Genomic DNA, 108,600 nt, shown 5'->3' with positions numbered 1-108,600 from the left:
GCGCCACGCCGCCCACCACCGGAGGAAGTACCAGCGGCAACGTCACCAGCGCCCGCACGAAGCCGCGGCCGGGAAACTCCGTGCGGGCCAGCAGCCAGGCCAGGGGCACGCCGACGACCAGACTCAGCAGGGTCGCCGACGTGGCGCACAGCAGCGACAGCCGCAGCGCCTGCCACACCTGCGGACTGGCCAGCTGCTCGGGCAGACCGTTCCACGGGGCCCGCACCAGCAGGGCGATCAGCGGCAGCAGCAGGAACGCCAGGCCGACCAGCGCGGGCACCAGCAGGGGGACCGGCACCGCACGGGCGCCGGCCTTCCGGGCGTCGGGCTTCCTCATGGCGTCAGGAACCCGGCGTCCGTCAGCACCCGCTGCCCCTCGCCGGACTTCACCAGCTCGACGAAGGCCTTCGCGGCGCCCGCGTTGGGGGCGTCCTCGAGGACGGCGATCGGGTAGTCGTTGACGGCCTCGGCCGCCTCGGGGAAGTCCACGCCCGTCACCTTGTCACCGGCCGCCCTCACATCGGTGCGGTAGACGACGGCCGCGTCGGCCTCCTTCAGCTCGACCTTCGTCAGGGCCGCCTTGACGTCCTGTTCGTAGGAGGCCGGGGTGAGTTCGAGGCCGCCGGCCTCCAGCGCCTTCCGCGCCGCGGCGCCGCACGGCACGGCCTTGTCGCACAGCACGACCTTGAGGCCGGAGGCGGTGAGGTCCTCCAGGGTGGAGATCCCCTCGGGGTTGCCCGGCAGGGTGGCGATCTCCAACTGGTTGCGGACGAACGTGGACGGCTCGCCGGCCGTCGCCCCGGCGTCGGTGACGGTGGCCATCGTCTTCGGACTGGCGGAGGCGAAGACGTCCGCCGGGGCGCCGCTGGTGATGCCCGCGGCGAGGGAGTCGCTGCCGCCGAAGTTGAAGGTGACCTCGGTGCCGGGGTGCCGCTGCTCGAACGTCTCGCCGAGCGTCGTGAAGCTCTCCTTGAGCGAGGCGGCGGCGAACACGGTGACCTGGCCGGAGACGTCGGCGGAGGAACCGGCCGAGCCCGCGTTTTGTTCCGAGCCGGTGGACGGCGAGCAGGCGCTCAGGGCCAGCAGTACGGCTGCTCCCGCACCGCTCGCCCGCAGGCTCCGGCGGATGCGGCGGGTCCTGCGCACCGAACGGGTCATCACGGCCACTCCCTCTGCGTCCTCCTGCGGGAGCCCGGCGGGCCCGGTGACCTGACCGGACGCACGACGGGTTCCCCGTTGCGCCGATCATACTTCCGCATCTGCCAGGGAAAAGTATCCTGTCGCATCGCATGAGCGAGCCGGGCGCCGGTAATAGCTGGCATGTGCGTTCGTACGGAGCGTCGGGTCGGGATGGGTCAGGCCCTGTCGATGTGTACGTTCGTCGACTTCACGCGGGCGGTGGCCTCCATGCCGACCTCGAGTCCGAGCTCCTCCACCGCCTCACGGGTCAGGAGGGAGACCAGCCGGTGCGGACCGGCCTGGATCTCGACCTGTGCGGCGACGTCGCCGAGCTTGATCGCCGTCACGATGCCGGGGAAGGCGTTGCGGACCGAGGTGAACGGGGTCTCCTCGTCGGCACCGCCGGAGCGGGCGAGTTCGACCGAGAACGCGGCCAGGTCACGCCCGTCGACGAGCCGCCGCCCGGCGTCGTCCCGATGGGTGGTGATCCGGCCCGCGTCGGCCCAGCGGCGGGCGGTGTCGGGGCTGACGCCGAGCAGCCGCGCCGCCTGGCCGATGGTGTAGGACTGCATGCCGGTCACGATAGGGCGCGGCGCGGGAACGGGTTGCCGGAGGTCGGCCGTTGGGTATGACGCGATACAGCGTTACTCTCGGTGGAACGGTTGGGACGGTGAAGCGGTGGAGCGTCCGCTCGGGCGCCCGGCAGAACGGGGTGGAAGTATGACGGCACAGCCCTCACGACTCGGTGAGGCGTCCGTGATCCGGGCCTCGCACGAGGACCGGGACCGGGTCGTGGACGTGCTGAGCGCCGCCACGGCCGACGGCCGGCTGACAGTCGACGAACTCGACGAGCGCGTCGGAGCGGCTCTCGGTGCCCGCACACTCGGCGAGTTGGCCGTCCTGACCGCTGATCTCCCCGTGGAGTCGGCCGCGATGCCGGTGCCCGTGGCCAAGGACGTCGTCCGCATCGAGCAGGAAGGCGCGTCCACCTGGCGCGGCGACGACTGGGTGGTGCCTCGGCGGATGGAGATCAGGTCGGCCTGGGGCGAGGTCACGCTGGACCTCACCCGCGCCGTCATCACCCATGACACCCTCCACATCGACCTCGACATGCGCACCGGCGCGCTCAAGCTGCTCACCCGCCCCGGGATCGTGGTGGACACCGACGGGCTGCGGGCCGACTACGCCGAGGTGAAGGTGGCGAGGGCCGTCGGCGCCGGGGCGCCCGTGGTGCTGCGGGTGGAGGTCACGGGGGAGATCAGTTGGGGGCAGGTCGTGGTGCGTGCGCCGCGCCGCCGGTTCGGGAGGCGGGCGTAGGCCGAAGACGAAGGCGCTCGCTCCGGGGGCCGCTCGCGGGGCTACGCGAAGTGATCAGCTCCGGACACGCGTCGGGGCCGGTGCGCGGGCGACGTGTCCGCGGGCCGGCCCCGGGTGCACCGGGCGGAGTGGTGCCGTACCGCCCGGCGGGTGTTCAGGCGGCGGTCATCAGGCCCGCACCGACGGGGCGGTGCGGCGCGATGATCCGGCCGTCCGGCAGGAGCTCACCGGTGTCCTCGAAGAGGACGACGCCGTTGCACAGCAGGCTCCAGCCCTGCTCCGGGTGGTGCGCCACGAGGCGGGCGGATTCCCGGTCGGCGGAGTCGGCTGACGGGCACGGTGGCTGGTGCTGACACATGGGTGGGGTCTCTCGGTCTGTTGTGATGGGTGAGTGCGCTGTGTTGTCTGTCCCGCGGCGTGAAACGTCGTTCAAGGCCGCCCCCCGTTGTTCCGGTCGGTCCGAACCCAGTGTTGCCCCACGGGCGTCGATCCGCAGGGATTTCGCGGTACCGCTTCTCACAGGTTGATGACGCGTCACCCGCGCGGACGGTTCATTTCAACTGCACTGTCCCTTCGGGTGGTTCGGCATGGCCGAAAGGGGCTAGTCCGCGCGGGTGCGAGGGAGGCGTCCGGGTCAGGCAGGGGAGCGCAGCAGCCGGGTCGGCGTCACCCGGTGCGTGAGGACCGGGAGCAGGTCGGCGACCCGGTGCGGCCGGTGGGCCGCGATGCCGGGAGGCGCCGGTGCCAGCGGCACCAGCAGGTCGGTGGCCGCGGGGTGTCCTGCGGTGGCGTCCGCCGTGGTGTCGCCGTGCAGCCAGAGCGTGAGCATGTACAGGCCGGGTACCGACAGCAGGCGCGGCTGGCAGGTCTGGGGCACCGTCTCGGCCTGGCGCAGCGCGCGCTCGGTCGAGGTGACGTAGGGGCCTTCGAAGAAGTGCGAGAACGCCCAGCCGTCGGGCGTCAGCATGGTCTCCGCCGCCGCCACGGCCCGGTCGCCGCACCGGATGAGGAAGCGCCACCCGGTCAGCCGGGTCGCCGTCACGCCCTCCGCGGTGATCCGGTCCAGGACGTGCACGGGCAGCGGCAGTTCGGGTGTGACGGGTCCCTGCGCGCCGAGCAGGGAGGGCGTCCGGGCCTCACGGACGGCGGTGGGAGAGGAGAGGGCGGTGAGAACGGAACGCAGGGCGGGCGCGGGGGCCGGGGGGACACGCAGGGGCATGATGGGTCGCCTCTCATTCGAAGGCACGGTGGCGCGAGGGCGGGGCGGACGACGGTGTCGGCTCACGGGGCTGGGAAGGCAGGGACCGGGGTCCGGGAACCGGGAAGTGGGTGGGACCTGCCGCACCTCGGTTCGGCGGCAGGATCCAGCGACCGTGGGCGCCGGTCAACTGCCTTGTCCGCGGAGTTTATACGACATGCGTTCAGACTGTGTTTCCGCTAGCCGATTCCGGGAACCCGTTCAAGGCTGCATTCGGCCGTCGATACGAGGGAATTCTCCGGATTTCGGACCGGGTGTACGGCAGTGACCTCGGAAAATGTTCACCGAGCGGTCGGCCAATTGTCGTCGGCGTTTTTCACGAGTTGCCGCGCCGGGAAACTGCTGGAGACGTCATGCCCGGTGAATGTGCCACCGGTCACAGCGGCCCAGCGTAGCGCTTGCGGGCCGGTACGGGGACGTTATCGATCGCTTCGGCTGGGCATCATCCATCCTGACCGGTCGCCGGCGGCCGGATCTTCGACACACCGCTCCGAGAAGGGACGCCTCCATGGGGGAGAAGGTCGTGGCAGGTCAGTTCGACCTGTCCGATCGCCAGCGCTACCGCGAGAAGCTCCAGCGGTGCCTGACGGGCCTGGAGCGACTCCTGGCGGAGAAGCGGTTCGACCGCCCGAAGAACCTGATGGGGCTGGAGATCGAATTGAATCTCGTCGGTACCGACGGGATGCCGAAAATGTTGAATGCGCAAGTCCTGGAACGCATCGCCAGTCGTGACTTCCAAACAGAACTCGCCATGTTCAACCTGGAAGTCAACATCGCTCCCCACCGGCTGGGCGGCAGGGTATTCGACCGTCTCGCCGAGGAGATCCGTACGTCGCTGGCATATGCGGACCGCAAGTCCGGCGAGGTCGACGCGGGAATCGCGATGATCGGCATTCTGCCGACGCTGGACCGCGACGACCTGGTCTCGTCCAATCTCTCCGCCGTCGACCGCTACGCCCTGCTCAACGAGCAGATCGTGGCCGCCCGCGGCGAGGACTTCACCCTCGACATCGAGGGGGTGGAGCGCCTGACGTGCACCTCGAAGTCCATCGCTCCCGAGGCCGCCTGCACCTCGGTGCAACTGCACCTCCAGGTCACCCCGGACCGCTTCGCGGCCGTGTGGAACGCCGCCCAGGCGGTCACCGCCGCGCAGATCGCCGTCGGTGCCAACGCGCCCTTCCTGTTCGGCCGCGAGCTGTGGCGCGAGTCGCGGCCCCCGCTGTTCCAGCAGTCCACGGACACCCGTCCGCCCGAGCTCCAGGCCCAGGGCGTCCGCCCGCGCACCTGGTTCGGCGAGCGATGGGTCACCTCGGCGTACGACCTGTTCGAGGAGAACCGGCGCTACTTCCCGGCCCTGCTCCCGATCTGCGACGACGAGGACCCGCTGGAGGTCCTGGACGCGGGCGGCGTCCCCTCCCTGTCCGAACTCGTCCTGCACAACGGCACCGTCTACCGCTGGAACCGGCCCGTCTACGACATCGCCGACGGCGTCCCGCACCTGCGGGTGGAGAACCGCGTCCTGCCCGCCGGGCCCACCGTCACCGACGTCATCGCCAACGCGGCCTTCTACTACGGCGTCGTGCGCGCGCTCGCCGAGGAGCCCCGGCCGCTGTGGCACCGGCTGCCCTTCGAGGCCGCCGCCGCCAACTTCGAGGCCGCGTGCCGGCACGGCATCGAGGCCCGCTTCGAGTGGCCCCGGCGCGGACGGCTGGGCGGCACCACCGAGGTCGACGCCGCCGTCCTCGTCCGCGACGAACTGCTGCCGCTCGCCGAGGCCGGTCTGGACGCGTGGGGCATCGAGCCCGCCGACCGCGACCTGTATCTCGGCGTGATCGAGGAGCGGTGCCGGCGCCGGGTCAACGGCGCGTCCTGGCAGGCGGCCACCTTCCACCGGGCGCTGGAGGCCGGCCTGTCCCGGGAGGAGGCGCTGGCCGCCACGACCCGCCGCTACGTCGAGCTGATGCGCGAGGGCGACCCCGTGCACCGGTGGCCGATCGGGCTGCCGGAACCCGTGCCGACCGGCTGAGCCCACCGGCCGTACCCCGCCGCGCCCCGCCTCATACTGATCGGGCAAGCTGTGACGTCCCAGCTGGAGGCAGGTGTGCATGGCGGAGGCGGGCCCGGTGGACGATACGTTCCCTCACAAGCCAGTTCCGGGGGAGCCCGCTCCCCAGGAGGGGCTCTCACGACGCACGTTGCGTGACGAGACGCTGCTCGTCCTGGCGCTCTCGCTCGGCGCGAGCGGAGTGTCCGCCCTCATCAGCTTCATCGGCTCGGTCACCCGGCCCGGCGGACTCAAGGACCAGGCGGCCACCCTCAACGCCTCCGCCGCGCCCGGCCGTCCCTGGCTGGATCTCGCCTGGCAGCTCTTCGGGATCACCACGGCCCTCGTCCCGGTCGCCCTCGTCGCCCACTTCCTGCTGCGCGAAGGGCGCGGCCTGCGCACGCTGGGCTTCGACCGCACCCGTCCGTGGCCGGACCTGGGCCGGGGGGCCGTGATCGCGGCCGTCATCGGCAGCACCGGCATCGCCTTCTACCTGGCCGCCCGGGGCCTCGGCTTCAACCTCACCGTGGTACCCGAGGCGCTGCCGGACGTCTGGTGGAAGTACCCCGTACTGGTCCTCTCGGCGGTGCAGAACTCCGTCCTGGAGGAGGTCATCGTCGTCGGCTACCTGCTGCGCCGGCTCGACCAGCTCGGCTGGAGTCCGGGCGCGTCGCTGGCGGCCAGTTCGGTGCTGCGCGGGTCGTACCACCTCTACCAGGGCATCGGCGGCTTCGTCGGCAACATGGTGATGGGCGTGGTGTTCGTGTACCTCTACCGCCGGTGGGGGCGCGTGGGTCCGCTGGTGGTGGCGCACTCGCTGCTCGACATCGGTGCCTTCGTGGGCTACGCGCTGCTGGCCGGGAAGGTGGACTGGCTGCCGACGGCCTGAAGGCGAGGAGGGGGCCGGGGCGACCGTGCCCGTCCCCTCCACCGCGTCACGCCAGCAGCTCGCCCTCGATCACCGTCACCGCCCGGCCGCCCAGCAGCGTGCGCTCGCCGCGCAGCTCCGTGCGGACTCGGCCGGAGCGGGGCGAGGCCTGGAGCCCGGTGAGGTCCGGGCGACCGAGGCGCCGGGACCAGTAGGGGGCGAGGGCCGTGTGGGCGCTGCCGGTGACCGGGTCCTCGTCGATGCCGACGTTCGGGAAGAAGCACCGGGAGACGTAGTCGTAGCCGCGGGAGGGATCCTCCGCACGGGCGGTGGCGATGATGCCACGCTCGGAGTGCGCGGCCAGGGCCTTGTGGTCCGGGGTCAGACCGCGGACGGTCTTCTCGTCGGCCACCTCGACCAGCAGGTCCCCGAGGTTCGGCCCGGTGTCGAGGACCGCGCGGGGCTCGGCGCCCAGGGCTTCGGCGACCCCCGCCGGGGCGTCGACCGGAGTGAGCGGTGCGGTCGGGAAGTCCAGGGTGATCGAGCCGTCCTCGCCCGGTGACGCGACGAGGACCCCGCTGTGCGTGGCGAACCGCACCGGGCCCTCGTGGGCGCCGGTGGCGCGCAGGACGTGTGCCGTGGCGAGCGTCGCGTGGCCGCACATCGCCACCTCGGTGGCCGGCGTGAACCAGCGCAGCGCCCAGTCGGCGTCGCCGCCCTCGGGCAGCCGGTGGGCGAAGGCGGTCTCGGCGTGGTTGACCTCCAGGGCGATGTTCTGGAGCCGGTCGTCGTCCGGGAAGGCGTCGAGGAGCAGGACGCCCGCGGGGTTGCCGGCGAAGGCGCGGTCGGTGAAGGCGTCGACGATTCGGATGCGCATGCCCCGACGCTAGACGCCCGCCGAAGCCGTGGACCAAGGCCAATCCGCAAGTTCTGGACCGATGCTTGCCAGTCGATAGCTTCCGATATATCGTTGAAGCATCGCGAACAGTTCGCGACAGATCAACGACTGACAATGACCGAGTGGGAGTGATCGCGATGCACAAGCACGGATACGAGCACGGACACGGTGGACACGGCCGCGCGCACGGCGGTTTCGGCGGCCGGGGTGGCCGGGGTGGTTTCGAGGGCTTCGAGGGATACGACGGCCGCCGTGCCGCCTTCGGCCCCTTCGGCCCGGGCGGTCCCGGCGGAGGCCCCGGCGGCCCCTTCGGGCCCGGGTTCGGTCACGGAGGTCCCTGGGGCGGCCGGGGTCGCGGCGGACCCAGGGGCAGGGCCCGGCGCGGAGACGTACGGGCGTCGATCCTGGCCCTGCTGAAGGACCGCCCGATGCACGGCTACGAGATGATCCAGGAGATCGCCGAGCGCAGCGGCGGGGCGTGGAAGCCCAGCCCCGGCTCGGTGTACCCGACCCTCCAGCTGCTGGAGGACGAGGGCCTGATCGCCAGCGAGAGCGAGGGCGGCAAGAAGCTCTTCGCGCTCACCGAGGCCGGCCGCTCCGCTGCGGAAGAGGGCCCCGAGGCACCCTGGGAGGAAGCCTCGCGGGGTGTCGACTGGGAGGCGCTGAGTGAGATCCGGCAGGCCGGCTTCGGACTGCTGGAGGCCTTCGGCCAGGTCTGGAAGACCGGCAGCAAGGAGCAGCGGGAGAAGGCGCTCGCCGTCATCGGCGACGCCCGCAAGAAGCTGTACCTGATCCTCGCCGACGAGGACTGATCGGCACACCTCGTCCGCCCCGTGCCCCGCGGAGTGATCCGCGGGGCACGGGCGGTGCGGGCGCCCTCAGCCGACCCGCCGTATCACCGCCGCGTCGAAGAGATCCCACGCGCGCGGGAAGGCGCTCTCGTCGTGGCAGTGCCACGCCTCCCAGAACAGGTCGGCGAGCAGCGCCTCCTCGGGGGCGTACACCCGGTAGACGTACTGCCTGCCGTCGACGGCGGGCAGGGCCACGAGCCAGCAGCTGCTCCTCATAGTCCTGTTGACCCGCGGAGGTACGCTTCGGTTGCCCGGGAAAGCGGCTCGGCAAGGCGGCGCGCGCCCGGCAGGGCGAAACGGCTTGATCTCATCCGTAAGGAGGAGATTCCGGCCGGGCGGGTCCACTCTGCGTGGGACGCCGAAATGCTTCCCGTCGGGGATGCCCCCCGCCCGCGGGACTGATGAGCTGGGGGAGTGCAACCCCGTATCCCCCGGCAGTCGGCCGGTGAGCAAGACGTCCGGCCCCCGGACGGTACCGACGCCGATGCCCGGTTCAGCCCGGAACTGGCGTCGGTGGTCTCGGGCGCCCGCCGCCGCGCGGTGCGGGACGGCGACCGGCAGATCGACACGGCCCACCTGCTGCACTCCCTCCTGGAGTACGACCCCGAGGCGCGTGCCGTCATCGGCGAGGGTCCGCAGCTCGCCCGGCTGCTCGGCTACCTCGTGCAGCGCAGCATCGGCTACGGCCTGCGCTGGCAGAGCACCGTGGAGGACTCCGGCGCCCTACCCGTGGTGAGCGGGGTCGCCGGCTTCTCGCCGCTGGCCGCCGCCGCCATGGAGGACGCCCGTGCGCGTGCCGCCCGGCGCGGGGCGGACCGGGCCCGCGGCGTCGACCTGCTCGCCGCCCTCGTGGCCGACCCGCAGGCGCGCGCCGTCGAGGTGCTCGGCCGCGCCGCCGTCGAACCGCGCACGGTGCTCGCCCGGGTGGCGGGCCACCTGGGCACGTCCAGCCGGTGAGACAGGTGCCATCGGGGGTGACGCTCATGTCGTCCCCTGCCATCATGTGCCGGTGCATACGTCTGACAGCGCCCGCGGCAGCAGCGGGAAGGGAGCCGGACTCGGTCTGGCGCTCGCGTCCGCCGTCGCCTTCGGCGGGTCCGGGGTCGCGGCCAAGCCGCTGATCGAGGCGGGTCTCGACCCGCTCCACGTGGTCTGGCTGCGGGTGGCCGGTGCGGCGGTGGTGATGCTGCCGCTCGCCGTGCGCCACCGCGCCCTGCTGCGCAGCCGTCCGGCGCTGCTCGCCGGTTTCGGACTGTTCGCCGTGGCCGGGGTCCAGGCCTGCTACTTCGCGGCGATCTCCCGCATCCCCGTGGGCGTCGCGCTGCTCGTCGAGTACCTGGCGCCGGCCCTGGTGCTCGGCTGGGTGCGGTTCGTGCAGCGACGGCCGGTGACGCGGGCCGCGGCGCTCGGCGTGGTCCTCGCGGTCGGCGGCCTCGCCTGCGTCGTCGAGGTCTGGTCCGGACTGCGCTTCGACGCCCTCGGGCTGCTGCTCGCGCTCGGCGCCGCCTGCTGCCAGGTCGGCTACTTCGTCCTGTCGGACCAGGGCAGCGACGCCGGCGACGAGGCGCCCGACCCGCTCGGCGTCATCGCCTACGGGCTGCTCGTCGGCGCGGCCGTGCTCACCGTGGTGGCCCGGCCCTGGTCGATGGACTGGTCGGTCCTCGGGGACACCGCCCCCATGGACGGCACCCCCGTCGCCGCCGCCCTGCTGCTCGCCTGGATCGTGTTCATCGCCACGGTCCTCGCGTACGTCACCGGTGTGGTCGCCGTGCGCCGGCTGTCACCCCAGGTCGCCGGCGTCGTGGCCTGCCTCGAAGCGGTCGTCGCCACCGTGCTGGCCTGGGTGCTGCTGGGCGAGCACCTCTCCGCCCCGCAGATCGCCGGCGGCGTCGTCGTCCTGGTGGGCGCCTTCATCGCCCAGTCGTCCACACCCGCCAAGGGCTCCGCCGACCCGGTGGCGAGCGGCGGGCCGGAAAGGGAGTTGTCCGGTCGGAGGACGGCGACCTAGAGTGCGGATCATGCACTTCGACACACTCGTCCTTCCGCCTCCGGCCGCCTGAGGCGGGCCCTTTGACCAGCCCGGCGCGCTGTCGCCGGGCCGGACGGTGCTGCCCGCAGACGCAGTCCCCGCGCCCCCGGTCGTTCCGGGGCCGCTCACCACTCCCGCGCCTCGTGCGCGTCTGCGGAGAGAAACGTGTCGAATGCCGTTGCCGGCCTGCCCGTCGGGCGTGGCCTCCTCTATCTGATCGTCGCCGGTGTCGCCTGGGGCACCGCTGGTGCCGCCGCCTCGCTTGTCTACCGGGCCAGCGACATGGGGCCGGTCACCCTGTCGTTCTGGCGCTGCGCGATCGGGCTGCTCCTGCTGCTCGCCGCCCGCCCGTTGAGTCCCCGCCGCGAGCGCACCGCCGTGCGCGAGCCGTTCGCCCGCAAGGCACTGCGCGCCGTCGTCACCGGCGTCGGCCTCGCGGTGTTCCAGACCGCCTACTTCGCCGCGGTGCAGTCCACCGGCCTCGCGGTGGCCACCGTGGTCACGCTCGGCGCCGGCCCGGTGCTGATCGCGCTCGGCGCGCGTCTCGCTCTCGGGGAACACCTGGGCCTCGGCGGAGTCGCGGCCGTGGCCGGGGCGCTCGCCGGGCTGGTGGTCCTCGTCCTCGGCGGCGGAGGAACCACCGTGCGGCTGTCCGGAGTGCTCCTCGCCCTGCTGTCCGCGGCCGGGTACTCGGTGATGACCCTGCTCACGCGCTGGTGGGGACGCGACGGCGGCGCGGACGCGGCCAGTACGTCCGTCGGCGCGTTCGCCGTGACCAGCCTGTGCCTGCTGCCGCTCGCCCTGGCGGAGGGCCTGGTGCCGCACACCGCGGACCCGGTCCGTCTCGTGTGGCTCCTGGTGTACGTCGCGGCCGTGCCGACCGCCCTGGCCTACGGGCTCTACTTCGCCGGCGCGGCCGTCGTCCGGTCCGCCACCGTCTCCGTGATCATGCTTCTGGAGCCGGTCAGCGCGGCGGCGCTCGCCGTCCTGCTGCTCGGCGAGCACCTCACCGCGGCGACCCTGGCCGGCACGCTGCTGATGCTCGGCTCGGTGGCGGGGCTCGCGGTGGCGGAGACCCGGGCGGCGAGGACGCGACCGGCGCCGGCGTGACGCCGGGGCCTCGGCAGGGAGTTCCGCCGAGGGGACTCCCTACCGCCCGGCCGAAGGCGCGAGATAGTCCGGCAGCCCGGTGCCCGGGTCCAGGCCGGGGTCGGCGACCGGGGCGTCGTAGCCCTTGCGCAGCGGGACGAGGCCGGCCCAGTGCGGGAGGGCGAGGTCCTCGGGCTCGTCGTTCACGCCGCCGGTGCGGAGCTTGGCGGAGACCTCGTTCAGGTCGAGGCGGATCACGGCGGTGGCGGCCAGCTCCTTCTTGTTGGCCGGCCGGGAGTCCCGGGAGCGGCCGGGCACGACGTGGTCGACCAGGGCGTCCAGGGCCATGCGCTTCTCCTCCGGGTCCGCCACGTCGTACGCGGTGCCGTGCACCACCACCGACCGGTAGTTCATCGAGTGGTGGAAGGCCGAGCGGGCCAGCACCAGCGCGTCCACGTGCGTCACCGTCAGGCAGACCGGCAGCCCCGGGTCGGCCGCGCCCGTCATCCGCAGCGGGCGCGAGCCCGTCGAACCGTGCACGTAGAGCCGCTCGCCGACCCGGCCGTAGAGCGTCGGCAGCACCACCGGGGCGCCGTCGCGGACGAAGCCGAGATGGCAGACGCAGCCCTCGTCGAGTATCGAGTGCACCAGCTCCTTGTCGTAGGAGGCCCGCTCGGAGGAGCGGGTCGGGACGGTGCGGTCGGTGGGCGGGTAGGCGGTACCGGGCTGCGACGGTGTGTGCGTCCGCGTGGACCCCTGCATGGCGCTCTCCATTGCACTAGTGCATAATTGGCTTTGTGCTAGGAGAGTATCGGATCACTGGACGGGGCGCAGCGGAGATTTCCGCCAGTGTCGAGCGCGCGGTGGCCTCCGGGGAGCTGGAGCCGGGGCAATCACTGCCGCCGATGCGGGAGTTGGCCGAGCGCCTGGGTGTGAACCCGAACACCGTCGCCGCCGCCTACCGCACCCTGCGCGAGCGCGGGGTCATCGAGACGGCCGGGCGGCGGGGCAGCAGGGTGCGCGCGAAGCCGGCCACCACCGGACGCGAGTTCATCCGGGTCGATGTGCCGCAGGGTGTGCGGGACGTCTCCGAAGGCAACCCGGACCCGGCGCTGCTGCCCGCGCTGGGCCCGGCGTTCGCCGCGGCGGCCGAGCAGGGCGACCGGGAACCGGTGCTGTACGGGAGTTCGCCCGTGGAGGCGGACCTGATGCGCCTCGCACGTGCCGAACTCGACGCCGACGGGGTGCCGGACGGGCCCGTGGCCGTCACGTCCGGATCGCTGGACGCCATGGAGCGGGTCCTGGCGGCCCACCTCAGGCCGGGCGACGCCGTCGCCGTCGAGGACCCGGGCTGGGGCAGTCTCCTCGATCTGGTCCCGGCGCTCGGCCTGCGCACGGTCGCCGTCGGCGTCGACGACGAGGGACCGCTGGCCGGCGACGTGCACCGCGTCCTGGCGGCCGGCGCGCGCGCCCTGATCGTCACGGACCGCGCGCAGAACCCCACGGGCGCCGCGCTGAGCGCCGCACGCGCGCGGGACCTGAGTGCCGTACTGCGCCGGCACCCGGGGACGCTGCTGATCGAGGACGACCACGGCCACCGCATCGTCGACCTGCCCCTGCACCCACTCGCCGGTACGACGCACCACTGGGCCTTCGTCCGCTCCGCCGCCAAGGCCTACGGACCCGATCTGCGCCTCGCCGTGCTCACCGGGGACACCCTCACGCTGGACCGGGTGCGCGGCCGGCAGCGGCTGGGCCCCGGCTGGGTCAGTCGCATCACCCAGCGTGCCGTGGCCCGGCTGTGGGCGGACGGCTCGGTGGACACGCCGGCCGTGGCGGCGGCGTACGGACGGCGCAGGCAGGCGCTGCTCGGCGCGCTCGCCGACCGGGGGATCACCGCGTACGGGCGCAGCGGCATGAACGTATGGGTCCCGGTGCCGGACGAGACCGGCGCCGTCGCCCGGCTGTTGCAGGCCGGCTGGGCCGTCGCCCCCGGCGCCCGCTTCCGCGTGAGCGCGCCGCCCGCAGTCCGCATCACCGTCTCCACCCTGAGGGAGGGGGACGTCGGACCGCTGGCGGACGCGGTCGCGTCGGCCGTGGGGCCGGGGCCGGGGTGGCTGCGCAGCCAGGTCTGAGGCGCGCGGCCGCCCGTGCCGTCCGGGACCGGCGGCCGCTGAGGCCGTCCGCGGCCCGCCGGTGCCCCGCCTTCCGCCGCTCAGGTCGCCGACGCCCGCTGGCGTTCCCGCGTCCGCCCGCCCCGCTCACCGGTCGCGGCGGTCATCGTCGGCCGTTCACCGGCGTCCGCGGCCTTCCTCGGCCGTGCCTGGGTCAGGGCGGCGCCCGCCAGGACGATCACCGCGCCGACCGGCGTCGACCAGGACAGGGACTCGCCGAGGAGCACGACGCCCGCGGCCGTGGCGATGACGGGCGTGAAGTACGTGACCATCTGGGCCGTCGTCGGGCCGACCTCGGCGACCAGGTCGTACTGGATCAGGAAGGCGAGCCCGGTGCCGAGGGTGCCCAGGGCCGCGACCGCCAGCAGCGGCACGACCGGGAAGCTGGTGGGCATCGAGGTGAACAGGGGTGTCACGATGGCCAGTTGCAATGTGGCCAGGCCCAGCTGGGCGCCGGTCAGCGAGAGGTGGGAGTGGCTGGAGCCGGCCAGCGTGCGGCGGACGTAGATCCAGCCGACCGGATAGCTGAGTGAGGCCAGCAGTGCCAGCGCGGTGCCCGTGACGTCGAGGCCGTGGAAGCCCTGCCAGACCCCCAGCACCGTCAGGACGCCGAGGAAGCCGATGCCGAGGCCCGCCACCCGGCGCCGGGTCGGCCGGTCCTCCGACAGGGCGACCAGCGACAGGGCCATGCCCCACAGCGGCGAGGTCGCGTTGCAGATGCCCGCCAGGGACGACGGAATGGTGAGTTCCGAGAAGGCGAACAGGGAGAACGGCAGCGCGTTCAGCAGGAAGCCGGCGACCGCCAGATGCACCCAGGTCCGCACCCCGCGCGGCAGCCGCTCCCGCTTCACCGCCATCGCCACGGCCACCACCGCGGCACCGGACGCCAGCCGCCCCAGCGTGACCTGGAACGGGGCGAAAGCCTCGGTCCCCACCTTCATGAAGAGGAAGCTGAAACCCCACACGAGGGAAAGGAGCCCGAAGCGCAGTCGCCAGTCGAAGACGCGCCGGACCGCGGGGGAGGAAGTAGCGCCGCTGCTCATGCGGTCAACGATGGGACAGACATCCTCGTAGCACAACCGAGATTTCGCACCCGATATCTCGTAGCATTACTTACATGTTGAACCTGGAGCGCCTGCGCACCCTAGACGCCCTGGCCCGGCACGGATCGGTCAGCGGTGCCGCCGCCGGTCTGCACATCACCACCTCCGCCGTATCCCAGCAGATGGCCAAGCTGGAGCGCGAGGCCGGACAGCGGCTGCTCGCCAAGAACGGGCGCGGCGTACGGCTCACGGACGCGGGCCGGCTGCTCGCCGAGCACGCGGCCCGCATCCTCTCCCAGGTGGAGCTGGCCCAGGCCGACCTGGAGGCGCAGCGCGGGCAGGTGGCGGGCGAGCTGCGGATCGCGGCGTTCCCGACGGCCGCCCGCGGGCTCTTCCCCGCCGCCCTGGCCGCCCTGCGCGCCGAGCACGCCGCGCTGCGCATCCGCTCCTGTGAGCTGGAGCCGGAGCGCGGCGTCAGCGGCGTGGTGCGCGGCGACCTGGACCTGGCCGTCGTGCTCGACTGGTACAACAAGCCGATGCCGCTGCCCGACGGCCTGGTCAAGGCGCCGCTCCTGGACGACCCGGCCGACGTGGCCCTGCCCTCCGGCCACCGGCTCGCGGACCGGGCGGAGGTGGACCTCGCCGAGTTCGCCGAAGACGAGTGGATCACGTGGGGGGAGGGCGAGTTCTGCCACGAGTGGCTGATGTTCACGCTGCGCTCGAAGGGCATCGAGCCGATCATCGGCCACCGCGCCGCCGAGACCCACACCCAGCTCGGCCTGGTCGCCGCGGGGCTCGGCGTGTGCATCGCTCCGCTGCTCGGCCGTCATCCCATGCCGGACGGCGTCCTCACCGTGCCGCTCAGGCAGCGAGTGCGCCGGCACGTGTACGTGGTCTGGCGCGCGGACGCCGACCGCCGCCCGTCGATCCGGGCGGCGGTCCAGGCGCTGCGGGCGGCGGCGGGACGGCTCGGCTGACGGGCCCCGCCGGGCGCCTACCGGGACGCCAGCTTGCGGAAGTCCCAGGAGACGACCTTCTCGGGCGTCAGCCGCAGCCAGGCGTGACGGCCGTCGTGCGGCATCTCCTCCAGACGGAAGTTCTTGCGGGCGAACAGCGTCTCCGGGAAGTCGAGTTCGGCGCACAGCTCGCCCGTGCGCGGCGCCTCGCCCACGAACTCCACCCGGCCGGACAGCTCCGCGCCCCGCAACTCGTCGTACTCCTCGCCGGTGTCGACCACGATCGCCGCCCTGGGGTCGCGCCGCAGATCGACCCAGCGCCGGCTGCGCACCACCGAGTACAGCCACATGGAGGAGCCGTCCCAGACGAACCAGAGCGTGCTCACGTGCGGGGCGCCGTCGGCCGACACCGTGGCCACGCGGCAGGTGCGCTGGGTGGTGAGGAAGGCGTCCAGTTCGCCGGGCGTCATCATGATCTTCCGGCCCCGGCGCTGGGGGACGGTCATCCGGCCAGCCGGATCGAGTCCCCACTCACCGTGATCTGCACGGCCGGCAGCGGTTTGGGCGCCGGGCCGCCCTGCACACTGCCGTCGGTGATCGAGAAGTTGCTGTTGTGGCAGGGGCAGTTGATGACGCCGTCGGACACGCTCTTCACGGCGCACCCCTGGTGCGTGCAGGTGGCGGAGAACGCCTTGAACTCGCCCGCCGTCGGCTGTGTCACCACCACCTTCTGGTCGGCGAAGACCTTGCCGCCGCCCTCGGGGATGTCCGCGGTGGCCGCGAGCGCGGCTCCGGCGTCCTCGCCGCCCGCGCCCTCGGAGGCGGGCGGCGCGGCGGCGCCGCTGTCGTCCGACGCGTCGTCGCCGGAGCCCGAGCACGCGGTCAGCGCGACGGCGAGCCCCGCCGCTCCGGCCGCCGCCACGACGGTACGACGGGCCGGTCCTGCGGGGTGGAACGGTGCGCTGGTCATGCTGGGTTTCCTTCCGGGTGGACGCGTGATGATCTGCCGAGAGGTACGGCCCCGGGGCACATGCTGTTCAGACCGTGCCGAGATGCTGTCGCGCCGGCGGTCGGACGGGCGTAAAACACGGCTGTCGTTTCGCTGTCGGCCCGTCCGTCACCGCGTCGTGCCGGTGTCCGGCGGCCGGGCGTCCGTCCCGCCGAAACGGTCCCACGCACGCCCCCCGAGCTGCTCGATGCCGTGGTTGAGCTCGACCGTCTGCGTGCGGAACCGCTGGGTCCGTTCGGCGCTCCAGCCCGCCGACTCCATCAGCCGGGCGGCTCCCGCCCGGCTGATGGCCCGGTCCGCCGCCGGCCGTTCCAGGCCGAGCGGGATGGGCCGGAACGTGCGCGCGCCTCATGTGCCGGTCGCCTCCTTCTGCTCCGTCGTCCGTGCCGTTGTCCCTTCCTCCGGATCCGCTCCACCAGTGTTCACCGCGGGGGCGCCCCTTCGACTCCGGCGCCGGTCTGAACGGCCGGCCGAACCAGGCCTCGTACTCCGCGGCGAAGGAGGTGATCCGTGGTCTGCGCCGGGTCGCCGCCAGCGACTGGGCCCAGCACGACATCCGGGTCAACGTGGTCTGTGCGACGGCCCTGACCGCAGGCGTCGCCGCATGGGCCGGGGCCGGTTCCGAGCGGCAAGCCCGGTCCGCCGCTTCGGTGCCGCTGGGCCGCTCCGGCGGCCTCGACCGGGACGTCGTTCCCATTGTGGGCTTCTTCGTGGGCGACGACGCGCGGTACATGGCGGGGCGGACGGTCATGGTCGGCAGCTCGCGGGACACCGGCCGTGCTCCGCGGCGGAGATCGCACCCGGTTACTATGCACACTTCATGCCAGAAGCCGGAAGCGCAGGCGGACGGCCATGGAAAGCGCGTCCAAAGGGACAGGTTGGCTCCGGAAATGCTGAGACACGTCACCGCCACCCGCTACATCACGCCCCTGCGTGAGGGCGGCTCGCTCCCGGGACTGGTCGAGGCCGACGACCTCGGGACGTACGTCCTGAAGTTCACCGGCGCCGGGCAGGGGCGCAAGACGCTCGTCGCCGAGGTGGTCTGCGGGGAACTCGCCCGCAAACTGGGCTTCCGGGTGCCGCGGCTGGTGACGGTCGGCCTCGACCCCGTGCTCGGGCTCGGCGAACCCGACCAGCAGGTACAGGAACTGCTCAAGTCGAGCGGCGGCACCAACCTCGGCATGGACTTCCTCTCCGGTGCCCTCGGCTTCGACCCGCTCGCCTTCGAGGTCGGCGCCGAGGAGGCCGGGCGGATCGTGTGGTTCGACGCGCTGGTGAACAACGTCGACCGGTCCTGGCGCAACCCCAACCTGCTGCGGTGGCAGGGCGAGGTCTGGCTGGTCGACCACGGCGCGACCATGATCTGGCACCACAACTGGCCCGGCGCCGAGGCCTCCGCCGCCCGGCCCTACGACGCCTCGGACCACGCCCTCGCCCGCTTCGCCCCGGACGTCCGCTCGGCCGCCGACGCGCTCGCCCCTCTGGTCACCGAGGAACTCCTCGCCGAGGTCACAGCTGGGATCCCGGACGTCTGGCTGCTGGACGAACCCGGTTTCGCGACCGCCGACGACCTGCGCCGCGCCTACGCACGACCCCTGATCGAGCGGGCCGCGACCATCCACGAGCGCATCAGGACCGAGGGGGACCGGTGAGCGACCGCCACGTCTACGAGTACGCGCTGCTGCGGGTCGTCCCCCGCGTCGAGCGCGGGGAGTGCGTCAACGCCGGAGTGCTCGTGTACTGCCGGGCCAGGTCCTACGTCGGTGTCCGCACCCACCTCGACGAGAACCGGCTGCTGGCCCTGGACCCGCACGTGGACCTGCCCGGCGTCCGCGCCGCGCTCCGGGCCGTCGAGGGCGTCTGCGCCGGCGGGGACGCGGCGGGGCAGGCGGCCGGCGACGACCCGGGGCGCCGTTTCCGCTGGCTGATCGCGCCCCGTTCCACGATCGTCCAGCCCGGCCCCGTCCACACCGGCCTCACCGGCGATCCGGCGGCCGAGACGGAACGGCTCCTCGGACTGCTGGTGCGGTAGGCGGCCCGCCTGCCGGGGGACGGTCAGACGTGACGGCGGCGCCGGAGGACGAGGGCGGCGGCGATCGCCACGCTCGCCACGCCGGTCAGGCCGATGCCGATGTCCCTGCCGCTGGGGCCCGTGCCCGAGGCTCCGCCCAGTCCGCCCTGGGTACCGAGCGTCGGGGTGACGGCAGGCGAGCTCGCGGGACCCGGCACGGCCGTGGTCGGTGCGGACGTGGGGGCCGGGGTGGTGGGGGTGGGACGAGGCTTGGAGGTCGCGGAGATGGTCGGGGGCGCGTCCCTGCGCGGCAGCGCCCCACCGGCCGCGCCGCCGCCCGCCTCCCGGGCGGCACCGGCCCCGGCCTGGTCGGTCCGGCCCTGGCCGGTCCCGGCCTGGTCGTTGCCCACCTGGCCGAACCCGGCCTGTTCGATGCCCGTGTGACCGGTGCCGGTCTGGCCGGTCCAGCCCTCTTCGGCGCTGTCCTGGCCGAATCCGCCCTCACCGTTCCCGCCCTGGTCCGGGCGGTACTCCTCCAGCCCCGTCTCGTCGGGGCGGTATTCCTCGAGACCGCCGTCGCCGGGTCGGCCCGTGCCGGCTCCGGCTTCGCCGGTCCCTCCGTCGCTCGGCGGTCCGTCGGCGAGCGCGTCGGGCGAGAGCGCGTCGGGCGAGAGTGCGTCGGGCGAGAGCGCGTCCGGCGAGAGTGCGTCGGGCGACCACAGGTCGGTGCCGCCCGGGTCGTTGTCGGAGGCGGTCCGGACCGCCTTCTGGTGGGTGAGGGTCCAGGGATCCGGGTCCTGGGCGTGTGCGGGTTCGGCCAGCGGCACGATCGCGGCGATCGCGACGGCTATGCCTGCGGCACCGGTACGACGGCGCATGGACGCCTCCTTTCCGGCCACGAATGGCTCCGCTCCGACGCTAGGCGCGCGGCGACGCGGCGGCCCGCAGCGCTGGTCCGATCGGGCGAGCGCGGCCACTGGTCCCGCGTTCGGCCGCCGGGGAATGGATCACACCGCGCCGGTGTCCCGTTGACACCGGGTGCCAGGGCTTCTAGCGTCACGTCTGCGGAAGGTACTAAGCGGTCGCTCACCCAAGGTGGGGCCGCGGAATCCCGCACGGGCCGCATCCCCAGGACGAGGAGAAGCAGCAATGTCCACCACTGAGCAGCGGGTCGCCGTCGTTACCGGAGCCGCGCGCGGCATCGGTGCCGCCACGGCCGTACGACTGGCCGCCGAAGGCCGCGCCGTCGCCGTCATCGACCTCGACGAGGCCGCCTGCAAGGACACCGTCGAGAAGATCACCGCGGCCGGCGGCAAGGCCGTCGCGATCGGCTGCGACGTCTCCGACGAGGCGCAGGTCGAGGCGGCCGTCGCCCGGATCGCCGAGGAACTGGGCGCGCCGACCATCCTCGTCAACAACGCGGGCGTGCTGCGCGACAACCTGCTGTTCAAGATGAGCGTCTCCGACTGGGACACCGTCATGAACGTGCACCTGCGCGGCGCCTTCCTGATGTCGAAGGCCTGCCAGAAGCACATGGTGGACGCCGGCTTCGGCCGCATCGTCAACCTGTCCTCGTCCTCCGCCCTCGGCAACCGCGGCCAGGTCAACTACTCCGCCGCCAAGGCCGGTCTGCAGGGCTTCACCAAGACCCTCGCCAAGGAGCTCGGCAAGTTCGGCGTCACCGCCAACGCCGTCGCCCCCGGCTTCATCGCCACCGAGATGACCAAGGCCACCGCCGACCGCGTCGGCATGGGCTTCGACGACTTCAAGGCCGCCGCCGCCACCCAGATCCCGGTCGCCCGCGTCGGCGAGCCCGACGACATCGCCAACGCCATCGCCTTCTTCACCGGTGAGGCGGCCGGATTCGTCTCCGGCCAGGTGCTGTACGTCGCCGGCGGACCGCTCGACTAGGGCACGCGGAGACCAGGGAACACCGGGATTAGGGACCACTGACATGACTGAACTCCCCGCCCTCTCCGGGAAGGTCGCGCTCGTCACCGGCGCCAGCCGCGGCATCGGCTACGGCGTCGCCGAGGCGCTCGTCGCACGCGGCGACCGCGTCTGCATCACCGGCCGCAACGAGGACACGCTGAAGGAGGCCGTCGACAAGCTCGGCGCCGACCGGGTCATCGGCGTCGCCGGCAAGGCGCACGACGAGGCTCACCAGGCCGTCGCCGTCGAGCGCACGATGGAGGCCTTCGGCCGCGTCGACTTCCTGGTCAACAACGCCGGCACCAACCCGGTCTTCGGGCCGATCGCCGACCTCGACCTGAACGTCGCGCGCAAGGTCTTCGAGACCAACGTGATCTCGGCGCTCGGCTTCGCCCAGCGCACCTGGCACGCCTGGCAGAAGGAGAACGGCGGCGCGATCGTCAACATCGCCTCCGTCGCGGGCCTGTCGCCCTCGCCCTTCATCGCCGCCTACGGCGTCAGCAAGGCCGCGCTGATCAACCTCACGGCACAGCTGGCGCACGAGTTCGCGCCGGGGGTGCGGGTCAACGCGATCGCCCCGGCGGTCGTCAAGACCAAGTTCGCCGCCGCCCTGTACGAGGGCCGCGAGGAGGAGGCCGCGGCGGGCTACCCGCTGGGCCGGCTCGGCGTGCCCTCCGACATCGGCGGTGCCACCGCCTTCCTCACCTCGGAGCAGTCCGCCTGGGTCACCGGCCAGACGCTCGTGGTCGACGGCGGCATCTTCCTCAACGCCGGCGTGGCCTGATCTCGCCCACCTCCCGCCCGCCGGGACACGTCCGGACACGGGCGCCGTCGTCGACGACGGCGCCCGTGTCCGCGTTTCGAGACCGGGGGGTCATGACAACGTAGTCATCGTCAAATGATCAAAACCCCTGTTCAGAAGGGGGTTCAGGTGGCGTGGGGCTGCGGTATGGTCTGCCGACCTTGGTACGGCGGATCGAGGAGCGTGCGCGTGTTCAACCGGAAGCGAGGCCTGCGGCGGATCGCGGCCATCGTGTCCATATCGACGCTGGTCACCGGGTGCGGCATCCTGTCGTCCGACAGTTCGCAGGACGAGGGGCCGATCGTGGTGGGCACGACCAGCGCCCCCAGCACCCTCGACCCGGCCGCCTCGTGGGACGGCTCCTGGGAGCTGTTCCGCAACGTCTACCAGACGCTCCTCAGCTACCCCAACGGTGCGACCGCGCCCGAGCCCGACGCCGCCGAGAACTGCGCGTTCACCGACTCCACGAACCAGGTGTACCGCTGCGAGCTGCGCGAGGGCCTCACCTTCTCCAACGGGGAGCCGGTGGACGCCCAGGCGGTCAAGCACTCGATCGACCGGATCAAGGACATCGACGTCAACGGCGGCCCCGCCGGACTGCTGGGCACCCTGGAGCGGGTCCAGGCGCCGAGCGAGCGGGAGGTGGTCTTCCACCTCGGCAAGCCCGACGCCACCTTCCCCTTCGTGCTCGCCACACCCGCCATGTCGATCGTCGAACCGGGCGGCTACCCGGCGGACGCCCTGCGCGAGGACGGCGGGATCATCGGCTCGGGCCCGTACACGCTCCAGTCGTACGAGGAGGGGGAGCGGGCCGAACTGGTCCGCAACGACCGCTACAAGGGCTTCGCCGACCGCCACAACGACGCGGTCACCATCCGCTACTTCGACGACTCCGCCGGCATGGTGAAGGCCCTGCGCGACGGGGACATCCACGTCACCTACCGGGGTCTCGCGGCCGACGACGTCATCACGCTGCAGGGCAGGACCAGCAAGGACGAGGGCCTCCAGCTGGTCGAGGGCAGCGGCACGGAGATCCGCTACCTCGTCTTCAACCCCGAGGACCCGTGGGCGGGCCGGAAGGAAGTGCGCCAGGCCGTCGCCCAGGTGATCGACCGGAACGCGATCGCCCACAAGATCTACCAGGACACCGTCGATCCGCTGTACTCGATGGTCCCCAAGGGCCTGACCGGCCACACCACGGGCTTCTTCGACGACTACGGCGACCCCAGCGTCGACAAGGCCGGCGAGATCCTCACCGACGCCGGCATCACCGAGCCCGTCCCGCTCACCCTCTGGTACACGAGCGACCGCTACGGCTCCGAGACGGAGCTGGAGTTCAAGGAGATCAAGCGGCAGCTCGACGCCTCGGGCCTGTTCGACATCACGCTGGAAAGCCGCCCCTGGAAGACGTACGTCACCGGATACCAGAAGGGCGAGTACCCGGTGTTCGGACGCGGCTGGTCGCCCGACTTCCCGGACGCGGAGAACTTCATCGCGCCCTTCGTCGGTGAGCAGAACGCGCTCGGGACGCCCTACCCGGCCCCGGAGATCACCGGTGAGCTGCTGCCGCGCTCACGCCGGCAGAGCGACCGGGCCAACGTGGAGAAGGACTTCGAGCGCGCGCAGCAGATCCTCGTGGACGACGTGCGGCTGCTGCCGCTGTGGCAGGGCAAGCAGTACGTGGCCACCAGCACCGACATCTCGGGTGCGGAGCGGGCCATGGACCCGTCGACGATCATGATGATGTGGCAGCTGTACCGCAAGACCAGCTGGTAGGCGCTGCCGTTCTCCCGGTGGGTGCGTCGGTTGTCAGTGGTCGCCGGTAGGTTCTTCAGGACTGGAAGCGACCGCACAGCGTAAGGAAGTTGACGTGACCGACATCGCCATGCTGCCCGAGTCCTGGCGCGAGGTGCTGGGCGGCGAACTGCAGGAGCCCTACTTCAAGGAGCTGATGGAGTTCGTCGAGGAAGAGCGGGCGAACGGCCCCGTCTACCCACCGCGCGAGGAGGTCTTCGCCGCGCTGGAGGCCACACCGTACGACCGGGTGAAGGTGCTGGTCCTCGGGCAGGACCCGTACCACGGCGAGGGCCAGGGGCACGGGCTGTGCTTCTCGGTCCGGCCGGGCGTCAAGGTCCCGCCGTCCCTGCGCAACATCTACAAGGAGATGCACGCGGAGCTGGGCACCCCGATCCCGGACAACGGCTATCTGATGCCGTGGGCGGAGCAGGGCGTCCTGCTGCTCAACGCGGTGCTCACGGTCCGGGCCGGCGAGGCGAACTCGCACAAGGCCCGGGGCTGGGAGCTGTTCACCGACGCGGTGATCCGCGCGGTGGCGAACCGGCCCGACCCGGCGGTGTTCGTCCTGTGGGGCAACTACGCGCAGAAGAAGCTGCCGCTGATCGACGAGGCGCGGCACACGGTGGTCAAGGGCGCGCACCCCTCGCCGCTGTCGGCGAAGAAGTTCTTCGGCTCCCGCCCGTTCACGCAGATCAACGAGGCGGTCGCGGCGCAGGGCCACGAGGCGATCGACTGGACCGTCCCGAATCTGGGCTGACTCGCGCGTTGCGGGCCGCCTGACCGGGATCGCCGGTATGTGCCGTTAGCGTCGTCGGGGACAGCCGACGACGGGCACGGAGGACGCGGTGGCCAAGGGACAGGAGCAGGCGGCGCCGGACGCCGTCCTGACGCGGATCGGACAGGTCGCCATGCTGCACCACGCGGGAGACCGCGAGGAGGCCCGGCTCCGGTTCCTGAGTCTGTGGGCGGAGATCGGCGAGCACGGCGACCCGCTGCACCGCTGCACCCTCGCCCATTACCTGGCCGACACCCAGGACGACCCGGGTGACGAACTGGCCTGGGACCTGCGGGCCCTGTCGGCCGCCGAGGAACTGGCGGACGCCGGGCCGGCCGACCGGGACGGGGGCGAGGACGGCGAGCTCGCCGCGCGGGCCCTCTACCCCTCGCTGCATCTGAACCTGGCCGCCGACTACGACCGCCTCGGCCACCGCGAGGCCGCCAGGCTGCACCTGCGGCGCGCCCGCACGGCCGCCGGCGCACTCTCCTTCGACCGTTACGGCGACCGTGTGCGCGCGGCGATCGACCGGCTGGCCCGGCGCCTGGCCGACGCCGGACCGCCGGCCGACGCCGGACCGCCGGGCGGCGCCGGGCCGCCCGCGGACGGGCCCGACCGTCCCGACGGGTGGTGGGGGCCGCCGCGTCAGTGGCCGTAGTCCGGCCGCAGACGCAGGTTCGCCCGCCCCGGCCTCAACGGCCGTACGTCCGGTCGCAGATGACCGCCTCGGGGCTGCCCGGACGCCAGCCGCCGTACTTCTTGCCCAGCGAGCAGATGTCCGCGTTCTCGCCGGTGCCGGTGTCGCCCCCGGGCGACCGCGGGAGGCCGGGGACCACGGCACGGGGGCGCTCGGGGGCTCGGGTCCGCTCCGGTGCCTCGGGGCGGGCCGGGGGCGGCTGTCGCTCCGGGCGGGCCCGGGCGGCCGGCGGCTCGTCTTCCGGCGGGTCCGCCGGGGGTGCCGTGCGGCGCGGCTCGTCGGCCGGTTGGTCCGGGGTCCGGGAAGGGCCGATCATCTCCAGTGCCTCGCGGGCCGGCGCCTGCACGACCCGTGGTTCGGCGGGGCCGTCCGGACGCGGCGCGGACGAGCGGGCGCCGGGTGCCGACGGGTCGGCCGCGGTCGGGCCCTGGACCGTCGTACAGCCGGTCAGCGCCGCGGCCACGGTCACCAGGAGAGCTGCGGTGGTCGTCGTTCGATGCACCCGCGCCACTCTGGCGGGCCGGGCCCCTGCCGCGACGGCGGACAGGCGGAGGTTGCCCCGCACGGGTGATCTCCGGCCCCGTACGGAGGCCCGTGCGCCGCCCGGGGTGACGTCAGTCGCCCGTGGCACCGTCGATGCGTTCGCGGAGCAGGTCGGCGTGCCCGTTGTGGCGGGCGTACTCCTCGATCATGTGGGTGTGGATCCAGCGCAGGGTGTAGCGCTCACCGGTGCGCCGGTGCTTGCCCCGGGTCGGCGCGTCGAGGGGGACGCCGGCCGCGTTGCGCCGGGCCGCCTCGATCTCGGCCTGCCAGGTGGCGTGGGCGTCCGCGAAGGTGTCCGACCCGGTCACCCGGAATTCGCCGTCTGGGTCCGCGTCCGTGTAGTAGATGGGCTCGGCGTCCTCGTCGGCCAGCACCCTGCGGTACCAGCTGCGCTCCACCTCGGCCATGTGCCGCACCAGCCCCAGCAGGGACAGCGTGGAGGGCTCGGCGGCGGCGGTCCTGAGCTGGGCGTCGGTGAGGCCCTCGCACTTCCACGCGAGGGTCTGCCGGTGGTACTCCAGCCAGCCCTCCAGCATGGTGCGTTCGTCGGATTCGGGGGCGGGCTCGCGGCGCTCGGTCGTCATGGCGCCATCCTCGCTCACCCGGTGCCCCGCCCACCATCGGGTTTCATTCGCCCAGCAGCCCGTCCAGCAGCTCGCGCAGCCCGGCCCGCACCTCCGCCGGGTCCGGAACCTCGGCGTGGAAGGACCCGGCCACGCAACTGAACATCAGCCCGTCCGCCCAGGCGACCAGTGACAGCACGTGCCGGGCGGGGTGGGCCGAGCCCATGGCGGTGACGAGCGCGCCCAGTTGGTCCCGGAACCGGGCGCCCGCCGCGTCGAAGTGGGCCCGCAGTTCCGGGCGGCGCGTGGCCTCCAGGGCCAGTTCGTAGCGGGCCAGGGTCAGCGCGCGGTTCCGGGTCAGCGCGCGGTGCGTGGCCAGTGCCAGCGCGTCCACCAGGGCGTCGAGCCCGGACCGCGGGTCCGGCATCTCGTGCAGCGCCAGCACCCGCGCCTCCCGGTCGGCCAGGCGGCGCACCGCCAGTTCCAGGAGTGCCTGCCGGGTCCTGGCGACGTTGGAGGTGGAGCCCTGGGGGAGCGCGGCCGCCTCGTCGACCGCGCGGTGGGTGAGTCCGCGCATGCCGCGCTCGGCGAGCAGGGCGAGAGCGGCGTCGGCGACGAGGTCGGCGCGGGAGGCGCCCGTGGGGGGCGCGGGGGATGCGGTGCGTGCGGGCATGAAAGCCAACCTACCTTCTTCACTACGGCTGTAGTACAGTCGAACCAAGCGTTCACTACATCTGTAGTGAACGGGATGTGCCGACGAGGGGACAGAGTCATGCCAGGCGTGAAACGGGCCGTCGTGATCGGCGGCGGGATCGGCGGGCTGACCGCGGCGGCGGCCCTGCACCAGCGCGGCCTGCGCGTCACCGTCCTGGAGCGGGCCGCCTCGCTCCAGCCGATCGGCGCGGCGATCTCCCTGTCGCCCAACGCGCTGCGCGCCCTGGACGTCATCGGGCTCGGGGACGAGATCCGCGACCTCGCCGCCTGGCAGGGCGACGGGGGACTGCGCACACCGGGCGGACGCTGGCTCTCCCGCTCGAACGCCGAGGCCGCCGCGGCACGCTTCGGCGGTCCGCTGGTGCTGCTGCACCGGGCCACGCTCATCGACCGCCTGGCCGCGCTGCTGCCGGCGGACGCCGTCCGCACCGCCGCCGACACGCGGCTCGCCGACCCCGGCGACCGCGACCGGCCGGCCCGCGTGCGCACCCCGCACGGCGAGCTGGAGGCCGATCTGGTCGTCGCGGCCGACGGCATCCGCTCCGGCGTACGCGGCACGCTGTTCCCGCGCCACCCGGGGCCCGTCTACTCCGGCTTCACCACCTGGCGGGTGGTGATCCCCGTCCCCGGCGCCGACTTCGCCTCGCACGAGACCTGGGGCCGGGGCCGCATCTGGGGCACGCACCCGCTCAAGGACGGCCGGGTCTACGCCTACGCCGCCGCCGTCGCTCCGCCGGGCGGGCACGCGTCCGACGAGAGGGCCGAGCTGCTCCACCGGTACGGCGACTGGCACGACCCGATCCCCGCCGTCCTCGCCGCCGCCCGCCCCGAGGACGTCCTGCGCCACGACGTGCACCACGTAGTGGAGCCGCTGCCCGCCTACCACGGCGGCAGGGTCGCCCTCGTCGGCGACGCCGCGCACGCCATGCCGCCCACCCTCGGACAGGGCGGCAACCAGGCGATCGAGGACGCGATCGTGCTCGCCCACCACTGTGACGACCTGGCCGCCTACACGGCCGCGCGTCTGCCCCGTACCACCGCCATCGCCCGGCAGGCCGTGAAGGTCGCCCGCCTCAACCTGATGACCAACCGGGCCGGCACCGCCGTGCGCGACGCCGCGATCGCCGCGCTGTCCAAGGCCGGCCCCGCCCTCTTCCTGCGGAGCTTCGACGGCATCGCCGACTGGCGGCCCCCGCGGTCCCCGTATGCTTCCCGGCAGACCCAGGCAGGCGAGCGTTAGAGGAGCACACCCCGTGAAGGTCGGCGTCATCGGACTCGGCGACATCGCGCAGAAGGCCTATCTGCCGGTGCTCGCCGTCCTGCCCGGGGTGGAACTGCACCTGCAGACCCGCACCCCCGCCACGCTCACCCGGATCGGGGAGAAGCTGCGCCTTGCGCCGGAGCGGCTCCACGCCGACCTCGACGCGCTCCTGGCCGCGGGCCTCGACGCCGCCTTCGTGCACGCGCCGACCGCCGTCCACCCCGAGATCGTGACCCGGCTGCTCGAAGCCGGCGTCCCGACCTACGTCGACAAGCCGCTCGCCTACGAACTCGCCGACTCCGAGCGCCTGGTGACCCTCGCCGAGGAGCGCGGCACCAGCCTCGCCGTCGGCTTCAACCGGCGCCACGCCCCCGGCTACGCGCAGTGCGCCGAGCACCCGCGCGAGCTGATCATCATGCAGAAGAACCGCACGGGCCTGCCCGAGGACCCCCGCACGATGGTCCTCGACGACTTCATCCACGTCGTCGACACGCTCCGCTTCCTGGTGCCGGGCCCGGTCGACGACGTCACCGTGCGCGCCCGCGTCCAGGACGGCCTGCTCCACCACGTCGTGCTCCAGCTCGCCGGCGACGGTTTCACCGCCCTCGGCGTCATGAACCGGCTCAGCGGCTCGGCGGAGGAGATCCTCGAGGTCTCCGGTCAGGACACCAAACGCCAGGTGGTCAACCTCGCCGAGGTGATCGACCACAAGGGCCAGCCGACCGTGCGGCGGCGCGGCGACTGGGTCCCGGTGGCCCGGCAGCGCGGCATCGAACAGGCGGTGCTCGCCTTCCTGGACGCGGTGCGCGCCGGCAAGGTGCTCAGTGCCCGGGACGCGCTGGAGACCCATGAGCTGTGTGAGCGGGTGGTACGCGCGGTGCACGAGCGTTCCGCCTGAGCCGCACCGCCCGTACGCCCTCGCCGACGCCCCACGCCGCGAGGATCAGCAGGGACGCGTGCAGCGTCCAGTCGCCGAAGCGGACGTACGGCGTCGTCCCGTGCGTCACCGGGACCTCGTACACCCGCGACTCGCTCGCGTCCGTACCGAGCCACGAACCGATCCGCGCGCCGTTCGCGTCGTAGACGGCCGAGACGCCGGTCAGCGTCGAGTGCACCATCGGCCGGCCGGTCTCGGCGGCGCGCAGCGCGGCGAGCGAGGCGTGCTGCTCCGGCGCCCAGGTGTGCTGGAAGGTCGACGTGGACGACTGGGCGAGCAGGACCTCGGCACCGTCGGCGGCGAGCCGGCGGCTCATGTCGGGGAACGCGCTCTCGAAGCACACCATCGGCCCGACGCGCAGCCCGTCCCCGACGTCCATCACCACCTGCTCACTGCCCCGCCGCCGGTCCTCGCCCGCCGCCTCGCCCACCGACGTCGCCCAGCCCAGCAGCGAACGCGCCGGGACGTACTCCCCGAAGGGAACGAGCCGCATCTTGTCGTACCGGTCGCCGGTCGGGCCGTCGGGACCGACGAGCACCGAACTCTTGTAGATGCCCGGCTTGTCCGAGCGCCGCGCGTCCACGTTGACCAGGATGTCAGCGCCGGTCTCCCCCGACAGCGCCGCGAGCCGCCGGGCCAGATCGGGCCGGTCGTCCAGGTCGAAGCCGACACTGCTCTCGCCCCAGACGATCAGATCGAGGTCCCGGCCGGCGAGCCCTCGGGTCAGCTCCTCCTCGCGGTCGAAACGCCGGTCGGCGCTGTCCGCCCCGGCGACGACGCCCGGCTGCACCACCCCGATCGCCACCCGCTCACCGCCATCGGGGCGCGGGGACCAGACCCAGGCGGCGGAGGTCGCCGCGGCGGTGGCCAGGAGCCCCGCGAGAGCGGGCACCCGGGCCCGGCGGACGGCGACGAGCACCGCCACGGCGACGTTGACGGCCACCACCAGGAAGCTCAGCAGCCACACCCCGCCCACCGAGGCGAGGCGCAGCGCCGGCGCCACCTGCCACTGACTCGCGCCGAGCACGCCCCAGGGGCCGCCGAGCCCCTCCCAGGAGCGGACCAGCTCCACCGCCAGCCAGCCCGACGGCAGTACCACGAGCGCCGCCGCCACCCGACCGGCCGAGGGCGCCCCGCCCAGCATCCGGCGCACCAGCCAGCCCCAGGGCGCCCACAGCGCTCCGAGCAGCGCCGCGACGACGAACGTGAACACGTGCAGGTTGGGCAGCAGCCAGTGGTGCATGGCCAGCATGAAGCCGAAGCCGCCGCACCAGCCGTCGTACACGGCGCGCTTCCCGCGCGGCGCGCCGCGGGCCAGCAGCAGCCAGGGCACCAGGGCGATCCAGGCCCACCACCACAGGGCCGGGCCCGGAAAGGCGAGCACGGGCAGCGCGCCGGCGAGTACGGCGGTGGCCGAACGGCGCCACGGGGAGGCGAGCCAGTGACCGAGGATCCTCATGGGCGCCTCCCTACCCCTTGGTCCCTTCAGTGTGCGCTCTCGACGAGGGCGGATTCAGTTGATCACATCGGATGTCCGCGCCCCGTGAAGCGCGACCTCCGCCTAGGATGATCGATGATCGATCAGACGGCCGGATGGCTCCGTGCTCCCGGCCCTCGCTCACTGGAGGTACTCATGTCACGTCCCCTCACGGTGGTCACCGGTGGCAGCCGGGGCATCGGTGCCGCCACCTGTCTGCGGCTCGCCGCCGACGGGCACGACGTCGTCGTGGGCTATGTGCGGGACGACTCGGCCGCCGAGGCGGTCGTGGCCGGGGTGCGCGAGGCGGGTGGCCGCGGCCTCGCGGTGCGGGCGGACACCTCGGCGGAGTCCGACGTCGAGCGGCTCTTCGAGGTGGCGGAGGAGCGGCTCGGCCCGGTGACGGGCCTGGTGAGCAACGCGGCCGTGACCGGGCCGCTCGGCCGGCTCGCCGACAGCGACACCGCGACCCTGCGCCGGGTCCTCGACGTCAACCTGCTGGGGGTGCTGCTGTGCTCCCGCCGCGCCGCGCAGCTGATGACCGCGCGGGGCGGCGGCGCGATCGTGAACGTGTCGTCGGGCGCCGCGACCATCGGCAGCCCGGGGGAGTACGTCCACTACGCGGCGACCAAGGCGGGCGTCGACGCCCTCACCCTGGGCCTGGCCAAGGAACTCGGCCCGGACGGAATCCGCGTCAACGCCGTCGCGCCCGGGGTCGTCGACACCGAGATGCACGCGGCCATGGGCGATCCGGAACGCGCTCGGCGAATGGGCGCGGCCGTCCCGATGGGCCGCCCCGGCCGGGCGGAGGAGATCGCCGCGGCGATCTCCTGGCTGATGTCGCCGGACGCCTCGTACACGACGGGTGCGGTGCTGCGGGTGGCCGGCGGACGCTGACGTCCGGCCCGGGGCCGCTCAGGCCGCTTCGATGACCTCGCCGCGGATCGCGGTGGCCCATTCGACCACCAGCAGCTCGTACTCCACGCGCTCCTGCGCCGACAGGGTCCCGCCCGCTCGCCGCCACAGGGCACGGATCTGGTCGTTCAGCTCCGCCGCGGACCGCACGGAACCAGGAGTCACGGAATCGGGGGACATGCGGACAAGCCTAGGGGCACGCACTGACAGTGCGCTACCGGACGGCTACACAAGCGATCCGGTCAGTGGGCCGACTCCGCGGCGTGCGGGCTCAGGACACCCGCGAAGACCAGGACGATGATGACGATGCCGAGCGCGATCCGGTACCAGACGAACGGCATGAAGCTCTTGGTGGAAATAAATCGCATGAACCATGCGATCACCGCGTACCCGACGGCGAAGGCGATGACCGTCGCGAAGAGCGTCGGGCCCCAGGAGACGTGGTCGCTCTCCATCGCGTCGGTGAGCTCGAACAAGCCGGACGCCAGCACCGCCGGGACGGCGAGCAGGAACGAGTACCGGGCCGCGGCCTCGCGCCGGTAGCCCATGAAGAGGCCGCCGCTGATGGTCGCCCCGGACCGGGAGACGCCGGGGACCAGGGCCATGGCCTGGCAGAGGCCGTAGATCAGGCCGTCCCGGACGGTCAGGTCCGTCAGTTCCTTGCGCTGCTGCGGGGCGCGGTGCCGGCCGCCCTTCTCGTCCCGCGCGGCCATGCGGTCCGCGACGCCGATGATCACACCGACGACGATCAGCATCGTCGCGGTGATCCGCAGGTCGCGGAACGGCCCCTCGATCTGGTCCTTCAGCGTCAGCCCCAGCACCCCGATCGGGATCGAGCCGACGATCACCAGCCAGCCCATGCGGGCGTCGGGGTCGTGGCGCATCTCCTTGTTCGTCAGCGACCGCGTCCAGGCGGAGAGGATCCGCCCGATGTCCTTGCGGAAGTAGATGAGGACGGCGGCCTCGGTGCCGATCTGCGTGATGGCGGTGAAGGCCGCTCCCGGGTCGTGCCAGCCGGAGAACGCCGCGGTCAGCCGCAGGTGCGCGCTGGAGGAGACGGGAAGGAACTCGGTCAGCCCCTGGACGAGTCCGAGGATGAGTGATTCAAACCAAGACATGAAGTTACGGAGTCCAAGTGCCGAACGAAAACGGGCATGGACACACCGAACCGCCGTGCGGTGATCAGGATCAGGCGTGCCGAGGGGCAGCGTAGCGCCCCAAAGTGAAGATCAGCCCACAGGGAGTTGACCTCCGGGGGCCTCCCGTCAGTTCCCGCGCAGCCGGTGCCGCTTGCGCCAGGCCACCACCGCGCCCGCCAGCCCCGGCAGCGCGATACAGGCCAGCGCGATCAGGAAGGCCGGCGAGGTCGGCGTCGAGGCACGGGCACCGGCCACGGCGTAGGCGGCGGTGTTGGGGATCGAGCCCAGCCCCGTCGCCAGCAGGAAGGGCAGCAGCCCCATGCGGGAGACGGCCGCGCAGTAGTTGACGGCGGCGAAGGGCACCCCCGGGAACAGCCGTGCCGCCAGCACCGAGCGGAAACCGTGCCGGCTCAGCTGCCCGTCCGCCGCCTTCAGCCACTTGCCCCGCAGCAGCGGCCGCAGCGCCTCCTGGCCCAGCATCCGGCCCAGACAGAAGGCGATGCCCGCGCCGAGCACCGTCCCCGCCAGCGCCGAGGCGAGGCCGAGCTGGGAGCCGAACAGGGCACCGGCGGCCAGGTTCAGCAGCGGACGCGGTACGAACGCGACGGTGCACAGCCCGTACGCCACCGCGTAGGCGACCGCCGCCGCGATCCCGCCGAGCTGCGGGGGCCAGCCGTCGGTCAGCAACTCCTGCGGCCGGAACAGCAGGACCGCCGTGGCCGCTGAGGCCAGCAGCAGGACGAGCAGGGAGAGCCGGGACCACGGGGAGAGCAGGACTCTCGCCACGCGGGCGGCGGCACCGGCCGGTGGGACCGGCCCGGCGGCCGTGGCGACGGCGAGCTCTGTCGCGGCGGTCCGGGGAGAGACCGTGGCGGTGCCCCCAGAGCGGGTGGTGGCATCGAACATCCGGTGACACTAACCGACAAATGTGTGTGATCGCCGTATGGTGCGTCTCATGAGCGTCACAGCCAGGGAAATTCCGGACGTGCCGCGCAGCCCCTACGCGGACACCGTGATGGAGCGGCTCACCGCCGTGTACGGTGCCGCGGCCGAACCCGAACGGGCCGCCGGCATGCGGGCGTACATGAGGGACGTCGCTCCCTTCCTGGGTCTGACCTCGCCCGTTCGCCGCGCCCTGACCCGCACCGTCCTGGAGGGAACACCCCGGCCGGCGGAGCCGGACCTCACCGCCGTGGCGCTCCTCTGCTGGCGGCTGCCCGAGCGCGAGTACCAGTACTTCGCCGTCGATCTCCTGCGCCGTCATGTGACGCATTGCTCTTCCGGATTCCTGCCCGTGGTCCGGCATCTGCTCACCACGGTGCCGTGGTGGGACACCGTCGACCTGCTCGCGGCGCACGTCGTCGGGGGACTGGTCGCGGCCGACCGCGGCCTCACCGCCGACATGGACGCCTGGAGCGCGGACGAGGACAGGTGGCTGGTCCGCACGGCGCTGCTGCACCAACTGCGGTACAAGGAACGCACCGACCCCGACCGGCTCTTCGGCTACTGCCTGCGCCAGGGCGGCCACGACGACTTCTTCGTCCGTAAGGCCATCGGCTGGAGCCTGCGCGAGTACGCCAAGACCGACCCGGACGCCGTACGCGCCTTCGTGGCCGGACACGGGCCGCGCCTCGCGCCGCTGTCCGTGCGGGAGGCGCTGCGGAACATCGGTCCGTAGCCGACCGGGGCGGCACGCTCCGGACTTCCGTGCCGTCAAAAACCATTCGACCCCGGGCAGCGCGTCGGCGAGGATCGGCGTCATGTTCCGGCACGCCTTCCACCTCGCAGCATCCGCGGTCGCGGATGCCCCGAAGGCTGCCGTCATCCTCTTCCCGGCAGCCGTCGACGGCGCCCGAAGCTGACCCTCCCCGGAACGTCCGGCGGACCCCGCAGGGGAGGGTCGGCCAGTCCCCCTGGGGTCCCACCACCGCCACGAGGCTTCGAGGAACCGCCATGTCCAAGACGGCGTACGTCCGCACCAAACCGCACCTCAACATCGGCACCATGGGCCACGTCGACCACGGCAAGACCACCCTGACCGCCGCCATCACCAAGGTGCTCGCCGAGCGCGGCGCCGGCACGTTCGTGCCGTTCGACCGCATCGACCGTGCCCCCGAGGAGGCAGCGCGCGGCATCACCATCAACATCGCGCACGTCGAGTACGAGACCGACACCCGGCACTACGCGCACGTCGACATGCCCGGCCACGCCGACTACGTCAAGAACATGGTCACCGGCGCCGCCCAGCTCGACGGGGCGATCCTGGTCGTCTCCGCGCTGGACGGGATCATGCCGCAGACCGCCGAACACGTCCTGCTGGCCCGGCAGGTGGGCGTCGACCACGTCGTCGTCGCCCTCAACAAGGCCGACGCCGGGGACGAGGAGCTCACCGACCTCGTGGAGCTGGAGGTCCGGGAACTGCTCACCGCGCACGGTTACGGCGGGGACGCCGTGCCCGTCGTACGGGTCTCGGGGCTGAGGGCGCTGGAGGGCGACCCGCGGTGGACGGCCTCCGTGGAGGCGCTGCTCGACGCCGTGGACACGTACGTGCCCATGCCCGAGCGGTACCTGGACGCGCCGTTCCTGCTGCCGGTGGAGAACGTGCTCACCATCACCGGCCGGGGCACGGTCGTCACCGGAGCCGTCGAGCGCGGCACGGTCCGCGTCGGCGACCGCGTCGAGGTGCTCGGCGCGTCCGTCGAGACGGTCGTCACCGGCCTGGAGACCTTCGGCAAGCCGATGGAGGAGGCCCAGGCCGGGGACAACGTGGCGCTGCTGCTGCGCGGCGTCGCCCGTGACACGGTGCGCCGGGGACACGTGGTCGCCGCACCCGGCAGCGTCGTACCGGCACGGCGGTTCACGGCGCGGGTGTACGTGCTGTCGGCGCGCGAGGGCGGACGCTCGACGCCCGTCGCCACGGGATACCGGCCGCAGTTCTACATCCGCACCGCCGACGTGGTCGGGGACGTGGACCTCGGCGAGGCGGCCGTCGCCCGGCCCGGGGACACGGTCACGATGACCGTGGAGCTGGGGCGGGACGTGCCGCTGGAGACCGGGCTCGGGTTCGCCGTCCGCGAGGGCGGGCGGACCGTCGGAGCGGGGACCGTGACGGCCGTCGGCTGACGCGGCCGGCGGTTGGCACAATGGGCAGGTGAACGAAGCCGTACCCGTCACCCGTGTCACCGACCACGGCACCGCCAAGCTCATGCCCGACGTCGACCGGGAACGGGCCTGGCTGCTCACCGTCGATGGGGCTCCGCAGTCGTACGTCGACCTGGACGAGCCGGCGCACCTGGAGTTCGAGTACACGCGCCGGCTCGGCCACGTCCTGGACACGGTCGCCGAGCCGACGCGTCCGCTGGACGCGGTGCACCTGGGCGGAGGCGCGTTCACCCTGCCCCGGTACCTGGCCGCGACCCGGCCCGGTTCCCGCCAGGACGTCGTCGAGGCAGACCGGGGACTGCTGGACCTGGTCGCCGAGTACCTGCCCCTTCCGGAGGGCGCGGGCGTCACCGCCCACGGCACCGACGCCCGCGCCTGGTTGGAAACCGCCCCCGAGAACTCGGCCGACGTCCTGGTCGCCGACGTCTTCGGGGGCTCACGGGTGCCCGCGCACCTGACCTCCGTCGGCTACGCCCGTGCGGCGGCCCGCGTCCTGCGACCCGACGGCGTGTACGTGGCCAACCTGGCCGACACGGCGCCGTTCGGCTTCCTGCGCTCCCAACTGGCGACGTTCGCCTCCCTCTTCGCGGAGCTCGCGATCATCGCCGAACCGGGTGTGCTGCGGGGCCGCCGCTTCGGCAACGTCGTCCTCGTCGCCGCGCACCGGCCCCTCGACACGGCGGCGCTGGCCAGGCGCACCGCCGCCGACGCCTTCCCGGCCCGGGTCGAGCACGGACCCGCCCTGCGGGACCTCACCGGCGACGCGCGACCCGTGCGGGACGAGGACGCGGTGCCCTCGCCCGTGCCTCCCGCGGGGGCGTTCGGCATCGGCTGAGTACCGGGTTCCTAGGACTCGGTCGGAGGCTCCTCGGTGAGGCGGACGGTGCTCAGGATCTTCTGGATCGTCGCCTCCGGCACCTCTTCCTTGACGCCCTTGGCGCCGTAGAGGTTCCAGGTGACGAAGTCCCCGGCGCCGTTCTTGAAGGCGAAGGTGATCGCCTTGCCCTCGCTGTCGCACTTACCCTTCTGGGGCGTGCCCTCGGAGTGCGCCGTGATGACGCTGCCCTCGAGGCCGGAGGCGGTCGTGTACGCCTTCGGCTTGCCGTACTTGACGCTCTTCTTGTCCGGTTGGGTGTAACCGCCGAAGATCCACCACGGCACCCGGGTCTCGGCCGCCATGTTCGTGTCCTTGGCGCCGCTCTCCCCGCGCGTACCGGCGGTGGCGAGGGCGGTGCTCTCCTTGCGGCCGTCCTTGTTCTCGTCCGTGGTGCACCACTCGGACTTGAGGTAGGCCGGGGCGGTGACCGTGGTCCGGTCGAGCTTGCCGTCCTCCTTCTCCCACTCGAAACCGACGCTGGTGTCGGTGCTGTCGAGCTCCCAGTCGGCGGGCACGTCGAACATGGTGCCGAAGCGCGGGTTGGCGACGACCTGCCAGCCCTCGACGGTGGGCGTCAGCTCGCCACCGCCGCGCGGGTTGTCGCCGGAGCCGGACGCGCTGGGATCGGCGGTCGGGGACTGCGACTTCTCCGCGGTCGCGGTCGCGGTCGGCTTCTTGTCCTTGCCGTCGTCGGCCTGGTCGTCCTTGTCACCGCCCAGCACCAGGAACCCGGTGACCCCGGCGGCCACCACGACCGCGAGCGCCGCGACGATCGCGACCACCTTGGTCCGGTTCCCGCCACCGTCACCGCCGCCGCCGGTGGCCGCCATCGGAGTGGTGACGGGCTGCGGCGTGCTCCACTGCTGTTGCCCGTACGCGCCGGGCTGCTGCTGGTAGCCGGGCTGCTGGTACGGATTCGGCTGCTGGTACCCCGGCTGCTGGTACGGGTTGTTCGGCGGATTGTTCTGCGGGTTCTGCTCGCCCCCGGGCGGCTGCTGTCCTGGCCACATGAGCAGTCACCCTAATGCCGCCGAGGACACGATTCGGTCACTGCCCTTTGTCAGGGACGTACCGAACGGTGGCGAGGATCTTCCGGACGGTGCCGTCCGGCACCTCGTCGGCGACGTTCGCCGCCCCGTAGAACGACCAGGAGACGAGGTCGCCGTCGGCGGTCTCGAAGGCGAACGTCGTCGCCTTGCCGTCCACGTCGCACTTGTCCCGCCTCTCGACCCCGGACGACCGGGAGGTGGCGACGCTGCCCACGATGCCGGAGGACGTGGTGAAGGAGGTGACCGGTCCCGTCGTCACCTTGTCGTGCGCCGGCTGGGCGAAGGCCCCGTAGACCCAGGCCGCCGAGTCCTTCCCGGCGATCTCCTCGGTGCCGCGCGCCCCCTCGTTGCCCCGGGTGCCCGCACTGGCCAGGGGCACGTGGTCGACCCAGCCGTCCCGGTCGCTGTCCGCCGCGCACCACTTCTCCTCGAGGACGGCCGGGGCCCTCATGGCGACCAGGGGCTCGTCCTCGGGGTCGTCGTTCTCCGCCACGTAGGTGACCCAGGTGGGCGCCTTCGGCACCCAGGAGGCCGGAACGTCGAAGGCGATGCCCAGGTCGGGGTTGGTGACGACCTGCCAGCCCTCCACGGTCGCCCGCGGTCCGTCCGCACCGGCGGCCGACGCGGGCTCCGAGGAGGCGGCGGGGCCGGGCTCGGCCCGGTCGTCACCGCCGCCCAGCAGGATGGTCCCAGTGACGGCGGCGGCGACCACGACCGCCGCGGCGGCGACGATCGCCACCACCTTCGTACGGCCGCGGCCCGGTGGCCGTACGGGCGGCGGGGCGCCCGTGGGCGCGGGGGTGTGCCAGGCCGCGGGCGGCTGCCGGCCCGCGTAGGGCGACTGCCCGGCGTACGGCTGGTGCTGTCCGGCGTACGGGGGGCGCCCGGCATGAGGCTGGTGCTGCTGGTGGCCGGGCTGCTGGTACGGGTCGGGATGCCGCGAGTTCGGTCCGCCGGCGGACGGCTGTTCTCCTGGCCACATGGCCGGCAAGCATACGGCGATCATTCGGCGTGCCTGGTCCTCGGATACTACTCGCGGGTAACCTGTCGTCCATGAGCGCAGACCAGATGTCGATAGGCGAGTTGCTCGCCGCCACGGTGCCGATGGTCAGGACCCTGAACCTCGAGTACCTGGAGACCACTCCGGAGAGGGCCGTACTGGCCCTCCCGGACCAGAGCGAGTACCGCAACCACGTCGGCGGACCGCACGCCGGGGCCATGTTCACGCTGGGCGAGTCGGCCAGCGGCGCCATCGTGCTGGCGGCCTTCGGCGATCAGCTCTCCCGGGCGGTGCCGCTGCCGGTCACCGCGGAGATCGCCTTCAAGAAGATCGCGCTCGGCCCGGTCAGGGCCACGGCGACGCTCGGCCGTCCGATCGCCGAGGTGGTGGCGGAGCTGGACGCGGGCAGCCGCCCCGAGTTCCCGGTCAGCGTCGCCATCCAGCGCGAGGACGGCGCCGTGACCGGTGAGATGACCGTCACCTGGACCCTGCGCCCCAACGGCTGACACCCGCTGAACAGGTAGGCTTCCCGGGTCGCCTCGGTCGAGGCGACCCGGGAAGCGGCAGTCAGGCCCGCCCGGACCCGGAAGCAGGGGCGCGAATCGGAGGGTGTGGCGTTGCACGTCCAGGAGTGGCTCGACACGGTGCCCGCGGTGGCCGTCTACGCCGTGGTGGGACTCGTCATCGGACTGGAGAGCCTGGGCATCCCGTTGCCGGGCGAGATCATCCTGGTCTCGGCGGCCCTGCTGTCCTCCCAGCACGGCGGCATCGACCCGCTCGTCCTGGGCGCCTGCGCCAGCGCCGGCGCGGTGATCGGCGACTCCATCGGGTACGCCATCGGCCGCAAGGGCGGCCGGCCACTGCTGGCCTGGCTGGGCAAGAAGTTCCCCAGGCACTTCAGCGAGGGGCACATCGCCACCGCCGAACGGTCCTTCCAGAAGTGGGGCATGTGGGCCGTCTTCTTCGGCCGCTTCGTCGCCCTCCTGCGCATCTTCGCGGGTCCGCTCGCCGGTGTGCTGCGGATGCCGTACTGGAAGTTCCTGATCGCCAACGTCCTCGGCGGCATCGTCTGGGCGGGCGGCACCACCGCCGTCATCTACTACGTCGGCGTCGTCGCCGAGTCCTGGCTGAAGCGCTTCTCGTGGCTGGGCCTGGTGCTGGCCGTGGGCATCGGCATCGCCTCGATGCTGGTCCTCAAGCGCAAGGCGGCCAAGGCCCAGCCTCTGACCACCGGGGACTGAGGCGCCCCCAAAGGGGCGCGGGGCCGTGTCGATCTGCGGCTCCGCCGCGCGGGCGCGACCAGCCACGAACAACCCGCGGACGGCGTTCCTACAGACCGCCCCCCACTGCTCCCCGATGCTCCACAGCCAGCGCCGCGTACATCGTGCCGTTCAGCGTGACCCCCTGACGCTCCTCCTCCGTCAGCTCCCGCCTCACCTTCGCCGGCACCCCCGCCACCAGCGACCCCGGCGGCACCTCCATCCCCTGCGGCACCAGCGCCTGCGCGGCGACCAGCGACCCGGCGCCGATCACCGCGCCGTTGAGGACCGTCGCCCCCATGCCGATGAGACAGTCGTCACCGACGACGGCTCCGTGCACCACGGCGTTGTGCCCGATGGAGACCCGCTCGCCGACCGTGACGGGAAAACCGGGGTCGGCGTGGAGCGTGCAGTTGTCCTGGACGTTGCTGTCCGCGCCGACGGTGATCCGCTCGACGTCGCCGCGCAGCACCGCCCCGTACCAGACGCTCGCCCCGGCGTGCAGGGTCACGTCGCCGACGACCGAGGACGTCGGTGCCACGAAGGCCTCCGGATCCACCTTCGGTTCCCTGCCGCCGATGCCCGTGATCAGCGCCTGCTGCGTCATCTCCGCCTCCTGTTCGGGTGATGCCCCGGGTGATGTACGGCACCGTACGCCACCCGGTGGGGTGAAGATCACAGGCCTCCCGCGCCATGGCCGCAGGGCACGCGGACTACCGTGAGCGGGTGCCGAAGCGCAAGAACACGTATCCGTCCTGGCGGACCCGCCTCGCGCAGCGGGCCGTCCACGCGGGCTGGGCCTGGGTGCAGCGCACCGGCTCCGTCACCGCCGCACACCCCGGTCGCTTCCGCTTCGGCGCCCTCGGCACGGGCACCCGCCTCGCCTTCCCCCTCGGCACGGTCTTCGGCGAGCCCTGGATCCACGTCGGCGCCCACTGCATCATCGGCGAGCAGGTCACCCTCACCGCCGGGCTCATGCCCGACCTGGACCTGGGCCCCGAGCCGATCCTGCGCATCGGCGACGGAGTCGTCCTGGGCCGCGGCAGCCACGTCATCGCGGACACCACGGTCACCATCGGCAGCGACTGCTACTTCGGCCCGTACGTCTACGTCACCTCCACCAACCACTCCTACGACGACCCGCACCAGCCCATCGGCAAGCAGTGGCCCCGCATGGACCCGGTGGAGATCGGCCCCGGCTGCTGGATCGGCACCGGCGCGGTGATCCTGCCCGGCGCCCGCGTCGGCCGGAACGTGGTGGTGGCCGCCGGCGCGGTGGTCCGGGGCACCGTCCCCGACCACGCCGTGGTGGCGGGCGCCCCCGCACGGGTCGTACGGCGCTGGACGCCTGACGACGGCTGGCAGCCGCCCCTGCGGACGCCGGCCCCCGTGCCGATACCGGACGGGATCACGCCCGGACAGCTCCGGGCGCTGTCGCAGTTGGACGACGAGGCGGTGGCCCGGCTCGCCGAGTCGGACGACCGGCCGGCGACGGCGGGAAAACTGACGGAACCGGCGGGCGAGAGCTGAGCGTTCGGGCGCCCGGCGGTACGGTTCAGGGCGCCCCGCAGTACAGTTCGGTGAACGTCCGGGTGCGGCCGACGGCGGTCCGGGCACCGCACCGCGTCGCCCGGACCAGTGAACCAACACATGGACGGAATGTGGCGGACCTCGACCTGCTGACCCAGTCCCTGGCACGCAACGTCAGGCGCTGGCGCGCCGAGCGCGGCTTCACCCTGGAGACGCTCGCCGCGCGGGCGGGTGTCAGCCGCGGCATGCTCATCCAGATCGAGCAGGCCCGCACCAACCCCAGTCTCGGCACGGTCGTCAAGATCGGCGACGCCCTCGGCGTCAGCATCACCACCCTCCTCGACTGGGAGCAGGGCTCCACGGTCCGCGTCGTCCCCGCCGAGCAGGCGGTACGGCTGTGGCACACCGACGCGGGCAGCTTCAGCCGGCTGCTCGCCGGGAGGGAGGCGCCCGGCCCGCTGGAGATGTGGGAGTGGCGGCTGATGCCGGGCGAGAGGAGCCCGTCCGACCCGCACCCCACCGGCACGGTCGAGCTGGTGCACGTCACGGCCGGGGAACTCACCCTCACCGTCGACGGCGTGGCGCACCGGGTCCCGGCGGGGGCGAGCGCCTCCTTCGAGTCCGACACCCCCCACACCTACGGCAACGAGGGGGACGTGCCGATGGAGATGGTCATGGCGGTCTCGGTGCCGCCCGTTCGCTGAGACGGCCGTCCGCGCCGGCGCCCGCCGTTGCTAGCGTGCGGCCATGCACGCACCCATCGGCGACTTCGACCGCGCCAAACCCGCCCCGGACGCCCTCGACGAACTGACCCGCCCGGTCGCCGACGCCGTACGCCACTGGCGCGGCAGCGTCCCCGCCGACCAGTTCGTCTACGTCGACACCGATCCGGAGTGGGCCGACACCGCCACGTTCGTCGAGCACTACGGCCGTGAGCTGCTCGAACAGTCCGCCAACTGTGTCGTGGTGACCGGCAAGCGGGGCGGCGGCACCACCCTGGCCGCCTGCGTGGTGCCCTCGAACACCCGGGTCGACGTCAACGGTGCCGTACGCCGTCACCTGGGCGCCCGCAAGGCCTCCTTCGCGTCCATGGACACGGCGACCGGCGAGACCGGCATGGAGTACGGCGGCATCACCCCGGTCGGCCTGCCCGCCGACTGGCCCGTGCTGGTGGACCCGGCCGTCGTCGACCTGCCGTACGTCCTCGTCGGCAGCGGCCGCCGGCGCGGCAAACTCCTGGTGCCGGGCAAGGCCTTCGCCGAGTTGCCGGGGGCCGTGGTACTCGAAGGGCTGGGCGTGGCCTGAAGCCCGCGCGGTGGCGTGACGGGTGGTGCGGACCGCCCGCGGCAGGGCCGGCCCGCCTCCAGTCGGTGCGGACTCAGCCGAGCCGGGGGATCTCGATCGCGGGGCAGCGGTCCATCACCATGTCCAGGCCCGCGGCCCGCGTCCGCCCGTAAGCGGCCTCGTCGATCACACCGAGCTGGAACCAGACGGCGGCGGCGCCCTTCGCGACCGCCTCGTCGGCGACCGCGCCGGCCAGCTCGCTGTTGACGAAGACGTCCACGACGTCCACCTCGAAGGGGACGTCCGCCAGGGAGGCGTAACCCTGCTCCCCGTGCACCGTCTCCGCCTTGGGATGCACGGGCACGACGCGCTTGCCGAAGCGCTGGAGCACCTCGGCGACCCCGTACGCCGCGCGCTGCCGGTTGGACGACAGGCCGACCACGGCCCAGGTGTCGCCGAGCTCGGTGAGGATCCTGCGGACGGTTGCCTCGTCGCCGTACACCGGCGGCCTCCTTGGACTCTGGGACGACTCGCGTGTCGGGCCTTCCGGTGGGACAACGGACGGCGCGGTCGCGGGATTCCCGAGTGGAAGGGTGAACGGCCGGCGGGCGCGCCCCCGGTGCGGCACGGCCCCACCACGCCTACGCTCACCGCGTGCTGCGCATCATCGACGCCCGAACCGGCCAGCCCGTCCCCGCCGCGCCCGCCCGGCGGGGCCCGACCCGCGTCCACGTCCACGCGCCGGGCCCCGGGACGCCCGGGGTGCGGGTGTTGCTCGTCGCCGACCTGCTGATCCGCGCCCTCGAACTCGACGGCACGCCCGCGTGGGCGCTGCTGAGCGACGGGGAGGACGGGACCCGGCTGCGCGAGGCGGCGGCCGCCCTCGGCATCCGCCCCTTCGAGGACGCCGGCGCCTTCGGCCCGGGCGCCGGCCAGACCGTGCACGTGGTCGGCGAGGGCGGCGCCGCTCCCGAGGGGGCGACGGTCGCGGTGGCCGCCGCGGACCCGCCCGCGCCCGACCTCTCCGACCCCGACGCCCTGCGCCTCGCCCTGCTGGCACGGAACCACCACGCGCGCGTGGTGCTCGACGCGAGTGCGCTGGACGACGCCCGCGAGACCCTCGCCCGCTGGCGCCGCGCGGTCGCCACCTGGGCGCGGCAGCCGTCGCGCCCGGTGCCCGGCGAGGTGCGCGACCGGCTGCGGGCCGCCTGGGAGGACGACGCGGACGCGCCCGGGGTGCTGCGGGTCCTGCGCCAGGTGGAGACGGACCCGGACCTGCCCGACGGAGCCCGGTTCGAGACCTACGCCTACGCCGACCGGTTCCTCGGCCTCCACCTCGCCCGGGACGTCGGGGCCCCGCGGTGACCGCGGCCCTCGCCGCCCCCTCCGGCCGGGGCGACCGCGCCGGGGGGCGGGATCCGGCGAGCGCATAGGCTGGGCGGATGCAGGACGAGTACCGCACGGTCGCCCGCGCGGGTGTGCACGAGACCGAGATCAACCGCTCCCGCTTCCTGTGCGCCCTCGCCCCGGCCGCCACCGAGCAGGAGGCCCAGGAGTTCATCGCGGGCGTGCGCAAGGAGCACGCGGACGCCACCCACAACTGCTGGGCGTACGTCATCGGCGCCGACGCCGGCGTGCAGAAGGCCAGTGACGACGGCGAACCCGGCGGCACCGCCGGCGTCCCCATGCTCCAGATGCTGCTCCGCCGCGACATGCGCTACGTCGTCGCCGTCGTCACCCGCTACTACGGCGGGGTCAAGCTCGGCGCGGGCGGACTCATCCGCGCCTACGGCGGCGCGGTCGGCGAGGCCCTGGACGACCTGGGCACCCTCACCCGCCGCCGGTTCCGCCTGGCCACCGTGACCGTCGACCACCAGCGCGCCGGCAAGCTCCAGAACGACCTGCGCACGGCGGGACGCGCGGTGCGCGACGTCCGGTACGCCGAGGCGGTCACCATCGAGATCGGACTGCCGGAGGCCGACGTGGACACCTTCCGGGCGTGGCTCGCGGACGCCACCGCGGGATCGGCCGGGTTCGAGCTGGGCGGAGAGGCGTACGGGGACGCCTGACGGTAGGGGAGTAATAGGGACTTAACGGACATCGCGAGCCGGGAGTTCGAGGGCGAAACAGGAGTAACCACCCGGACTGTCGGACCCTGCCGTTAGTCTCGGGGATCATGCGACTGCTGCACACTTCCGACTGGCACCTCGGCCGGGCGTTCCACCGGGTGAACATGCTCGGCGCCCAGGCCGGGTTCGTCGACCACCTCGTCGAGACCGTGCGCGAGCACGGCGTCGAGGCCGTGGTCGTGTCGGGAGACGTGTACGACCGGGCGGTCCCGCCGCTCGCCGCGGTCGAGCTGTTCGACGACGCCCTGCACCGCCTCGCCGGCCTCGGCGTGCCCACGGTGATGATCTCCGGGAACCACGACTCGGCCCGCCGCCTCGGCGTCGGTGCCGGGCTGATCGACCGTGCCGGCATCCACCTGCGCACCGATCCGGCGGGGTGCGGGTCGCCGGTGGTGCTGCACGACGCGCACGGCGAGGTGGCCTTCTACGGGCTGCCGTACCTGGAACCGGCCCTCGTGAAGGCCGAGTTCGGGGTGGAGAAGGCCGGCCACGAGGCCGTGCTCGCCGCCGCCATGGATCGGGTCCGGGCCGACCTCGCCACGCGCGCGCGGGGCACCCGTTCCGTCGTCCTCGCGCACGCCTTCGTCACCGGCGGCGAGCAGAGCGACAGCGAGCGGGACATCACCGTCGGCGGAGTCGCCGCCGTGCCCTGTGGCGTCTTCGACGGCGTCGACTACGTGGCACTGGGCCACCTCCACGGCTGCCAGACCCTCACCGGGCGCGTCCGCTACTCCGGCTCCCCCCTGCCGTACTCATTCTCCGAGGCCGCGCACCGCAAGAGCATGTGGCTCGTCGACCTGGACGCCGACGGCACGGTCACCGCCGAGCGCGTCGACTGCCCGGTGCCGCGCGCGCTGGCCCGCCTGCGCGGCACCCTGGAGGAACTGCTCGCCGACCCGGAGCTCACCCCGCACGAGGAGGCGTGGGTCGAGGCGACCCTCACCGACGCGGTCCGCCCGGCCGACCCCATGGCCCGGCTCACCGAACGCTTCCCGCACACCCTGAGCCTCGTCTTCGATCCCGAGCGCGCGCCGGAGGACCCGGCGGTTTCCTACGCGCGGCGGCTCGCCGGCCGCAGCGACCAGCAGATCGCCGAGGACTTCGTGAGCCATGTGCGCGGCGCCGGACCCGACGACCACGAACAGACCGTGCTGCGGGACGCCTTCGACGCGGTGCGCGCCGACGACACCTTGCGGGAGGTGGCCCGGTGAGACTGCACCGGCTCGACATCACCGCCTTCGGGCCCTTCGGCGGATCGCAGAGCGTCGACTTCGACGACCTGTCGGCCGCCGGTCTCTTCCTGCTCCACGGGCCGACCGGCGCGGGCAAGACCTCCGTCCTCGACGCCGTCTGCTACGCGCTGTACGGCTCGGTGCCCGGCGCCCGCCAGAGTGGCCAGGGCATGACCCTGCGCAGCGACCACGCACCCGTGGGCACCCGCACCGAGGTGCGCCTCGAACTCACCGTCGCCGGACGGCGGCTTCAGATCACCCGGCAGCCGCCCTGGGAGCGACCCAAGCTGCGCGGCAAGGGCACCACCGTCGACAAGGCCCAGACCTGGCTGCGCGAGTACGACGCGGGTACCGGGACCTGGAAGGACCTCAGCCGCTCCCACCAGGAGATCGGCGAGGAGATCACCCAGCTGCTCGGCATGAGCCGCGAGCAGTTCTGCCAGGTCGTGCTGTTGCCGCAGGGCGACTTCGCGCGTTTCCTGCGCGCCGACGCGGAAGCCCGCGGCAAGCTGCTCGGCCGGCTCTTCGACACCCGGCGCTTCGCCGAGGTCGAGAAGCGCCTCGCCGAGCGGCGCCGCGCGACGGAGGCACGGGTGCGCGAGGGTGACGCCGCACTGCTGGCCGACGCCCACCGGATGCAGCAGGCCGCCGACGGGGCCATGGAACTGCCGGAGCTGGCCCCGGGCGAGCCCGGCCTGGCCGAGGCCGTGCTGGGCGCCGCCGCCGTCGCCCGCTCCACGGCCAGGGAGCTGCTGGCCGTCGCCGACAGCCGGCTCGCCGCCGCCGAGTCCGCCCAGGCCGCCGCCGAGCGCAACGTGGGCGACGTACGGGAACTGGACCGGCTGCAGCGGCGGTTCGCCGAGGCGAGGGAGCGGGCGGGGCGGCTGGCCGAGCGGGCCGACGCCCACCGCGCGGCGCAGGAGCGCATGCGGCGCGGCCGGAAGGCCGAGGCGGTGGCCCCGGCCCTGGAGCTGCGGGACGCCGCCGACGCCGCACACCGGCGGGCGGCGGACGCGGAGGCCCGCGCGCGTGCCCTGCTCCCGGACGACCTCGCGGACGCCGGTGCCGCCGGACTCGCCGCCGCCGCGCGCCGGGCGGCCCAGGAGCTGGGCGGCCTCGACTCCGCCCGGCGGGCCGAACAGCGCCTCGCCGGGCTGACCGAGGAGCGGGCCGGACTGGACCGCCAGGAACGCGCCGACGACGAGGCCCTGCGGGAGGCTGAGGCCTGGCTGGCCGGCTGGGAGCCGGCCCGCGACCGGCTCCAGGCACGCGTCACGGACGCCCAGGAGGCCGCGACCCGTGCCGGACAGCTCGCCGAGCGGCGTGACCCGGCCCGGCGCAGGCTGGAGGCCGCCCGTCGGCGGGACCGGTTCGCCCTGGACACAAAGGAGGCGGGGCGGCAGGCGCTCGAATCGGCCGAGCGTGCCGTCGAGGCCCGTGCCCACTGGCTCGACCTCAAGGAACAGCGGCTGGCCGGCATCGCCGCCGAACTCGCCGCCGAGCTCACCGACGGCGCGCCGTGCGCGGTGTGCGGAGCCACCGAACACCCCGCGCCCGCCCGGAAGGTCGCCGGGCACGTCGACCGAGAGGCCGAGGAGCGCGCGCTCGCCGCCCACCAGCAGGCCGAGGAACGCCGCGCGGAGGCCGAGCAGCGCCTGGGCACCGTACGGGAGGCACTGGCCGCCGCCACCGCGGAGGCCGGGGACACGACCACCGAACGGCTGGCCGAGGAGGCCGAGGAACTGGAGCGGCTCTACGCGCGAGCGAGGGCGGCCGCCTCCGGACTGCACGCCGCACAGGAGGAGCTGCGCCGGGCGGAGCAGGAGCGCGAGCGGCGGATCGCGGCCCAGCAGCAGGCGGCCGTACGGACCGCCTCCCGGATCGCCAACCGGGAACGGCTGGAGACGGAACGGGCGGCGTTGGAGGAGGAGTTGGTGCGGGCCCGCGGCACCGCCGGCAGCGTGGCGGACCGGGCCGCGCAACTCGAACGCCGGGCCGCGCTGCTCACCGAGGCAGCCGACACCTCCCGCGCCGCCGAGGACACGGCGCGGCGGCTCAAGGACGCCGACGCCCGCCTGTCCGACGCTGCCTTCCGCGCGGGCTTCGACACCCCGCGCGAAGCCGCTGCCGCGCTGCTCGACGACGACGCCCACCGCGAACTGCAGCGCCGGCTCGACGCCTGGGACGCGGAGGAGACCGCAGTCCGCGCCGTCCTCACCGAGGCCGACACCGCCGCCGCGGCCCAGCGCCCGCCCGCCGACCCGGCCGCGGCCGAACGCGCCGCCGCCGACGCCGGCCGCCGGCTGCGCGACGCCGCCTCGGCCCGCGACGCCGCCGCCCGGCGCTGCGCCGAGCTGGACCGGCTCTCCGACCGTGCCACCACCTCCGTGCACGGCCTCGCCCCGCTGCGGCGGGAACACGACCGCGTCGCCCGCCTCGCCACCCTGACCGCGGGCACCTCGGCGGAGAACGAACGCCGGATGCGCCTGGAGTCCTACGTACTGGCGGCCCGCCTCGAGCAGGTCGCCGCCGCCGCCACCGCCCGCCTGCGGCGCATGTCCTCCGGCCGCTACACCCTCGTCCACTCCGACGACCGGACCGGACGCGGCCGCAGCGGTCTCGGGCTGCACGTCGTCGACGCCTGGACCGGCCGCGAGCGCGACACGGCCACACTCTCCGGCGGCGAGACGTTCTTCGCCTCCCTCGCCCTCGCGCTGGGCCTCGCCGACGTCGTCACGGACGAGGCCGGCGGAGTGCGTCTGGACACCCTCTTCATCGACGAGGGCTTCGGCAGCCTCGACGACCAGACCCTCGACGAGGTCCTCGACGTACTCGACGCACTGCGCGAGCGGGACCGCAGCGTCGGCATCGTCAGCCACGTCGCCGACCTCCGCCGGCGCGTCCACGCCCAACTGGAGGTCGTGAAGGGACGGTCGGGGTCGGTGCTGCGGCAGCGGGGCACCGGCTGAGGAGCCCGGCCGGCCGGGCCGTACTCAGCGGCCCAGCGGCCGGCGGGGGAGCGGCGAGGAGTAGACGACGCTCGTGGTGACCGACCCCAGCGCGCTGATCCGGCCGGACACCTCCTCCAGATGCCGCATCGAACGGGCCGCGACCTTGATGACGAAGCAGTCGTCCCCCGTCACGTGGTGCGCCTCCAGGATCTCGGGCGTGACCGCCACCAGGTCGTGGAACGGCTTGTAGTTGGCGACCGGGTAGCGCAGCCGCACGAAGGCCAGGATCGGCAGCCCCAGCCGCTCCGGGTCGACGACCGCCGCGTACCCCTGGATGATCCCCGCCTCCTCCATCCGGCGGACCCGCTCGGTCACCGCGCTGGCGGACATCGAGACGGCACGCGCCAACTCCGCGTAACCCGCCCGCCCGTTGCGCTGAAGGGCGTCGAGGATGAGCCAGTCGGTGGCGTCCGGGGTATACGTCGTCATCCGCGAGAAGTACCAGTGAATCCCCGGCAGATGCAAGGGCAGGCCGGGGAATCCCACTTCAGGTGATCTGCTCGCCGAGCATAGGTTTGCGGCCAGGAGATCCACCGAGGAAAGGCCGGCAGACCATGACCACCGCCACCACCACGAACCCCGTCCTGCGCGTCGCCCCCGCGCCCGCCGCCGAAGCCGCCGCCTACTTCCGCGCGAGCCTCGCCTTCCACACCGACGTCTCGGACGTCGCCGCCGCGTTCGCGGCCGGCGGCGACCCGGGCTTCGTCCTCGTGGACATCCGCTCCACCGAGTCCTGGGACCAGGGCCACATCCCCGGCGCCGTCCACCTGCCCACGGCGCTCATCGCCGAACAGGCCGGCCGGCTCCTCGACCGCGACGTGCCGGTCGTGACGTACTGCTGGGGTCCCGGCTGCAACGGCGCGACCCGCGCCGCCCTCGCCCTCGCGGAACTCCGCTACCGGGTCAAGGAGATGCTCGGCGGCTTCGAGTACTGGGTGCGCGAGGGGTTCACCCACGAGACGTGGGAGGGTGCCGCGCGCCGCGCCGCCGACCCGCTGACCGTCCCGGTGGACGCGGCCGACTGCGGCTGCTGACGGACGGGCGAACCGCGCCGCGGTGATATTGGCATGCGCACCGGCGGCGCGCCGCCCATCATGGGTGCCCATGCCCCGACTTCCGCACCCCACCCCCGAAGAACTGCGCCGCGACCCCCTGCCCCTGCGCGGCCGGACCGCCCTCGTCACCGGCGCCAGCCGGCGCGGCGGCATCGGCCACGCCGTGGCCCGGCGGCTCGCCGCCTACGGGGCCGGCGTCTACCTGCACCACCACGTCCCGCACGACGCCGCCATGCCCTGGGGTGCCGACCGGCCCGAGGACGTCGCCGCCTCCGTGCGCGCCGCGCTCGGCGACCCGGACGCCACCGTGGTGACCGGCCCCGGCGACCTCGCCGACCCCGCCGCACCGGGCGAACTCCTCGCCACGGCCGCCGAAGCGCTCGGCGGGCGGCTGGACATCCTGGTCGCCAACCACGCCCTCAGCGGCTCCGACGGCACCCTCGACACTGTCGACGCCGCGATGCTCGACGCCCACTGGCAGGTCGACACCCGCTCGGTGCTGCTGCTCGTCCAGGCCTACGCCCGGCACCGTGCCGCGCTGCCGCCCCGCACGCCCGGCGGACGCGTCGTGCTGATGACCTCCGGACAGGACATCGCGGGCGGCATGCCCGGCGAGATCGCCTACGCGCTCCAGAAGGGCGCCCTCGCCTCGATCACCCGCTCCCTGTCCACGGCCCTCGCCGCACACGCGGTCACCGTGAACGCGGTCAACCCCGGGCCCGTGGACACCGACTACATGACCGGCGAGGACTACGACGCCATCGCCGCGCTCTTCCCCGCCGGGCGGTGGGGCATGCCCGACGACCCGGCCCGCCTCGTCGGGTGGCTCGCCACGGACGAGGCGGAGTGGATCACCGGTCAGGTTGTCGACTCGGAGGGCGGCTTTCGGCGCTGAGCGGCTCCGTTCAGAGCCGCGACAGCTCGTCCACCAGGTCGTCCAGGCCCAGCGAACCCTGGGAGAGGGCCGCCATGTGCCAGGCCTTCGCGTCGAAGGCGTCACCGTGCCGCTCGCGGGCCTTCTCCCGGCCCAGCAGCCACGCCCGCTCACCGAGCTTGTAGCCGATGGCCTGGCCCGGGATCGTCAGGTACCGGGTCAGCTCGCTCTCCACGAAGTCCGCCGGGCGGCTGCTGTGCGCGCCGAAGAACTCCTGTGCCAGCTGTGGCGTCCAGCGCTCGCCCGGGTGGAACGGCGAGTCCGCCGGGATCTCCAGCTCCAGGTGCATGCCGATGTCCACGATGACCCGGGCCGCCCGCATCATCTGTGCGTCCAGGTAGCCGAGCCGCTGCTCGGCGTCCGTCAGGAAACCCAGTTCGTCCATGAGCCGCTCCGCGTACAGCGCCCAGCCCTCGGCGTTGGCGCTGACCATGCCGACCGAGGCCTGGTAGCGGGACAGGTCCTCGGCGACGTGCGTCCACTGGGCGAGCTGGAGGTGGTGGCCCGGCACGCCCTCGTGGTACCAGGTGGAGACCAGGTCGTAGACCGGGAAGCGGGTCTGTCCCATCGTCGGCAGCCAGGTGCGGCCGGGGCGCGAGAAGTCCTCCGACGGCTGCGTGTAGTACGGGGCCGCCGCGCTGCCGGGCGGGGCGATCCGCGACTCCACCCTGCGCACTCGCTCGGCGAGTTCGAAGTGGGTGCCGTCCAGCGCCTCGACCGCCTGGTCCATCAGGCCCTGGAGCCAGTCGCGGACTTCGTCGACGCCCTCGATGTGCCTGCCGTGCTCGTCCAGGTGCGCCAGCGCCACCCACGGGGTCTCGGCGCCCGGCAGGATCTTCTCGGCCTCCTGTTTCATCTCGGCGAGCAGGCGGTGGTACTCGGCCCAGCCGTACGCGTACGCCTCGTCGAGGTCCAGGTCCGTGCCGTTGTAGTAGCGCGACCAGCGGGCGTAGCGCTCACGGCCCACCGTGTCCGGGGCACCCTCGATCGCCGGCGCGTACACCTCGCGCATCCAGTCGCGCAGCTCCACCACGGCCGCGGTCGCGCCCCGGGCCGCCTCGTCCAGCTCCGCCCGCAGCGCGTCCGGACCGGCGGACGCGAAGTCCTCGAACCAGCCCCGGCCCTCGCCCGTGTCCGCCCACTCGCCGAGCTGGCCGACGAAGGCGGCGGTCGGGCGCGGCGACGCGTACAGCTTGCGCTCCAGGCCCAGGGCCAGGGACTCGCGGTAGCCCCCGAGCGCCGCAGGAACCGCGCGCAGCCGCCCGGCGATCCGCGCCCAGTCCTCGTCGGTCGCCGTCGGCGTCACGGTGAAGACCTCGCGCACCGAATGCGCGACGGTGCCCAGGTTGCCGACCGAGCGCAGGCCCTCCTCCGCCTCGTGCACGGCGAGTTCGGCGGTGAGCCGCTCGCGCAGCAGCCGGGCGCAGCGCCGCTCCACGTCGCTGTCCCCGCCGGGCCGGCGCTCCGCCTCGTCCAGCCGGGCCAGTGTGGTCCGCGCCAGCTCCGCGAGGGCCTCCTGACCCGCGGGCGAGAGGTCGGGCAGGCGGCTGGAACTCTCCTGGACGCCGAGGAACGTACCGGTGACCGGGTCGAGGGCGATGAGCTCGTCGACGTAGGCGTCGGCGACCTCGCGGGGCAGCGGGCTCTTGGTCTCTGACATGCGGACATCCTCGTACGGATCCCGGTGCCGCGTCAGCCCGCTTTCCCCGGGCCGTCGCCGCGGGCGGCCGGATTTCGCTCAGGGCGTGCCGTCGGGCGCGGCGGGCGGCAGCAGCGGGCCGCACTCCCACTGCTGGAAGATCAGCCGCGTCTCGACGCGCGCGACCTCCCGCCGGGAGGTGAACTCGTCCAGGACCAGTCGTTGCAGGTCCGCCATGTCCGCGACCGCGACGTGGACCAGGTAGTCGTCCGGGCCGGTGAGGTGGAAGACGGTGCGCGACTCCGGGAGCGCCCGGATCCGGTCCACGAACGGCCCGACCAGCTCCCGCCGGTGCGGCCGCACCTGCACCGACAGCAGCGCCTGGAGGCCGCGCCCCAGCCGGGCGGGGTCCAGTTCCAGCCGGTGCCCCAGGATCACCCCGGCCCGCCGCAGCCGGGCCACCCGGTCCAGGCAGGTCGACGGGGCGACCCCGACCTGGGCGGCGAGATCGCGGTAGGTGGTCCGGGCGTCGTTCTGCAGCAGCCGCAGCAGATGAAGATCGACCGGATCCAGTACGACAGAATCCGCCATCGGCCGAACGTACCACGGGTTCCGGTCCCGACAGTCCGGTCGGTGTTCACCCTTCGATCCATGGAATCCGCGCGCACGCACACGTCACCACCCGACGACGTACGCTCCACCGCACCCACGGGCAGGGCACTGGCCACCGAGGCCGTGCACGCCGGCCGCGACGATCTCGCGGCCCGGGGACTGCACGCCCCGCCCATCGACTTGTCGACGACCTACCCGTCGTACGACAGCCGCGGCGAGGCCGCCCGCATCGACGCGTTCGCCACCACCGGCGCCGACCCGGACGGCCCGCCGGTCTACGGACGCCTCGGCAACCCGACCGTCGCCCGCTTCGAGACGGCCCTGGCCCGGCTGGAGGGCACCGAGTCCGCCGTCGCCTTCGCCAGCGGCATGGCCGCCCTGAGCGCCGTCCTGCTGGCCCGCGCCTCGATGGGACTGCGCCACGTGGTCGCCGTACGGCCCCTTTACGGGTGCAGCGACCACCTGCTGACCGCCGGGCTGCTCGGGTCCGAGGTGACCTGGACCGACCCGGCCGGCATCGCCGACGCGCTGCGGCCCGACACCGGCCTGGTGCTCGTGGAGTCGCCGGCCAACCCCACGCTGGCCGAGGTCGACCTGAAGGCCGTCGCCCACGCCTGCGGGTCGGTGCCGCTGCTCGTGGACAACACCTTCGCCACCCCCGTGCTCCAGCGGCCCGCCGAGGACGGCGCCCGGCTGGTGCTGCACAGCGCCACCAAGTACCTCGGCGGGCACGGGGACGTGCTGGCCGGCGTGGTCGCCTGCGACGAGGAGTTCGCCGGGCGGCTGCGGCAGGTCCGCTTCGCCACCGGCGGCGTCCTGCACCCGCTGGCCGGCTACCTGCTGCTGCGCGGGCTGTCCACCCTGCCCGTGCGGGTCCGGGCCGCCTCCGCGAACGCCGCCGCACTCGTCGAGCGGCTCGCCGCCGACCCGCGGGTGGCCCGCGTGCGCTATCCGCGCATCGGCGGCGCGATGGTCTCCTTCGAGGTCCACGGCGACCCGCACGAGGTGATCCGCCGGGTGCGCCTGATCACCCCCGCCGTCAGCCTCGGCAGCGTCGACACGCTCATCCAGCACCCGGCGTCCATCAGCCACCGCATCGTGGACGCCGACGACCGCCGGGACGCCGGGGTCGGCGACCGGCTGCTGCGGCTGTCGGTCGGCCTGGAGGACGTCGAGGACCTGTGGGCCGACCTGGACCAGGCGCTGGGGGAGCCGGCCGCCGGGGCGATCCCGCCGCGGGAGGCGCTGGCGCGGGCCGACTGACGCCTCCCCCGCGGGGGCGGCTCAGCAGTCCTTGCCGATCCGCTCCCCGCGCGGCAGCCGTGCCGCGGCCCGGGCCGCCGGGTCCAGGCGCGCCGTGATCACCAGGGTCCCCTCCTCGATCTGGTAGTCGAGGGGGAGGCCCAGGCCGCGCATCGCGGCGACCATGCCGGTGTTCGACGCCTGCGTCACCGCGTACACGCTCGCGCAGTCCGTCTCGGCGGCCATGGCCACGAGCCGGCCGAGGAGTTCGCCGCCGATGCCCCGGTGCTGCCACGCGTCCTCCACCAGCAGCGCGACCTCCGTCTCGTCCCCGTCCCACAGCAGGTGACCGAGCCCGACGATCCGGCCCGACGCCGTCTGTACGGCGAGGGTGCGGCCGAAGCGCGGGCTGAGCAGATGGCCGAGGTACCGGTCGGCGTCCCCGACCGGGCCGTGGTACCGCATGCCGAGCGTCCGCGCGGAGCAGCGCTCGTGCATCGCCTTCGCCGCCGGGACGTCACGCGTGTCGGCCCGGCGGACGGTGATGTCGCTTCCCTCGGGCAGCGTCAGCACGTCCCGGCCGCGCGGGACGCGCGGACCGAGCCGGGCGTCCAGCTCGACCAGGGCCCGCGCGCGGGCGAACTCGGCCGGGGTGAACGGCAGATACGGCCGCTCCACACTGATCACCCCGCCCTCCGGGGCGCGCAGCCGCAGCACGGTGTCCTCCAGCGAACCCTGCGGCGGCACGTCCCCGGCCGTACCTCGCACGGCCGACGCGGGCAGCGACCGGATGGTGCAGCGGCCCAGCAACTGCCTGAGGGCCAAGGGGAGTTCCGCCGTGTCCTGAGCCGTACGGGCGGCCAGGGCGAGCACCCGGGTCGGGGCGTCCACCAGGTCGTGGGCGTCCGCCCGCTCGGTCCACGTGTCGGCACCGCCGGCCGCCGAGACCACGTCGGTCAGCCCGGACGCCGTCAGTTCGCCGGGAGCACGGAGCAGGAACTCGTCCACCGTGCCCTCGGCCAGCGGGTGCGTCTGCAGGCTCAGGATGTCGACCCGCCGTTCGGCGAGAGCGGCGCAGAGCGCGGCCAGCGACCCCGGCGCGTCGCGCACCGTCGTCCGCATCCGCCACAGAGCGGTGTCGGCGGCGCCGTCACCGGTCGCGGCACGCGTCGCCCCCGCGTCGCCGGGCTCGGCGCCGACCCGGCTCCCGGCCACCGCCGCGGACGGCGGCCGGGAGCCGGTATCGTCCGCCGGCGGTGCGTGTCCGTGGCGCCGTGACCACCGACTCCGGAAGCCCGCCGTGGTCATCAGCGCCGCCACCGATGCCAGCAGCAGCGTCACGGGCACCCCGGGGCCGTGCTCGACGAGGCGGGCCACGGCATCCGTCACTTCGGACATGTCTCGACTCATGCGGCCACTGTGAAGGAACGGTGTTGCGTGATCACGAACGCCCTGTGACGGATGGGTAAAGAAGGCTTCCGGGGGTATTCGCGGCAATTCGCCCAAGGGGCCGGTCGGGTCGCGCACCGGGGGATGACGCCGGTGCGCGACACCACGGACAGGCTACGGGACCTACTGGCCGACGCGGCCCGGCTGGAGCACCTTCGTGAACAGCACCGTGCCGTCCTGCTCGCGCAGACGCACCGTCATCTCGGCACTGTCACCGTCGATCTCGACCTCGCCGAAGAACTGGTAGCCCTCCGCAGGCGAGACGTTGGAGGCGGTCGGTGCCTTCACGAACACCCGCTCCGGGCCGAAGGTCCCGTCCAGGGCGCTGGCCGGGAAGGCACCCGCGTTGAGCGGCCCGGACACGAACTCCCAGAACGGCTCGAAGTCGGTGAAGGCGGCACGCGAGGGCTGGTAGTGCTGGGCGGAGGTGTGGTGCACGTCGGCCGTCAGCCACACCGTGCCGGTGATCCGCCGGTGCTTGACGAAGCGCAGCAGCTCGGCGATCTGCAGTTCACGCCCCAGGGGCGCGCCGGGGTCGCCCTGCGCGATCGCCTCGATGTTCGCCCGCCCCTCGCCGGTGTCGGGCACGACCAGGCCGATCGGCATGTCGGCGGCGATGACCTTCCACACCGCGCGCGAGCGCGACAGCTCCCGCTTGAGCCACTCCAACTGCTCGCGGCCCAGGATGCCCTGCGGGTCAACGCTCTGGTCGCCGGAGGAGTTGGCGTTGCGGTACGTCCGCATGTCCAGCACGAACACGTCCAGCAGCGGCCCCTGGCGCAGCACCCGGTGCACGCGGCCCTCCCGCGCGCCGGGGCGCAGCGTGGAGACCGGGAAGTACTCGGCGAACGCGCGCCGGGCCCGGGCGGCCAGCACGTCCACGCTCTTCTCCGTGTAGCGGCCGTCCGTCTGTGCGATCGTCTGACCCGGGTACCAGTTGTTGCGGACCTCGTGGTCGTCCCACTGGACGACCGACGGCACCCGGGCGTTGAAGCGGCGCAGGTTCTCGTCGAGCAGGTTGTAGCGGAAGTTGCCGCGGAACTCGGCCAGGGTCTCGGCGACCTTGGACTTCTCCTCGGTGGTGATGTTCCGCCAGGTGCTTCCGTCCGGCAGCTCGGCCGTCGCGGCGATGGGCCCGTCGGCGTAGACGTTGTCGCCGCTGCACAGGAAGAAGTCCGGGTCCAGGGCGCCCATCGCGTCGTAGACGCGGTAGCCGCCGATGTCCGGGTTGATGCCCCAGCCCTGGCCGGCCAGGTCGCCGGACCACACGAAGCGCACCGACTCGCGCCGTCGGACCGGCACCGTGCGGAACGTTCCGGGCACCGGCTCGCCGGTGCGGCGCGGGTCGTCCGGGTCGGCGAGGAGCACGCGGTAGTGGATCTGCTCGCCGGGCGGCAGGCCGCGCAGCCGGGTCGTGCCGGTGAAGTCCGTGCCGGCCCCGAGCAGCGGGCCGCGCCATCTGCGCGGGTTGCGGAACGACTCGGTCGCGGACGTCTCGACGATCATCCGGGCCGGCCGGTCGGACCGTACCCACACCAGACCCGAGTGGGAGGTCACGTCTCCCGTCTGCACGCCCCAGCCCGCACCCGGCCGCCCGGAACGCGCGAACGCCGGCGCGGCGCCGAGGGCCGCGGGCAGGGTCAGGGCCGCCGACGCGGCGAGGGAGCCGCGCAGCACGCTGCGGCGGCCGGGCAACGGACGGTGTGACATGGATGCGCCTCCAGGGACTTCCAGGGACGGGATCCGGCCGGTGACGAGGCCAGTGTGCACGGCCAGACCTACTGGTGCGGCGCGGCGGTCACGGAAACTCCGTGTGAACAACCGGCCGCCCGCGCGCGTGGAAGCCCCTCACCCGCCCCGCGTCACACGGCCCTGCCCATCATCTCCACCCCCGCGCGGATCCGGCTCGGTGTCAGGTGCGCGTAGCCCAGCACCAGCCGCACCTCCTTCGCCGCCGCGGCGTCACCATCCGCGCCGTGCGTGTACTCCGCCAGCGAACGCACGGCGACCCCGGCCTCCGTCACGCGCGCGAGGAAGCGCCCCTCGGGGCCGTACCGCTCGGGGAGGGTGGCGATGGCGTGGAGCCCGGCGGCGATGCCGGACACCCGCGAGCCGGGAAAGTACTCCTCCAAGGCGGCCACCAGGGCGTCGCGCCGCTCACGGTAGGCGCGCTGACAGGCGCGCAGTTGGCGGTCGTAGTCGCCGCGTTCCACGAAGCGGGCGAAGAGTGCCTGGTCGAGGGCCGGATGCCCGAGATCCGTGGTGCGCTTGCGCTCGACGACGTCGTTTGCCAGCCACTCCGGAACCAGCAGCCAGCCCAGCCGCAGTCCCGGAGCGAGCGACTTGCTGACCGAACCCGTGTAGGCGACGCGTTCCGGGTCGAGCCCCTGGAGTGCGCCCACGGGGGCACGGTCGTACCGGAAGTCGCCGTCGTAGTCGTCCTCCAGGACGAGGCCGTCCACGGACCGTGCCCAGTCCAGCAGTTCGCCGCGCCGCCGCGCGGAGTAGGCGATCCCGGTGGGGAACTGGTGGGCCGGCGTCGTCACGACCGCCCGGACCCCCGAGTCGTGCAGCGGGCCCAGGGCGAGCCCCTCGTCGTCCAGCGGCAGCGGCACGGTGTCCACGCCCGCCGACGCGTACAGGTCGTCGTGCTGCGGGCTGCCGGGGTCCTCGACGCCCGCGGTACGCACCCCGCGCGCGTGGAGCACGCTCGCGAGCAGCGCCGTCGCCTGCGCCACTCCGGAGACGACCACGAGCCGCTCCGGGTCCGCCACCACGCCCCGGCGCCGGGTGAGCAGTCCGGCCAGCGCGGTCCGCAGCCGGGGCAGCCCGCGCGGGTCGGGATAGCCGAGGCTGTCGTGCGGCAGCTCCGTCAGCACGCCCCGCTGCGCGGCGGCCCACGCCGAGCGCGGGAAGAGCGACAGATCCGGTGTCCCCGGCACGAAGTCGACGCGATCGGCGGGGGAGCGCGGGGCGAGATCACGCGCGCGCGGACGAGCGGCCCGTACGGCGTCCCCCACCCACGTCCCCGCGCCCCGCCCGCTGCGCAGATAGCCCTCGGCCGTCAGCTGCTCGTAGGCCTCCGTCACCAGCCCCCGCGACACCTTGAGGTCGGCCGCCAGGTCCCGGCTGGACGGGAGGCGGGTGCCCGGCGTGAGCCGGCCCGAGCGGACCGCGTCGCGCAGGGCCTCCTGCAGGGCGCGGCCACGCGCGCGTGCCGGTGCCGAGGCGGCGGGCAGCAGCAACTCCCAGGCCGCGCTGGCGGCGGCGGAGCCCAAAGGCCCGCCCGGACCGGTCGACGGCTTCATGAAAGAAGTCCCCCCGAACATCATGTCTGCACCACGTCATCTCAAGCACCCACACTTTACGAGGGGTTGGACCCCTTGGTGCGTAAACCGGGGTGAAGGACCACAGCGAGGGGGCGGGCCGACGTCGCGCCCCGGAATCGTACGCGCAATCCAGGAGCGCCCGTGGACGCCAAGAACCGTTTCGAGACGAAGACCACCTTCGCTCTCTCCCGACTCGAATGGCTGGGCTTTCTCGCCGTATCGCTCGTGCTCGCATTCCAGCACCACACGGAAATCCGCTGGGCCGTCTTCGTGCTGCTGTTCGCGGTGATCGACGTCGTCGGATACCTGCCCGGCGCGATCGCCTTCCGGCGCAGCCCGGACGGACACGTTCCGCGCGGCTGCTACGTGGCCTACAACACGATGCACAGCCTGGTCACAGCGGGTGTCCTGGCCGGGGCGTGGGCGCTGTTCGTCCGACCGGAATGGGCACTGCTGGCCCTCCCGATCCACCTCATGGGCGACCGGGCCCTCTTCGGGAACTCCCTCAAACCCTTCGGTGTCGCCTTCGAGCCGGAAACCACCCCGGAGTTCCGCAGGTTCGAGCAGCGGTACCACTCGGCGGCGGACGCGGGTAAAAGCGCCGCCGCGCGGACTTCCGTGGAGGACGCCGATGCCGTCCGTGCTTGACACACTCGCCGCGCACAGCGACAACCCCAGTTCCTTTCTCGCCCTCAACAGCGGGAACGCCTACTTCCACGACGGCGGGTTCGACGGCGCCTGCGCCTATCGCACCTCGGGCCGCTACGTACTGCAATTCGGCGGCCCGTTCACCGCGCCGGAACACCGTGGACGCCTGCTGGACGCGTTCGCCGCCCACGCCGGCCGCCGTCTGGTCGCCGTGCAACTGCAGCGGGCGGACGCCGAGCTGTACGCGGCGCACGGCTTCACGGTCAACCAGCTCGGGGCGTCGTACGCGGTCGACCTGAGCCGTTTCACGCTGCGCGGTTCACGGTTCGTCCGGCTGCGGAACAAGATCTCGCGCGCCCGGCGGGCGGGCCTGGAGGTCGCCGAGGTCATGGCCGGCGACGACTGCGCCGAACTGGACCGGATCGACCAAGGCTGGCTGCGGGACAAGGGCCGGCACGCCAAGGAGCTGCGCTTCCTCGTCGGCCAGCGCAACGGGAGCCTGCAGAGGCACCGCCGTCTGTTCGTCGGCCGGATCGACGGCGAGACGGTCGGCTACATCAACTACTCGCCGGTCTACGGCAGCCGCTCCGGCTGGCTGCACGACCTCAGCCGGCGCCGCCCCGACGCTCCGCCCGGCGTGATGGAGGCGCTCAACGCCACCGTCATGGAACGGCTGACCGCCGAGGGTGCAGGCTGGCTGCACTTCGGCTTCACCCCGTTCACCGGGCTCGACCCGGAGCACGAACTACCGGGTGCCAGCCGCATGTTCACCCGGTTCACCCGTCTCCTGGCCGAGCGCGGCGACGTGATCTACCCGGCGGCCTCCCAGCTCGAGTACAAGCAGAAGTGGGCCCCGCACGTGGTCCTGCCGGAGTACATCGCCTTCCGCGGCAGGCCCCGCCCCGGTGCGGTCTGGCAGTTGCTGCGCGCCACCAACGCCCTCTGAGCCACCTCGGCCACGGCCGCGCGAGTGCCGCGCCGATTCCGTATTGATCCCACCCTGGAGGACCGCACGCCCATGAGATTCCTAGAGCGTGAACGCGCCACCCTCGCGAAGCTGCTGCCCGAACTGGACCCCGCCCTGCGCGAGGCCCCGCTGATGGAACTGGAGCGGCCGGGCAGCCCGGGCATCCGGCACTTCCGGGACAGCGGCGGTCCAGGACTGCTCGTCCCCGAGTCCCACCGGGGCCGGGGCGCCACCGCGCTCGATGCCCTGCGCGTGCAGCGGGCCATCGGCAGCCGCTCGCCGTCCCTGGCCGTGGCCACCACCATGCACCACTTCTCCATGGCCACGCTTGTCGGGATCGGCGGCCTAGGCGACGGCTTGGAGTGGATGCTGATCGAGGGCGTGGCCTCGTCCAACCGCGTGATCGCCTCCGGCTTCGCCGAGGGCCGCAGCGGCGCGGGCATCCTCGATCCGTCGATGACCGCCACGGTGACCGCGGACGGCGTCCGGATCAACGGCGTCAAACGGCCGTGCAGCCTGGCCCACTCCATGGACGTGCTCACCGCCAGCGTGATGATCCCGCGCGAGGACGGGCAGGGCGACGAACTCGCCGTGGCCCTCGTGCCCGCGGAGAGCGAGGGGATGAGCGTCAGCGGCTTCTGGTCCAGCGCCTTCCTCGCCGGGGCCGAGAGCGAACAGGTCACGCTCACCGACGTCCTCGTACCGCCGGAACTCCTGTTGCGCACCGCGACGTCCTCCGGTGAACAGCTCGACGAACTTCAGACGGCCGGTCTGATCTGGTTCCAGACGCTGATGACGGGCAGCTACCTCGGCGCCGCGAGCGCGCTGGTGGAGCGGGTGCTGCTGAACGACCGCATCCCCGAGCACGAGCGCGTACGCCTCTTCGTCGAGACCGAGGCCGCCATGGCCACCGCCGAGGCCGTCGCCCGGCGTATCGACGCCGGTGACCTCGACGAGTCGGCGCTCGCACAGGCGTTGTACGTGCGCTACGGCGTCCAGGACGCCATCGCCCGGGTCGTCCCGCGCGCGGTCGAACTCCTCGGCGGCCTCAACTTCATGACGTCCGACGAGGTGGGCCACCTGGCCGCCTGCGCCAACGGGCTCTCCCTGCACCCGCCGTCGCGCTCCCGGATGACCGCGCCGTTCTCCGCGTACCTGGCCGACCGGCCACTCGCCATCGCCTGACCGCGCCCCCACCGCCCATCGGTGCCGAGACTCGTTGGGAGAACACACCCCCCATGCCGTCAGACAACCAGCGTCTCGCCCTCCTGCCCGTCGGCCGTACGGGACGGCGCGACCGCCCCTGCCTGCTGCTCACCGGCGGTTCCGGAGTGCTCGGACGTGCCCTGATCGACGAGCTGTCACCCGACTTCGACCTGCTGTGCCTGCGCCGCGACACACCGTTGCGCGATCCGCGGGTGCGCGAGATCCAGGGCGACCTGGTCGCTCCCCGGCTCGGCCTGAGCCCACTGGCCTGGCACGAACTGGCCCTTGAGGTGGACGTGGTGCTGCACTGCGCCGCCGAGACCAACTGGCGTACCCCGCCACAGGACATCACGCGCACCAACCTGCGCGGGGCCGACAGCATGCTCGACCTGGCGGCCCGGGCCGACGCCCCGCTGTACCTGGTGAGTACCGCGTTCGTGGCCAACACCCTCTCCGAGGAGGACCGCCGGCGCTTCCCGGGTGCGGCCGCCTACCTCGACTCCAAGGCCAGGGCCGAACAGATGACACGCGAGGCGGGCGTGCCCGGCGCCATCGTCCGGCCCTCGGTCGTCATGGGTGACTCCGTCAGCGGCCGGATCGCCGGTCAGCAGGGGCTGACCAGGACGATCGGCTCGATGGTCCTGGGGCAGGCCCCGGTGCTGCCCGGAGCGCCCGAGACCCGGATCGACATGGTGCCCCAGGACTACGTCTCGCGGGCCATCGGCGACCTGGTCCGGGGCGGTGTGGCCGACGGCGAGTACTGGCTGACGGCCGGCAAGGAGGCCATCGGCCTGCGGGAGTTCACCGACGTCTGCGCGGACGTCGCCGTACGCCACGGCCTGCCCCGGCCCCAGCGGCCCCGGCTCATCCCCGTCGATGCCGTGCACCGGCTGCTCCTGCCCATGCTGGAGGGCACCTCGCTGCCCGCGTCCCTGAGGCGGTGGCTGGCGTACAACGCGGAACTGCTGCTGGTGTTCCAGCGGGAGCTGCCGTTCGACACCTCCCTCGGTGAACCCGACTGCGGCACCCGCCTGACCCGGACCGACATCCGGGCCGCCCTCGTACGCAACGCGGAGTGCTGGGTCGGCAAGAGGGCCGGCCTGCTCAGCCCGAAACGATCCGCCGCGACCGCCCCCATGGAGGTGGCGTCATGACCGTGTCACCCCCGTCCACCGGGACCACCGGGCCGACCTCCGGGTCCCCCGCCTCGACCTCCGGGACTGCCGGGCCGCGCTCCGTAACCGCCACGGCGTCCTCCGCCCCGTCCCCCGAGCCCCCCGCTCCGTCCTCCGAGCCCTCCACTCCCGGCGCCGGGACCGCCGCGCCGGCCGACCGGACCGACGTCGTGGACCTCTACCTGAAGCACATCGGCTCCGGCCGTGCCGTGATGGGCCGCGTCATGGGCGGCATGGCCGAGGTCCGCTCCGAGGGGACCTGGATCCACGCCGACGACGGCCGCCGCTTCCTGGACTTCGGCGGCTACGGCGTCTTCATCATGGGCCACCGCCACCCGGCCGTCGTGGAGGCGGTGCACCGGCAGATCGACACCCACCCGCTGGCCAGCCGCGTCTTCCTCGAACCCGTCGCCGCCCGGGCCGCCCAGGCGCTGGCCGCCCACACCCCGCCCGGCCTCGACTACGTCCACTTCGTCAACTCCGGCGCCGAGGCCACCGAGGCGGCCCTGAAACTGGCCCGCGCCCACGGACTCACCTCGGTGATCACCACCCGCAGCGGCTTCCACGGCAAGACCCTCGGCGCGCTGAGCGTCACCGCCAACGCCACGTACCAGACGCCCTTCCAGCCCCTGCTCCCGGACGTCACCCAGGTGGCCTACGACGACCCGGCCGACCTCGAACAGGCGCTGGCCGCCCGCCGTGACCGGGCCTGCGTCATCGTCGAACCCGTCCAGGGCGAGGGCGGCGTACGCATCCCCCGCCACGGCTACCTCAGCCAGGTGCGGGCGCTGTGCCGGGAGTACGGCGCCCTGCTGGTCGTCGACGAGGTCCAGACCGGCATGGGACGGCTGGGCACCTGGTGGGGCGTCGACGCCGAGGACGTGCGTCCGGACGTGCTGCTCGTCGGCAAGGGGCTCAGCGGCGGTGTCGTACCGGTCGCCGCGATGGTCGCCACCGCGGAGGCCTACGCCCCCTTCAGCCGCGACCCCTACCTGCACACCTCCACCTTCGGCGCCTCGCCGATCGCCTGCGCCGCCGCCCTCGCCACCGTACGGGCGATGGAGGAGGAGGACACCGTTGCCCGGGCCGCCGCGCTCGGCCCGCGCATCCTCACCGCCGTACGGGACGTGTGCGCGCCGTACGAGGGCGGACTGGTCCGCGAAGTGCGCGGCCGGGGTCTGCTGATGGGCATCGAGTTCGCCGAAGAACAGGCGGTCGGTGAACTCCTGCTGGAACTGATCTCCCGCGGTGTGCTCGTCAACAACTCCCTCAACTCCACGCGGGTGCTGCGGCTGACCCCGCCGGCCGTGGTCGAGGACTCCGCGCTCGATTTGTTCCTCACCACCCTCGGCGCGGCCCTGCGCAGCACGGCCGACCGTTTGACCAGCTGACACCGGCTCCTGACGCCGACGCCAGCCACCAGCTCCGGACACCAGCGTCCGGAAACCCTCCCGGAAGGAACCGAACGACCCATGCGCCACGTGGTCCTGCACGCCCTCGCCGACGGACTGGCACCCGCCGACGTCTACGGCCGCATCAGCGACTTCCGCCGCTACCCCGAGTACAGCGACACCTTCCGCGAGGTGCACGTCGAGCCTCCGCTGCCCGACGGCTCCACGCTCTCGGACTGGACCGTCGAGTTCCGGGGCGGCCTGATGCGGTGGCGGGAACGCGACACCTACTCGCCCGAGACGTACTCCATCGCCTTCGAACAGGTCAGCGGCGACTTCCAGGCCTTCGAGGGGAGCTGGCGCTGCGAAGCGAGGGACGGCGGCACGCTCGTCGTCTACACCGCGGCCTTCGACCTCGGCATCCCTTCCATGGCCGAGATCCTCGACCCGGTGGCCGAGTCGACCCTGCGGACCAACATCGCCCGCGTGCTGCGGGGCCTGGCGGGCGCGGAGGTGATCGATGAGCGCGCGGCTACGGCTCTTGACTGACCGGGCGGCCGTCGCGGACGCCCCGCCCCCGGTCGCCGACCCGCCGCGCGAGGAACCGCTGCACGACGAACCGGGGCCCGGCGCCGCCCGCTGTCTCGGCCTGTACGCCAAGCTGGCCGCCGGCGTGACCGTCGTGACCGCCCGCGGCGAGGACGGACCGCTGGGCATGACGGTGTCCGCCGTCACCTCGCTCTCCGCCCGCCCTCCGCTGCTGCTGGCCTGTCTGCGCGACGGCTCCCGCACCCTCGCCGCCGTCCGCGGCCGGCGGGCCTTCGCCGTGCATCTGCTGCGCGAGGAACAGCAGGATCTCGCGGGCCGGTTCGCGTCCCCCACCACGACCGCGGCGGAGCGGTTCGCCGGGACCGACACCCGGCAGGTGCTGGGCGTCCCCGTGCTGGCCGGCGCGCTCGCCTGGTCGGTGTGCCTGACCGAGGACGTACGCCGCTACGGCGACCACCACCTCGTCGTCGGCCGGGTCGCCGCCGTGCACGTGGGCGGCGGACGCCCGCTGCTGTGGCACGACCGCCGGTTCGGTGCGCTGACCGAGCCGGTGCCGGACGCCGCCGGATGACCAGGCCCCCGGCCGGAACGCCGTACTGGGACCCCGCGGAACTGCCGTCGCAGCCCCAGTTGCACGGCGTGGCCACCGCGGACGTGGCCGTCGTCGGGGCCGGCCTGGCCGGGCTGTCCTGCGCCTACCACCTGGCGGAGCGTGCCCCCGGGCTCGACATCGCGGTGGTGGACGCCGAGCACCCGGCCGCCGGCGCCAGCGGCCGGGGCACCGGTCTGCTGGGCCCCCGGGCCGGCCCCGCGGTCGACCGCGCGGTGCGCCGCTTCGGCCCGCAGACGGCGCGCAGGATGCACCGGGCCAGTGAGCGGGCGGTGCGGGACGTCCTCGCCCTGTGCGCCCGGCTCGACGTGCCCTGCGGGCTGCGGCCCGGCGAGCAGCTGGTGGCCACGCGGTCGTCCGCCGGCCTGGTGGCACTCGCCCGCCAGGCCCGCGCCTGCCGCGAACTCGGTCTGGACGTCCCCGTCCTCACCCCGGCCGGCATCCGCGACCGGGTCGGCGTGCCCTACCGGGCGGCACTCCTGCACCGCCCCGCCGCGACCCTCGACCCGGCCGCCCTGACCTGCGCCCTCGCCCGTGCCTGCGCCGACAAGGGCGTGCGATTCTACGGCCGCAGCCCGCTGCTGGCCCTCCACCGCGGCGACCTGGTCGGCCCCGAACTGGTCCTCCCGCACGGCAGGCTCTACGCCGGTCAGGCGGTGCTGGCCGTCAACTCGGCCGCGCAGGCACTGGACCTGCCGGTCGGCACCGTCCTGCCGCTCGAGGTGTACGCCGTCGCCACCGAACCGCTGAGCGCCCCGGCCTACGAGGTCCTGGGCGGGCGCGCCGGACACTCCGTCGTCGACGCCGTCCCGCTGGCGCCGTACTTCCGGCTGCTCCCGGACCAGGGCCTGGTGGCGGGCGGCGGTACCGCCACGGTCCCGGCGGGTATCGGCGCTCCCCGTCTCCAGGCCGTCAGGGAGCGTGCCTGGGCCCGGCTGGAGAGGTGGCTGCGGTCCCTGCATCCGGACCTCGCCCGGGTACGGGTCACCCACCGCTGGTCCGGCCGCATCGGCATGACGGGCGACGACCTGCCGGTGGTGGGGCCGGTGCCGGGCTTCGACGACGTCTGGTACATCGGCGGCTGCTGCGGGCACGGGCTCGCCCTGTCCGTGGCACACGGAGCCCACGTGGCCGCGGCCCTGCTGGGTGAGCCGGAACCCGGCGAACCGCTCCCGTGGCACCGCTCCCGGGCCCCGCGCCTGCCCGCACGCGGACCCGCAGGGCCCCTGCTGCGGGCGTACGTGGACGCGATGGGGCGAATCGCGCGGCACACCTGCTGACGGCAGGCGCGGCCCGCGCCCGTACCCCAGCTCCGCGGACCCGGCCTCGCAGCCCGACAGACCACCCTCAGGACCCGACCAGGAGGTTCCACGATGCGACCCCACCTCGGTACGGACGGCCGCCTGCCGTCGGCCATGTCCATGGGAACCGTAGATGTCGCCTTCCACCTGGCGACGGGCGGCAACCCCGTGCCCCTCGCGTTCACCTTCGGGTTCGAAGGCCGTGCCCCCACCCTGGACTCCGTACGCGCGCGGGTCGCCGAACGCGCCCACCACGTCCCGACGTTGCGCTACCGCATCGCACGGGACCGCGGGAAGTTCCGGAGAGTGGACCGGATCGCGGTGGACCGGCATGTGCACGAGGCGTGGCTGCCCGAGGACACCGACGGGTCGGCGACCAGCCGCCTGATGCTGTCCCGGCCGATGAGCACGGACGACCTGCCGCCCTGGGACGTGTGGCTGGTCCACGGTCCGGCGGACCGCCACACCCTGGTCTACCGAACCGACCACACCTACCAGGACGGCATGGGCGCCGCCTACACCGCCCGCGCTCTCCTCGGGGACCACCCCGAGGGCGGACCGGCCCCACAGCGTCCCGCCCGGCCCACCGCCCGCGGCCTCGCGGACGCCCTGGGCGAGGTGGTGGCCGCCTTCCGCGCGCCCACCCCGAAACCCGCGTTCGACGGAGAATCCACGGGCCGCGTCGACGTCTGCCACGCCGACACCCCGCTGGCCCGGCTGCGCGCCATCGCCCGCGCCCACGGCGGCACGGTCACGGACGTCTACCTCGCGGCTCTGTCCCACGCCGTGAGCACCTGGTACCTGAAGGACACCGGCTCGGCCCATCCACCGCTGCCCGTGTCGATCCCGATGTCGGTCCGGGCCCCGGGAGAGGAGTACGCCCCGGGCAACCGCATGGTCACCGCCCGGCTCCTGCTGCCCTGCGACGAGGAGTCACCCCAGCGGGCCCTGGCCCGGGTCGTCGCCCGCACGGGCCGGCTGCGGGAGAGCCGGCGGCGCGACGCCATGCGCCTGCTGCTGTCCACCGCCCCGCGGACGCTCGGCGCCACCGTCGGCACCCGCCTGGTCCGCGGGGCGTTCGTGGCCGGCCCGGTGAGCAGCGTGAACTTCGGCACGGCCCTGGTCCACCAGGGGGTCGCGGCCCGTCGCGCGGCCGTCTTCGCCGGCGTCGCGTCAGGCATCCGGTGTGTGACGACGCTGACGAGCCAGCACGACACCGCGTGCCTGACCGTCGTTCACGACGAGGCCCTGGCGGCCGCGGACGAACTCCCCGACCTGTGGCTCGCGGCGCTGTCGGAGCTGGAGCGACCGTAGCCACGGCACCACGCGCGGGGCCCCGGACGCACGTCGTCCGGGGCCCCGCGCGTGCCGTCTCAGCAAGTGCCGCGCAGCGTTCCGGTGGTGAGGAAGACGCACTCCGCGGCGGTCGTGCCGACCAGCGGCAGATACGGGGAGAGGCGCTCGACCGCGTACGGCAGCGTGTACAGGTCGGCGGCCTCCGCGTCCCAGCCGTGCTCCGCCCACCAGCGCTGCGGCTCGGCAATCTGCCAGTTCCAGGCCAGTCCGATCGTCGACAGGGCGTCCATGAACGGCGCGACGAACGGGGAGGACGTGGTGGCGGAGTTCACGCACTCGGCGCCGAACATGCTGCCGGACGCGGAGAGTTCGGTCATCGCGGCGACGACGGCCTCCACCTCCGAGGGCCGAAGGAAGTACAGGGGTGCTTCCCAGAGCCATGCGGTGGGCCTGCCTGGATCGAATCCCGCCGCCCCGAGTTCCTCCCTCCAGGGTGCTGTGCCGTCGGCTTCGACGAAGGTGCGGCGTCCGCAGGAGAGCCGGCTGCAGTCCAGTACGTACTTCTTGAAGGCCCCTACGGCCGCGTCCTCCACCTCGAAGACGTGCACCCCGGTCGGCCAGTCGAGCCGGAAGGCACGGGTGTCCAGCCCGGCGCCGAGCAGCACGACCTGGCGGCAGCCCGAACGGGCCGCGGCGAGAAGGTAGTCGTCGAAGAAGCGGGTGCGTACCACCTGGTAGTCGGGCAGCAGGCGCTGCATCGGTCCGTCACCGGGCGGGCCTCCGTCGAACCCGGCGGCGTGGAGGAAGTCGGCGGCCCACGGGTCGCGGACGAGCGGCGCGGGCCGGAGGTTCTCCGCCGCGTGTGCGGCGGCCGTCCACAGCGCCGCGCGGGAAACGCCGTGCGGGGTAGTGGCGGGCGGCGCGAACGGTGACTGCCGACGTGTGGATTCCGGCATGGGATCTCCTTGAGGTGGGGCGGGGCGGTCGTGCGGACCCGGATCATCCGGAGCGGCGACGGCCCAGCAGGAAGGCCGCGGCACCCAGCGCGAGCAGGCTTCCGGAGGGGCGGGTGGGCCGCTGGCCGCCCATCGCGGCGGGGGTGCGCGGCTCGTGGATGTTCAGCGCGAACTGACGGTTGGCCACGTCGGAGAGGACGCCCCGGACCTGTTCCGGACTGGTGACGGCGGCCAGCAGAAGCTCCATGGAGTTCCGGGCGAACTGGTTGCGGCCGAGGAAATCGCGGCCCAGTGCGAAAAGGATCTTCGGCACCTCCGCCTGGAACACCTCGGGCAGCGTGATCTCGGGAGCCATACACCGCACCGAACCGTCGAGGTTCGCGAAGGACTTGCCCAGCAGTGAGACGGCCGGCGGCGAACCGATCCCGCGCTTGGTCGCCTTGGCCAGCACGGTGGTGAGCGCGACACCGAAGTTCATGTCCTCCAGTGAGAGATGGGAGACGCTGGGCACGAACGCGGCCATGTCGGCGGCGAACGCGGGCATGTTGGCCCACGGCGTCATCCGGCCCATCTCCGCCCAGTGCTGCGCCGTCCCGGCCCCGTCGCTCTGCGCCAAGGCCATGAACAGCGGCAGCAGCTGAAGACTGGTCCTGCGGTCCAGGCGGCCGACCATGCCCCAGTCGATCAGCGTCGCGGGTCCGCCGGGAGCGGCGAAGACGTTGCCGGCGTGCGGGTCGGCGTGGAAGAAGCGATGGACGAAGTACCCGTGGTACATGAACCGCAGCAGGTCCTTGCCGATCTCCACGCGCTCGTCGTCCGTGAAGTGCGCGCGGTCGACGTGCCGCACCGACTTCCCGTCGGCCAGCGACTGGACGAGGACCCGGGGGCTGGCGTGCAGGACCCGGGGCACCTCCAGGGAGCGGAACGGGCGGACGTGGTCACGGGCCTCGTCCATGTTGCGGGCCTCGCCGGTGAAGTCCAGCTCCGGCTCCATGGCGTCGAAGACCGAGCCGAGCATCGCCTCGATGTCGATGACCTCGTTGAACCGGGGAGCGACACGGGCCACGATCTTCGACGCCCGGCGCATCAGGGCCATGTCCGCGAGTACGCCCTCGCGGATGCCGGGTCGCTGGATCTTCACCACGGCCGCGCGCCCACCGGGCAGCGTCACGCGGTAGACCTGGGCGAGGGACGCCGCCCCCAGCGGGGCGACGGTCTCGATGTCGTCGAAGCGCAGCTTCCAGTTCGGCCCGAGGTCCCGGGCCAGTACCGGCTCGAACTCCGAGAACGGCTGCACGTCGACCTCGTCGTGCAGGTTCTGCAGTTCGTCCCGGATGGACTGGGGGACCATGTCGGGCCGGGTGGAGAGGACCTGTCCGAGTTTCACATAGAAGGGGCCCAGGCTCTCCAGGGCATGCCGCACCGCCTTGGCACGGCGCTGTTCCGCCCCGGCGGTGGCCTCTGCCGCGGACCCGGCGGAGCCGACGAGGCCCTCCGCCGGGGACCGCGTGTCCCGCTTCGTACGTCTCCGCAGCCGGGTCGCCTGTCCCACCTCGTCGGCCACGAGGCTGCCCAGGACCCTGACCACGAGACGCAGCCGATCGCCGACGACAGACGTCATCGTGTGTGATCCTCCTCAGATCGCGGCCCGGGTACGGAACGGCGGTCGGCGTGCACCACGGAGACGGCCGGACGGGACGGTGGCACGGCCGGTCAGCCCGAGGTCGAGGACTGTCCGCCCTGGGACGGCTTGCCGCCCTGCCCCTGCTGACCGGTCAGGCCCTGCAGGGCCGCCAGCCCCTGCTGACCGGCCTGGGCCGGCAGGTTGGTCATGTTCTGCAGGCCCTGGACCGCCTCGAGGAGCTTGGGCAGCACCTGGAGCAGCTGGGTGAGCTGGGTCGGCAGCGCCATCAGGTCGCCCGCCCCGCTCGCCGCGTTTCCGAGGCCTCCGGCCAGCTGACCGAGCCCGCCGAGCGCACCGGCCGCGCCGCCGGCCGCGGCGAGCGGATTGGCCGCCCCGCCCAGCGCGGCCAGGGGGTTGCCCGCCCCGCCCAGCGCGGCCGCGAGCGGGTTGCCGCCGCCCCCGGCACCGGTGAGCGCGGCCAGGGGGTTCTGCGCTGCGCCCGCGACGTTCCCCAGTGGGCCCGCGGCCCCCGAGGCGAGGCCGGCGAGCGGGTTGCCGGCTGCGCCGGCCCCGCCGAGGGCGGCCAGCGGGTTGGCGACCCCCGCGAGCGCGGTCGCCGGGTTGACGGCCCCGGCCAGTGCGGCGAGGGCGTTCGGGGGCAGCTCGGCCAGCGTGCTGACGGCGTTGCCGGAGCCGCGCGACGATCCTGAGTCGTCGTCTCGGTTCAGGAGGTCGTCGAAAGCCTCCTTCCAGCTGTCGGTCATATCGCCGACCAAATCCTTGAAGATGTCTTGGATGTTCTTGCTATTGCCCATGAGCGTGGTCCCTTTCCGTTTCTCTGTGATGGGAGAGGTGCGGTTTTCGGGTGTTACCGGGCACAGCCTTCCAAGGCTTTCGCGCAGACGTTTTTCAATCGCGCGCGGCCCCTGGTGAAGGCGGCCTCGGCCGCCTTGACGGAGATGTTGTGTATGCGGGCGAATTCCGCAGTGGAAATACCCTTGGCACGGGCGAGTATGACCTCCTGCTCCCGCCCTCGCAGGTGTTGTACCTGGCCCAGAAGCCATCTGCCGAAGTCCTCGTCGCAGACGTCCTCCTCGGTCGTGCCCGGGGTTTCCGCGAGCGCCGCACGCTGGAGGAGTCTGCCGCGACGCTCCATGTCGCGGTAGAAGTCGATGCAGAGGCGAAGCGCCACGGACGTCAGAAAGGCACCGAGTCGATTTCTGTCCAACGTGGCGTGGGCGGCTGCCCGGGCCATGGTTTCCTGAACGCAGTCCTCGGCGTCCTGAAGACTTGGCAGTCTTCGCCGAACCAGCCGCATGAGGCGGTCCTGATGCTGGAAGATTTCTTCCCAGGAGCATTCAGCGGGCGATTGGCAGGTGGAATGTCGCACCATCGTGGATTGCAGCCCGTTGTCTCTCGGATTGTGCAGGGAGAACCGCGGCCGACTTTCCATTTGCCGGCCATGTGGTTTTCCTACCCGAGGCCCAGGAGCGGCAAACCGGAATATGTACCTCCGACGGTCCGCAGGAATGTTTTTCCGCGCTCATTTCCGAGGAGCGGGCCGCCGCGCCCAGTCGCGGTTCCAGTTGAGCCACATGTCCCTTACGGTCTGGTGCACTTGGGAGCTGCCGGCGCGCAGCTCGGTGGTGTACGCCTGGATCGCTTCCTTGCCCACCAGCCGCGCTCCGCCGGTGAAGTAGGAGCCCCGGACGTGCCGCGGTGAGCGGTACTTGCCCCACAGCAGGATCTTCATCAGCGGCCAGAGGGTGAACACCCCGGACGGGCACCGGTCGTCGGGGTCCAGGGTGCCCCACACCGTCGGGGCCAGCCCGCTCTCGCCCAGCACCTCGTAGATGCGTGCGATCGCCTGCTCCTTCGTCAACTCGCCCGCACGATAGGCGAGTACGGCGTCCCGCGCCTGGTCGAACATCCGCTCCACCCAGGGGTTGTCCATACCCTGGAGACCTCGGTACGGCGGCAGCTCCAGCATGTCGAAACAGGCCGGGTCGTGCGTCTTCTCGAACGTCACGGCGACCTGGTTCTGGGCGTTCGTGCCGTACAGCGTCGTGATGGTCCACACGCGGTTCCAGGCGTTCCACAGGTCGAAGTCGTCGAACGCGATGTAGCTGCAGGACACCAGGTCGTCGTAGAACCGGAACATGCGCTTGGTCCAGTGATCCAGGTACGCGAACCGGGAGGTGTCGAAGTCGTTCTGGCGCACCGCGTCGATCAGCCGGTGACTCAGCGCGTTCAGTGCCATCACGGTGACGGCGAGACCGCTGGAGAAGAGCGGGTCGATGAAGTCACTGGCGTGCGGCAGCAGACACCACCGGTCGCCGACCACCTTCTGCGAGGCGAACTGGGTGCGGTCGGTGGACACGTACGGCCGGACCGCCCGCGCCCGCTCGAACTGCCGGGCCACACTGGGGAACCGGCGCACGTACCGCCAGAACTCCTCCTGAGCCGAGATGTCCTCCGGCCGGGGGTGCTGGTCGAGATCGAGGTTGATGCCGACACTGCACAACTGGTTCGTGCTGGTCGACTGGTTGTCGAACGGGATGACCCAGAACCATCCGCCCGGGAACATGTGATGGAGCGTTCCCTGGCTGAACGGGCTGGGCATGCCGTGCTGTTCACGCGAAGGCGCCACGGCGTCGAAGGGGCGCACGTCCACCATGTGCGTGAAGATCGTGCGCGACCTCGTGCGGTAGGGCGGTTCCTGCCGCAGTCCGAGACGCTCGGGCAGGACCGCCCGCATGCCGCCGGCGTCGACCACGTACGAAGCCCGGAAGGTGCCCCGGTCCCGGGTGACGAGCGTCGCGCCGTCCTCCTCGAACTTCACGTCGTCGACCATGGTGTGGGTGTACGCGGTCACGCCGTAGGACACGGCGACGTGGAACATGTAGGCGTCCACGTCCTGCCGGAAGTAGTGCGAGTCGGGACCGAGCGGAGGCCCCCAGGTGGGGTACTGGGTGCACTCGTCGGGCCGGGTGGGCTCACCTTCCCGGTGGTAGATGAAGCTGAAGTTTCGCTTGACCCCGCTGTTCGACGACACGTGGCGGCGCAGTGCCGCGTTGGTCGCCAGGTGCTCGAGCTCAGGGACGTCGTAGCGGCGGGCCAGGACCCGCAGGCCGAACGTGGTCTCGGGGACGGTGGACTCTCCGATGGCGAACCTGGGGTGGCCGCTGCCTTCGAGCAGCAGCACCCGCACGCCGTGACGTGCGAGTACGGTCCCCAGCATCGTCCCGCCGATGCCGCCTCCGACGATGGCGACATCGAAAACACGCTGGTCTTCTTGCATGTCTGCGGTTCCTTTCGCGACGGGAAGGGCGAGTCGCCGGGCTCCCCGGTCACCGGTGGGTGACCGGGGAACCCGGCAGCACCCGGCGCAGCCCGCAGGCCACCACCCGGGCGGAGAAGGACACGGCGAACCCGGGGGTGGGCGCCAGTTGGGCCAACAGGCGGCGGTCACCGGGCACTTGCCGCTCGCCGCGCCCGGTGACGTCCAGCCACACGCCGAAGTGCAGCAGCCGCGCCTCGGGTCCGGCGTCGCGGGCGGGGAACGGCCGCATGTGTTCGCGCACCGCACGCGTGAGGGTCGTGCGCCGCACCGTGCCCACCTGGTGCCGGGCCAGGAACTGGTCGAGCAACTGGGCGGAGCGGCGCGGGAATCCGCCGCGACCGAGCGGAGTGCGCCCTACCAGCCCGGCGTCGTGGAACGCCGCGGCGGCCAGCAGGCCGACCCGGTCGTAGGCGGTCCCGCGGGTCCGCGCACAGGCGTCGGCCAGCAGGAACGTCCGCAGAGAGTGCACGGCGACGTGGGGCGGCAGGAGCCGGCACATCTCCGTCAACGCGGCGCCCGCGAGGGGGTGCCCGAGCAGCTCCGCGAGGGCCGGGCGGCCGAGCAGAGGCCGCCACGCCTCGGGCAACGTCTTCGGTGGATCGACGTGCGAACTCACCCCGCTCTCCTCGGAGTCGGAGACTCCCGGCGTCTCAGGCCCTGCGGCCATGGCTCAACCCCCCTTGCCTCGTGACCTCTTGGCTGTGTCCGTCTCACCTGTCTTTACGCTCGGGTCGCCCCCGCCCCCCGGCCCCCCGTTCCACAACGCCGCGTGCAGGTAAGCGCGTTGGCGTGCAACCGACGGCGCGCGATACCGGAAACGCGCTCCGGGCGTACGTTCCGGCCGTCCATTCGGAGCCGTGTCCTGTTCGAATGAATGAGCCCTACTCATCCGTTGTGGCGGTGCGGGAGCGGTGACGGCCAGGAGGATGCGCCCTGCGCTCCCACTGGCGGAAGATTTCTGTAATAGACCTCGTGAGGCGCGGGGAGTGTTCAGGGCAGGACCGAATCTCGCCTGTGCTGAAATGCGGTGTTCGTATGGCCAGTTCCCCGATCAGTGACGATTTGCGACTACCGTCGGAAATCGATGCGTCGGCTCTGACGGACGTTCCCGAAGGGCCGCCCGAGAATATTCTGCTGACAGGAGCCACGGGATTCCTCGGCGGTTTCCTGCTCGCCGACCTGCTGGATGCGACCGACGCTCGAATTCATTGCCTGGTGAGGGCTGAGTCGGCCGCTCAGGCCCGGGAGCGGCTCGCCGGTCAGTTACGCGCCCGGGAGGTGCCGGAGCACCACATGTCCCGGGTCGACGTCGTGCCCGGCAGCCTGGCCAAGCCGCGGTTCGGCCTGACCGACGAGGAGTTCTCGGGCCTCTCGCGCGGCATCGACGTCATTTACCACTGCGGTGCTTGGGTCAATCTTCTGGCGAGCTACCCGATCCTGCGCGGTTGCAATGTGTCGGGAACCCGGGAAATCCTGAGACTTGCGACCCGGACCCGCCGCATTCCCGTGCATTACATCTCGACGATGGGGGTGATCCCGGCGGCCCGGGAGGCCGGGGCCGGTGTCTCCGGTTACTGCGCTACGAAATGGGTCGCCGAGCAGTTGGTCGCGCAGGCCGCGGACCGTGGCTTGCCCACGATGGTGCACCGGCCCGGTGTGATCCTGGCGGACTCGCGCAGCGGCCTGGTGGGGAAGTCGGACTGGTTCGTCCACCTGACAGCGGCGAGCATCCGCGCCCGCTGCGCCCCCGACCACCCCGGTCTCCTGCCGGTGGGCACGGTCGACTTCACCAGCCGCGCCATCGTCGACCTGTCCCTGAGCCGGCGTGCCCGAGGACAGGTGTTCCACGTGATCGATCCCGAACCGCTGCCCTTCCGGTCGTACTTCCAGGGCTTCGCGGACGCGGGTGTCGACCTTCCGCTCGTTCCGTTCGGCACCTGGCTGGAGCGGCTTCGCGACCTGGGCGACGAGGTTCCCCGCAGCACCATGCGGCTGGCCGGCGAGACCCTCCGGCAGATGATCCCGGCCCCGGAGCGCGACACCGCAGGCCTCACCGCGGCGTCCGCGCACCGCGCCCCGCCCGTGCTCGACTCCGACTACTTCCGCAGGGTGCTCGCCTTCCTGGGCCGCGAGGTCATGCTGCCCGCCCAGTGACCCACGCGCGGTCCTCTCCTTCCGCGCACCCCCCGTATCCCATCAGCTGGAGTTTCCGCATGTCCCCTTTCACTCTGGAAGACCTGACGGCGATGGTGGCCGAGATCGCCGGCGCCGAGGCGGCCCGGGCGCTCTCGGAGCAGCCGGCCGACGCGCCCTTCACGTCGTTGGGGTTCGACTCGATGGCCGTCATCGAACTGGCCGAGCGGATCCAGGAGCGCTACGGCGTTCCCATCCCGGACGAGGCGGTGCACGATCTGCGCACCGTCCGGCGGACCCTCGACTACGTGAACGGCCGGGCAGCCGTCGCCGCGGCGGACGGAGCCCGCTGATGGCCCGGGGCGCGGGACGGCTGACCGGCATCGGCGTCTACCGCCCCGGTGGCCTGCTCACCAGTGCCGAACTCGACACCAGGTTCGGCCATGAGGAAGGCTATATCGAGCAGATCACCGGAATCCGGACCAGGCTGAAGGCCGACCCCGACGACACCTTCGTCGAGATGGCCGCGCAGGCGGCGGACAAGGCCCTGGCCCACGCGGGAGTGCTCGCCGAGGACCTGGACTGTGTCCTGTTCTCCTCCGCCAGCAGCGTCGGCCAGGCATCGTGCCGGGCCGCCGGTCTCACCCACCGCATCGGAGCCGGCCGGGCCGGCGGGCTCGACGTCAACGGTGGGTGCGCCGGGTTCAGTTACGGGCTGACCCTGGCCTCCGGACTCATCGCCGCACAGCAGGCGCGTCAGATCCTGGTCGTCGCCGCCGAGCGGCTGGGCGACATCACCGACCCCGACGACTGCGGGACCGTCATGCTCTTCGGCGATGCCGCCGGGGCCGCGGTGGTCAGCGCCGCGGAGCACGGCGGGATCGGACCGGCGGTGTGGGGAACCCACGGCCCCGGTGAGCCCTGGATGACCAGCGCCCCGCCCAAACCCGGCGCCGCCCGCCCGTACATGCACATGGACGGCACCCGGGTGGTCCGCTGGTTCGGTTCACACATGCCGCAAGTGGCCCGGGACGCACTCGACGCGGCCGGGCTCACCTGGGACGACATCGGCGCCTTCGTGCCGCACCAGTGCAACGGGCGGCTGATCGACGCGATGGTGCGCCGACTGCGCCCGCCCGCGCACGTGGCGATCGCCCGCAGCATCGTCACCGACGGCAACACCAGTTCGGCGTCCATCCCGCTGGCCCTGGAGTCGCTGCTCGCCTCGGCCACCGTACGGCCCGGCGACAAGGCGCTGCTCCTGGGCTTCGGCGCCGGGCTGACCTGGTGCGCCCAGGTGGTCGAACTTCCGTAAGGAGCACCTCATGAACGTCACGTCCGCGTCCCCCGCGGTCGGCCTCAGGCCCGCCGGCGAACCCGAAGCCGGTGTCGTGGCCCGTCCCCTGTCCCGTCTGTCCGACGCCGACCTCGGCACCCTGCTGATGATCCGCCACTTCGAACTGGCCGTGCTGGAGCTGTTCTCCCAGGGCCGGCTGCACGGCACCACGCACACCTGCCTCGGCCAGGAGTACATCCCCGTCGCGCTCTACCCGCTGCTGGACGAGGGCGACTACGTCTTCAGCAACCACCGCGGGCACGGCCACTACCTGGCCCGCTTCCACGACCCGCACGGTCTGCTCGCGGAGATCATGGGGCGGGCCGGCGCCGTCTGCCACGGCGTGGGCGGCAGTCAGCACATCTACCGCGACCGCTATCTGTCGACCGGCGTACAGGGCCAGAGCCTGCCCGTCGCCGTGGGAGTCGGCCTGCACCTGAAGGGGGCCGAGCCGGGCCGGATCGCGGTGGTCCACATCGGCGACGGCACCTGGGGCGAGGGCGCCGTGTACGAGGCACTCAACATGGCGCAGTTGTGGCAGGTCCCGGTGCTCGTCGTGGTGGAGCACAACGGGATCGCCCAGTCGACACCGACCGAGCGGCAGATGTCCGGCACCGTCGAGGCCCGGGCGGCGGCCTTCGGCGTCGGGCACCTGCGGCTCGACTCCGTGGACGTCACCGACGTACGCGCCGCCCTCACCCCCGTGGTCGAGCAGGTCCGCGACCGGCACCGGCCGTACGTGGTCGAGTGCGTCACCCACCGCGTGGGCCCGCACAGCAAGGGGGACGACACGCGCGCGGCCGAGGTCCGTGAGCGAGCGGCCCGGCACGACTGGTACCGCCGCTACCGACAGGACCATCCCGCACAGTTCGCCGCCACCGACCAGGCACAGGCGGAGGCCGTCGCCGCCGTCGTACGAGAGGTCGGCGCGCGTCCGGCGTCCCGATGGGAGGCCCGATGACCAGGCGCCAGCGCGTGGCCGAGAACCTCAACAGCGCACTGCACCACATCCTCGGCGCCCACCCCGGCACCTATCTGATCGGCGAGGACGTCGCCGACCCCTACGGTGGGGCGTTCAAAGTGACCCGGGGGCTCTCCGACCGCTTCCCGGACCGGGTGCTCTCCTCACCGCTGAGCGAAGGCGGCATCGCCGGCGTGGGCGCGGGCCTGGCCCTGGCCGGCAACCGGTCCGTGGTCGAGATGATGTTCTCGGACTTCGCCGCGCTGGCCTTCGACCCACTGCTGAACTTCGCCGCCAAGTCCGTGTCGATGTACGGCCGCAGGGTCCCGATGAGCATGGTCGTCCGCTGCCCCACCGGCGGCAACCGGGGGTACGGCCCGACGCACAGCCAGAGCCTGCAGAAGCACTTCCTCGGCATTCCCTCGCTGCACCTGCGGGAAGTCACCCCGTTCCACGACAACCAGCGCGTACTGACCGCGATGCTCGACCGCGAGGAGCCCGGTGTGCTCTTCGAGGACAAGGTGCTCTACACCCGCGCCATGTACCAGGACGGGGTCGTGGACGACCTCTTCCGCTACGAGGTGCTGGCCGATCCCAGCGAGACCGCCCGGGTGTTCGCGCCGGACTGCGGGCCCCCCGACTGGATCCTCATGGCCCCGGGCGGCCTCACCGAACGGGCCGTCACCGCCCTGCGCACCCTGCTCCTCGAAGAGGAGATCACGTGTGAGCTGCTGGTGCCCTCCCAGCTCTACCCCTTCGACAGCAAGGCGCTGCTCCCGGTGCTGTCCCGTGCCGACCGCATCTGCGTCATCGAGGACTCCACGGCCGACGGGACCTGGGGCGAACTGGTCGCACAGCAACTCCACGAGCAGCTGTGGAGCCGACTGGCCCGCCCGGTGCTGCCGCTGAGTGCCGAGCCGAGCATCGTACCGACCGCGGCGCACCTGGAGCACGACGTGCTGCTCCAGCCGTCCACCATCCACCGCGCGATCACGGAGGCGACGAAGTGATCGGCATCGAGCTGCCCACGCTCAACACGAACGACTCCAGCTACACCCTGGTCGAGTGGCTCGTCCCCGACGGCAGCAGCATCGAGGGCGAGGAACCGCTGGCGGTCGTGGAGACCTCCAAGGCCAGTGAGGAGATCGAGAGCACCGGCCCCGGAATCCTGCACGTCCTCGTCGGCGGCGGCCAGGACTGCAGGCCGGGGCAGACCATCGCGTACCTCTTCGAGTCGGCCGAGGCGCGCGACTCCTACCGGGCGTCGGCCGCCACCCCGGCGACGGCATCCGCGCCCCCCGGCGCGGAGCTGAGCATCACCAACGCGGCCCGTGCGCTCGCCGACAGCCACGGCGTGTCCGAGGCGGAGCTGCGCGGGCTCGGGCGCACGGTGGTCCGTACGGCCGATGTCGAGGACCTGGTGCGGCGGGCCGCGTCGGCGCCCTCCTCCCCCCAGCGCCAACTGTCGAAGCGACAGCGGACGGTGGGGGCGGTGGTGACCGAGTCGATGCGGACCGTTCCGGCCGCGGCCGCCTACGCCAAGGTCGACGTCGGGCAGGCGGAGGAACTGGCGCGGCAGCTGTCCGAGCGCACCGGCAGTTTCGTCTCCCTGCCCGTCCTGCTGATCAAGGCGGTGGCGCGCCGGCACGCGGCACACCCCCTGATGTTCGCCGCGCTCACCGACGACGGCGCGGTACGCGAGAGCCAACGGGCCCATGTGGGCGTCACCATGGACGCGGGCCGAGGTCTGTACACCCCGGTGGTGCACGACGCCGCCGAGCTGAGCAGCGACCGGATCGCCGACCTGCTGACCGGCTTCCGGAGCAAGGCGTTCCGGGGCACGTTCCAGGCCGCCGAACTCGCCGGGGCCAACATCATGGTCGCCCCGCACACCACGGAGGGCATGGTGCTGGCCACCCCCATCGTCTTTCCCGGCCAGACCTGCGTGCTCTCCATCGGTGCCGTCGACGACCAGGTGCGACTGGACGCGCAGGGCACCCCTCGCAGCCACCGGTTCGTCCACCTCGGGCTGGTGTACGACCACCGGGTGGTCAACGGCAGGGACGCGATGGCCCTGCTCGAGGACGTCAAGGCGGAGCTGGAGGCACCGGCCGCGCTCAGCTGACCGCCGACCCGCCACCACGGAACTCCGTCACCACGGAACCCCACCACTCGGAACCCCACCACCCCGGGGTACCGCCCGTCGGACCGGAAAGGACAATCCTGACATGACCACCGACACCACCCCCCACAGCCGCGCCTACGACCTGCTCGCCTCGGTTCTCAGCAACAAGTTCGAGGTGCCCCCCGAGGCCATCGTCCCCACCGCGACCTTCGAACAGCTGGACCTCGACTCGCTGGCCGTGGTGGAGCTCTTCGTCGTACTCACCGAGGAACTCGGCATCGAAGTACAGGACGGCGAGGCCGACCCGGACCTCACCCTGGCCGGCGTGGCCGACCTCATCGCCCAGGCCGTCAAGCCGTGACCGGCGCCCGGCCCGACGTCGCCGTCACCGGGATCGGCCTGGTCACTCCGGCCGGCACCGGCCGCGAGGCCACCTGGGACGGCGTGTGCGCGGGCCGCCCCACCGCCCGGTTCGTCCCCGAACTCAAGGGTCTGCCGGTCGACTTCGCCTGCCTCGTACCGGACTTCTCCCCCCGCGATCACGTCCCCGGCGCACGCCCCTGGCAGTACGACCGCTTCACCCAGTTCGCCCTCCACACCGCCCTGGAGGCGGTTTCCGACGCCGGCCTGGACCCGGCCGACTGGGACGCGGACCGCGTCGCGGTGGTCTTCGGCAGCTCGGCCGGCGGCACCGGCACCATGCTGGAACAGCACCGCAAACTACTCGAAACGGGCCCGGCACGCGTCTCGCCGATGCTGCTGCCGATGTTCCTGCCCAACATGGCCACCGGACAGCTCACCATCCACCTGCGTGCCCGGGGCCCGGCGCTGTGCACGGTCACCGCCTGCGCCTCCGGCGCCACCGCCATCGGCACCGCCCTGCAACTCCTGCGCTCCGGGGCCTGCGACATCGCCGTCGCGGGGGCATCCGACGCGGTCGTACAGCCTTTCTGGGTGACCGGCTTCGACCGGATGGGCGCGCTGTCCCGGCGCGGCGACGACCCGCAGGCCGCCTCCCGGCCCTTCGACACCGCCCGGGACGGCTTCGTCATGGCGGAGGGCGGTGCGGCCCTGGTCCTGGAGCCGGCGAGTGCGGCCAGGGCGCGCGGACGCCCCGGCTACGCTCTGCTGGCGGGCTACGGAGCATCGTCCGACGCCCACCACCCCGTGGCACCCGACCCCGAGGGCGAGGGCGCCGCCCTCGCCGTGCGGCGGGCCCTCGACGACGCCGGCGCCCGCCCCGCGGACGTACAGCACATCAACGCGCACGGCACCAGCACGCCGCTCAACGACGCCGCCGAGGCCCGTCTGATCCGTCGCCTCTTCCCTCACCAGCCCCCCGTGACCTCCGTCAAGGGCACCCTCGGCCACCTGCTCGGCGCGGCCGGGGCGGTCGAGGCGGCGATCACCGCCCTGTCCGTGGCGCACGGCCGGGTGCCTCCCGTGGCCAACCTCGAGAAACAGGAAGGAGACACCGAGATCAACGCCGTCACCGGCACCAGCCGGGCCCAGCCCGTCGACCTCGCCCTGAGCCATTCCTTCGGCTTCGGCGGCCACAACGCCGTACTCGCCTTCAGAAGCTGCCCCACCGAACCGGTCCGGGAGCCGGCCGCTCCTTCACCGTGAGCATCTCCAGGCGGCGGCAGCGGCCGTCCGAACGACCTCTCCGCCGCCCGGTCGCGGGTTCGTTGCGGAATTCGATGGACGCGGGACCGAGGAGATCGTTCGCACTCCGCGCCATTGCCCAACGAAAGGGAGAACACCATGAGCTTCCTCAGCCCCCGCCTCCCCGGCGTCACCTCGGACGACGTCGTCACCGACATCACCGAGGCCCCGCACCGCCTGGGCGCGGTCGCCCAGGCCGGCGGGGCGCAGGTCATCGCCACCGTCGACGTACAGGCGGGAGAGGACGACTGGAACGACCCGCCCACCGAGGAGCATCCGCGTCCGGTGGTGCTCGTGCACGGCACCTTCGGCAACCGCGGCTACACCTGGAACACGGCGGCACCGCTGCTGCGACAGCACGGTCACCGGGTCTTCCGGCTCGACTACGGCCGGCACGGCCACCCCGTGCTCTTCGGCCTGGGCGACATCAAGCGCTCCGCCCGGCAGCTCGCGGACTTCGTCGACGAGGTACTGCGGCGGACCGGCGCCCAGCAGGTCGACGTGGTCGGCTTCTCGCAGGGCGGTATGGTGCCGCGCTACTACCTGAACGCCCTGGGCGGAGGACCCAAGGTGCGCAACTTCGTCGGCATCGCGCCCAGCAACCACGGAGTCACGGGCCAGGGGCTGATGAACCTCGCCCGCCAGATTCCCGGCGCGGTGGAACTCCTCGAACAGGGCGCCGTCGGGGAGGTCGTGCCGGCCTGGCCGCAGCTCCAGCACGACCACCCCTTCCAGCGCGAGCTGGTCGATCTCGGCGAGACGACGGAGGGCGTCCGCCACACCGTCATCGCCACCCAGTACGACGACGTGGTCACTCCGTACACGTCGTGCGCCCTCGCGAGGACCGAGGGCCGCCACGTCAACAACATCGTCCTCCAGGACATCGATCCGGACGACCACACGCCGCACGTGAGCATGCCCTACAACGCGACCGTGCTGAACGAGGTCCTCAAGGCCCTGGCCGGCTGAGCCCTGCTGCCGTCCAGGAGAACGCGGGCGACCAGCGCCGGGTCGTCGTTCATCGGGACGTGGCCGCAGCCGGGCAGCCGCACCAGGCGGGCCCGCGGCATGGCGTGCTTGGCGCGTATGCCCTGCCGGGGCAGGAGCAGCCGGTCCCGGTCACCCCACGCCACGGTGACGGGGACGCCGGGCACGTCGTCGGTGAACAGCACGCTCCGTCCGGTCCGGAGCGTCTCGGAGAACCCCTGCGCGTGTGCGAGCGCCAGCGTCTCGGCGACGACCGCCTCGGGGGAGCGGCGGCCGGGACGGGCGTAGATCGTACTCGTCAGCGCGGTGCGGCCGACCGCGGTGCGGGACAGCCGTTCGACCAGCGGGAGGGGCAGGCTCCGGGCGGTCCGGCGCATCCCCATCAGGACGCCGAAGGCGTAGCGCCGCTCGGCCTGCGTCCAGAAGCCGGCCGGGGACAGGGCCGTCACCGACCGCACCAGGTTCTCGCGGCCGAGCTCCAGGGCCAGCAGACCGCCCAGCGAGTTGCCGGCCACGTGCGGCCGGTCGAGCCCCAGCGCCGCGCAGAAGGCGCCGAGTATCGCGTTCATCGTCGGCAGATCGTGCGGCAGGCCGTGCGGCAGTGCGGACGACTGCCCGAACCCCGGCAGGTCCACGGCCACCACCTCGCGCTCGGTCGCGAGGATGTCGACCACCGGGTCCCAGGCCTGCCGGTGGTGGCCTATGCCGTGCAGCAGCAGCAACGGCTCGCCCTCACCCAGGCGCGCGTAGGCGAGGGTGATGTCCTGCGGACCGTGCTCGGTGGGGGCCGTGAAGGAGAGCGTTTCGGACATGGGGCTCCTTGTTGCTCCTTGTCGGGAACACGTGTTGTGGGAACACGCGTCGTAGGAACGCATGTCGCCGGGAACGGATGAACGACGACGTTGCGTAGACACCTTGTCAGTAAGAGCTACCGACGGGTAGCCCCCGGTCACCGGTCGGCTTCGGGCGGGGGTGATTCCGCCTGGACACGGCCGCACGCGTCCGCTGGGATGGAACGGTGACCACCGAAACCGCGACCGACGTCTTCGAAGAGCACCGCCCCGTCCTCCTGGGCGTCGCCTACCGCATGCTGGGCCGCCTCGCCGACGCGGAGGACGTGGTCCAGGAGGCCTGGCTGCGCTGGTCCGGCGCCGACCGCTCCGCAGTCCGTGAACCGCGCGGCTACCTGGTGCGGACCACCACCCGACTGGCCATCGACCGGCTGCGCCAGATCAAGTCGCGGGGCGAGACGTACGTCGGACCGTGGCTGCCCGAGCCCTGCGCCACGGACTTCGGCCAGACCGTGCCGGACACCGCCGAGCGCGCCGTCCTCGCCGACTCGGTGTCCTTCGCCGTCCTCGTGGTGCTGGAATCGCTGTCCCCGCTGGAGCGGGCGGTGTTCGTCCTGCGGGAGGCGTTCGGCTACCCCTACGCCGACATCGCCGCCATGCTGGAACGCGGCGAGGCCGCGGTGCGCCAGCTCGCCGGGCGCGCCCGCAAGCACGTCGAGGAGCGCCGGCCGCGCTACGACGTCGATCCGGCCCAGCGCCGCGACCTGACCGAACGCTTCCTCGCCGCCGCGGCCGACGGCGACCTGGACGGTCTGATGGCCCTGCTCGCCCCGGACGTCCGGCTGATCGGCGACAGCGGCGGCAAGTCCAGGGCGCCGCTGCGGGTGCTGGAGAGCGCCGACAAGGTGGGCCGCTTCCTGCAGGGCGCCGCGCGCAAGGGTGTCCCGGACGTCTCCTTCCGCTTCCTGGAGCTCAACGGCGGACCGGCCCTGCTCGTCCTGTCCGGCGGCAAGCCGGACTCCGTCTTCCAGCTCGACGTCGCCGACGGACGGGTCCAGTCGATCTACGTCGTCCGCAACCCCGACAAGCTGCGTCACCTCGCCGACCTCGGCTAGCCACGCCGCACGGCACCGCACCGCGGCGCCCCGCCGGCCGGCCACGACCCCCGAAAGCCCCCGTCCCGCGACGGGGGCTTTCGCCGTCCGGTCGCCGGATTGGTCTTGACCAAGGGGGTGGGCCGCCTTATCGTCGCAGAGAACTGCAACAACCTTTAATAAACAAGGGCGTCAAAACGCCGCCGGACCACGGCGATTGCGGAGGACAGGGTGGGGACCACGCAGTTGGAATCGGTGCCGGAACCGAAGTACTGGCACCTCAGGACCGTACTGAGCGAGGCCCTGGACTCGGAGTTCTCGGTGGGCGAGATCCTCCCGAACGAGCGCGACCTCGCCGCCCGCTTCGGCGTCGCCCGTGCCACGCTCCGCCAGGCCCTGGAGCAGCTCGAACTGGAAGGCCGCCTCCAGCGCCGCCGCGGCGTCGGCACCACCGTCGCCCCGCCGCGCGTCGGCGTGGCCGTCGGCACCGCACAGCACGCCTGGCCGGGAACGGCCGACGACGCCTGGGAAGCCACCGGCTGCGAGCTCGCGGCGCCGCCCGCGGCGGTCGCCGAAGCCCTGGGCACCGCCCGCGACGAAACCGTGCACACCGTCCGCCGCTCCCGCGTGACGCACGGCCAGCCCGTCGCCGCCGAACTGCTCTACGTCCCGCCGTCCTCGGTGCCCGACCTGACCGCCATCGACACGCCCTCCGCGGCCGCACGCGCGCGTGCCGTCCTGCGCGAACTGCAGCGCGGCGAACTGGAGCGCCGGGACAGCGCCGTGGAGCTCGGATCGGCCGGCGCCGAGGACGCGAAGGAACTGGACCGCCTCCCGGGAGCGCCCGTCCTCGTCGTCACCACCCGCTACCTCGCCGAGGGCCGCACCGCCGCGCTCTCCGTCGCCACCTACCGCGCCGACACCTGCCGGCTGACCTTCGGGGACTCCGGCGACGTGGAGATCCACCACGGCCCCCAGACCCGGGCCTCCTGAGCCTGCCGGCCCGGACCCCCGCGGCTCAGCGCCGCGCCGTGGCGCCCTCCACGGCGAACAACTGCTCCTCGACGTGATCGAGGGCGAGGCGCAGCGCGCCCGTCGCCACGGCGGCCTCCCCGAGGAGGGACAGCGCGACCTTCGGCGGACGCAGGCAGTAGCGGGCCAGCTCGCGCCGCAACGGCTCCAGCACGTCGTCCAGGCCGGCCGCCCAGCCTCCGATGACGACCAGTTCGGGATCGAGGGCCAGCACCATCGCCGCCACGTCGTGCACCAACCGGTGGATGTACCGCTCGACGGCCGCGCGGGCCCGCTGGTCGCCCTGCCGGGCCTCGGCGAACACCTGGGCGACCGCCTGCTCGTCCAGCGGATGCAGCGGCTCGTCCGTGGTGGACAACAGCGTCTCCGGAGTCACGTCCCGGCCCAGCAGGTGCAGCGCGCCGGTCTCGCCCGCCGCCCCTCCGTACCCCCGGTGCAGCCGCCCGCCGATCAGCGACCCGGCCCCGGGGCTCAGCCCGGCCAGTACGAACACGATGTCGTCGGACTCGGTGGCGGCGCCCTTCCAGTGCTCGGCGACCGCCGCCGCGTTCGCGTCGTTCTCCACCAGCACCGGACACTTGAAGGAACGGCTCAGCCGCTCGCCCAGGCGCAGCCCCGTCCACTCGGGCAGCGCGGTGCACAGCCGCACCGTGCCGTCCGCCTCCACGATCCCCGGCGAGGCGGCGCCCACGGCCCGCAGCGAGCCACGCGCCACCCCGGCCCGGCGCAGCAGTTCGGCGACCGCGGTGCGCACCCGCTCCAGCCGCTCGTCGGCCGGCGCGCTCACGTCGACGTCCTTGGCCTGGGCGCCGATCACCCGGCCGTCCAGGTCGGACAGGAGCGCGGCCACGCGGTGCGGACCGATCTCCAGCCCCAGCAGATGCCCGGCCTCAGCCCGGAACCGGAACCGCCGCGCGGGCCGCCCCTGCCTGCGGGTCGTACGCTCGTCGACGGCCGCCTCCACGACCAGGCCCGCCTCGATCAGCCCCTCGACGACGCCCTCGACGGTGGGCCGGGACAGTCCGGTCACCCGAGTGATCTCGGTCAGCGTCGCGCAGTCCGTGGCCCGCAACGCGTGCAGCACCACGGCGGAGTTGATCCTCCGCAGCAGCGACGGGTCCCCACCGGTCAGCCCGCCCAACTCCGTCCTCCCAGCTCGTGCGCGTGTTGGGCGGATCGTACTCGGCCCGCTCCACCCCGGCGAGTGCCGGTCCCGCCCCTGCCCGGCGGGCCGTCACCTCACCCGGGTGCCACGAACCCCGACTCGTACGCCGCGATCACCGCCTGTGTGCGGTCCCGCGCCCCCAGCTTCCCCAGTACCGCGCTCACGTGCGACTTCACCGTCTCCGTGCCGACCACCAGCCGGGCGGCGATCTCCGCGTTCGACAGCCCGCGCGCCATCAGCCGCAGCACGTCGCCCTCCCGCTCGGTCAGCTGCGCCCGCTCCAGCACCGCGCGGGCGGCGCGGTTGCCGCCGTCGTCACCGTACTCGGCGGCCAGTTGCCGCACCGACGCCGGGAACAGCAGGGACTCGCCTTCCGCGATCAGCCGTACCGCGTGCACGATCTCGGCCGGGCGGGCCCGTTTCAGCAGGAACCCGTCGGCGCCCGCGCGCAGCGCCTCGTACACGTACTCGTCGTTCTCGAAGGTCGTGACCACGAGGATCTTCGGCGGGTCGGTCATCGTCCGCAGCAGCGCCCGTGTGGCCTCGATCCCGTCCAGCAGCGGCATCCGGACGTCCATGGCGACCACGTCCGGCCGCAGCTGCCGCACCAGCGGAATCACCGCCGCCCCGTCGGCCGCCTCCCCGACCACCTCGATGTCCGGCTGCGCCTCCAGCACAGCCCGCAGACCCGCGCGTACCAGGGGTTCGTCGTCGACGAGGAGCACTCTGACCGGCATCCGCCCAGCGTAGATCAGCCCGGCGGCAGCTCGACCAGCACCTCCCAGTCACCGGCGTCGCCGGGGCCCGTGCGCGCCCGCCCGCCCAGCAGCGCGACCCGCTCGCGTATCCCGCGCAGCCCGCTGCCACGACCGGGCGCGGCTCTTTCGTCCGGCAGCGGATTGCACACCTGAAGGGTGAGCGCGCCGTCGGTGACCTCGACGCGCACCCGGGTCGGCACCGCGCCCGCGTGCCGCAGCACATTGGTCAGTGCCTCCTGGAGGATGCGGTAGCCCTCTCGCGAGACCGGACCCGGCAGGGCCTCCAGCGGACCGGTGACCTCGGCGTCGACCTTGGCCCCGGAAGCGCGGGCGGACTCCAGGAGGCGGTCCGCGTCCGCGAGCGTCGGCCGGCCGCTCGCAGGCCGCTCGGCCTCCCGCAGGACGCCGAGCACCCGTTCCAGATCCTCCAGCGCGGCCCGGCCGGTCTCCTCGATCGCGGTCAGCGCTCGGTCGGTGAACTCGGGGCTGTTCGCCGCGCGGGCGGCCCCCGCCTGGATGACGGCGACGGTCAGCGCGTGGCCGATGGAGTCGTGCAGCTCGCGGGCGATGCGGTTGCGTTCCAGGAGCTGTTCGGTGCGCTCCTCCAGGGCGGTGAGCCGCTCGGCGGCGGAGGGACCGAGAAACGCGCGGGCCCCCGCCGTCGCCAGGAGGCCGAGGCCGACCACGGCGCCGTACAGGGCGAGGAGGGGGAGCGGCGCGAGGAGGGCGTACGCCCAGTGCGGCGCGGTGTCCCGCAGCACCGGGATGTCATCGACCCGGTGCCCGGCGGCGTGCCGGACCAGTTCGACGGAGAGGAGCGGCAGCCAGACGCAGGCACCCGAGACCAACAGACCCAGCAGCAGACGCCCTTGCAGCCACACCACCGTGCGCAGCCGGTCCCGCCAGGTCGCCGACGGGGCCACCGAGAAGCCGCCGTCGCCCTGACCCGGCGTGAGGAGCCACCGCGCCTGTAGCCCCTCGCCGGTCCGCACCGCCGGAATGAGGCCGACCGGGACTAGCAGGGCCGCCGGTACCCACATGTTCGTGTCGTCGATGAGCGCCCACACGCTCACGATCAGCATGGGCACCCACAGATAGACGAATCGTGTGTAGGTGGTGCCCAGGAACAACGGGCGCAGCAAGCGGAGCATTCGTTCATCGTGCCAGCCGCCACTGACACCCGGCTCCCCCGCACGGGGGAGACGATCTCCACCGGCGGGGGAGGACCCGCCCCCGTACGACCGGCACGCTGATGCCATGACCAGCATCGACGTCCAGAACCTCACCAAGGAGTACGGCACCCGGCGAGCCGTCGACGACCTCACCTTCACCGTCCGCCCCGGCCGCGTCACCGGCTTCCTCGGCCCCAACGGCGCCGGGAAGTCCACCACCATGCGCCTGGTCCTCGGCCTCGACCGGCCGACCTCCGGCACCGCGACCGTCGGCGGACGCCCCTACGCCGCCCTCCACGAGCCGCTGCGGCACGTCGGCGCCCTGCTCGACGCGGACGCCGCCCACGGCTCCCGCACCGGCCGGGACCACCTGCGCGTCCTGGCGGCGAGCAACCGCCTTCCCGCACGTCGGGTCGACGAGGTCCTGGAGGAGACCGGCATCGCGTCGGTGGCGCGCCGCCGGGTGAGGACGTACTCCCTGGGGATGCGCCAGCGGCTCGGCATCGCCGCCGCGCTGCTGGGCGATCCCGAGGTGGTGATGCTGGACGAGCCCTCCAACGGACTGGACCCCGAGGGCATCATCTGGATCCGTGAACTGCTGGGCCGGCTCGCGGCCGAGGGACGCACCGTCCTGGTCTCCAGCCACCTGATGAACGAGACCGCGTCCTTCGCCGACCATCTGGTCGTCCTCGGCCGGGGCCGACTGCTCGCCGACACTCCGATGCGGGAGTTCATCGACGCGCGCGTGCAGCCCAGTGTCCGCGTCCGGACCTCGGACCCCACCGCGCTCAAGGCCGCTCTCGCCCGGCACGGGCACGAGGCGGTGGAACACGACGACGGGTACTGGACCGTGCCGCACGCACGCGTGGACGACATCGGCCGCGCCGTGTCCGGTGCCGGCGTCCCGATTCTCGAACTGAGCTCGACGGAAGGCACCTTGGAGCAGGCCTACCTCGACCTGACGGCCACCGAGGCCGAGTTCACCGCACAGCCCCAGGAGGTCTGACCATGCACTTCGCACCCGTACTCCGCTCCGAGGCGCTCAAGGTGCTCACCCTGCGCTCGCTGTGCGGCACACTGCTGGCCGTGTTCGCCTGCACCACCGCCTTCTCCGCGCTGGCGGGGGTCTCCGACACCTCGGACCCGGACTTCGACCCGCTGTTCATGGCCCTCTCCGGCGTCATGCCCGGTCAGATCGCCGCCATCGCGTTCGGCGCCATGGTCGTGTCGGCCGAGTACCACGGCAACGGAATTCGCCTTTCCCTGGCCGCCGTTCCACAGCGCGGGCGGTGGTTCGCGGCGAAACTGGTCGTCGTCGCCGTACCGGCCCTCGTGGTCGGCCTGCTCACCTCGTTCACCGCCCTCGTCGCCGCCCGGGCGGGCCTCGGCGCGGCCGCGGACGGGCTCACCATGGGCGAGCAGGTGCGCGGTGTCGTGGGATGCGGGATCTACTTCATGCTGATGGCCCTGCTCGCGGCGGGCCTGACCGCCCTCTTCCGCAGTGGCGTGGCCACCCTGTCCACCCTGATCCCGTTCATCCTCATCATCGCCTTCGTGATCGGTGACGCGGCGGGCGGCGCCACGGAGTTCCTGCCGGACCAGGCCGGACAGGTGGTCATCCACCAGACGCACGACGGGATTCTGGGGCCCTGGGCGGGGCTCGCCGTGACAGCGGTTTGGGCGGGGGCCGCCCTGATCGCCGGTGCCTGGCGGCTGCGCGGCCGGGACGCCTGACGCCCCGCCAATTGTCAGTGGCGGCCGGTTTACTGGACGGCATGGACATCGCGCGGCACATCGCCCTCATCGACGAGCTGTGCTTCCGCCCCTTCCCGGCGGAGCACGGCCACTTCGTGGCGGTGCTGGAGAGCAGCCACGGCCTGCGCGACGGCGACCCGGGGGAGCGGGCGGCGACCGTGGAGCAGTACGAGAAGTACCGCGACGCCCTCCACGAGCGCTTCGCTACGCGCCGGGGGCAGGCGGAGCCCTGGAACCTGCGAACGGTCTGGAACCTGCAGACGGTCCTCCTGCGGACCGAGCGGGAGGAGATACCCGAGCCGTGGGCCGCCCTCAGCGCCCGTGCACGCCTGGCACACCTGTGGGAGGCCGAGGGGACCGGCCGCTGGGTCGCGGTCGCTGTCGCAGATGCGGACGAGAGCGACGAGGTGCAGTTGCTGGCCGTCGTCACCCGGGAGGCGCCCCCGTGATCCCGGACTACTCCTCCGTGTCCGCCGCCGCCCGCAGCCGCGCGAACTCCTCCGCCATGGTCTGCGCCGTCCAGTGCGCGTTGAGACCGCTGGGATTGGGCAGCACCCAGATCCGTGTGTCTCCGATCGTCCGTTCCTGGGGGCCGACCTGCGCCTTGCGGTCGTCGAACGCCGCGCGGTACGCGGTGACACCGACGACGGCCAGCCAACGCGGCCGCAGCCGCGCCACCTTCAGCGCCAGCAGCCGGCCGCCCTCCCGGTACTCCTCGGGGCTCAGCTCGTCCGCCCGCGCGCTGGCCCGCTGGACGACGTTCGTGATCCCGAGCCCGTACGCGAGCAGGTCCCCCTGCTCCGACGGCTTCAGCAGCCGCGGGGTGAACCCGGACAGATGAAGCACCGGCCAGAAGCGGTTGCCCGGGCGGGCGAAGTGGTGGCCGGTCGCCGCCGTCATCAGACCGGGGTTGATGCCGCAGAACAGCACGCGCAGGCCGTCCGCGACGACGTCCGGGACGAGACGGTCGCGGGCGGCCTCCAGCTCCGCCGGGGTGAAGCGCGTCAGAGGATCGCTCCGGGGGTGTATCCCGCGGCCTCCGGGCGCTGCTTCACGATCTCCTCGATCCGGCCGACGACGACGCCGACCTGGGCGGCCGCCGCGCCCGTGAAGGACAGCTTGTCGGCCATCAGCGCCTCCAGACCGGCCCGGTCCAGCGGGATGCGCTCGTCGGCGGCCAGCTTGTCGAGCAGTTCGTTGCGCTCGGCGCCCTGCTCGCGCATCGCCAGCGCGGAGGCGACGGCGTTCTCCTTGATCGCCTCGTGGGCGACCTCGCGGCCCACCCCGGCCCGCACCGCGCCCATCAGCACCTTGGTGGTGGCCAGGAACGGCAGGTAGCGGTCCAGCTCCCGGGCCACGACGGCCGGGAAGGCACCGAACTCGTCGAGCACGGTCAGGAACGTCTCCAGCAGCCCGTCCAGGGCGAAGAACGCGTCGGGCAGGGCCACCCGGCGCACCACCGAGCAGGACACGTCGCCCTCGTTCCACTGGTCGCCCGCCAGCTCGCCGGTCATCGACGCGTAGCCGCGCAGGATGACCATCAGGCCGTTGACGCGCTCGCAGGAGCGGGTGTTCATCTTGTGCGGCATCGCCGAGGAGCCGACCTGGCCGGGCTTGAAGCCCTCGGTGACCAGCTCGTGCCCCGCCATCAGCCGGACCGTCTTCGCCAGCGACGACGGTGCCGCCGCCAGCTGCACCAGCGCGGTGACGACCTCGTAGTCCAGAGAGCGCGGGTAGACCTGGCCGACCGAGGTGAACGCCTCGGAGAAGCCCAGGTGGCCGGCGATCCGCCGCTCCAGCTCCGCGAGCTTGTCCGCGTCCCCGCCGAGCAGGTCCAGCATGTCCTGCGCGGTGCCGACCGGGCCCTTGATGCCGCGCAGCGGGTAGCGGCCCAGCAGCTCCTCCACCCGGCCGTACGCCACCAGCAGCTCGTCGGCGGCGGTGGCGAACCGCTTGCCCAGCGTCGTGGCCTGCGCGGCGACGTTGTGGGAGCGGCCGGCCATGACCAGCTCGGCGTACTCGCCGGCCAGCTTGCCGAGGCGGACCAGGACGGCCACCGAGCGGTCGCGGATCAGCTCCAGCGACAGCCGGACCTGCAACTGCTCGACGTTCTCCGTCAGGTCCCGGGAGGTCATGCCCTTGTGCACGTGCTCGTGGCCGGCGAGGTCGTTGAACTCCTCGATCCGCGCCTTCACGTCGTGCCGGGTGACCTTCTCGCGCTCGGCGATCGAGGCGAGGTCGACCTGGTCGAGGACGCGCTCGTAGTCGGCGATCGCGGCGTCGGGCACCTCGATGCCGAGGTCCTTCTGGGCCCGCAGCACGGCGAGCCAGAGCTGCCGCTCCAGCCTCACCTTCTGCTCGGGCGACCAGAGCGTGGCGAGCTCGGCGGAGGCGTAGCGTCCGGCGAGGACGTTCGGGATGCGGGGCTTGGCGGGAGCGGAAGTCACGTAGCGGAAGTTTACTGGCGATTCCTGCAGGCCGACGCCACGGGGTTCCTCGTCGGAACCTACGAGAACGTCGTGACCTGGACGATCACGGCGTCAGGTCCTCGTACGGCAGCAGCTCCGGACGCTTCGCCGGACGCCCGTCACCGGACGAGCGGCCGGTCAGCCTGCGGCCGATCCAGGGCAGCAGGTGCTGCCGGGCGAACCGGACGTCCGCGGTGCGGCGCACGACCCAGCCCGGCGGCGGCGCGGGCGGGACCGGCGCGTGCCAGTCGGGGTCCTCGGGCTCGTAGCCGAGCGACTGCCACACGGCCTCCGCGACCCGGCGGTGCCCCTCGGCGGTCAGGTGCAACCGGTCCACGTCCCACAGGCGCGGGTCGGCCAGCGACTGGGCGCCGTACAGGTCGACGACCACGGCGCCGTGGCGCGCGGACAGGTCGTCGATGATCGCGAAGAGCGCCTCCATGCGCGGCCGGAACCGCTCCAGCACCGGCCCCTGGCGGCCCGGGCTGCGCATCAGCACCAGCTGCTCGCAGTTCGGCGCGAGCCGCTCCACGGCCTGCGTCAGCAGATCCCGTACCCGGGCCATGTCGCACTTGGGTCGCAGGGTGTCGTTGAGGCCGCCGACCAGGGTGATCACGTCGGCCCCCATGGCCGCTGCCACGTCGACCTGCTCGTCGACGATCTGTCCGATGAGCTTGCCGCGCACGGCGAGGTTCGCGTACCGGAAGCCGGGGGAGCGGGCCGCCATCCGTGCGGCGAGGAGGTCGGCCCAGCCCCGGTAGGAGCCGTCCGGGAGCAGGTCCGACATGCCCTCGGTGAAGGAGTCGCCGACGGCGACGAGACTGGTGTGGGTGGGGTTCGTCTGCATGGCGACAGAAATGGTAGCCCCACGCACATACCCGGCGGTCGGTCCCCCTCGGCTCCGTGGGGGCGAAGGGTCCGTTCGCGAGCCCGTTCCACCGGACGGGGCGCACCCCCTTCCGCCGGCCCCGCCGCAGGCGCCTGGTCCGGCGGCCCTGCGCTGGTCCGGTCGAGGGCCTTGGGCCGGGCCTGCCGCCGTTCCGGCTGCGGGCTCCCTTTCCGCCGGTCAGGCAGCGGCCCGTCTCCGCCGGTCCTGCCGAGCGTCTCGTCCGCCGGTCCGATCATGAGCCGCTTGCGGTCGTCCTGTCCCGAGGTCCGTCCGCCGGTCCTGCCCCGTGCCGCCTCCGGTCGTCCCGCCCCGAGCCCCGGCCGCCGGTCCGGCCACGGCCGGCCCCCGGGTTCAGGTCCGCTGTCCGAACAGCTCCCTCAGCACGTCCTCCATGGTCACCAGCCCCGCCAGCCGCCCGTCGGACCCGAGGACGGCCGCCAGATGGGTGCGGCTGCGGCGCATCGCGGTGAGCACGTCGTCCAGCGGAGTGCTCTCCCGTACCCGCGCGATGGGCCGCATGTCGCCGAGCCGGAACGGCAGGTTTCGCGGCGAGGCGTCCAGGGCGTCCTTCACGTGCAGGTAGCCGACGATGCGCCGCCCGTCGTCGACGACGGGGAAGCGGGAGAACCCGGACTGCGCCGACAGCCGCTCCAACTGCTCCGCGGTGATGCCCACGCGGGCGTGGACGACCCGCTCCAGCGGCAGCACCACGTCCCGCACCGGACGCCTGCCCAGCTCCAGCGCGTCGTGCAGCCGCTCCTGGGCCCGGTCGTCGATCAGCCCGGCCTCGCCGGCGTCCTTGACGATCTCGGCCAGTTCCGCGTCCGTGAAGGTCGCCGAGACCTCGTCCTTCGTCTCCACCCTGAGCAGCTTGAGCAGCGCGTTCGCGAAGGCGTTGATCGTGAAGATCACCGGGCGCAGCGCCCGCGACAGTGCCACCAGCGGAGGCCCGAGCAGCAGTGCGCTGCGCACCGGCTCGGCCAGGGCGATGTTCTTCGGGACCATCTCGCCCAGCAGCATGTGCAGATACGTCGCCAGCGCGAGGGCGATCACGAACGACACGGCGTGCCCCGCGCCGGAGGGCACGCCCACCGCGTGGAACACCGGTTCCAGCAGGTGCGCGATCGCCGGTTCGGCGACCACGCCGAGGACCAGCGTGCACAGGGTGATGCCGAGCTGGGCCGCCGCCATCAGGGCCGACACGTGCTTCAGACCCCACAGCACGCTCCTCGCCCGCCGGTCGCCCTCCTCGGCGTACGGCTCGACCTGGCTCCGGCGCACGGAGATCAAGGCGAACTCGGCGCCGACGAAGAACGCGTTGACGACGAGCGTCGCCAGACCGATCAGCAGCTGTACGGCCGTCACCGCCCCGCCTCCCCTTCGTCTGGGCCCTCGTCGTGCGCCCGCGCGTCCGCGAGCGGCGCGTGCAGCAGCACCCCGGCCGCCCTGCGTCCCGTGGCGTCCACGACGTCCAGCCGCCAGCCCGCGACCTCCAGGCTGTCCCCGACGGCGGGGATACGGCCGAGCCTGGCCGCGACCAGTCCGGCGACCGTCTCGTACGGCCCCTCGGGCACCTTGAGCCCCAGGCGGGCGAGCCGGTCCACGCGTGCCGCGCCGTCGGCCCGGTACAGCGCGCGGCCCTGCTCGTCGCTGCCGGCCGGGTCCAGCTCGGGCGTCTCGTGCGGATCGTGCTCGTCCCGCACCTCGCCGACGACCTCCTCGACGATGTCCTCCAGCGTCGCCACGCCCGCCGTCCCCCCGTACTCGTCGATCACGACGGCCATCGTGCGCCGCCCGGAGAGCCGGTCCAGCAGCCGGTCGACGGTCAGCGACTCCGGAACCAGCAGCGGCTCGCGCATCAGCTCGGCGACCGGCAGGCCCGCCCGCCGCTCGGCGGGCACCGCCAGTACGTCCTTGACGTGCGCGGTCCCCACCACGGCGTCGAGGGTGTCCCGGTAGACGGGGAACCGGGACAGCCCGGTCGCCCGCGTCGCGTTCGCCACGTCCTCGCAGGTCGCCCGGGCATCGAGGGCGACGACCTGGACGCGCGGGGTCATCACGTTCTGCGCGGTCAGGTCGGCGAGGTTCAGCGTCCGTACGAACAGCTCGGCGGTGTCGGCCTCCAGCGCGCCCTCCTTGGCCGAGTGCCGGGCGAGCGCCGCCAGTTCCTGCGGCCCACGGGCCGACGCCAGCTCCTCGGCGGGCTCGACGCCGAACCGGCGCACGAGCCGGTTGGCCGTGTTGTTCAGGTGGGTGATGAAGGGCCGGAAGGCCGCGCTGAACCAGCGTTGCGGGCCTCCCACCCGCCTCGCGACCGCCAGCGGGGAGGAGATCGCCCAGTTCTTCGGCACCAGCTCCCCGACGATCATCAGGAAGACCGTCGACAGGGCGGTGCCCAGCACCAGCGCCAGCGAGGAGGCCGCCGAGTCCGACATCCCCACGCTCTGGAGCGGACCCGAGATCAGCGCGGCGACCGAGGGCTCGGCGAGCATGCCGACCACCAGGTTGGTCACGGTGATGCCGAGCTGCGCCCCCGAAAGCTGGAACGTCAGGCTCCGTACGGCCTTCAGCGCGCTCGTCGCGCCCCGCTCGCCCCGTCGGGCGGCCCGCTCCAGTTCGCCGCGCTCCACGGTGGTCAGCGAGAACTCGGCCGCGACGAAGGCGCCGCACATGAGCGAGAGCAGGACCGCCACCAGCAGCAGGAGCACTTCCGTCATCGGGTCACCTCGGATCCATGATCGGCCAGGCCGCCGGAGTCCGCGCGATGTCGTGCGCCGACGGAGGCAGCGACGGAGGCACCGACCGGGGTGTCGCCGATGAGGGCTCGCTCATGTGCCGTCGGTCACAGCCTTTCGGTCGTCGAGGGAGTCGTCCGGCGAGTCGGTGAGGGAGCCGGTGAGGGGCTTCACCCAGCGTCGCCACTGTTCCTCGGGCGCGTACCCGGCGGCCCGCCAGGCATGCTGCGCCCGCTCGTTGCGCCGCAGCACCATCGCGTCCCCGCGGCGCCCGCCGAGCCGTACGAACCGTTCCTCCGCGGCGGCGAGCAGGGCCGAGGCGATCCCCTGGCGCCGGTGGCCGGGGTGCACGGCCAGCCGGTACAGATGACAGCGCCAGCCGTCGAAGCCGGCGATCACCGTGCCCACGAGGTCCCCGTCCCGCTCGGCCAGGATCAGCGCCTCGGGATCGCGGGCGACGAGCCGCTCCACTCCCTCCCGGTCGTCGCTGATGCTCGTCCCCTCGGCGGCCGTCTTCCAGAAGGCCAGTACGACGTCCAGGTCCTGGGGCCCGGCGGCCCGTACGCTCAGATCGGTCATGGCGCGATCCCACCACGCACGGCACGCGCCGACGTGCGAATTCCGGCATGCGGACGGCCGGGCCGGCCCGTGTCCCGGCGCTGCCGGAGTCCAGGGAGCGTCAGTCGCCGCGCAGCGCCCGCATCACCGGGGCGAAGGCCTCCATGTACGGCTCCAGCACCGACAGGTACGTGAACCCGTACCGCTCGCGCTGCGCCCGCACCCGCGCGGTGATCTCCTCGACGGTGCCCGCCAGGAGCACGGGCAGCTCCAGCACCTGGTCCGTGGTCGGGTCCGGCAGGTACTCGAGGAACGGCCGTACGGCTGCCTCGCGGTCCTTGGTCACGACGACCACCTGGATCAGCAGGTTCAGCTCGGCCGGTTCCTCGCGGTCCGCCGCGAAGCCCAGATACCGGGCGACGCGCTCGTCGAGCTCGTCGGCGGTGACCGGGGCCGGCTGCCGGTCGTACTGCCCCGCACCGTACGCCCGCCCGTGTGAACGCCGCGATGTCGGCGCGCCGGGCCGCCGGCTCCAGCATCCGGTCACCATTGCCGCCGATCAGCAGCGGCACCCCGGACCGCTGGGCCGGGCGCGGCAGGTGCTCCTCGTCGCCGAGCAGCCGCTCCAGCTCCTCGACGGTGCGCCGCAGGTGGTCCACCCGCTCGCCCGGCGAGCCGAACGGCAGCCCGGCCGTGTCGTGCTCCGCGGGCACGTAGCCGGTGCCCGGCCCGAGCTCCAGGCGCCCGCCCGTCAGGGCGTCCGTGGTGGCCACCTCCCGCGCCAGCAGGGCGGGGTTCCTGAAGGCGGCGTTGAGCACGAAGGTCCCCAGCCTGGGGCGATCGGTGTCCCGGGCCGCCGCGACGAGCGCCGGGAACGGGGCCACCATGCCGAGGTGGTCCGGGACCTGGATGACGTCGTACCCCAGTTCCTCGGCCCGCCGGCACTTCGCGCTCCACCCCTCGGCCGGCGCGGGGACCGTCAGATTGACACCGAAGCGGTACGGACGCGACATGAACTCTCCTCGCACGGACGGATGTCCGGGTCACGGCAGTCATCACCCGGGGGTGGCGGGCGCCGGCGCACGCCCATGCGCCGCAAGCGACACCGAGCCGACCTTGCCGCTGCTAGCGTTCCGGCGCTAGCTTCGGAGTATGGCGAAGACCAGGAAGGCCCAGCTGAACGTGCGGGTGGACGAGGGCACCGCCCGGGCCGCCCGGGAACGGGCCGTGGCGCGGGGAATGAGCGTCAACCGCTACATCGAGGAACTGGTCCGGCAGGACACCGGCGAGGCCGGCCGCACCTTCGTGGACGCGGCCGCCGACTTCATGCGGCAGTACGAGACGGTGTTCGCGGACGAGGTCGGCGAGGGCCGGGGCCGCCGCTGAGCCGTCACACGCACACGGATGAACGACCTCACGATCGACCTCGCCTGGCTGCTGATGCTCGCCGAACAGCGCACCCCCGGAGACCCCCAGGTCACCGACTGGGGCGCCCTCGTCGCGGCGGTCGCCCGCCACCGGGCCGAGATATTCGACACCCCCGTCTACGACGGCCCGCACGCCCGCGCGGCCGCGCTGCTCCAGCTGCTGATCCACGTTCCCGCCCTGGAACGCTCCAACGCCCTGTTCGCCTCCGCGGTCGCCTACGCCTACCTGGTCGCCAGCGGGGTCCCGATCGTCACCACGGCCGAGCAGGTCCGGGACCTGGCCCTGCTGGTCAAGAACGGTGACGCGTCGGTCGACGACATCGCGGACGAGCTGCGCCGGTGGAGCGCGTGACTACGCCCCGTCGCCGGGCGGACGCCACGCCGTGCCGAGCACGCAGTACGAACTCGGCAGCGCCGGCCCGTTCTCCGGCATCATGGTCCGCCGGTAGGGGCCCAGCGTGAACCCGGCCTCCCGCAGCGCGGTGATCGGCTCGCGGGACAGGTGGCAGCCGCCGCTGAGCGGGGGCCACAGCGTCCGGTCCAGCGCGCGCTGGGTGAAGGTCATCACCCGGCCGCCGCCCCGGCCGTGCTCGAAGAACCGAACCTCGCCGCCGGGCCGCAGCACCCGCCTCAGTTCGCTCAGCGCGCGTGGCACGTCGCGGACGCTGCACAGCACCAGCGACACCACGGCCGCGTCGAAGGCCTCGCTCTTGACCGGCAGCGCCTCCGCGGCGCCCGGTGCCACGTCCACCGGCACCTGGGCGCGCAGCGCCGCTTCCACGGCCAACTGGCGCAGCACGCGCTCCGGTTCGACGGCGACGACCTCGGAGACGGTGCCCGGGTAGTGGGCGAAGTTCAGCCCGTTGCCCGCGCCGACCTCGATCACCCGCCCGGACAGCCCGGCGAGCAGCCGCTGGCGCACGCGGCCCATGCCCATCCGGGTCTCGGCGCTCACGCTGAAACGGGCGTAGTAGCGGGCGAACAGCGGATGGTGCACGGCGTCCCGCGGCACCGCGTGGGAACGGGCGGATCGCAATGGCATGGGACCTCCCTCACGAGGTGGTGCCTTACCGCGATTGTCCCCCGCACCCACGCCCCGCACCCACCGCGCGGACGGCGGGTTCCGCCGCCGCCCGCCACGGCGGCCCCGCGCGAGCCCGCCGTCGAGGGCTCCACCCAGCGAGCCCTGTCGGTGCGCCGCACCAGCCACACGAGTCCGTCTCCTGCTCGATCCCGTTCGCGCAGGGCCGCCCCGCACTCCGTGAGCTCTCCGGCCTCGTCGACGAGACCGCGCCCGCGCAGCCGGTCCACCGCCGCGTCCCGCTCTCGCGGGTCAGGGAGCCTCGCGGCGCCCGAACGCCTCCGCGTCCCACGTCCCCTGCAGCCGCGGCGCCAGCCAGTGCGGTGCCGCCGACCGGAAGGCGGGCGGCGGGAGGGCCGCCGCGCCGGCGGGCACGGCGCCCAGGAGCGGCGCGCCGGCCACGTCGGGGAGGTCCGCCAGGTTGCAGCGTGCGGCCAGGTCCGGCGTCCCGGGCCAGCTGCCGATCACCACGCCCGGCAGTTCCAGGCCACGGGAGCGCAGCTCACGCGCGGTCAGCTCCGTGGTGTTCAGCGTGCCCAGGCCGGCGGAGGCCACCAGCAGCACCGGCGCGTCCAGCAGTCGGGCGACGTCCGCCAGCGTCCCGCCGGCCGCGTCGAAGCGTACGAGCAGCCCGCCCGCGCCCTCGACCAGCACCAGGTCGTGCTCGGTGGCCAGCTTGCCCGCCGCCTCGGCCACCTCGTGCGGGCGCACCGGTGCCCGGCCGGCCCGGCGCGCCGCCGTGGCCGGTGCCAGCGGCTCCGGATAGCGGGCGACCTCCGCCGCCGTCACGGCACCCGCGAGACGCGCGACCTCCCGCGCGTCCCCGGGTTCGTCCGGCCGTACGCCCGTCTGCGCGGCCTTCAGCACGGCCACCGACCGCCCGGCCGCCAGCGCTGTAGCGGCGACGGCCGCGGTCACGACCGTCTTGCCGATCTCCGTGCCCGTTCCCGTGATCACCAGTACCGGCATGTCATCCCTCCCGTGCCGCCGCGCACACCGCGCGGGCGATCCGTGCCACGTCCGCGTCGCCCGTGACGTACGGCGGCATGGTGTAGATCAGGTCGCGGAACGGCCGCAGCCACACGCCCTCGCGCACCGCCGCAGCGGTCGCCGCCCGCATGTCGACGGCGTGGTCGAGCTGGACCACACCGATCGCCCCGAGGACCCGTACGTCCGTCACGCCCGGCAGCGCGGCGGCGGGCGCCAGACCGTCCCGCAGGCCCGTCTCGATCCGCCTGACCTCCGCGAGCCAGTCCTGGCCGAGCAGCAGCCCGATCGACGCGCACGCCACGGCCGCCGCCAGCGGATTGCCCATGAACGTCGGCCCGTGGGCCAGCACCGGCACCTCGCCCCGCGAGATCCCCTCGGCCACCCGCGATGTGCACAGCGTGGCCGCCATCGTCAGATAACCGCCGGTCAGCGCCTTGCCCACGCACATCACGTCCGGCGTCACCGCCGCGTGCTCCGCCGCGAACAGCGCGCCCGTGCGCCCGAACCCGGTCGCGATCTCGTCGAAGACGAGCAGCACGTCGTGCGCGTCGCACGCCTCGCGCAGCACCCGCAGGTAAGCGGGGGAGTGGAAGCGCATCCCGCCCGCGCCCTGCACCACCGGCTCCACGATCACCGCGGCCAGCTCGTCGGCGTGCCGCTCGACCGCCGCGCGCAGGTGATCCGCGTACGTCTCCTCGTACTGCGCCGGCGGCGCGTCCGTGAAGACCTGGCGCGGCAGGACGCCCTGCCACAGCTCGTGCATGCCGCCCTCGGGGTCGCACACCGACATGGGCTGCCAGGTGTCGCCGTGATAGCCGCCGCGCCAGGTCAGCAGGCTGCTCTTGGCCGGGCGGCCCAGCGAGCGCCAGTACTGCAGGCACATCTTCACCGCGACCTCGACCGACACCGATCCGGAGTCGGCGAGGAAGACGTGCTCCAGTCCCTCGGGCGACATGTCGACAAGGAGTTTCGCCAGCCGCACGGCGGGCTCGTGGGTGAGCCCGCCGAACATCACGTGGCTCATCCGCTCCAGCTGCTCGCGCGCGGCCTCGTTCAGCACCGGGTGGTTGTAGCCGTGGATCGCCGACCACCAGGACGACATCCCGTCGACCAGCTCGCCCGAGCCGTCGGCCGGCCGCAGCCGCACCCCGCTCGCCGACTCCACGACGAGCGGGTCCTGCCGGCCGGGCATGGGACCGTACGGATGCCAGACGTGCCGCCGGTCGAGCGCCAGCAGCTCGTCCACGGTCAGTGCGGGCTCAGGCATTGGGCGCGAGGTCCGTTCCGGCACCACGACGGCGTACGGCGACCAGGTCCGTACGCGGTTCGCCCGCGACGGCGGGTTCGGCGGGCACGGTGGCACCGCGGCCGCCGGCACCCTCGGCCGGCACGGACCCGCAGACACCGCGGCCCTCGTGCGAGGACCCGCAGTCCCCGCCCTCCGCGTGCGAGCCGCAGCCGCCGCCCTCCCCGTGCGCCCCGCACCCGCCCCGGTCCGCGACCCGGTGCTCCGGCAGTGTCACCTCGCCGGCGCCCTCCACCTCGAACCCGGCGTCCGCGATCATCTCCAGGTCGGCATGGCCGGCCTGCCCCTCGCTGGTGAGGTAGTCACCGAGGAAGATGGAGTTGGCCAGGTTCAGGGCCAGCGGCTGCATCGTGCGCAGATGGACCTCGCGCCCGCCGGCGATGCGCACCTCGACGTCCGGGCAGACGAACCGCGTCATCGCCAGGATGCGCAGGCACCGCTGCGGGGTGAGGTGCCACTCCTTGGCGAGCGGCGTGCCCTCCATCGGGATCAGGAAGTTGACCGGCACCGAGTCGGGGTCGAGTTCGCGCAGCGAGAAGACCACGTCGACCAGGTCCTCGTCGCTCTCGCCCATGCCCGCGATCAGCCCGGAGCAGGCGGACAGCCCGGCGGCGTGCGCCTTGTTGACCGTGTCCACCCGGTCGGCGTACGTGTGCGTGGTCGTGATGTCCCCGTACGTCGCCTCGGACGTGTTGAGGTTGTGGTTGTAGGCGTCGGCGCCGGCCTCGCGCAGCCGTTCCGCCTGGCCGTCGGAGAGCAGGCCGAGGCACGCGCACACCTCGACGGCCTCGTTCTGCTCCTTGATGGCCTTGATGGTGTCCGAGACCCGGTCCACGTCCCGGTCGGTCGGACCGCGTCCGCTGGCCACCAGGCACACCCGCTTGGCGCCCCCGGCCACACCCGCCGCTGCGGCCTGCGAGGCCTGATCGGGCTTGAGCCAGGTGTACTTGAGGATCTCGGCCTTGGAGCCGAGCCGCTGCGAGCAGTAGGAGCAGTCCTCGGGGCACAGGCCCGACTTGAGGTTGACGAGGTAGTTGAGTTTCACCCGCCGCCCGAACCAGTGCCGGCGCACCTTGCCGGCCGCGGCCACCACATCGAGCAGGTCGTCGTCGGAAGTGGCGAGGACGGCAAGGGCCTCCTCGCGGGTCGGCGTCTCGCGCCGAAGCCCCTTGTCCACCAGCGTGTTCAGCAGGTCCATGAGAGCCGATCCTGTCCTAAGTGGCCGCCCCGGGCCAAGGAGAGTTTGCACAACACTGACAGATCACCGTGTGGGTATTGCCACACCTCGCGGGGGTGGCGGTACCGCTATCGTCTGTCCATTGCCTACAAAACCCCGGAGGACTCACCCATGGCGTTCGGCTGGATCGACGAGCAGGCCCGGGCGCGCCGCCGGGCGGGCCTCGTCCGGATTCTGCGCCCCCGTCCGGCCGACTCGCCGCTGCTGGACCTGGCGAGCAACGACTACCTCGGACTGGCCCGGCACCCGGAGGTCACCGAGGGGGCGGCGCGGGCCGCGCGGCGCTGGGGCGCCGGCGCGACCGGCTCCCGGCTGGTGACCGGCACGACCGAGCTGCACGCCGAACTCGAACACGAACTGGCCGACTTCTGCGGCTTCGAGGCCGCCCTCGTCTTCTCCTCCGGCTACGCGGCCAACCTCGCCGCGGTCACCGCCCTGGCCCCGCACGGCTCCCTCGTCGTCTCCGACGCCGGCAACCACGCCTCCCTGATCGACGGCTGCCGGCTGGCGCGCGGCACGACCCAGGTGGTCGGGCACGCCGACCCGGACGCCGTGCGCAAGGCGCTGGCGACGCACGACGGCCCCGCCGTCACGGTGTCCGACACGGTCTTCTCGGTCGACGGCGACGCCGCGCCGCTGGCCGCGCTCGCCGGGGCGTGCCGGGACTACGGGGCCGGGCTGGTCGTCGACGACGCGCACGGTCTCGGTGTGCTCGGCGAGGGCGGCCGGGGCGCCGCGCACGCGGCGGGCCTCGCGGGCGCCGACGACGTCGTCGTGACGGTGACGCTCTCCAAGTCGCTCGGCAGCCAGGGCGGTGCCGTGCTCGGGCCCGCCCGGGTGATCGAGCATCTGGTCAACGCGGCCAGGACGTTCATCTTCGACACCGGTCTCGCCCCCGCGGCGGCGGGCGGGGCGCTGGCGGCGCTGACGCTGCTGCGCCGCGAGCCCGAGCGGGCGGCGCGGGCGCGTGCGGTGGCGGCCGGACTGCACGCACGCCTGACCGCCGAGGGCCATCGCGCGGTACGTCCGGACGCCGCGGTCGTCTCGGTGCGCGCCCCCTCCCCGGAGGGGGCCGTACGGTGGGCGGCCGACTGCCGTGCGGCCGGCCTGGCCGTGGGCTGCTTCCGCCCTCCTTCCGTGCCCGACGGCGTCTCACGGCTCAGGCTGACCGCTCGTGCGGACCTCTCCGGGGAACAGATCGAACGCGCTGTACGGGTCATCGGCGAAACGCGACCATGAGTCGGCGTGACACGGCCGTGCGCCGACCGACGACCGACCGGATCAGTGGCGGTGGACCGAGGCGGTGAACGACGCCCAGCTCCCGGGGGAGAAGAGCAGCGCGGGTCCGGCCGGGTCCTTGGAGTCGCGCACGGCGAGCAGGCCGGCCCAGGGGCCGGCCGACGGCCGGGCCGTCTCCACACAGTTGTTCGCCCCGGTGCTGTAGCTGCTGCGCAGCCAGCGCGCGCCGGGCAACTCGGTACTGACGGGGATGTTCCGCACACGTGCCGTCGCGGTTCCTGACGTGGTGCCTGACATGGTGCCTCCTTACGCGCCCGCCGCGGTCGCGGCGATGAAGTCCAACGAGTCCTCGGGCGAAAGGGCATGAACCAGAAGGGCGTTGAAGGCCTCTGTGTAGGCCTCTAGGTCTTCTTTCCGTTCGAGATGCAGGCTACTCGTCAAGTGGTCGAGAACAACCACGTCGAGATCAGAAGTGCTCGAAAAAGAGAAGATTACGAAAGGGCCGGTGACACCGATGTGCGCCCCGGCGGCGAACGGCAGTACCCGGAGCCGGACATGGGGCAGGCGCGCGGCCTCGACCAGCCGCTCCAGCTGGCGGGCCATGACACCGGGTCCGCCGACCTCACGGCGCAGCACCGCCTCGTCCAGGACCGCGCTCAGCCGGAGCGGTGGCTCGGCCCGCAGCACGTCCTGCCGGGCCAGTCGGACCTCCACCAGCGTGTCCAGCCGTTCCTCCGGCAGTCCGTCCGCCGCGGCGCGCGTCACCGCGCGGGCGTACTCCGGTGTCTGGAGAAGGCCGGGGACCACCGTGGTCTCCAGGGTGCGCATCGCGCTCGCCTGGGATTCCAGGCTGATGAAGTCCCGGTAGGTCGGCGGGAGTACCCCGCGATAGGCGTGCCACCAGTCGTTCCGGCCGCCGCCCTGCCCGTCGGTGCCGGCCAGTACCACCAGCAGCTCCCGCAGCTGGGCGTCGTCCACGCCGTAGGCGTCCAGCAGTAACCGCACGTCGGCCGGTTTCGCCCCGCTCGTGCCGGTCTCGATCCGGCTGACCTTCGACTGGTGCCAGCCCACCAGGCGGGCCGCCTCACCGCTGGTGATCCCCGCCGACGTGCGCAGGGCGCGCAGTTCGGCGCCCAGCTTCCGGCGGCGCACCACGGGACCGTGCTGCATGGGCCACTCCTCTACTCCTTATGAGCCGCCCGAATACGCTCTGCCGTCGCAGAGTTCACCGCATCGAGCGACAGATATATGCATATCTTGGTGGATCGCCGCCCATCACCGCCCCGGTGATGGCAGTCTGACGGCGAAGCACCAGTCCGGGACCGTACTCGAACCATCCGCTCCGTGTCGGGCTGCGGTCCCGTGGGAAAGGGACGACGTCGCCATGGCAGACCATCTGGAAGCATCCGTCACTCTGCCGAGCGATCCGGCCTCGGTGGCCGCCGCGCGGACCTATGTGGTCGGCACACTGGCGGAGTGGGGCCTGCCGGCGGAGGCGGAGGTGTCCGAGACCGTCCGGCTCATCGTCTCGGAGCTGGCGACCAACGCGGTCCAGCACACCTTCGGCCAGTCGCCCACCTTCACCGTGGACCTGGCGCTCGACCGCGACGAGCGGCTGCGCATCGGCGTCACCGACAGCCATCCGCGCTTCCCCAAACGCCTGCCGGCCGCCGTCCAGCAGGACAACGGCCGGGGCATGGTGATCATTCGCTGGCTGACGGCGGAGTGCGGCGGCAAGCTGAGGGTGCGCCCCACGCGGGAGGGGGGCAAGACCGTCTCCATCGAACTTCCCTGGACACCTCCGGACCGCGCGGTTCAGCCCGAACCGGCCGCGGTCGCGGGGCGGTGCGCGGGCACCCAGGAGCCCAGGCGGTGACGCGGAGGCCCGGCACGCGCGCATCCGGTACCCGGGGCGGGTGACGGCGGATCAGGGCACCGTCACCCGTCCCGGGCGGGCTACTTGACCCGGCCGTACCAGACGCTGCCGGTCCAGATCTTCTGCAGGCGCACCACGTCCCCGGTCTTCGGTGCGTGCCAGATCTTGCCCTTGCCGGCGTAGATGCCGACGTGGTAGACACTGCGGCCGGAATGGAAGAAGACCAGGTCACCGGCCTTTCGGTTCTTGGCCGAGACATGCTTGGTCTTGTTGTACTGCTGGGCCGCCGTGCGCGGCAGCTTCTTGCCGGCCTTCTTGAACGAGTACAGCGTCAGCCCGGAGCAGTCGAACCGGTGTGGGCCGATGGCACCCCATTTGTACGGCGCGCCCTTCTTGGAAGCCGCGATCTTGAGCGCCTTGGTGGCGTGGCTCGCCGCGGCCGCCTCGGAGGCGACGCCGGGGACCACGACGGAGCCGCCCACGGCGGCGAGGGTGAGAGCGGAGGCCGTACCGGCACGGGCCATCAGCGACGGGACTCGATTGAGCGCAGACATGCGCAACCCTTCGTCAGCCGCCTGTGAAGGATGACCTGTCGGATTCGGGCTGGCGAAGTTGCCCGGCCGCACGGGTGCGGCTTCACCCCAAGGGCTGCTCGGCGCGGCGTCCTCCTCCCGGAGACGGCCGTACCGGCGACCCGTCGTGCTCGGGTCCTCCACTCCTGCCGATCCACTCCTGTCGACCGGTCGTCCGGACGGCGGCAGGACTCGGCGTCCGCCCGGACCGCCCCGCCGCTGCGGCGGGGGCTTGTCGTCAGTCACGGATCTTGTCCCGCCCGGTGGGAAAATCCCAACGGAACGTGCCCTTTGTGTTGTTACTCACCACTCATCCGTTCGGGTGGGCGGCGCTCCGTTCGGCTCCCCGTCGAAGCTGGTGACGATGCCGGGACCAGCGGCGGAGTGAGTCGTTCCGGCGCCGGGGCGCACGGCCCGCGCAACCGCGGAGGCCCGGAAATCCGAGGTGTTCCTACGCCGGAAGGGGGTACGCCGTTCGGCCCGTTTCGACGCCGCGTTACTCAACTGCCGGAAGCCGGCGGAAGACTGCCCCGGGCCGTACGCCGTTCCCCGTCCGGCACGCGCAGCGCCCGGGGGTGCGGTGGCGTGCAGCTCCGCCGTCTCGCCCCGCCGGCGCATGACCGCGAGCGAGTCACGCAGGGCGCTCGCCCTCCCCACCAACGCCTGGTCGGCGTGCAGCGCGCGGCATTGGGGAGGATCACGCGTTCGTCGGCGGCTGCAAGGGGCGATCAGGGGGCGTCAGCCGACGCTCGGCGGCTGGTGCAGGCCGAAGGCGGAGCCTTGGTTGTCCCGGCACAGCGCGAAGCGGCCGAACCGGGCCGCCGACCCGGCGTCCTCCTCACCGGGGTCCTCGACGGAGCCGCCCAGCTCCCGTACCCGGGCCAGGGCGGCGTCCAGGTCGTCGACGCGGAAGAAGAGGTACGGCGAGGCCCCCGCGTCGCCCCCGTGGAGGCCGCCCGGCACGCCGCCCGTACCGATGGCGAATCCACGCCCCGAGGGGCCGGGTTCCAGGGTCCAGCCGAACAAGCCGCCGTAGAAGGCGCGTCCCCGTTCCGGGTCCGCCACACCGAGCTCGAAGAAGGACGGTTCGCCTGCCATGGGGTACTCCTGA

Annotated in this window: 116 protein-coding genes, 2 pseudogenes and 1 riboswitch (1 of these 119 only partly in view); of the genes and pseudogenes, 62 read left to right on the top strand and 56 right to left on the bottom strand. The window is 73.0% G+C overall.

What is annotated here, in order from left to right; translation table 11 throughout:
* The 3 genes from modB to M6G08_RS31425 form a co-directional block, all read right to left on the bottom strand.
* On the bottom strand, positions 1-337 hold the 5' portion of the coding sequence (gene modB / locus M6G08_RS31435) for a molybdate ABC transporter permease subunit (protein WP_272590530.1). Its footprint begins 473 nt before the window's first position; 337 of the gene's 810 nt are visible here — the first part of the coding sequence; it begins with the start codon at positions 335-337; the stop codon falls past the left edge of the window.
* A complete protein-coding gene (gene modA / locus M6G08_RS31430; RefSeq protein ID WP_272590529.1) occupies positions 334-1,158 on the bottom strand; it encodes a molybdate ABC transporter substrate-binding protein in 825 nt (274 codons plus the stop codon). Before modA ends, modB begins: the two co-directional genes overlap by 4 nt.
* 197 nt (positions 1,159-1,355) lie before the next feature.
* Positions 1,356-1,751: a TOBE domain-containing protein gene (locus tag M6G08_RS31425; protein WP_272590528.1), complete on the bottom strand. Its 396-nt coding sequence runs from the start codon at positions 1,749-1,751 to the stop codon at positions 1,356-1,358.
* Between the two features lie 148 nt (positions 1,752-1,899).
* Here M6G08_RS31425 and M6G08_RS31420 point away from each other — a divergent pair, with 148 nt between their 5' ends.
* On the top strand, positions 1,900-2,496 hold the full coding sequence (locus M6G08_RS31420) for a DUF1707 SHOCT-like domain-containing protein (protein WP_272590527.1): 597 nt from the start codon (positions 1,900-1,902) through the stop codon (positions 2,494-2,496).
* A gap of 154 nt (positions 2,497-2,650) precedes the next feature.
* Here M6G08_RS31420 and M6G08_RS31415 read toward each other — a convergent pair whose 3' ends face one another.
* Both M6G08_RS31415 and M6G08_RS31410 read right to left on the bottom strand, forming a co-directional pair.
* Positions 2,651-2,854 (bottom strand): DUF5999 family protein, encoded by a 204-nt coding sequence (locus M6G08_RS31415; RefSeq protein ID WP_073731449.1) that lies wholly within the window; start codon positions 2,852-2,854, stop codon positions 2,651-2,653.
* Between the two features lie 276 nt (positions 2,855-3,130).
* Entirely contained in the window at positions 3,131-3,715 is a 585-nt protein-coding gene (locus tag M6G08_RS31410) for a hypothetical protein (RefSeq protein ID WP_272590526.1), read from the bottom strand.
* A gap of 547 nt (positions 3,716-4,262) precedes the next feature.
* On the opposite strand from M6G08_RS31410, the gene M6G08_RS31405 reads away from it, so the two are divergent.
* Entirely contained in the window at positions 4,263-5,780 is a 1,518-nt protein-coding gene (locus M6G08_RS31405) for a glutamate-cysteine ligase family protein (protein ID WP_272590525.1), read from the top strand.
* Positions 5,781-5,859: 79 nt separating this feature from the next.
* Positions 5,860-6,687, top strand: a complete 828-nt coding sequence (locus tag M6G08_RS31400; RefSeq protein ID WP_272590523.1) for a CPBP family intramembrane glutamic endopeptidase — start codon at positions 5,860-5,862, stop codon at positions 6,685-6,687.
* Between the two features lie 46 nt (positions 6,688-6,733).
* Here the strand turns inward: M6G08_RS31400 and M6G08_RS31395 are convergent, their stop codons facing one another.
* Positions 6,734-7,543, bottom strand: a complete 810-nt coding sequence (locus M6G08_RS31395) for a PhzF family protein (RefSeq protein WP_272590521.1) — start codon at positions 7,541-7,543, stop codon at positions 6,734-6,736.
* Between the two features lie 158 nt (positions 7,544-7,701).
* Between M6G08_RS31395 and M6G08_RS31390 the strand changes: the two genes are divergently transcribed.
* Positions 7,702-8,376, top strand: a complete 675-nt coding sequence (locus tag M6G08_RS31390; protein ID WP_272590520.1) for a PadR family transcriptional regulator — start codon at positions 7,702-7,704, stop codon at positions 8,374-8,376.
* A gap of 66 nt (positions 8,377-8,442) precedes the next feature.
* Here M6G08_RS31390 and M6G08_RS31385 read toward each other — a convergent pair whose 3' ends face one another.
* Positions 8,443-8,610 (bottom strand): hypothetical protein, encoded by a 168-nt coding sequence (locus tag M6G08_RS31385; protein WP_079187802.1) that lies wholly within the window; start codon positions 8,608-8,610, stop codon positions 8,443-8,445.
* 219 nt (positions 8,611-8,829) lie between these two features.
* Between M6G08_RS31385 and M6G08_RS31380 the strand changes: the two genes are divergently transcribed.
* The 3 genes from M6G08_RS31380 to M6G08_RS31370 all read left to right on the top strand — a co-directional run bounded on the left by M6G08_RS31380 (position 8,830) and on the right by M6G08_RS31370 (position 11,554).
* Positions 8,830-9,372 (top strand): Clp protease N-terminal domain-containing protein, encoded by a 543-nt coding sequence (locus M6G08_RS31380; RefSeq protein ID WP_272590518.1) that lies wholly within the window; start codon positions 8,830-8,832, stop codon positions 9,370-9,372.
* Between the two features lie 46 nt (positions 9,373-9,418).
* Entirely contained in the window at positions 9,419-10,423 is a 1,005-nt protein-coding gene (locus M6G08_RS31375) for an EamA family transporter (RefSeq protein ID WP_272590517.1), read from the top strand.
* Between the two features lie 186 nt (positions 10,424-10,609).
* Positions 10,610-11,554 carry a DMT family transporter gene (locus M6G08_RS31370; RefSeq protein ID WP_272590516.1) on the top strand — a complete coding sequence of 315 codons (945 nt, stop codon included), beginning with the start codon at positions 10,610-10,612 and terminating at the stop codon, positions 11,552-11,554.
* Positions 11,555-11,593: 39 nt separating this feature from the next.
* Here M6G08_RS31370 and M6G08_RS31365 read toward each other — a convergent pair whose 3' ends face one another.
* A complete protein-coding gene (locus tag M6G08_RS31365) occupies positions 11,594-12,295 on the bottom strand; it encodes a pyridoxamine 5'-phosphate oxidase family protein (RefSeq protein WP_272590515.1) in 702 nt (233 codons plus the stop codon).
* A gap of 35 nt (positions 12,296-12,330) precedes the next feature.
* Between M6G08_RS31365 and M6G08_RS31360 the strand changes: the two genes are divergently transcribed.
* Complete coding sequence (locus M6G08_RS31360) at positions 12,331-13,668, top strand: aminotransferase class I/II-fold pyridoxal phosphate-dependent enzyme (RefSeq protein ID WP_272590514.1); 1,338 nt, start codon at positions 12,331-12,333, stop codon at positions 13,666-13,668.
* Positions 13,669-13,748: 80 nt separating this feature from the next.
* Here M6G08_RS31360 and M6G08_RS31355 read toward each other — a convergent pair whose 3' ends face one another.
* Entirely contained in the window at positions 13,749-14,750 is a 1,002-nt protein-coding gene (locus tag M6G08_RS31355) for a DMT family transporter (protein ID WP_272590513.1), read from the bottom strand.
* A gap of 74 nt (positions 14,751-14,824) precedes the next feature.
* Here M6G08_RS31355 and M6G08_RS31350 point away from each other — a divergent pair, with 74 nt between their 5' ends.
* Positions 14,825-15,727, top strand: a complete 903-nt coding sequence (locus tag M6G08_RS31350; protein ID WP_272590512.1) for a LysR family transcriptional regulator — start codon at positions 14,825-14,827, stop codon at positions 15,725-15,727.
* A gap of 17 nt (positions 15,728-15,744) precedes the next feature.
* On the opposite strand, the gene M6G08_RS31345 is transcribed toward M6G08_RS31350, so the two are convergent.
* The 3 genes from M6G08_RS31345 to M6G08_RS31335 all read right to left on the bottom strand — a co-directional run bounded on the left by M6G08_RS31345 (position 15,745) and on the right by M6G08_RS31335 (position 16,976).
* On the bottom strand, positions 15,745-16,212 hold the full coding sequence (locus tag M6G08_RS31345) for a pyridoxamine 5'-phosphate oxidase family protein (protein WP_272590511.1): 468 nt from the start codon (positions 16,210-16,212) through the stop codon (positions 15,745-15,747).
* The gene (locus M6G08_RS31340; protein ID WP_272590510.1) at positions 16,209-16,676 is read right to left on the bottom strand and encodes a Rieske (2Fe-2S) protein; all 468 of its coding nucleotides are present in this window, start codon (positions 16,674-16,676) and stop codon (positions 16,209-16,211) included. The genes M6G08_RS31345 and M6G08_RS31340 overlap by 4 nt, the downstream gene beginning before the upstream one ends.
* 147 nt (positions 16,677-16,823) lie before the next feature.
* The gene (locus M6G08_RS31335; protein WP_272590509.1) at positions 16,824-16,976 is read right to left on the bottom strand and encodes a hypothetical protein; all 153 of its coding nucleotides are present in this window, start codon (positions 16,974-16,976) and stop codon (positions 16,824-16,826) included.
* Between the two features lie 89 nt (positions 16,977-17,065).
* On the opposite strand from M6G08_RS31335, the pseudogene M6G08_RS36170 reads away from it, so the two are divergent.
* The 3 genes and pseudogenes from M6G08_RS36170 to M6G08_RS31325 all read left to right on the top strand — a co-directional run.
* Positions 17,066-17,458 (top strand): annotated as a pseudogene (locus M6G08_RS36170) (SDR family oxidoreductase); the annotation flags it as partial.
* 147 nt (positions 17,459-17,605) lie between these two features.
* Positions 17,606-18,367 (top strand): HipA family kinase, encoded by a 762-nt coding sequence (locus tag M6G08_RS31330; RefSeq protein ID WP_272590507.1) that lies wholly within the window; start codon positions 17,606-17,608, stop codon positions 18,365-18,367.
* The gene (locus tag M6G08_RS31325) at positions 18,364-18,747 is read left to right on the top strand and encodes a DUF3037 domain-containing protein (RefSeq protein WP_272590506.1); all 384 of its coding nucleotides are present in this window, start codon (positions 18,364-18,366) and stop codon (positions 18,745-18,747) included. Before M6G08_RS31330 ends, M6G08_RS31325 begins: the two co-directional genes overlap by 4 nt.
* A gap of 23 nt (positions 18,748-18,770) precedes the next feature.
* Here M6G08_RS31325 and M6G08_RS31320 read toward each other — a convergent pair whose 3' ends face one another.
* A complete protein-coding gene (locus M6G08_RS31320) occupies positions 18,771-19,604 on the bottom strand; it encodes a hypothetical protein (protein WP_272590505.1) in 834 nt (277 codons plus the stop codon).
* Positions 19,605-19,875: 271 nt separating this feature from the next.
* On the opposite strand from M6G08_RS31320, the gene fabG reads away from it, so the two are divergent.
* The 5 genes from fabG to M6G08_RS31295 all read left to right on the top strand — a co-directional run bounded on the left by fabG (position 19,876) and on the right by M6G08_RS31295 (position 24,690).
* The gene (gene fabG / locus M6G08_RS31315; protein ID WP_073731428.1) at positions 19,876-20,637 is read left to right on the top strand and encodes a 3-oxoacyl-ACP reductase FabG; all 762 of its coding nucleotides are present in this window, start codon (positions 19,876-19,878) and stop codon (positions 20,635-20,637) included.
* Positions 20,638-20,680: 43 nt separating this feature from the next.
* Positions 20,681-21,442, top strand: coding sequence for an SDR family oxidoreductase (locus M6G08_RS31310; RefSeq protein ID WP_272590504.1), 762 nt, complete (start codon positions 20,681-20,683; stop codon positions 21,440-21,442).
* Between the two features lie 207 nt (positions 21,443-21,649).
* Positions 21,650-23,236, top strand: a complete 1,587-nt coding sequence (locus M6G08_RS31305; protein WP_272590503.1) for an ABC transporter substrate-binding protein — start codon at positions 21,650-21,652, stop codon at positions 23,234-23,236.
* Between the two features lie 94 nt (positions 23,237-23,330).
* A complete protein-coding gene (ung, locus tag M6G08_RS31300; RefSeq protein WP_272590502.1) occupies positions 23,331-24,014 on the top strand; it encodes a uracil-DNA glycosylase in 684 nt (227 codons plus the stop codon).
* A gap of 88 nt (positions 24,015-24,102) precedes the next feature.
* Entirely contained in the window at positions 24,103-24,690 is a 588-nt protein-coding gene (locus M6G08_RS31295; protein ID WP_272590501.1) for a hypothetical protein, read from the top strand.
* A 34-nt stretch (positions 24,691-24,724) separates the two neighbouring features.
* Here the strand turns inward: M6G08_RS31295 and M6G08_RS31290 are convergent, their stop codons facing one another.
* The 3 genes from M6G08_RS31290 to M6G08_RS31280 all read right to left on the bottom strand — a co-directional run bounded on the left by M6G08_RS31290 (position 24,725) and on the right by M6G08_RS31280 (position 26,508).
* On the bottom strand, positions 24,725-25,231 hold the full coding sequence (locus tag M6G08_RS31290; RefSeq protein WP_336299022.1) for a hypothetical protein: 507 nt from the start codon (positions 25,229-25,231) through the stop codon (positions 24,725-24,727).
* A gap of 112 nt (positions 25,232-25,343) precedes the next feature.
* Entirely contained in the window at positions 25,344-25,856 is a 513-nt protein-coding gene (locus M6G08_RS31285; protein WP_272590500.1) for a DinB family protein, read from the bottom strand.
* Positions 25,857-25,899: 43 nt separating this feature from the next.
* Positions 25,900-26,508, bottom strand: a complete 609-nt coding sequence (locus tag M6G08_RS31280) for a TetR/AcrR family transcriptional regulator (protein WP_272590499.1) — start codon at positions 26,506-26,508, stop codon at positions 25,900-25,902.
* A 99-nt stretch (positions 26,509-26,607) separates the two neighbouring features.
* On the opposite strand from M6G08_RS31280, the gene M6G08_RS31275 reads away from it, so the two are divergent.
* A complete protein-coding gene (locus M6G08_RS31275; protein WP_272590498.1) occupies positions 26,608-27,789 on the top strand; it encodes an FAD-dependent monooxygenase in 1,182 nt (393 codons plus the stop codon).
* 13 nt (positions 27,790-27,802) lie between these two features.
* The gene (locus tag M6G08_RS31270) at positions 27,803-28,708 is read left to right on the top strand and encodes a Gfo/Idh/MocA family protein (protein WP_272590496.1); all 906 of its coding nucleotides are present in this window, start codon (positions 27,803-27,805) and stop codon (positions 28,706-28,708) included.
* Here the strand turns inward: M6G08_RS31270 and lnt are convergent.
* Positions 28,632-30,206, bottom strand: a complete 1,575-nt coding sequence (gene lnt, locus M6G08_RS31265; protein ID WP_272590495.1) for an apolipoprotein N-acyltransferase — start codon at positions 30,204-30,206, stop codon at positions 28,632-28,634. The two genes, M6G08_RS31270 and lnt, sit on opposite strands and share 77 nt — an antisense overlap.
* Positions 30,207-30,380: 174 nt before the next feature.
* On the opposite strand from lnt, the gene M6G08_RS31260 reads away from it, so the two are divergent.
* Positions 30,381-31,121 (top strand): SDR family NAD(P)-dependent oxidoreductase, encoded by a 741-nt coding sequence (locus tag M6G08_RS31260; protein WP_272590494.1) that lies wholly within the window; start codon positions 30,381-30,383, stop codon positions 31,119-31,121.
* A gap of 18 nt (positions 31,122-31,139) precedes the next feature.
* On the opposite strand, the gene M6G08_RS31255 is transcribed toward M6G08_RS31260, so the two are convergent.
* The 3 genes from M6G08_RS31255 to M6G08_RS31245 all read right to left on the bottom strand — a co-directional run bounded on the left by M6G08_RS31255 (position 31,140) and on the right by M6G08_RS31245 (position 33,184).
* A complete protein-coding gene (locus M6G08_RS31255; protein WP_073731417.1) occupies positions 31,140-31,319 on the bottom strand; it encodes a hypothetical protein in 180 nt (59 codons plus the stop codon).
* A 62-nt stretch (positions 31,320-31,381) separates the two neighbouring features.
* Positions 31,382-32,257: an undecaprenyl-diphosphate phosphatase gene (locus M6G08_RS31250; RefSeq protein ID WP_272590493.1), complete on the bottom strand. Its 876-nt coding sequence runs from the start codon at positions 32,255-32,257 to the stop codon at positions 31,382-31,384.
* Positions 32,258-32,404: 147 nt separating this feature from the next.
* A complete protein-coding gene (locus M6G08_RS31245; RefSeq protein WP_272590492.1) occupies positions 32,405-33,184 on the bottom strand; it encodes a TVP38/TMEM64 family protein in 780 nt (259 codons plus the stop codon).
* A gap of 49 nt (positions 33,185-33,233) precedes the next feature.
* On the opposite strand from M6G08_RS31245, the gene M6G08_RS31240 reads away from it, so the two are divergent.
* From M6G08_RS31240 to M6G08_RS31230, 3 genes are all read left to right on the top strand, one after another.
* Complete coding sequence (locus M6G08_RS31240; RefSeq protein WP_272590491.1) at positions 33,234-33,956, top strand: DNA alkylation repair protein; 723 nt, start codon at positions 33,234-33,236, stop codon at positions 33,954-33,956.
* 275 nt (positions 33,957-34,231) lie between these two features.
* The gene (tuf, locus tag M6G08_RS31235) at positions 34,232-35,401 is read left to right on the top strand and encodes an elongation factor Tu (RefSeq protein ID WP_272590490.1); all 1,170 of its coding nucleotides are present in this window, start codon (positions 34,232-34,234) and stop codon (positions 35,399-35,401) included.
* A 28-nt stretch (positions 35,402-35,429) separates the two neighbouring features.
* The gene (locus M6G08_RS31230) at positions 35,430-36,275 is read left to right on the top strand and encodes a spermidine synthase (RefSeq protein WP_272590489.1); all 846 of its coding nucleotides are present in this window, start codon (positions 35,430-35,432) and stop codon (positions 36,273-36,275) included.
* An 11-nt stretch (positions 36,276-36,286) separates the two neighbouring features.
* Here the strand turns inward: M6G08_RS31230 and M6G08_RS31225 are convergent, their stop codons facing one another.
* Positions 36,287-37,327: a DUF8017 domain-containing protein gene (locus M6G08_RS31225; RefSeq protein ID WP_272590488.1), complete on the bottom strand. Its 1,041-nt coding sequence runs from the start codon at positions 37,325-37,327 to the stop codon at positions 36,287-36,289.
* A gap of 37 nt (positions 37,328-37,364) precedes the next feature.
* The gene (locus tag M6G08_RS31220) at positions 37,365-38,348 is read right to left on the bottom strand and encodes a DUF8017 domain-containing protein (RefSeq protein WP_272590486.1); all 984 of its coding nucleotides are present in this window, start codon (positions 38,346-38,348) and stop codon (positions 37,365-37,367) included.
* An 86-nt stretch (positions 38,349-38,434) separates the two neighbouring features.
* On the opposite strand from M6G08_RS31220, the gene M6G08_RS31215 reads away from it, so the two are divergent.
* Positions 38,435-38,872, top strand: a complete 438-nt coding sequence (locus M6G08_RS31215) for a DUF4442 domain-containing protein (protein ID WP_272591484.1) — start codon at positions 38,435-38,437, stop codon at positions 38,870-38,872.
* Positions 38,873-38,983: 111 nt separating this feature from the next.
* A complete protein-coding gene (locus M6G08_RS31210) occupies positions 38,984-39,607 on the top strand; it encodes a DedA family protein (RefSeq protein WP_272590485.1) in 624 nt (207 codons plus the stop codon).
* An 88-nt stretch (positions 39,608-39,695) separates the two neighbouring features.
* On the opposite strand, the gene M6G08_RS31205 is transcribed toward M6G08_RS31210, so the two are convergent.
* Positions 39,696-40,232, bottom strand: a complete 537-nt coding sequence (locus M6G08_RS31205; protein WP_272590484.1) for a gamma carbonic anhydrase family protein — start codon at positions 40,230-40,232, stop codon at positions 39,696-39,698.
* A gap of 119 nt (positions 40,233-40,351) precedes the next feature.
* Here M6G08_RS31205 and M6G08_RS31200 point away from each other — a divergent pair, with 119 nt between their 5' ends.
* From M6G08_RS31200 to M6G08_RS31190, 3 genes are all read left to right on the top strand, one after another.
* The gene (locus tag M6G08_RS31200) at positions 40,352-41,155 is read left to right on the top strand and encodes an acyltransferase (protein ID WP_272590483.1); all 804 of its coding nucleotides are present in this window, start codon (positions 40,352-40,354) and stop codon (positions 41,153-41,155) included.
* A gap of 131 nt (positions 41,156-41,286) precedes the next feature.
* Positions 41,287-41,859, top strand: coding sequence for a helix-turn-helix domain-containing protein (locus M6G08_RS31195; protein WP_272590482.1), 573 nt, complete (start codon positions 41,287-41,289; stop codon positions 41,857-41,859).
* Positions 41,860-41,902: 43 nt separating this feature from the next.
* Positions 41,903-42,460 carry a YbaK/EbsC family protein gene (locus M6G08_RS31190; protein WP_272590481.1) on the top strand — a complete coding sequence of 186 codons (558 nt, stop codon included), beginning with the start codon at positions 41,903-41,905 and terminating at the stop codon, positions 42,458-42,460.
* Positions 42,461-42,533: 73 nt separating this feature from the next.
* On the opposite strand, the gene M6G08_RS31185 is transcribed toward M6G08_RS31190, so the two are convergent.
* Positions 42,534-42,941: a CoA-binding protein gene (locus tag M6G08_RS31185; RefSeq protein WP_272590480.1), complete on the bottom strand. Its 408-nt coding sequence runs from the start codon at positions 42,939-42,941 to the stop codon at positions 42,534-42,536.
* Positions 42,942-43,093: 152 nt separating this feature from the next.
* Here M6G08_RS31185 and M6G08_RS31180 point away from each other — a divergent pair, with 152 nt between their 5' ends.
* From M6G08_RS31180 to M6G08_RS31165, 4 genes are all read left to right on the top strand, one after another.
* Positions 43,094-43,804, top strand: a complete 711-nt coding sequence (locus M6G08_RS31180) for a hypothetical protein (RefSeq protein WP_272590479.1) — start codon at positions 43,094-43,096, stop codon at positions 43,802-43,804.
* Positions 43,805-43,881: 77 nt separating this feature from the next.
* Complete coding sequence (locus tag M6G08_RS31175; RefSeq protein WP_272590478.1) at positions 43,882-44,508, top strand: YigZ family protein; 627 nt, start codon at positions 43,882-43,884, stop codon at positions 44,506-44,508.
* A gap of 107 nt (positions 44,509-44,615) precedes the next feature.
* Positions 44,616-45,779, top strand: coding sequence for an exonuclease SbcCD subunit D (locus tag M6G08_RS31170; protein ID WP_272590477.1), 1,164 nt, complete (start codon positions 44,616-44,618; stop codon positions 45,777-45,779).
* Complete coding sequence (locus M6G08_RS31165) at positions 45,776-48,769, top strand: AAA family ATPase (RefSeq protein ID WP_272590475.1); 2,994 nt, start codon at positions 45,776-45,778, stop codon at positions 48,767-48,769. The genes M6G08_RS31170 and M6G08_RS31165 overlap by 4 nt, the downstream gene beginning before the upstream one ends.
* Before the next feature lie 24 nt (positions 48,770-48,793).
* Here the strand turns inward: M6G08_RS31165 and M6G08_RS31160 are convergent, their stop codons facing one another.
* Positions 48,794-49,240, bottom strand: a complete 447-nt coding sequence (locus M6G08_RS31160; protein WP_272590474.1) for an Lrp/AsnC family transcriptional regulator — start codon at positions 49,238-49,240, stop codon at positions 48,794-48,796.
* Between the two features lie 125 nt (positions 49,241-49,365).
* On the opposite strand from M6G08_RS31160, the gene M6G08_RS31155 reads away from it, so the two are divergent.
* Both M6G08_RS31155 and M6G08_RS31150 read left to right on the top strand, forming a co-directional pair.
* A complete protein-coding gene (locus M6G08_RS31155; RefSeq protein ID WP_272590472.1) occupies positions 49,366-49,845 on the top strand; it encodes a rhodanese-like domain-containing protein in 480 nt (159 codons plus the stop codon).
* Between the two features lie 70 nt (positions 49,846-49,915).
* Positions 49,916-50,761, top strand: a complete 846-nt coding sequence (locus M6G08_RS31150; protein WP_272590471.1) for an SDR family oxidoreductase — start codon at positions 49,916-49,918, stop codon at positions 50,759-50,761.
* A 10-nt stretch (positions 50,762-50,771) separates the two neighbouring features.
* Here the strand turns inward: M6G08_RS31150 and M6G08_RS31145 are convergent, their stop codons facing one another.
* Together M6G08_RS31145 and M6G08_RS31140 are read right to left on the bottom strand one after the other, a co-directional pair.
* Positions 50,772-52,460 carry a DUF885 domain-containing protein gene (locus tag M6G08_RS31145; protein WP_272590470.1) on the bottom strand — a complete coding sequence of 563 codons (1,689 nt, stop codon included), beginning with the start codon at positions 52,458-52,460 and terminating at the stop codon, positions 50,772-50,774.
* 78 nt (positions 52,461-52,538) lie between these two features.
* Positions 52,539-53,030 (bottom strand): Lrp/AsnC family transcriptional regulator, encoded by a 492-nt coding sequence (locus M6G08_RS31140; RefSeq protein ID WP_272590468.1) that lies wholly within the window; start codon positions 53,028-53,030, stop codon positions 52,539-52,541.
* 60 nt (positions 53,031-53,090) lie between these two features.
* Between M6G08_RS31140 and M6G08_RS31135 the strand changes: the two genes are divergently transcribed.
* Positions 53,091-54,314: a trans-sulfuration enzyme family protein gene (locus tag M6G08_RS31135; protein ID WP_272590467.1), complete on the top strand. Its 1,224-nt coding sequence runs from the start codon at positions 53,091-53,093 to the stop codon at positions 54,312-54,314.
* A 21-nt stretch (positions 54,315-54,335) separates the two neighbouring features.
* Here M6G08_RS31135 and M6G08_RS31130 read toward each other — a convergent pair whose 3' ends face one another.
* From M6G08_RS31130 to pdxR, 3 genes are all read right to left on the bottom strand, one after another.
* Entirely contained in the window at positions 54,336-55,691 is a 1,356-nt protein-coding gene (locus M6G08_RS31130) for a GNAT family N-acetyltransferase (RefSeq protein ID WP_272591483.1), read from the bottom strand.
* Positions 55,692-55,865: 174 nt separating this feature from the next.
* Positions 55,866-57,452 carry an alkaline phosphatase D family protein gene (locus M6G08_RS31125; RefSeq protein WP_272590466.1) on the bottom strand — a complete coding sequence of 529 codons (1,587 nt, stop codon included), beginning with the start codon at positions 57,450-57,452 and terminating at the stop codon, positions 55,866-55,868.
* 152 nt (positions 57,453-57,604) lie between these two features.
* Entirely contained in the window at positions 57,605-59,050 is a 1,446-nt protein-coding gene (gene pdxR, locus M6G08_RS31120; protein ID WP_272590465.1) for a MocR-like pyridoxine biosynthesis transcription factor PdxR, read from the bottom strand.
* 162 nt (positions 59,051-59,212) lie between these two features.
* On the opposite strand from pdxR, the gene M6G08_RS31115 reads away from it, so the two are divergent.
* The 9 genes from M6G08_RS31115 to M6G08_RS31075 all read left to right on the top strand — a co-directional run bounded on the left by M6G08_RS31115 (position 59,213) and on the right by M6G08_RS31075 (position 68,232).
* Positions 59,213-59,719, top strand: a complete 507-nt coding sequence (locus M6G08_RS31115) for a hypothetical protein (RefSeq protein ID WP_272590464.1) — start codon at positions 59,213-59,215, stop codon at positions 59,717-59,719.
* A complete protein-coding gene (locus tag M6G08_RS31110; protein ID WP_272590463.1) occupies positions 59,703-60,665 on the top strand; it encodes an MprF family protein in 963 nt (320 codons plus the stop codon). Before M6G08_RS31115 ends, M6G08_RS31110 begins: the two co-directional genes overlap by 17 nt.
* Before the next feature lie 72 nt (positions 60,666-60,737).
* Entirely contained in the window at positions 60,738-61,871 is a 1,134-nt protein-coding gene (locus tag M6G08_RS31105; protein ID WP_272590462.1) for an acyl-CoA dehydrogenase family protein, read from the top strand.
* Positions 61,872-61,924: 53 nt separating this feature from the next.
* Positions 61,925-63,046, top strand: coding sequence for an SDR family oxidoreductase (locus M6G08_RS31100; protein WP_272590461.1), 1,122 nt, complete (start codon positions 61,925-61,927; stop codon positions 63,044-63,046).
* On the top strand, positions 63,043-64,458 hold the full coding sequence (locus M6G08_RS31095; RefSeq protein WP_272590460.1) for an aspartate aminotransferase family protein: 1,416 nt from the start codon (positions 63,043-63,045) through the stop codon (positions 64,456-64,458). The genes M6G08_RS31100 and M6G08_RS31095 overlap by 4 nt, the downstream gene beginning before the upstream one ends.
* Before the next feature lie 81 nt (positions 64,459-64,539).
* A complete protein-coding gene (locus M6G08_RS31090; protein ID WP_272590459.1) occupies positions 64,540-65,007 on the top strand; it encodes an aromatase/cyclase in 468 nt (155 codons plus the stop codon).
* Complete coding sequence (locus M6G08_RS31085) at positions 64,979-65,578, top strand: flavin reductase family protein (RefSeq protein WP_272590458.1); 600 nt, start codon at positions 64,979-64,981, stop codon at positions 65,576-65,578. The genes M6G08_RS31090 and M6G08_RS31085 overlap by 29 nt, the downstream gene beginning before the upstream one ends.
* Positions 65,575-66,897 carry an NAD(P)/FAD-dependent oxidoreductase gene (locus M6G08_RS31080; protein ID WP_272590457.1) on the top strand — a complete coding sequence of 441 codons (1,323 nt, stop codon included), beginning with the start codon at positions 65,575-65,577 and terminating at the stop codon, positions 66,895-66,897. Before M6G08_RS31085 ends, M6G08_RS31080 begins: the two co-directional genes overlap by 4 nt.
* Before the next feature lie 93 nt (positions 66,898-66,990).
* Positions 66,991-68,232, top strand: a complete 1,242-nt coding sequence (locus tag M6G08_RS31075; protein WP_272590456.1) for a wax ester/triacylglycerol synthase domain-containing protein — start codon at positions 66,991-66,993, stop codon at positions 68,230-68,232.
* A gap of 59 nt (positions 68,233-68,291) precedes the next feature.
* On the opposite strand, the gene M6G08_RS31070 is transcribed toward M6G08_RS31075, so the two are convergent.
* The 6 genes from M6G08_RS31070 to M6G08_RS31045 form a co-directional block, all read right to left on the bottom strand.
* Positions 68,292-69,170: an SAM-dependent methyltransferase gene (locus tag M6G08_RS31070; RefSeq protein ID WP_272590455.1), complete on the bottom strand. Its 879-nt coding sequence runs from the start codon at positions 69,168-69,170 to the stop codon at positions 68,292-68,294.
* A 43-nt stretch (positions 69,171-69,213) separates the two neighbouring features.
* Positions 69,214-70,791 (bottom strand): ABC1 kinase family protein, encoded by a 1,578-nt coding sequence (locus M6G08_RS31065; RefSeq protein WP_272590453.1) that lies wholly within the window; start codon positions 70,789-70,791, stop codon positions 69,214-69,216.
* A 92-nt stretch (positions 70,792-70,883) separates the two neighbouring features.
* Entirely contained in the window at positions 70,884-71,558 is a 675-nt protein-coding gene (locus M6G08_RS31060; protein ID WP_272590452.1) for a hypothetical protein, read from the bottom strand.
* A gap of 104 nt (positions 71,559-71,662) precedes the next feature.
* Positions 71,663-72,247: an RNA polymerase sigma factor gene (locus tag M6G08_RS31055; RefSeq protein ID WP_272590450.1), complete on the bottom strand. Its 585-nt coding sequence runs from the start codon at positions 72,245-72,247 to the stop codon at positions 71,663-71,665.
* A gap of 90 nt (positions 72,248-72,337) precedes the next feature.
* The gene (locus M6G08_RS31050; RefSeq protein ID WP_272590449.1) at positions 72,338-74,095 is read right to left on the bottom strand and encodes an NAD(P)/FAD-dependent oxidoreductase; all 1,758 of its coding nucleotides are present in this window, start codon (positions 74,093-74,095) and stop codon (positions 72,338-72,340) included.
* 49 nt (positions 74,096-74,144) lie between these two features.
* The gene (locus M6G08_RS31045) at positions 74,145-74,804 is read right to left on the bottom strand and encodes an HD domain-containing protein (protein WP_272590448.1); all 660 of its coding nucleotides are present in this window, start codon (positions 74,802-74,804) and stop codon (positions 74,145-74,147) included.
* Positions 74,805-75,172: 368 nt separating this feature from the next.
* Between M6G08_RS31045 and M6G08_RS31040 the strand changes: the two genes are divergently transcribed.
* The 9 genes from M6G08_RS31040 (at position 75,173) to M6G08_RS31000 (ending at position 83,326) form a co-directional block, all read left to right on the top strand.
* Positions 75,173-76,291, top strand: a complete 1,119-nt coding sequence (locus tag M6G08_RS31040) for an SDR family oxidoreductase (protein WP_272590447.1) — start codon at positions 75,173-75,175, stop codon at positions 76,289-76,291.
* Between the two features lie 59 nt (positions 76,292-76,350).
* Positions 76,351-76,623 carry an acyl carrier protein gene (locus tag M6G08_RS31035; protein WP_003977559.1) on the top strand — a complete coding sequence of 91 codons (273 nt, stop codon included), beginning with the start codon at positions 76,351-76,353 and terminating at the stop codon, positions 76,621-76,623.
* On the top strand, positions 76,623-77,585 hold the full coding sequence (locus M6G08_RS31030) for a ketoacyl-ACP synthase III (RefSeq protein ID WP_272590445.1): 963 nt from the start codon (positions 76,623-76,625) through the stop codon (positions 77,583-77,585). Before M6G08_RS31035 ends, M6G08_RS31030 begins: the two co-directional genes overlap by 1 nt.
* 10 nt (positions 77,586-77,595) lie before the next feature.
* Complete coding sequence (locus M6G08_RS31025) at positions 77,596-78,567, top strand: thiamine pyrophosphate-dependent dehydrogenase E1 component subunit alpha (protein ID WP_272590444.1); 972 nt, start codon at positions 77,596-77,598, stop codon at positions 78,565-78,567.
* A complete protein-coding gene (locus M6G08_RS31020; protein WP_272590443.1) occupies positions 78,564-79,577 on the top strand; it encodes an alpha-ketoacid dehydrogenase subunit beta in 1,014 nt (337 codons plus the stop codon). Before M6G08_RS31025 ends, M6G08_RS31020 begins: the two co-directional genes overlap by 4 nt.
* Positions 79,574-80,692 (top strand): 2-oxo acid dehydrogenase subunit E2, encoded by a 1,119-nt coding sequence (locus M6G08_RS31015; RefSeq protein ID WP_272590442.1) that lies wholly within the window; start codon positions 79,574-79,576, stop codon positions 80,690-80,692. Before M6G08_RS31020 ends, M6G08_RS31015 begins: the two co-directional genes overlap by 4 nt.
* Before the next feature lie 103 nt (positions 80,693-80,795).
* Positions 80,796-81,053: an acyl carrier protein gene (locus M6G08_RS31010; protein ID WP_272590441.1), complete on the top strand. Its 258-nt coding sequence runs from the start codon at positions 80,796-80,798 to the stop codon at positions 81,051-81,053.
* Positions 81,050-82,318: a beta-ketoacyl-[acyl-carrier-protein] synthase family protein gene (locus M6G08_RS31005; protein ID WP_272590440.1), complete on the top strand. Its 1,269-nt coding sequence runs from the start codon at positions 81,050-81,052 to the stop codon at positions 82,316-82,318. Before M6G08_RS31010 ends, M6G08_RS31005 begins: the two co-directional genes overlap by 4 nt.
* Positions 82,319-82,456: 138 nt before the next feature.
* Positions 82,457-83,326, top strand: coding sequence for an alpha/beta fold hydrolase (locus M6G08_RS31000; protein ID WP_272590439.1), 870 nt, complete (start codon positions 82,457-82,459; stop codon positions 83,324-83,326).
* Here the strand turns inward: M6G08_RS31000 and M6G08_RS30995 are convergent.
* Complete coding sequence (locus M6G08_RS30995) at positions 83,278-84,156, bottom strand: alpha/beta fold hydrolase (protein WP_272590438.1); 879 nt, start codon at positions 84,154-84,156, stop codon at positions 83,278-83,280. The two genes, M6G08_RS31000 and M6G08_RS30995, sit on opposite strands and share 49 nt — an antisense overlap.
* Positions 84,157-84,362: 206 nt before the next feature.
* Between M6G08_RS30995 and M6G08_RS30990 the strand changes: the two genes are divergently transcribed.
* Together M6G08_RS30990 and M6G08_RS30985 are read left to right on the top strand one after the other, a co-directional pair.
* Positions 84,363-85,250 (top strand): RNA polymerase sigma-70 factor, encoded by an 888-nt coding sequence (locus M6G08_RS30990; protein ID WP_272590437.1) that lies wholly within the window; start codon positions 84,363-84,365, stop codon positions 85,248-85,250.
* Positions 85,251-85,460: 210 nt separating this feature from the next.
* Positions 85,461-86,222, top strand: coding sequence for a GntR family transcriptional regulator (locus tag M6G08_RS30985; RefSeq protein WP_272590436.1), 762 nt, complete (start codon positions 85,461-85,463; stop codon positions 86,220-86,222).
* Between the two features lie 25 nt (positions 86,223-86,247).
* Here the strand turns inward: M6G08_RS30985 and M6G08_RS30980 are convergent, their stop codons facing one another.
* The 3 genes from M6G08_RS30980 to M6G08_RS30970 all read right to left on the bottom strand — a co-directional run bounded on the left by M6G08_RS30980 (position 86,248) and on the right by M6G08_RS30970 (position 89,335).
* Complete coding sequence (locus tag M6G08_RS30980; RefSeq protein ID WP_272590435.1) at positions 86,248-87,402, bottom strand: ROK family transcriptional regulator; 1,155 nt, start codon at positions 87,400-87,402, stop codon at positions 86,248-86,250.
* Positions 87,403-87,500: 98 nt separating this feature from the next.
* On the bottom strand, positions 87,501-88,163 hold the full coding sequence (locus M6G08_RS30975; protein WP_272590434.1) for a response regulator transcription factor: 663 nt from the start codon (positions 88,161-88,163) through the stop codon (positions 87,501-87,503).
* 14 nt (positions 88,164-88,177) lie between these two features.
* Positions 88,178-89,335, bottom strand: a complete 1,158-nt coding sequence (locus M6G08_RS30970) for a sensor histidine kinase (protein WP_272590433.1) — start codon at positions 89,333-89,335, stop codon at positions 88,178-88,180.
* 106 nt (positions 89,336-89,441) lie between these two features.
* On the opposite strand from M6G08_RS30970, the gene M6G08_RS30965 reads away from it, so the two are divergent.
* The 3 genes from M6G08_RS30965 to M6G08_RS30955 are packed head-to-tail and all read left to right on the top strand — an operon-like array spanning position 89,442 to position 91,560.
* A complete protein-coding gene (locus M6G08_RS30965; RefSeq protein WP_272590432.1) occupies positions 89,442-90,362 on the top strand; it encodes an ABC transporter ATP-binding protein in 921 nt (306 codons plus the stop codon).
* 2 nt (positions 90,363-90,364) lie between these two features.
* On the top strand, positions 90,365-91,090 hold the full coding sequence (locus M6G08_RS30960; protein ID WP_272590431.1) for an ABC transporter permease: 726 nt from the start codon (positions 90,365-90,367) through the stop codon (positions 91,088-91,090).
* Between the two features lie 41 nt (positions 91,091-91,131).
* Complete coding sequence (locus tag M6G08_RS30955) at positions 91,132-91,560, top strand: hypothetical protein (protein ID WP_272590430.1); 429 nt, start codon at positions 91,132-91,134, stop codon at positions 91,558-91,560.
* A 7-nt stretch (positions 91,561-91,567) separates the two neighbouring features.
* Here the strand turns inward: M6G08_RS30955 and mug are convergent, their stop codons facing one another.
* The 7 genes from mug to M6G08_RS30920 form a co-directional block, all read right to left on the bottom strand.
* A complete protein-coding gene (gene mug / locus M6G08_RS30950; RefSeq protein WP_272591482.1) occupies positions 91,568-92,119 on the bottom strand; it encodes a G/U mismatch-specific DNA glycosylase in 552 nt (183 codons plus the stop codon).
* Positions 92,116-93,558 (bottom strand): adenylosuccinate lyase, encoded by a 1,443-nt coding sequence (purB, locus tag M6G08_RS30945; RefSeq protein WP_272590429.1) that lies wholly within the window; start codon positions 93,556-93,558, stop codon positions 92,116-92,118. The genes mug and purB overlap by 4 nt, the downstream gene beginning before the upstream one ends.
* 85 nt (positions 93,559-93,643) lie before the next feature.
* Entirely contained in the window at positions 93,644-94,426 is a 783-nt protein-coding gene (locus M6G08_RS30940) for an SGNH/GDSL hydrolase family protein (RefSeq protein WP_272590428.1), read from the bottom strand.
* 393 nt (positions 94,427-94,819) lie between these two features.
* A complete protein-coding gene (locus M6G08_RS30935; RefSeq protein WP_272590427.1) occupies positions 94,820-95,833 on the bottom strand; it encodes a hemolysin family protein in 1,014 nt (337 codons plus the stop codon).
* The gene (locus M6G08_RS30930) at positions 95,830-97,185 is read right to left on the bottom strand and encodes a hemolysin family protein (RefSeq protein ID WP_272590426.1); all 1,356 of its coding nucleotides are present in this window, start codon (positions 97,183-97,185) and stop codon (positions 95,830-95,832) included. Before M6G08_RS30930 ends, M6G08_RS30935 begins: the two co-directional genes overlap by 4 nt.
* 111 nt (positions 97,186-97,296) lie before the next feature.
* Positions 97,297-97,782, bottom strand: coding sequence for a GNAT family N-acetyltransferase (locus M6G08_RS30925; RefSeq protein WP_272590425.1), 486 nt, complete (start codon positions 97,780-97,782; stop codon positions 97,297-97,299).
* Positions 97,779-98,774, bottom strand: a complete 996-nt coding sequence (locus tag M6G08_RS30920) for a TIGR03621 family F420-dependent LLM class oxidoreductase (RefSeq protein ID WP_272590424.1) — start codon at positions 98,772-98,774, stop codon at positions 97,779-97,781. The genes M6G08_RS30925 and M6G08_RS30920 overlap by 4 nt, the downstream gene beginning before the upstream one ends.
* 139 nt (positions 98,775-98,913) lie before the next feature.
* Here M6G08_RS30920 and M6G08_RS30915 point away from each other — a divergent pair, with 139 nt between their 5' ends.
* Together M6G08_RS30915 and M6G08_RS30910 are read left to right on the top strand one after the other, a co-directional pair.
* Positions 98,914-99,147: a toxin-antitoxin system HicB family antitoxin gene (locus M6G08_RS30915; protein WP_272590423.1), complete on the top strand. Its 234-nt coding sequence runs from the start codon at positions 98,914-98,916 to the stop codon at positions 99,145-99,147.
* A gap of 18 nt (positions 99,148-99,165) precedes the next feature.
* Positions 99,166-99,540, top strand: coding sequence for a fic family toxin-antitoxin system, toxin component (locus tag M6G08_RS30910; RefSeq protein ID WP_272590422.1), 375 nt, complete (start codon positions 99,166-99,168; stop codon positions 99,538-99,540).
* Here M6G08_RS30910 and M6G08_RS30905 read toward each other — a convergent pair whose 3' ends face one another.
* The 4 genes from M6G08_RS30905 to bioB all read right to left on the bottom strand — a co-directional run bounded on the left by M6G08_RS30905 (position 99,541) and on the right by bioB (position 103,763).
* The gene (locus M6G08_RS30905) at positions 99,541-100,230 is read right to left on the bottom strand and encodes a class I SAM-dependent methyltransferase (RefSeq protein ID WP_272590421.1); all 690 of its coding nucleotides are present in this window, start codon (positions 100,228-100,230) and stop codon (positions 99,541-99,543) included.
* A gap of 291 nt (positions 100,231-100,521) precedes the next feature.
* Entirely contained in the window at positions 100,522-101,238 is a 717-nt protein-coding gene (gene bioD, locus M6G08_RS30900) for a dethiobiotin synthase (protein ID WP_272590420.1), read from the bottom strand.
* Position 101,239: 1 nt separating this feature from the next.
* On the bottom strand, positions 101,240-102,526 hold the full coding sequence (gene bioA / locus M6G08_RS30895; protein ID WP_272590419.1) for an adenosylmethionine--8-amino-7-oxononanoate transaminase: 1,287 nt from the start codon (positions 102,524-102,526) through the stop codon (positions 101,240-101,242).
* A complete protein-coding gene (gene bioB, locus M6G08_RS30890; RefSeq protein WP_272590418.1) occupies positions 102,519-103,763 on the bottom strand; it encodes a biotin synthase BioB in 1,245 nt (414 codons plus the stop codon). Before bioB ends, bioA begins: the two co-directional genes overlap by 8 nt.
* 150 nt (positions 103,764-103,913) lie before the next feature.
* On the opposite strand from bioB, the gene M6G08_RS30885 reads away from it, so the two are divergent.
* Entirely contained in the window at positions 103,914-105,041 is a 1,128-nt protein-coding gene (locus M6G08_RS30885) for an 8-amino-7-oxononanoate synthase (RefSeq protein ID WP_272590417.1), read from the top strand.
* Positions 105,042-105,083: 42 nt separating this feature from the next.
* On the opposite strand, the gene M6G08_RS30880 is transcribed toward M6G08_RS30885, so the two are convergent.
* Together M6G08_RS30880 and M6G08_RS30875 are read right to left on the bottom strand one after the other, a co-directional pair.
* The gene (locus M6G08_RS30880) at positions 105,084-105,338 is read right to left on the bottom strand and encodes a DUF397 domain-containing protein (protein ID WP_073731341.1); all 255 of its coding nucleotides are present in this window, start codon (positions 105,336-105,338) and stop codon (positions 105,084-105,086) included.
* A 9-nt stretch (positions 105,339-105,347) separates the two neighbouring features.
* Positions 105,348-106,211: a helix-turn-helix domain-containing protein gene (locus tag M6G08_RS30875; RefSeq protein ID WP_073731340.1), complete on the bottom strand. Its 864-nt coding sequence runs from the start codon at positions 106,209-106,211 to the stop codon at positions 105,348-105,350.
* 214 nt (positions 106,212-106,425) lie between these two features.
* Here M6G08_RS30875 and M6G08_RS30870 point away from each other — a divergent pair, with 214 nt between their 5' ends.
* The gene (locus M6G08_RS30870) at positions 106,426-106,917 is read left to right on the top strand and encodes an ATP-binding protein (RefSeq protein ID WP_272590416.1); all 492 of its coding nucleotides are present in this window, start codon (positions 106,426-106,428) and stop codon (positions 106,915-106,917) included.
* Between the two features lie 80 nt (positions 106,918-106,997).
* Here M6G08_RS30870 and M6G08_RS30865 read toward each other — a convergent pair whose 3' ends face one another.
* From M6G08_RS30865 to M6G08_RS30855, 3 genes and pseudogenes are all read right to left on the bottom strand, one after another.
* Positions 106,998-107,471, bottom strand: coding sequence for a C40 family peptidase (locus M6G08_RS30865; protein WP_272590415.1), 474 nt, complete (start codon positions 107,469-107,471; stop codon positions 106,998-107,000).
* A gap of 3 nt (positions 107,472-107,474) precedes the next feature.
* Positions 107,475-107,619, bottom strand: a riboswitch (cyclic di-AMP (ydaO/yuaA leader).
* 370 nt (positions 107,620-107,989) lie between these two features.
* A pseudogene (locus tag M6G08_RS30860) lies at positions 107,990-108,173 on the bottom strand (hypothetical protein); the annotation flags it as partial.
* Between the two features lie 54 nt (positions 108,174-108,227).
* Positions 108,228-108,587 carry a VOC family protein gene (locus M6G08_RS30855; protein ID WP_272590414.1) on the bottom strand — a complete coding sequence of 120 codons (360 nt, stop codon included), beginning with the start codon at positions 108,585-108,587 and terminating at the stop codon, positions 108,228-108,230.
* Between the last annotated feature and the right edge of the window lie 13 nt (positions 108,588-108,600).

This window comes from Streptomyces sp. M92, assembly GCF_028473745.1.
In the GTDB taxonomy this organism is placed as follows: Bacteria; Actinomycetota; Actinomycetes; order Streptomycetales; family Streptomycetaceae; genus Streptomyces.
Note: the sequence above shows the minus strand (reverse complement) of the source record. Positions and strands in the feature narration are given on the sequence as shown.

What these genes read in the sequence shown, in the direction of transcription:
- modA (WP_272590529.1), bottom strand. Translation starts at nt 1,158, where the DNA reads ATGACCCGTTCGGTGCGCAGGACCCGCCGCATCCGCCGGAGCCTGCGG.
- M6G08_RS31425 (WP_272590528.1), bottom strand. Translation starts at nt 1,751, where the DNA reads ATGCAGTCCTACACCATCGGCCAGGCGGCGCGGCTGCTCGGCGTCAGC.
- M6G08_RS31420 (WP_272590527.1), top strand. Translation starts at nt 1,900, where the DNA reads ATGACGGCACAGCCCTCACGACTCGGTGAGGCGTCCGTGATCCGGGCC.
- M6G08_RS31415 (WP_073731449.1), bottom strand. Translation starts at nt 2,854, where the DNA reads ATGTGTCAGCACCAGCCACCGTGCCCGTCAGCCGACTCCGCCGACCGG.
- M6G08_RS31410 (WP_272590526.1), bottom strand. Translation starts at nt 3,715, where the DNA reads ATGCCCCTGCGTGTCCCCCCGGCCCCCGCGCCCGCCCTGCGTTCCGTT.
- M6G08_RS31405 (WP_272590525.1), top strand. Translation starts at nt 4,263, where the DNA reads ATGGGGGAGAAGGTCGTGGCAGGTCAGTTCGACCTGTCCGATCGCCAG.
- M6G08_RS31400 (WP_272590523.1), top strand. Translation starts at nt 5,860, where the DNA reads ATGGCGGAGGCGGGCCCGGTGGACGATACGTTCCCTCACAAGCCAGTT.
- M6G08_RS31395 (WP_272590521.1), bottom strand. Translation starts at nt 7,543, where the DNA reads ATGCGCATCCGAATCGTCGACGCCTTCACCGACCGCGCCTTCGCCGGC.
- M6G08_RS31390 (WP_272590520.1), top strand. Translation starts at nt 7,702, where the DNA reads ATGCACAAGCACGGATACGAGCACGGACACGGTGGACACGGCCGCGCG.
- M6G08_RS31365 (WP_272590515.1), bottom strand. Translation starts at nt 12,295, where the DNA reads ATGCAGGGGTCCACGCGGACGCACACACCGTCGCAGCCCGGTACCGCC.
- M6G08_RS31355 (WP_272590513.1), bottom strand. Translation starts at nt 14,750, where the DNA reads ATGAGCAGCGGCGCTACTTCCTCCCCCGCGGTCCGGCGCGTCTTCGAC.
- M6G08_RS31350 (WP_272590512.1), top strand. Translation starts at nt 14,825, where the DNA reads ATGTTGAACCTGGAGCGCCTGCGCACCCTAGACGCCCTGGCCCGGCAC.
- M6G08_RS31345 (WP_272590511.1), bottom strand. Translation starts at nt 16,212, where the DNA reads ATGACCGTCCCCCAGCGCCGGGGCCGGAAGATCATGATGACGCCCGGC.
- M6G08_RS31340 (WP_272590510.1), bottom strand. Translation starts at nt 16,676, where the DNA reads ATGACCAGCGCACCGTTCCACCCCGCAGGACCGGCCCGTCGTACCGTC.
- M6G08_RS31335 (WP_272590509.1), bottom strand. Translation starts at nt 16,976, where the DNA reads ATGGAGTCGGCGGGCTGGAGCGCCGAACGGACCCAGCGGTTCCGCACG.
- M6G08_RS31330 (WP_272590507.1), top strand. Translation starts at nt 17,606, where the DNA reads ATGCTGAGACACGTCACCGCCACCCGCTACATCACGCCCCTGCGTGAG.
- M6G08_RS31320 (WP_272590505.1), bottom strand. Translation starts at nt 19,604, where the DNA reads ATGCGCCGTCGTACCGGTGCCGCAGGCATAGCCGTCGCGATCGCCGCG.
- fabG (WP_073731428.1), top strand. Translation starts at nt 19,876, where the DNA reads ATGTCCACCACTGAGCAGCGGGTCGCCGTCGTTACCGGAGCCGCGCGC.
- M6G08_RS31310 (WP_272590504.1), top strand. Translation starts at nt 20,681, where the DNA reads ATGACTGAACTCCCCGCCCTCTCCGGGAAGGTCGCGCTCGTCACCGGC.
- M6G08_RS31285 (WP_272590500.1), bottom strand. Translation starts at nt 25,856, where the DNA reads ATGACGACCGAGCGCCGCGAGCCCGCCCCCGAATCCGACGAACGCACC.
- M6G08_RS31280 (WP_272590499.1), bottom strand. Translation starts at nt 26,508, where the DNA reads ATGCCCGCACGCACCGCATCCCCCGCGCCCCCCACGGGCGCCTCCCGC.
- M6G08_RS31275 (WP_272590498.1), top strand. Translation starts at nt 26,608, where the DNA reads ATGCCAGGCGTGAAACGGGCCGTCGTGATCGGCGGCGGGATCGGCGGG.
- lnt (WP_272590495.1), bottom strand. Translation starts at nt 30,206, where the DNA reads ATGAGGATCCTCGGTCACTGGCTCGCCTCCCCGTGGCGCCGTTCGGCC.
- M6G08_RS31260 (WP_272590494.1), top strand. Translation starts at nt 30,381, where the DNA reads ATGTCACGTCCCCTCACGGTGGTCACCGGTGGCAGCCGGGGCATCGGT.
- M6G08_RS31255 (WP_073731417.1), bottom strand. Translation starts at nt 31,319, where the DNA reads ATGTCCCCCGATTCCGTGACTCCTGGTTCCGTGCGGTCCGCGGCGGAG.
- M6G08_RS31250 (WP_272590493.1), bottom strand. Translation starts at nt 32,257, where the DNA reads ATGTCTTGGTTTGAATCACTCATCCTCGGACTCGTCCAGGGGCTGACC.
- M6G08_RS31245 (WP_272590492.1), bottom strand. Translation starts at nt 33,184, where the DNA reads ATGTTCGATGCCACCACCCGCTCTGGGGGCACCGCCACGGTCTCTCCC.
- M6G08_RS31240 (WP_272590491.1), top strand. Translation starts at nt 33,234, where the DNA reads ATGAGCGTCACAGCCAGGGAAATTCCGGACGTGCCGCGCAGCCCCTAC.
- tuf (WP_272590490.1), top strand. Translation starts at nt 34,232, where the DNA reads ATGTCCAAGACGGCGTACGTCCGCACCAAACCGCACCTCAACATCGGC.
- M6G08_RS31225 (WP_272590488.1), bottom strand. Translation starts at nt 37,327, where the DNA reads ATGTGGCCAGGACAGCAGCCGCCCGGGGGCGAGCAGAACCCGCAGAAC.
- M6G08_RS31220 (WP_272590486.1), bottom strand. Translation starts at nt 38,348, where the DNA reads ATGTGGCCAGGAGAACAGCCGTCCGCCGGCGGACCGAACTCGCGGCAT.
- M6G08_RS31215 (WP_272591484.1), top strand. Translation starts at nt 38,435, where the DNA reads ATGTCGATAGGCGAGTTGCTCGCCGCCACGGTGCCGATGGTCAGGACC.
- M6G08_RS31205 (WP_272590484.1), bottom strand. Translation starts at nt 40,232, where the DNA reads ATGACGCAGCAGGCGCTGATCACGGGCATCGGCGGCAGGGAACCGAAG.
- M6G08_RS31190 (WP_272590481.1), top strand. Translation starts at nt 41,903, where the DNA reads ATGCACGCACCCATCGGCGACTTCGACCGCGCCAAACCCGCCCCGGAC.
- M6G08_RS31175 (WP_272590478.1), top strand. Translation starts at nt 43,882, where the DNA reads ATGCAGGACGAGTACCGCACGGTCGCCCGCGCGGGTGTGCACGAGACC.
- M6G08_RS31170 (WP_272590477.1), top strand. Translation starts at nt 44,616, where the DNA reads ATGCGACTGCTGCACACTTCCGACTGGCACCTCGGCCGGGCGTTCCAC.
- M6G08_RS31160 (WP_272590474.1), bottom strand. Translation starts at nt 49,240, where the DNA reads ATGACGACGTATACCCCGGACGCCACCGACTGGCTCATCCTCGACGCC.
- M6G08_RS31155 (WP_272590472.1), top strand. Translation starts at nt 49,366, where the DNA reads ATGACCACCGCCACCACCACGAACCCCGTCCTGCGCGTCGCCCCCGCG.
- M6G08_RS31150 (WP_272590471.1), top strand. Translation starts at nt 49,916, where the DNA reads ATGCCCCGACTTCCGCACCCCACCCCCGAAGAACTGCGCCGCGACCCC.
- M6G08_RS31145 (WP_272590470.1), bottom strand. Translation starts at nt 52,460, where the DNA reads ATGTCAGAGACCAAGAGCCCGCTGCCCCGCGAGGTCGCCGACGCCTAC.
- M6G08_RS31140 (WP_272590468.1), bottom strand. Translation starts at nt 53,030, where the DNA reads ATGGCGGATTCTGTCGTACTGGATCCGGTCGATCTTCATCTGCTGCGG.
- M6G08_RS31135 (WP_272590467.1), top strand. Translation starts at nt 53,091, where the DNA reads ATGGAATCCGCGCGCACGCACACGTCACCACCCGACGACGTACGCTCC.
- M6G08_RS31130 (WP_272591483.1), bottom strand. Translation starts at nt 55,691, where the DNA reads ATGTCCGAAGTGACGGATGCCGTGGCCCGCCTCGTCGAGCACGGCCCC.
- M6G08_RS31125 (WP_272590466.1), bottom strand. Translation starts at nt 57,452, where the DNA reads ATGTCACACCGTCCGTTGCCCGGCCGCCGCAGCGTGCTGCGCGGCTCC.
- pdxR (WP_272590465.1), bottom strand. Translation starts at nt 59,050, where the DNA reads ATGAAGCCGTCGACCGGTCCGGGCGGGCCTTTGGGCTCCGCCGCCGCC.
- M6G08_RS31110 (WP_272590463.1), top strand. Translation starts at nt 59,703, where the DNA reads ATGCCGTCCGTGCTTGACACACTCGCCGCGCACAGCGACAACCCCAGT.
- M6G08_RS31105 (WP_272590462.1), top strand. Translation starts at nt 60,738, where the DNA reads ATGAGATTCCTAGAGCGTGAACGCGCCACCCTCGCGAAGCTGCTGCCC.
- M6G08_RS31100 (WP_272590461.1), top strand. Translation starts at nt 61,925, where the DNA reads ATGCCGTCAGACAACCAGCGTCTCGCCCTCCTGCCCGTCGGCCGTACG.
- M6G08_RS31095 (WP_272590460.1), top strand. Translation starts at nt 63,043, where the DNA reads ATGACCGTGTCACCCCCGTCCACCGGGACCACCGGGCCGACCTCCGGG.
- M6G08_RS31090 (WP_272590459.1), top strand. Translation starts at nt 64,540, where the DNA reads ATGCGCCACGTGGTCCTGCACGCCCTCGCCGACGGACTGGCACCCGCC.
- M6G08_RS31085 (WP_272590458.1), top strand. Translation starts at nt 64,979, where the DNA reads ATGAGCGCGCGGCTACGGCTCTTGACTGACCGGGCGGCCGTCGCGGAC.
- M6G08_RS31080 (WP_272590457.1), top strand. Translation starts at nt 65,575, where the DNA reads ATGACCAGGCCCCCGGCCGGAACGCCGTACTGGGACCCCGCGGAACTG.
- M6G08_RS31075 (WP_272590456.1), top strand. Translation starts at nt 66,991, where the DNA reads ATGCGACCCCACCTCGGTACGGACGGCCGCCTGCCGTCGGCCATGTCC.
- M6G08_RS31070 (WP_272590455.1), bottom strand. Translation starts at nt 69,170, where the DNA reads ATGCCGGAATCCACACGTCGGCAGTCACCGTTCGCGCCGCCCGCCACT.
- M6G08_RS31065 (WP_272590453.1), bottom strand. Translation starts at nt 70,791, where the DNA reads ATGACGTCTGTCGTCGGCGATCGGCTGCGTCTCGTGGTCAGGGTCCTG.
- M6G08_RS31060 (WP_272590452.1), bottom strand. Translation starts at nt 71,558, where the DNA reads ATGACCGACAGCTGGAAGGAGGCTTTCGACGACCTCCTGAACCGAGAC.
- M6G08_RS31055 (WP_272590450.1), bottom strand. Translation starts at nt 72,247, where the DNA reads ATGGAAAGTCGGCCGCGGTTCTCCCTGCACAATCCGAGAGACAACGGG.
- M6G08_RS31050 (WP_272590449.1), bottom strand. Translation starts at nt 74,095, where the DNA reads ATGCAAGAAGACCAGCGTGTTTTCGATGTCGCCATCGTCGGAGGCGGC.
- M6G08_RS31045 (WP_272590448.1), bottom strand. Translation starts at nt 74,804, where the DNA reads ATGGCCGCAGGGCCTGAGACGCCGGGAGTCTCCGACTCCGAGGAGAGC.
- M6G08_RS31040 (WP_272590447.1), top strand. Translation starts at nt 75,173, where the DNA reads ATGGCCAGTTCCCCGATCAGTGACGATTTGCGACTACCGTCGGAAATC.
- M6G08_RS31035 (WP_003977559.1), top strand. Translation starts at nt 76,351, where the DNA reads ATGTCCCCTTTCACTCTGGAAGACCTGACGGCGATGGTGGCCGAGATC.
- M6G08_RS31030 (WP_272590445.1), top strand. Translation starts at nt 76,623, where the DNA reads ATGGCCCGGGGCGCGGGACGGCTGACCGGCATCGGCGTCTACCGCCCC.
- M6G08_RS31025 (WP_272590444.1), top strand. Translation starts at nt 77,596, where the DNA reads ATGAACGTCACGTCCGCGTCCCCCGCGGTCGGCCTCAGGCCCGCCGGC.
- M6G08_RS31020 (WP_272590443.1), top strand. Translation starts at nt 78,564, where the DNA reads ATGACCAGGCGCCAGCGCGTGGCCGAGAACCTCAACAGCGCACTGCAC.
- M6G08_RS31010 (WP_272590441.1), top strand. Translation starts at nt 80,796, where the DNA reads ATGACCACCGACACCACCCCCCACAGCCGCGCCTACGACCTGCTCGCC.
- M6G08_RS31000 (WP_272590439.1), top strand. Translation starts at nt 82,457, where the DNA reads ATGAGCTTCCTCAGCCCCCGCCTCCCCGGCGTCACCTCGGACGACGTC.
- M6G08_RS30995 (WP_272590438.1), bottom strand. Translation starts at nt 84,156, where the DNA reads ATGTCCGAAACGCTCTCCTTCACGGCCCCCACCGAGCACGGTCCGCAG.
- M6G08_RS30975 (WP_272590434.1), bottom strand. Translation starts at nt 88,163, where the DNA reads ATGCCGGTCAGAGTGCTCCTCGTCGACGACGAACCCCTGGTACGCGCG.
- M6G08_RS30970 (WP_272590433.1), bottom strand. Translation starts at nt 89,335, where the DNA reads ATGCTCCGCTTGCTGCGCCCGTTGTTCCTGGGCACCACCTACACACGA.
- M6G08_RS30965 (WP_272590432.1), top strand. Translation starts at nt 89,442, where the DNA reads ATGACCAGCATCGACGTCCAGAACCTCACCAAGGAGTACGGCACCCGG.
- M6G08_RS30960 (WP_272590431.1), top strand. Translation starts at nt 90,365, where the DNA reads ATGCACTTCGCACCCGTACTCCGCTCCGAGGCGCTCAAGGTGCTCACC.
- M6G08_RS30955 (WP_272590430.1), top strand. Translation starts at nt 91,132, where the DNA reads ATGGACATCGCGCGGCACATCGCCCTCATCGACGAGCTGTGCTTCCGC.
- M6G08_RS30940 (WP_272590428.1), bottom strand. Translation starts at nt 94,426, where the DNA reads ATGCAGACGAACCCCACCCACACCAGTCTCGTCGCCGTCGGCGACTCC.
- M6G08_RS30930 (WP_272590426.1), bottom strand. Translation starts at nt 97,185, where the DNA reads ATGACGGAAGTGCTCCTGCTGCTGGTGGCGGTCCTGCTCTCGCTCATG.
- M6G08_RS30925 (WP_272590425.1), bottom strand. Translation starts at nt 97,782, where the DNA reads ATGACCGATCTGAGCGTACGGGCCGCCGGGCCCCAGGACCTGGACGTC.
- M6G08_RS30920 (WP_272590424.1), bottom strand. Translation starts at nt 98,774, where the DNA reads ATGTCGCGTCCGTACCGCTTCGGTGTCAATCTGACGGTCCCCGCGCCG.
- M6G08_RS30915 (WP_272590423.1), top strand. Translation starts at nt 98,914, where the DNA reads ATGGCGAAGACCAGGAAGGCCCAGCTGAACGTGCGGGTGGACGAGGGC.
- M6G08_RS30910 (WP_272590422.1), top strand. Translation starts at nt 99,166, where the DNA reads ATGAACGACCTCACGATCGACCTCGCCTGGCTGCTGATGCTCGCCGAA.
- M6G08_RS30905 (WP_272590421.1), bottom strand. Translation starts at nt 100,230, where the DNA reads ATGCCATTGCGATCCGCCCGTTCCCACGCGGTGCCGCGGGACGCCGTG.
- bioD (WP_272590420.1), bottom strand. Translation starts at nt 101,238, where the DNA reads ATGCCGGTACTGGTGATCACGGGAACGGGCACGGAGATCGGCAAGACG.
- bioA (WP_272590419.1), bottom strand. Translation starts at nt 102,526, where the DNA reads ATGCCTGAGCCCGCACTGACCGTGGACGAGCTGCTGGCGCTCGACCGG.
- bioB (WP_272590418.1), bottom strand. Translation starts at nt 103,763, where the DNA reads ATGGACCTGCTGAACACGCTGGTGGACAAGGGGCTTCGGCGCGAGACG.
- M6G08_RS30885 (WP_272590417.1), top strand. Translation starts at nt 103,914, where the DNA reads ATGGCGTTCGGCTGGATCGACGAGCAGGCCCGGGCGCGCCGCCGGGCG.
- M6G08_RS30880 (WP_073731341.1), bottom strand. Translation starts at nt 105,338, where the DNA reads ATGTCAGGCACCACGTCAGGAACCGCGACGGCACGTGTGCGGAACATC.
- M6G08_RS30875 (WP_073731340.1), bottom strand. Translation starts at nt 106,211, where the DNA reads ATGCAGCACGGTCCCGTGGTGCGCCGCCGGAAGCTGGGCGCCGAACTG.
- M6G08_RS30870 (WP_272590416.1), top strand. Translation starts at nt 106,426, where the DNA reads ATGGCAGACCATCTGGAAGCATCCGTCACTCTGCCGAGCGATCCGGCC.
- M6G08_RS30865 (WP_272590415.1), bottom strand. Translation starts at nt 107,471, where the DNA reads ATGTCTGCGCTCAATCGAGTCCCGTCGCTGATGGCCCGTGCCGGTACG.
- M6G08_RS30855 (WP_272590414.1), bottom strand. Translation starts at nt 108,587, where the DNA reads ATGGCAGGCGAACCGTCCTTCTTCGAGCTCGGTGTGGCGGACCCGGAA.